Raw genomic sequence first — 115,343 nt, 5'->3', positions numbered from 1 at the left:
ATCCTGCCGTTCCACGCCCAAGGAGCCTGCCCATGACCACGATCATCAACCCGCGCGTCCATGACCTCGGCGGCTTCCAGGTGCGCCGTGCGGTGCCGACCCTGCAGGCGCGCAGCGTCGGCCCGTTCGTGTTCGTCGACCACATGGGCCCGGCGGTGTTCGCGCCGGGCCAGGGCATCGACGTGCGCCCGCACCCGCACATCGGCCTGGCCACCGTCACCTTCCTGTGGTCCGGCGCCATCGGCCACCGCGACACCCTCGGCTCGGAACAGGTCATCCGCCCCGGCGACGTCAACTGGATGACCGCCGGCCGCGGCATCGCCCATTCCGAGCGCACGCCGCCGCCCGAGCGCGAGCACGACCACCCGCTGCACGGCATGCAAACCTGGGTGGCGCTACCGAAGACGCACGAGGAAACCGCGCCGGAGTTCCACCACTTCAGCGCCGCGCAGCTGCCGCAGCAGCGCCGCGACGGCGCCTGGCTGCGGGTGATCGCCGGCCGCGCCTATGGCGAGGAATCGCCGGTGCGGGTGTTCGCCGACACCCTCAACGTCGCCATCGACCTGGATGCCGGGGCCGAGATCGATCTGGACACCACCCACGCGGAGCGCTCGCTCTACGTGCTCGAAGGCGAGGCCCAGCTCGACGGCACCGACATCCCCGCCATGCACCTGGTCATCCCGGAAGCGGGCGCACGCGGCCGGCTGCGCGCCAAGACCCCGCTCAAGGCGATGCTGATGGGCGGCGAACCGCTGGATGGCCCGCGCCACCTGTGGTGGAACTTCGTGTCCAGCTCGAAGGAGCGCATCGAGCAGGCCAAGGACGACTGGCGCGACGGCCGCTTCGGCACCATTCCCGGCGACGACAAGGAGTTCATCCCGCTGCCGGGGGCGTGAGGCGAGGCACGACGTCTGTCTGCAGGAGCGACGCGAGTCGCTCCTGCAGGGGCAGGGAAGCCGATGGGAACCATCGGCCCTGCCCGTTAATGCTTTCAAAACGCGCATTCCGGCGCAATTCCGTACTGTTCCCACGCCCGCTTCCGGGCCTTCGACTGGGGAATGCACTACATGAACATGGGAAACGATTGGCAGCCGAGTTCCTCGGCACCTTCTGGCTGGTCTTGGGCGGCTGCGGCAGCGCGGTGCTGGCAGCCAAGTTCGGCGGCGACGGCAATCCGCTCGGCATCGGCTTCCACGGCGTGGCACTGGCCTTCGGCCTGACCGTGCTGACCGGCGCCTATGCGTTCGGGCACGTTTCCGGCGCCCACTTCAACCCGGCGGTCAGCCTCGGCCTGTGGGCCGGCGGGCGCTTCGCCGGCAAGGACCTGCTGCCCTACATCGTCGTGCAGGTGCTGGGCGGCATCCTCGCGGCCTTCATCCTGCTGCAGATCGCGCAGGGCCAGCCCGGCTTCGCCATCGACGGCAGCCAGGCCGGCGCGTTCGCCAGCAACGGCTACGGCGCGCTGTCGCCGGGCGGCTACAGCGTGGCCGCTGCGTTCCTGTGCGAAGTGGTGATGACCGCGATGTTCCTGGTGGTGATCATGGGCGCCACCCACGGCAAGGCACCGGCCGGCTTCGCGCCCATCGCCATTGGCCTTGCGCTGACCCTGATCCACCTGATCAGCATCCCGGTCACCAACACCTCGGTGAACCCGGCACGCTCGACCGCGGTGGCGCTGTTCGCCGGCCCCGGCGCGATCGGCCAGCTGTGGCTGTTCTGGGTGGCCCCGTTCCTGGGTGCGTTGATCGGCGGCATCGCCTGCCGCTGGATCGGCAACGAGAACCGCTGAATCCGCGCACCATGCAAGAAAGCGACGGCCCCACCCGGGGCCGTCGCCATACCTGCGTTTGTCAGCAGCCGCGCATTTGTAATACCGTGGAAACACTGCCGGCGCGCAACGGGGACGCGCGCATCGGGCCGGGGAACAGGGCCCGCGGCGGGATCCAACTCAGACAGACGACATGACCACCGTCCGCCACCACGGCCGGTGCTTGGGGGAATGCATGGTGAAATCCGTTCGTATCCTTGCCTGTTCGCTGCTGCTGGCCGGCAGCGCCAACGCCCAGCAGGCGGGCCCGTGCCCGCAGCTGCCGCCGGGCAGCGGCCTGCAGTGGGAAGCGCAGGCACAAAGCGACTTCGTACTGTGCAAGGCCGCCACCGAGGACGGCCGCACCGTGTTGAACCTGATGCTGACCGCGCGCGACCCGGACTTGGTGCTGAGCCGCAACCTGCGCGCCGAGAAAGGCAGTTTCTCCGGCGAATCGCTCTACTGGTACCACCCCGACATGGGCGGCCGCGACCTGCCCGGGCTGGAATCGCGGCGCATCACCACCGTCAAGCTGGCAAAGAACCGTTACGCGCAGATCTGGATCGACGCAGCCAACACCGGCGAACTGGCCACGCTGCAGCAGCTGACCGGCAACCTGAGCGACAGCGCGATGAACCTCGCCGGGGAGTGAGCCGGCAAACCTGACTTCCGGTCACGGAAACGACGTGGATCACGACCGGTGTCGCGGGAATCCCCGGTCGCGGCCCACGTCGCTCCTGCGGCTGGCTGTCCTTTCCCCCGTCAGAAACGCCCTTCCTGGAAATCGACGAAGGCCTGCATCAGCTCCTGGCGGGTGTTCATCACGAACGGCCCGTGCCGCGCGACCGGTTCGCGCAGCGGGCGCCCGGCGACGAGGATCAACCGCGCGCCCTCGCCGCCCGCCTGCAGGCGCAGGTCGTTGCCGCCGCCGAGGACCGCCAGTTCATGCCGGCCCACGTCACGCGCGGCTTCGCCCTCGCCCAGCACCAGCCCGCCCTCGAACACGTAGGCGAAGGCGTTGTGGCCCTCCGGCAGCAGGTACGACCAGCCGCACCCCGCCGCCAGCTCCACGTCGAGGTACAGCGGCCCGGTGGCCGGTTGCACGATCGGCCCCTGCGTGTCGCCCACCTGGCCGGCGATCACCTTGACCGCCACGCCCGCGGCAGGCTCGACCCGCGGAATGCGTTCGGGCGCATATTCCTGGTAACGCGGCGCGGTCATCTTCTCGCGCGCCGGCAGGTTCACCCACAGTTGGAAGCCGCGCATGCGCCCGGATTCCTGTTCGGGCATCTCCGAATGCACCAGCCCGCGGCCGGCGGTCATCCACTGCACGCTGCCGGGCGTGAGCAGCCCTTCGTTGCCGTGGTTGTCGCGGTGGCGCATGCGCCCGTCGAGCATGTAGGTGACGGTCTCGAAGCCGCGATGCGGGTGCTCCGGGAAACCGGCGATGTAGTCCTCCGGGCGGTCGGTGCCGAATTCGTCCAGCAGCAGAAACGGGTCCAGCTCCGGCAGCGCCGGGCCGCCGATCACGCGGGTCAGGCGCACGCCGGCGCCGTCGGAAGTGGGCATGCCGCGGACGATGCGCTGGACACGGGTGGGATTGTTCATGGTCCGTCCTCACGGGGAATGACAGCACGATGGTGGCAAGGACTGGCGGCGCCAAGCGCCGGCAGCGCAACCGATCGTTCCGTCACCGGCGCGACGCCCGCGCATTCAGCCGCGAGGGCAGCGCGGTCTACGACCAAAGTTGCATCCGCGAAGCGGCCGTCGTCGTTGACCCCCGGCCACCGCGGGAGCGACCCTTGCTGCGGTTTCCCCGCGAGGTGACTCGATGAAAGGTTTCTCCAAGGCCGGATGGGCAGTGCTGTCCCTGATCGGCGCATGCTGCCTGGGCGTCGTGGCACTGCGCCGCGGCGAACACATCAACGCACTGTGGATCGTGGCCGCGACGGTGTCGCTGTACCTGGTCGCATTCCGCTACTACGGGTTGTTCATCGCCAACAAGGTGCTGGGGGTGGACCCGACCCGCGCCACCCCGGCGGTGATCAACAACGACGGCCTGGACTACGTGCCGACCAACAAGCACGTATTGTTCGGCCACCACTTCGCCGCGATCGCCGGCGCCGGCCCGCTGGTCGGCCCGGTGCTGGCCGCGCAGATGGGCTACCTGCCCGGCACGCTGTGGCTGATCGCCGGCGTGGTGCTGGCCGGCGCGGTGCAGGACTTCATGATCCTGTTCATCTCCAGCCGCCGCAACGGCCGCTCGCTCGGCGACCTGGTGCGCGAGGAAATGGGCCAGGTGCCCGGCACCATCGCCCTGTTCGGCGTGTTCATGATCATGATCATCATCCTCGCGGTGCTGGCGATGATCGTGGTGAAAGCGCTGGAAGGCAGCCCGTGGGGCATGTTCACCGTCATCGCGACGATGCCCATCGCGATCCTGATGGGCCTGTACATGCGCTACGTACGGCCCGGCAAGATTGGTGAGATATCGGTCGTCGGCCTGGTGCTGCTGCTGGCGGCGATCTGGTACGGCGGCCGGGTCGCGGCCGACCCGGTGCTGGGGCCGATGTTCACCTTCACCGGTACCCAGATCACCTGGATGCTGATCGGCTACGGCTTCGTCGCTGCGGTGCTGCCGGTGTGGCTGCTGCTGGCCCCGCGCGACTACCTGTCCACCTTCCTCAAGATCGGCACCATCGTCGGCCTGGCGATCGGCATCCTGATCGTGATGCCGGAACTGAAGATGCCGGCGCTGACCCAGTTCACCGACGGCACCGGCCCGGTGTGGAAGGGCAGCATGTTCCCGTTCCTGTTCATCACCATCGCCTGCGGCGCGGTGTCCGGCTTCCATGCGCTGATCAGTTCGGGCACCACGCCCAAGCTGCTGGCCAACGAAGGCCACGCCGCCTACATCGGCTACGGCGGCATGCTGATGGAGTCGTTCGTGGCGATCATGGCGATGGTGGCCGCCTCGATCATCGAGCCGGGCATCTACTTCGCGATGAACAGCCCGGCGGCCATCATCGGCACCGACGTGGCCAACGCCGCGCAGGTGGTCAGCAACTGGGGCTTCGCGATCTCGCCCGAGCAGCTCACCGCCACCGCCGCCGAGATCGGCGAGCACAGCATCCTCTCGCGCGCCGGCGGCGCGCCGACGCTGGCGGTGGGCATCGCGCAGATCCTGCACGCGGTGCTGCCGGGCGACGGCATGATGGCGTTCTGGTACCACTTCGCGATCCTGTTCGAGGCGCTGTTCATCCTCACCGCGGTGGATGCCGGCACCCGCTCGGGCCGCTTCATGCTGCAGGACCTGCTGGGCAACTTCGTGCCGGCGCTGCGCCGCACCGACTCGTGGGTGGCCAGCTTCATCGCCACCGGCGGCTGCGTGGCGCTATGGGGCTACTTCCTGTACCAGGGCGTGACCGACCCGTTGGGCGGCATCAACATGCTGTGGCCGCTGTTCGGCATCGCCAACCAGATGCTGGCCGGCGTGGCGCTGCTGCTGTGCACGGTGGTGCTGTTCAAGGCCAAGAAGGAGAAGTACGCGTGGGTACCGGTCATCCCGGCGATCTGGCTGCTGGTGTGCACCACCGCCGCCGGCTTCATCAAGATCTTCTCCGGCGAACCGGCGGTGGGTTTCCTCGCGCAGGCGCACAAGTACCGCGACGCCATCGCCGCCGGCAACCTGCTGCCGCCGTCGAAGGACTTCGACCAGATGCAGCAGGTGATGGTCAACAACTACATCAATGCCGGGCTGACCGCGCTGTTCCTGTTCGTGGTGTTCGCGGTGCTGGTGTATTCGATCAAGACCATTGCTGCCGCGCGTCGCTCGCCGGTGCGCACCGACCATGAAACGCCATATGTGGCGCTGAAGCCGCACGAGGTGGACCTGTAATGGGCACCGCGCTGGTCCCGGCCGGCCAGCACCAGGCGTTCCGCCGCACCTGGCGGCGCCTGGTGCAGACCGCGCGGCTGTGCTGTGGCGTGCCGGACTACGACAACTACGTGCGGCACATGCAGGAGAAGCACCCGGAGCGCGAGGTCATGGACTACAAGACCTTCTTCCGCGAGCGGCAGGAGGCGCGCTTCGGCGGCAGGGGCGGGTTCCGCTGCTGCTGAGCCGGCAATTAAGCAGAAACACGGAAGGCCGCCGAAAGGCGGCCTTCTCGTGTCGGGAGTCTGCCCCGCATGGGGCTTCATCGATAAAGCCCCGCACCTACGCGGGCAGGTAGGTCGGGGTTACACCCCCGACGCTGCTGCCGGAAGCGTCGGGGATGTAACCCCGACCTACGGCAGCGGCCCTACGCGCCGGCCATCCACTTGAGCATCAGCCCGGTCATGTAGGCGATGACGGTGCCGGTGGCGTAACCCACCGTGCCCAGCAGCACGCCCACCGGCGCCAGCGTCGGGTGGAAGGCCGCGGCCACCACCGGCGCCGAGGCGGCCGCACCGATGTTGCCCTGCGAGCCGATGGCGAAGAAGAACAGCGGCGTGCGCAGCAGCTGGCCCACCAGGTACAGCAGGCCGATGTGCACGCCCATCCAGATCACCCCCAGCAGGAACAGCCACGGGCGATCGACCAGCGACAGCAGGTCCATCTGCATGCCGATGCAGGCGATCAGGAAATACAGGAACAGCGTGCCGACCTTCGATGCGCCCGCCGCCTCCAGGTTGCGCACGGGGGTGAAACTCAGCAGCAGCCCGGTGACGGTGGAAAGCATCACCACCCAGACGAAGGCCGTATCCAGCGAGGCGCGACCGGCCCAGCTGACGTTGGCGCCGAACCACGCCGCCAGCGGCACCGCCAGCGCGTGCGCCAGCCCGACCACGCCCAAGCCGACGCCGACGATCACCATCAAGTCGGTCAGGCTCGGATTGCGCGCGCTCTTCGCCTCGTACTCGGCGATGCGGCGCTTCATGTCGTCGATCGCCGAAGTGTCGGCGCCGGTCCGGGCGTCGATGGCCGGCGAGCGCCCGGCCAGCCACAGCAGCACCGCCATCCACAGGCTGGCGCAGGCCACGTCCACCACCGCGAACTGGCCGAAGGTGGTGGCATCGACGTTGAAGGTCTCGCGCATGGCGGCCATGTTGGCGCCGCCGCCGATCCAGCTGCCGGCCAGCGCGGCCATGCCGGCCCAGGTGTCGCCGGCCACGGTCTGCGGATGGATGAACTTCATGATCTGGAACGACACCGCCGCGCCCAGCACGATGCCCGCGGTACCGGTGACGAACATCAGCAGCAGCTTCGGCCCGAGGCGGATGATGCCCTTCAGGTCGATGGACAGGGTCAGCAGCACCAGCGCCGCCGGCAGCAGCACGTCGCGGGCGATGGGGTTGTAGAGCTTGGTGCCGTGGCCGTCGATGATGCCGGCGGTGTTGTAGATGGCCGGCACGAAGTAGCACAGCAGCAATGCCGGCACCCAGGCGAAGAACTTCTTCCAGAACGGGGTCGGCCCGCTGGCCAGCCAGAAGATCAGCGCCAGCGTCGCGGCGATCAGGCCAAGGCCGACGATGTCGTTGCTGATGAGGGCGGTAGTGCTGTCGGTCGGCATCAAGCCTGCTCCTGTCGATCGAATCGGTGGCGCGGTGAGGCTTTCAAGCCCCTCTCCCACCGGGAGAGGGGTTGGGGTGAGGGTAAGGGCGAAGCCTCAATGCACTAATACACTGCGGGGTTTCGCCCCGTACCCTCATCCGCCCTTCGGGCACCTTCTCCCGGAGGGAGAAGGAAAAAAAGACGCGCCGTTGCCGGCGCGTCCCGCGTGCAGCTTACTGGCCGATGTACTGCTTCAGCCAGGCATTGACGGTGTCGTGCCACTGGATGCTGTTGTGCGGCTTGAGCACCCAATGGTTCTCGTCCGGGAAATACAGCAGCTTGGACTCGATGCCCTTGCGCTGCAGCGCCGTGAAGGTAGCCAGGCCCTGCTCCACCGGGATGCGGAAGTCCTGCTGGCCCTGCACCACCAGCATCGGCTTGCTCCAGTTGGCGACGTGGTTGACCGGGTTGAACTTCTCGTAGTTGGCCGGCACGTCATACGGCGTGCCGCCCTGCTCCCACTCGGTGAACCACAGTTCCTCGGTGGCATAGCCCATCGCACGCTGGTCGAACACGCCGTCATGGTTGACCAGGCACTTCCACGGCTCGTTCCAGTTGCCTGCGATCCAGTTGACCATGAAGCCGCCGTAGCTGGCGCCCAGCGCGCAGGCCCTGTCGCCGTCGAGGAAGGCGTACTGCTGCTGCGCCGCGGCCCAGCCCTTCTGCAGGTCTTCCAGTGGGCGGTCGCCCCAGTGCTGGCTGATCGCATCGGTGAAGGCCTGGCCGTAGCCGGTGGAACCGTGGAAATCGATCATCACCACCGCATAGCCCTGCCCCGCGTAGGTCTGCGGGTTCCAGCGGTAGCTCCAACCGTTGCCGAAGCTGCCCTGCGGGCCGCCGTGGATCAGGAACGCGACCGGATACTTCTTGCCTTCCTGATAGTCGTGCGGCTTGACCACGTAGCCATGCACGGTCTCGTCGTTCCAGCCCTTGAAGCTGAACTGCTCGAACCCGCCCATGCGCACGTCCTTGAGCAGGTCGGTGACGGCCGGGGTGATGGCGCGGTACGGGCCGGCCACGGACTGGCCATCGGCACGCTGGCGCTGGAACTCATCGATCTGCGCGAGCGAGGCGACCACCACCTGGTCGTTGCTCTGCAGGGTGTTGCGGGTGAAGGCCAGGGTGTCGCCGGCAACCTCGAACGCGGAGATGCTGCCCTCGCCGGCCACCTTGCTGACCGCACCATCGGCGACCTTCACCGCGAACAACGGGTGCTCGCCCATGTCCTGCGCGGTGGTGTAGATCGTGCCGCCGTCGGCGGACAGGGTGATGCCGTCGGCCGAGCTGTCCCACTGCGGGGCGATCTCGCGCAGCTGGCCGCTGGCCAGGTCCAGCGCCATCAGGCCGAAGCGGTCGGCCTCGAAGCCCGGGCGCTTCATCGCGCGGTAGTACAGGGTCTTGCCGTCGGCGCTGAACACCGGGCCGGCGTCCCACGCCGGGTTGCCGGCGGTCAGGTTGACCGGCGCCTTCTTGCCGGCGGCATCGAGCTGGTACAGGTCGAAGTTGGTCGACCACGGCTCTTCATTGCCGGCCACGCGGATGCTGGCGACCACCGAGGTGCCGTCCGGCGACCAGGTGAAGTCGTCATTGCCGCCGAACGGCTTGGACGGCGCGTCGCCGGCCAGGGTGGCGCTGATCGCCGAAGCGCCCTTCACCGGGCCCGCGCCGGCGGCCGGCAACGGCGCCACGAACAGGGTGTTGCGGCGGCCGTCGGCCCAGGTGTCCCAATGGCGCACGAACATGCTCTCGAACACCACGCCGCTGTTCTTCGCCGCCTCGCGCTCCTTCAGGCGCGCGGCGGTGCAGCCCAGGTCCGAACCGCAGTCCTGGAACGCGGCGGTGCTGAACAGCACGCGGTCGTCCTGCGGCGAGACATGGTAGCCGTCCACGTCCAGCGCGAAATCGGTCAGCTGGCGCGGCGCGCCCCCGGCCACCGGCATCGCGTACAGCTGCTGGCTGCCGTTCTTGCCGCTGAGGAAATACACGGTGCGGCCATCGGCCGACAGCGAGGCCGAATTGACGCTCCAGCCTGCCGGGGTGAGCTGCTTCGGCGGCGCCATGTCGCGGGTGCGCAGGTCGCGGATCCACAGGCTGCTGCTGGCCTTCAGGTCGGCATCGACGACGCGCTTGGCGAAGATCACCTGCGCGCCCTCGGCGGTGAGCAGCGGCGCGGACACGCGGTCCAACTTGACCATGTCGCGGACTTCGAAACCGCGCGCATTGGCCAGCGCGGGCAGCGCGGCGAGCAGGCACAACGGCAGCAGGGCGTGACGGAGCTTCATGGGTTACCTCCCCGGAAAGAGCGAAAAACGGATGGTAGGCGGCGGCCTTGCCGCCATGCAAAGGCATGAAGTCATGCCATGGAGCCCCCTCTCCCACCGGGGCGAGAAGGCACGGCTTGCGCGCCACTGGCGCGCGTGCCTTGGAGCGCCCACGCCGCTGGCGTGAGCCGGGGCGCGGAGCGGGGGTCGGGGTGAGAGTCGGGCGAAGCCCCCGAATGTCCAACTACGCGAAGCTTCGCCCGGACCCTCATCCGCCCTCCGGGCACCTTCTCCCAACGAGAGAAGGGAAAAATCAGGCGCGGGCCTGCTCGCCCTTCTTGCCGATCCGGTACAGCAGCAGGCCGACCAGGAACAGCACGAACAACCCCACCCAGGCCGAGAGCCCGGCCCAGGTACCGGCGAAGCCGCCCAGCGGCACCGCCAGCACGTCGCCGCGGCCGCTGGCCACGATCGGGATCGCGATGGCGATGCCCATCAGCGCCTCGCCGGTGATCAGGCCGGCGGCGAACAGCACGCCCGGGCGGTGCACGCGGTCGCGGCCGTCCTCGTCGTCGGGCTTGAGCTTGTGGAAACGCTCGACCAGGTGCGCCAGCAGGCCGCCGAGGAAGATCGGCACCATCAGTTCCAGCGGCAGGTAGATGCCGATGGCCGCGGCCAGCACCGGCACGCGGAAGCGCTTGCCGGTCTTCTTCAGCCATTCGTCGATGGCGATGATGACCGCGCCGACGCCGGCGCCCAGCGCGATCACGGTCCACGGTAGTTCGCCGCCGAACAGGCCGCGCGCCACCGAGGCCATCAGGTTGGCCTGCGGTGCGGCCAGCGCATTCGGGTGCTCGGCGGTCGGCGCGCCGATGCCGTAGGCGTGGGCCAGCAGGTTCAGCACCGGGGCCATGATCAGCGCGCAGGAGAACGCGCCGATGCCCAGCATCAACTGCTGCTTCCACGGCGTGGCGCCGACCAGGTAGCCGGCCTTGAGGTCCTGCAGGTTGTCGCCGCCGACCGCGGCCGCGCAGCACACCACCGCGCCGATCATGATCGCCGCCACCGGGCCCAGCGCCGAGTCGCGGCCCATCAGCAGCACCAGCACCGCCGAGGCGAACAGGATGGTGGAGATGGTGATGCCCGACACCGGGTTGTTGGACGAGCCGATCAGGCCGGCCAGGTAGGCCGACACCGACACGAACAGGAAGCCGGCCACGATCATGATGATCGTCATCGGGATGCTCACGTGCCATTGCCCGACGATGGCCTGGTACAGGCCCAGCAGCGGCAGGGTGAAGGCCACCAGCGCCACCAGCATCCACTTCATCGGCAGGTCGCGCTCGGTCTCGGCCAGCTGCACCGCGCCGGCGCTCTTGCGCGCGGCGGCGAAGCCGCTCTTGATGCCCTTGAGCAGCGACTTGCGCAGCGAGAACAGCGTCCACACCCCGCCGATCAGCATCGCGCCCACACCGAGGTAGCGGATCTGCGAGCCCCAGATCGCGAACGCCGCGTCGCTGGCGCCGGCATCGGCGATGGCGCCGGCCAGCGCCGGGTTGCCGTCGATGAAGAACGCCTGGTACAGCGGGATGGCGATGTGCCAGGACAGGATCGAGCCGGACACCACCACGATGCCGACGTTCAAGCCGACGATGTAGCCCACGCCCAGCAGCGCCGGCGACAGGTTGGTGCCGATGAAGGCGGTGACCCTGGAGCCGCCGACGTAGGCCGACTGCGTCCACGCATCGGGCAGCAGGCGCAGGCCCGAGGCCGCGGCCAGCTTGACCAGCCCGCCGATGGCGGCCGACAGGCCCAGGATCTTCATGCCCGGGCCGGGGTTCTCGCCGGCCTTGAGCACTTCGGCCGCGGCCTTGCCCTCAGGGAACGGCAGCGGGTCCTCGACGATCATCGAGCGCCGCAGCGGCACCGAGAACAGCACGCCGAGCAGGCCGCCGAGGCCGGCGATGCCCAGCACCCACCAGTACTTGAAGTCCGGCCAGTAGCCCATGATGACCAGCGCCGGGATGGTGAAGATCACGCCGGCGGCGATCGACGAGCCGGCCGAGGCGCCGGTCTGGACGATGTTGTTCTCCAGGATGGTGCCGCCGCCGAGGAGGCGCAGCACGCCCATCGAGACGACGGCGGCCGGGATGGCGGTGGCGATGGTCAGGCCGGCGAACAGGCCGAGGTAGGCATTGGCGGCGGACAGGATCACCGCCAGCACGACGGCGAGCAGCACCGCGCGAAAGGTGAGCTGCCGGGGTGCAGCGTTGTTCATCGGGAAGTTCCCACTGGCAAAAATCGTTGCAACGCTAACCGTTTGTCCGACGGCAAGTCCAGCCGCGATGCGGCAATCGCCGGCGGGGCCGCGCACGGGCATGTCACGGCCCGGTGCCGGCGGCGGGTCCGCGCCTATACTCGCGGACTTTCCGCCGCCAGCGCTCGCCCATGTCCGCCATTCCCCTGCCCGCCCCGCGCACGGACGACTTCCTCGGCCACCCCAAGGGCGTCTACGTCTGCTTCTTCACCGAGATGTGGGAGCGCTTCTCCTTCTACGGGATGAAGGCGCTGCTGCTGTTGTACCTGACCAAGTACCACCTGTTCGGCGACAAGGCCGGGCTGGACCTGCTCGGCGCCTATGGCGGGCTGGTGTACTGCATCCCGGTGTTCGGCGGCCTGCTGGCCGACCGCTGGCTGGGGATGCGCAAGGCGGTGGTGTTCGGCGGCATCCTGCTGGTGCTGGGCCACGTCGGCATGGCATTCGAAGGCCATGAAGCAACCCGCGTCGGCGGCGAGGTGGTGCGCGACGAAGCCGCGTTGACCGTGACCTACCTGTCGCTGGCGCTGATCATCATGGGCGTGGGCTTCCTCAAGCCCAACATCTCCACCATCGTCGGCAAGCTCTACCCGGACCGTGCCGATGGAAGCGGGGACCCGCGCCGCGACTCGGGCTTCTCGCTGTTCTACGCCGGCATCAACCTCGGCGCGCTGTTCGCCTCGCTGGTGTGCGGTTTCATCGGCGAGGCCTATGGCTGGAAGTACGGCTTCGGCGCCGCCGGCATCGGCATGCTGGTGGGTCTGGCGATGTTCCTGTGGGGCCAGAAATACCTGCACGGCCATGCCGAGCCGCCGCAACCGGCGACGCTGCGCGAGCGTGTGGCCGGGTTGCCGCGCGAGTGGCTGATCTATGCCGCCGCCCTCGTCGGCGTGCTGCCGGTGGCGGCGCTGATGTGGGCCGCGGCCAACGGCGCGTTCGCGCTGGGCGGCGAACTCAGCCTGGCGCTGATGCTGATGATCGTGGTGCTGGCCGGCGTGCTGCTGTGGTTCGCCTGGTTCACCGGCACCCAGTGCACGCCGGTGCAGCGCCAGCAGATGATCGCGCTGATGGTGCTGATCTTCATGGCGCTGGTGTTCTTCACCCTGTACGAGCAGACCTACGGTTCGTGGGTCACCTTCACCGACCGGCTGCTGAGCAAGGACCTGGTACCGGCGCTGGTGATACGCGACGGCACCCCGCTGCCGTGGTCGATCGCCTCGCTGCTGCTGGCGCCGCTGGGCTTCGTGGTGGCGGCCAGGCTGTCCGACCGCAACCCGGCCTCGAACGCGCCGCGCCTGCTGTTCGCCATCATCGTCGCGGCGATGCTGGTGATGCTGGTGCGCGACTGCCTGGTGCTGCCGCAGAGCGCCGGCTCGCTGACCTACCTCGGCGCATTGTTCCTGGTGCTGCTGGCACCGCTGTTCGCCGCGCTGTGGGCGTGGCTGGACAAGCGCCGGCTGGACCCGTCCAAGCCGGTGAAGTCCTCGTTCGGGCTGGTGTTCGGCGCGCTGTCGTTCGTGCCGCTGGCGCTGGCCGCGCAGCACGTCGGCGCCACCGGGCAGATGGCCAGCGTGTGGTGGCTGGTGCTGGCCTACCTGATCCTGGAGATCGGCGAGATGTGCCTGTCGCCGGTGGGCCTGTCGGCGGTCACCCAACTGGCCGCGCCGCGCGTGGTCAGCCTGATGATGGGCACCTGGTTCCTCGCCACCGCCTTCTCCGAGACGCTGGCCGCGCTGTTCGGCAAGCTCGCCGCCATCGACGTGCCCGAAGGCGAGGCGATGAACCTCGCCGAGGCCGCCGCCCGCTACGAACACCTGTTCTGGCTGCTGATGTGGATCGGCCTGGGCTGCGCCCTGCTCGCCCTGCTGGCCTCGCCGCTGCTCAAGCGGATGATGCACGGGGTGCGCTGAGCCGCCCCCGCCGCACGCGGACACGGGCCCCGGCAGGCCGCCCTTCAGCCCAAGCTGCGCCGGTCATACCAACCCCGTGACCGGTTGACCATGTGGACCACGGACAACATCACCGGCACCTCGACCAGCACGCCGACGACCGTTGCCAGCGCAGCCCCCGAGTGGACACCGAAAACGCTTACCGCCGTCGCCACCGCCAGCTCGAAGAAATTGCTCGCGCCAATCAGGGCCGATGGACCCGCCACGCAATGGGCCACGCCCAGCCTGCGGTTCAGCAGGTAGGCCAGCCCGGAATTGAAATAGACCTGGATGAGGATGGGTACGGCCAGCATGGCGATGACCAGCGGCTGCGCCATGATCTGCCGGCCCTGGAAGCCGAACAGCAATACCAGCATCAGCAACAGGGCCGTCAGCGAAAGCGGGCCGAGCCTGGCCAGCCAGCGGTCGAGCCGCGCTTGTCCACCATTGCGCATCACCCAGGCGCGCAGGCACGTGGCGATGATCACCGGCACCACGATGTACAGCCCTACCGAGATGGCCAGCGTGGCCCACGGCACGATGATCGAGGAAATGCCGAGCAGCAACGCGACCAGCGGAGCGAACGCCACCACCATGATGGCGTCGTTCAAGGCCACCTGGCTGAGGGTGAAGGCCGCATCCCCGCGGCACAGGTTGCTCCACACGAACACCATCGCGGTGCACGGTGCGGCCGCCAGCAGGATGAGGCCGGCGACGTAGGAATCCACCTGCTCGGCCGGCAGCCACGGCGCGAAGACATGGCGCAGGAAGAACCACCCCAGCAGGGCCATCGAGAACGGCTTCACCGCCCAGTTGATGAACAAGGTGACGCCGATGCCGCGCCAGTGCTGGCCGATCTGGCGCAACGCGCCGAAATCGACCTTCATCAACATGGGCACGATCATCACCCAGATGAGCACGGCCACGGGCAGGTTCACCTGCGCCCACTCGATGCTTCCCAGGCGTATGAAAACGGAAGGCCACTGGTGGCCCAGCAACGTGCCCACCACGATGCAGAGCGCCACCCACAGGGTCAGGTAGCGCTCGAAGAACCCCATGCGGGGCGCAGCGTCACTCACCGGCTTCGTCCCCGGCTTCGACAAAACCGATCCTGTCCAGGGCGACCTTGAGTCGTGCGCGGTCCTCCCAGACCGATGAAGGAAGCGCCAAGAAGGCCATCAGTCGGGCCTGGATGACACGATGGGCCTGCTTGAACGCCGCACGCTTGTCGTCATCGCTGCCACCGGTCGCCGCCGGGTCAGGCAACCCCCAATGGGTCCGCAGGAAATCCCCAAACACCACCGGGCAGGTTTCTGCTGCTGCCGAATCGCACACCGTCACCACCAAGTCCATGCGCGGCGCCCCCGGCGTGGTGAACTCGTCCCAGGACTTGCTGCGCAGCCCGGCGGTGGAGATCCCCTCCGCCTGCAGTTGGGCCAGCGCGAACGGGTTTACGGTGCCGGTGGGCTGGCTGCCGGCGCTGAACACCTTGAAACGGTTACCGGCCCACGCGCGCAGCGTGGCCTCGGCCAGGACGCTGCGGGCGCTGTTGCCGGTGCAGAGGAAGAGGACGTTGTGGGTCATGGCGAGGGTGTCGTGTGGAGGAAGGCGGGACGCCGCAGGAGAACGGTCGCTTGGTCAGCAGCCGCAGGTGGAATCGGTCACCTGCGCGCATTCGGCATCGCCCGAACCGGCGCAGCAGTTGTGGGTGAGGTACTCGATCAAGCCGTTCATTGCCTGGAAGTTGGCGCGATAACAGACATAGCGGCCCTGGCTCTCGCCCTCCACCAGGCCGGCATGTACCAGCTCCTTCAGATGGAAGGACAGCGTTGCGCCGGGAACGCCCAGTGCCTCGCCGATGTCACCGGCCATGCGGCCTGCGGGGCCGGCTTCGACCAGCAGACGGAAGGCAGCTAGGCGGGTCGCATGGCCCAGGGCAGTCAGGGAGGCGATTGCATCTTTCATTTCCATTTTTCTAGAATAATAGAATGAACAAGTCCGAACAATCCCCCTTAGACCTTCCCACCTACCTGGACGCCGGCCTGCTCCCCACGCCTGTGCACGAGGTACTGGGCACCAGCGACATGCACCCGCCCCGTATCCTGCTGTTGTACGGCTCGCTGCGTCCGCAGTCCTTCAGCCGAAAGCTGGCGCTGGAAGCCGAGCGCATCCTGCAGCACCTCGGCGCCGAGACCCGAGTGTTCGATCCGCACGACCTGCCGATGCTGGACAGCGTCGACAAGACCCACCCGAAGGTGGGGCAGCTACGCGAGTGGTCGCAGTGGTCGGAGGGCCAGGTCTGGGTGTCGCCGGAGCGCCACGGCACGATCACCGGCGTGTTCAAGAACCAGATCGACTGGCTGCCGCTGGAAGACGGCAGCGTGCGGCCGACGCAGGGCAAGACCCTGGCGGTGATGCAGGTCAACGGCGGCTCGCAGTCCTTCAACGTGGTCAACTCCCTGCGGGTCCTCGGCCGCTGGATGCGCATGGTCACCATCCCCAACCAGTCCTCCGTCGCCAAGGCCTGGCAGGAGTTCGGCGACGACGGCCGCATGAAGCCATCGGCCTATTACGACCGCATGGTGGACGTCATGGAAGAACTGATGAAGTTCACGCTGCTGGTGCGTGGCCGCAGTGACTACCTCGTCGATCGCTACAGCGAACGCAAGGGAGCGGAGGAAGCGCGGCACATATCGAGGGCCGCGGCAGTCGCAGAGTAACGCCCTGCCGCGGTACCGGACACCCGGCATGCAGGGCACCCCCGGCTTTTGGAGGTGGAGGGCAAGGCAACCTCCAAAAGCCGGACGAAGAAAAAGCCCTCGAAACCGAGGGCTTTCCGGGAAAAACCAGACAACTTCAGGAAGATGTCATTCAGAACGGGATGTCGTCGTCGGCGAAGTCGTCCATCGGCGGTGCGGCCGGCTGCTGGGCCGGGGCCTGGCGCTGCGGGCGCTGGCCGTAGCCGCCGCCCTGATCCTGATTGCCGTAGCCGCCACCGCCGCCCTGCTGGCGCGGGGCCTGCTGGCGCTGCGGGCGGTCGCCGCCGTAGCCACCACCGCCGCCACCGCCACCTTCACCGCGGCCGCCGAGCATCTGCATCTCGTTGGCGACGATGTCGGTGCTGTACTTCTCCACGCCGTCCTGGCCGGTGTACTTGTCGTAGCGCAGCTCGCCCTCGACGTAGACCTGCGAGCCCTTGCGCAGGTACTCGCCGGCGATTTCGCCGAGCTTGCCGAAGAACACCACGCGGTGCCATTCGGTGCGCTCCTGCTTGTTGCCGTCGCGGTCGTTGCGCACGCTGGTGGTGGCCAGGCTGATGCGGGTCACGGCCATGCCGCTCTGGGTGTATTTCACGTCCGGGTCGTTGCCGAGGTTGCCGACCAGGATGACTTTGTTGATGCCGCGGGCCATGTGATTCGCTCTTTGCGTTGTGTGCCGGGGTTTATGCCGGCTGCGGCCGGCATCCGTGGTTCCCGGTGCAGGCGCCGGGAGGGAACGGGACATGGGATGGTAGCAACCCCGCCATCCCGCGCCCACCCTGCTTCCTTCATCCGGCGCCCTGCGCCGACAGGCTGGCGAGGTAATCGCCTACGTCGGCGGGCCATTGCCGGAGGAATCCGGCGAAAGCGGCCTCGTCGCCGGCGAACAAGGCGCGGCTGGCTTCCTCGAAGCCCGGCAGGTCGCCCGCCAGGGCGAGCATCGCCCGGTACTGCGCCTCGCGGCGCTGGCGCAACTCGCCGGCCCCGCCCTCGCGCCGCCGCGCTTCTTCCACCAGCCTGCGCAACGCCTGCGAGGCGCCCCCGGGCTGCGCCGCCAGCCATTCCCAGTGCCGCGGCAGCAGGGTGACCTCGCGGGCCACCACGCCCAGCCGGGGCCGGCCGCGCTCCCTCGGCGCGGGCGTGGCCTTGTCGTCGGCGGCCGGGAACCGCGCCCGCAGGCGCTCCAGCACCGTCCCGGCATCGCCCCGCAAGTCGACATCCAGCGTCTGGCCGCTGCGGTCGTCCAGCAGCAGCAAGGGACGTCCGTCCGCGCCGACGCCCTCGCGTGCGGCGGCTTCCTGCACCACGTCCTGCAAGCTGCCCCGGGCCAGCAGGCGGTTGCCCGCGAACAGCGCGTGGGGGGCTTCCAATGTGTCGTTCATGGCTTCCTCCTAATTTGACCCGGATGATATTAACGCCATGTTTTTACCCGGGCAATATTTTTGATGCGACGACGCCAGCAACGCAGGTTGTCGCAGGCATCGCGCGACCCGGCCCGTCCATCGAGGGCGGGAGGGAGCGCCACGCCACCACCGGCCGCGGAAGCAATCGCGCATGGCATGATGGCCGGCGTCTTCACGCTGCCGGCAAAGATGGTCATCAAGGGCAAAGCCACGTCACTGGACATCGCGCACATGGCGGGCGTCTCCCAGCCCACGGTGTCGCGCGCGCTGCGTGGCAGCCCGATGGTCAACGCTGAGACCCGCAAGCGCATCCTCGAGATCGCCCGGCAGCTGAACTACAAGGTGGACAAGAACGCCTCCAGCCTGCGCTGCCAGCAATCGGGCACGCTGGCGCTGCTGTTCTTCGAGGACCCGACCCCGGACGACTCGCTGATCAACCCGTTCTTCCACTCGATGCTGGGCTCGATCACCCGCGCCTGCGCGCTGAAGGGCTACGACCTGCTGGTGTCGTTCCAGCAGCTATCCAGCGACTGGCATGCCGACTTCGAGGACAGCAACAAGGCCGACGGCATCATCCTGCTCGGCTATGGCGACTACCACGAGTCGGTCGAGCGCCTGCAACGGCTGGTCGAGCAGGGCACGCACTTCGTGCGCTGGGGCGCGGCGCTGCCCGGCCAGCCCGGGGTGTCGATAGGCAGCGACAACTTCCAGGGCGGGTTCGACATCACCACCCACCTGCTCGACCGGGGCCGCCGCCGCATCGCCTTCCTCGGCCATGCCTCCAGCCACTACCCCGAGTTCGAGGAGCGCTACCGCGGCCATGCGCAGGCGTTGCGCGCGCGCGGGCTGGCCGTCGAGCCGGCGTTGCAGCACGACGCCATCACCACCGAGGAATCCGGCCATGCCGCCTGCCACGCCCTGCTGGCCGGTGGCGAGCGTTTCGATGCGGTGTGCGCGGCCAGCGACCTGATCGCCATCGGCGCGATGCGCGCCCTGCGCGAGCATGGCCTGAACGTGCCGCAGGACGTGGCGGTCACCGGTTTCGACGACATCCCGCTGGCAGCCTCGGTATCACCGCCGCTGACCACGGTGCAGCAGGACACCCGCCAGGCCGGCCAGTTGCTGGTCGACAGGCTGCTGGCGCTGATCGCGGGCGAGACGGTGGACGGGATCAGCATCCCGGTGAAGCTGGTGGTGCGGGAATCGTCCTGGCCGTAGGTGCGGGGCTTGCCCCGCACGGCGCTTTCCCGGTAATGCCTCATGCGGGGCAGGCCCCGCATCCATGGAATCAGCCGAAATCCCTGAGCAGCTCGCCCACGCCCGAAGGCGCGATTTCAAAGCCCAGCTGCGTGCCCGGGTTGACCACCACGCCATAGCCGCCCGGCACGCGGCGCAGCACCTCCAGCATCGGCCAGCGGATCGTGTGCGGCGCCTGCTGCGAATGGATGCCGACCCGCGCCACGTCGGTGAACACCGCCACGTGCAGCACGCCCTGCTTGTCGAACAGCAGCGGATCGAAGCCGCTGCCGTCGGGCGTGACCAGGCTGCCGGTGAGCAGGACGACCTCGGCGGCGACGAAGGCCTGCATGAAGGTACGGATCGGCAGCTTGCCGTCCATCGCCGACTGCAACAGCGTCTCGACGGGTGTCTGCGGGGGAAGCGTGTTCATGGTGTCGGTGAATCAATGGGGCAGCGATTGTAGCTTCCAGACACCGCCGACATGCCCGCCGCCTGCGCAACGTCTTGTAGATGCGGGGCTTGCCCCGCATGGGGCTTTGCCGGAATGGCCACTCATCGGGAAGGCTTCATGCGGGGCAAGCCCCGCATCTACGTTAGTGCGCCAAGCGTGCGGTGCGGGCCGCCTGATCGGCCATTGCCGCGTCCAATCGCGCCTGCAATTGCGGCTGCTTCACCGGTGCATCGAGCACGAACACCTTGACCCCGTGCGCCGGCACTTCGGCATGCAGCACGTCCTCCACCGCCACGCTGCCGCCATCGAGCGCATCGCGCCACTGCCCCTGCTGCAGGTAATCGCGCACTTCAAAATCCTGCGCGGCGTCGCCCTTGTTGAGCAGCACCAGCGCGGTCTGGGCGACGTCACCTTGCTGCAACACGCGGTAGAACACGGCCTGGTCACCCTGCAAACGCTCGTTGACCTGCAGGCCGCGCTGCAGCGCCGGGGTGGCTTCGCGCAGTTTGGCGATGCGTTGCAGCGGGCCGAAGATCGGGCTGGCAGGCGCGGCATCCACGCGCTGCTGGCCGAAGTAGGCACGGTTGCCGGCGTGCTCGGCACGGCCGCGCATGAAGCCGGTTTCCGAGCCGTAGTAGAGCACCGGGATGCCGCGCGCGGTGAACAGCCAGTTGTGCGCGTCGATGAAGCCTGCGTCGCTGGCGTCGATGCGCGGCATGTCGTGGTTGTCGTAGAACGTCATCAGCTCGTAGGGGTTGGCATATGGGCCGCCGCTCAGGTGCAGCGGCTCGGCCAGCGCCTCGAAGCCCTTGCCTTCGCGCCCGAACACCGCCTCCAGCGCGCCGCGCAGCGGGAAATCCAGCACGCTGACGTTGGCGTTGGCCGGCCAGGTGTGCTCGGCGATGCGCGCGGCGTCGTAGTCGAACGCCTCGCCGAACATGAACATGCCCGGGTGCTCGGCGCGGATGCGGCCGACGAACGCGTGCCACCACGGGTGCGGCAGCCAGCCGATGGTGTCGATGCGCAGCGCGTCCACGCCCTGCCCCGCCCATTGCAGGTAGGCGCCGGCAAGGTAGTCCATCACCGCCGGGTTGTGCTGGTTGAAGTCGGACAGCTCGGCGAGGTTGCCGTCGAAGATGGAACCCTTGTCCGCATCGACCAGGCCGATGTTGTTGTAGAAGGCATGCAGCGGGTTGTGCTGCGGATCGAGTTGCTGCGGCGGCAGGTTCTGGTGGTCGGCGACCAGCGTGCCGTCCTTGTCGAACAACTGGCCGAACTGCGGCTGGCGCTCGGGCATGGTCCACGCCGGCGAGCCGTGGTTGCCGACGATGTCCAGCACCACCTTCAGCCCGGCGGCGTGCAGGCCGCGGGTGAACCCGGCGAAGTCGAGACCGGCGCTGGGCAGGTGCTCGTCGAGCTTGTAGAAATTGATGCCCCAGTAGCCGTGGTAGCCGGTCTTGCCGCGGTCGGTCAGGCTGCTGGTGCAGCTGATTTCCCGGCTGCCGGTGAAGGCTTCGTCCGGGTTGTCGACGATCGGCGTGATCCACACCGCGCCGAAGCCGAGGCCGCGGATGTAGCCGGCATTGTCGAGCACGCCACGGAAATCGCCGCCGAGGTAGCCGATGTTGCCGTCGATGCCGTCCGCGCAATGCACCGGGATGTCGAAGGTGCGGTGCGCACCGCCCTGCTCGCGGTGGTCGTTGGCGGTGTCGCCGTTGACGAAGCGGTCGGTGACGACGAAATACACCGCGTCGCTGGCGAACGGCTCGGTGGTGCCGACGTAATCAGGACGCGTGCCGGCCACGGCGCAACCGGCCAGCAACGCAAGGGAAAGTGCCGAGGCAAGGCCGGCAACCGACAAACGCACACGCATCACACCACCTCCGGACGGGAAGGAACCCGCAGCACGCACAGGCCGGCGACGAACAGGCTGCAGCCGCCCAGCACCAGCACGTGCATCGGCACGCCGCCCAGCCACGCGCGCAGGGCGAAGCCGAGCGCGCTGGCGGCCACCAGCTGCGGGATCACGATGAAGAAATTGAAGATGCCCATGTACACGCCCATCTTGGTGGACGGCACGCTGTCGGACAGCAGCGCGTACGGCAACGACAGGATCGAGGCCCAGGCAAAGCCGACGCCGACCATCGACAGCAGCAGCCACTTCGGGTCGCCGATGAACATCAGCGACACCAGCCCCAGCCCGCCCAGCCACAGGTTGAGCAGGTGGCTCCAGCGCAGGCCCAACGCCCGCACCATCCGCGGGATCACCAGCGCCGCCAGCGCGGCGAAGCCGTTGTAGGCGCCGAACAGCACACCCACCCAGTTGGCGCCTTCGTTGTAGGCCGCCGACTGCGGGTCGGTGGAGCCGAAGTGGGTGCCGGCCACCGCGGCGGTGGTGTAGATCCACATCGCGAACAACGCGAACCACGAGAAGAACTGCACCCACGCCAGCCGCCGCATGGTGGTGGGCATGCCGCGCAGGTCACCGACGATGGTCGCCAGCATGTGCGTGCCGGGCAGCACCCGCGCCAGCGCCAGCAACACGCCGTAAGCGGCGCACAGGCCGGCCAGCACGTAGAGCATGCGGTCGCCATCGCGCCATGCGATCAACGCGGCCAGCGCCACGCCCAGCAGCAGCCATGCGCTGGCCTGCATCCACGAAGGCGCGCCGCCGGCCGCGGCCGCGCGGTGGCCGGTGGCGGGTTCGGCATCGTCGAACGCGGCCAGCTCCGCGGGCGAATACTCGCGGGTGCTGAACACCGTCCATGCAATCGCCGCCAGCAGCACCGCCGCGCCGAAATAGAACGCATAGCGCACCGTGTCCGGCACCTCGCCCGGCGCGGCGGTGTTGGCCACGCCCCAGTGCGCCAGCAGGAACGGCAGCAGGCTGGCGACGATGGCGCCCACGCCGATGAAGAAACTCTGCATCGCATAGCCGGTGGGGCGCTGGCGCGGCGCGAGCTGGTCGCCGACGAAGGCGCGGAACGGCTCCATCGACACGTTGATCGAGGCATCCAGCACCCACAGCGTGCCGGCGGCGATCCACAGCGTCGGCGAATTGGGCATCACCAGCAGCGCCAGCGTGGTCAGCACCGCGCCGATCATGAAGAACGGCCGGCGCCGGCCCCAACGGGTCCAGGTGCGGTCGGACAGGTAGCCGATCACCGGCTGCACCAGCAGCCCGGTCAATGGCGCGGCGATCCACAGCCCCGGCACCGCCTCCATCGACGCCCCCAGCGTCTCGAAGATGCGGCTGGCGTTGGCGTTCTGCAGCGCGAAGCCGAACTGGATGCCGAGGAACCCGAAACACATGTTCCATATCTGCCAGAACGACAGCTGCGGTTTGCTGTTCATCAAACGTTCCCCTCCAAGGAATCCCGATGGTAGATGCGGCCCGGCGAATGCGCACCGCCGGTGCATACGTATTCAGTGCCGCCGGCACGGCCAATGCACGGGCGCGTCGTGGAATAGTGCACGTCACCCGTTCCACCGTTACGGAGCACACCGACATGCCCGCACGACGCCCCATCCTTCCCTTCCTGCCCGCGCTGGCACTGCTGCTGGCCGCCGCGCTGCCGGCCCGTGCCGACACCCTGGCGCGCATCGCCTCGCCCGGCGACGTGCTGGCGGTGACGCTGGAATCGCAGCACGAAGGGCGCATCGCCTACCGCGTCGAACGCAAGGGACAGGCGGTGATCGCGCCGTCGCGGCTGGGTTTCCTGCTCGGCGACGGGCGGCTGGAACGCAACGTCGAGCTGGTCGGCCAGTCCAGCAGCAGCTTCGATGAAACCTGGGAACAGCCGTGGGGCGAACGCCGCCTGACCCGCAACCACTACAACGAACTGCGTGCCAGCTTCGAAGAGAAAGCGGGCGCCGGCCGCGACTACCCGCGCCGCTTCGACGTGGTATTCCGCGTCTATGACGACGGCATCGGCTTCCGCTACGAATTCCCGCGGCAGGCGGCGATGCCGCAGGCGCGCATCCGCGCCGAGCTGACCGAATTCACCCTCGCCCGCCCGGCCACCGCCTGGTGGATCCCGGCCTTCGAGTGGAACCGCGAGGAATACCTGTACCAGCGCACGCCATTGAAGGAGATCGGCACCGCGCAGACGCCGCTCACCCTGCGCGACGACAGCGGCCTGCACATCTCCATCCACGAGGCCGCGCTGGTGGACTACGCCGGCATGAACCTGGCCCGTGGCGATGGCGACGTGCTGCGCGCCGCCCTCACCCCCGGCGGCGACGGCGTCGCGGTGGTGCGCACGCTGCCGTTCAACACGCCGTGGCGCACGATCCAGATCGGCGAGCATGCCGCCGACCTGGCCGAATCCAGCCTGATCCTCAACCTCAACGAGCCCAATGCCATCGGCGACGTGAGCTGGTTCACCCCGGCCAAGTACGTCGGCGTGTGGTGGTCGCTGCACCTTGAAACCGAGACCTGGGCCACCGGCCCGAAGCACGGTGCGACCACCGAAAACACCAAACGCTACATCGACTTCGCCGCCGCCAACGGCTTCCGCGGCGTGCTGGTGGAGGGCTGGAACCCCGGTTGGGACGGCAACTGGTTCGCCGACGGCGGGGGCTTCGACTTCACCCGCCCGACCGCCGATTTCGACCTGCCCGCACTGGCCCGCTACGGCGCCGGCAAGGGCGTGCACCTGATCGGCCACCACGAAACCGCCTGCGCGGTCAGCCACTACGAGCGCCAGCTGCCGGCCGCGCTGGCGCTGTATGCGCGCAACGGCGTGGACGTGGTCAAGACCGGCTACGTCTGCGACGCCGGCGACATCCAGCGCCAGGACGAGGCCGGTGGCCCGGTCCGGCGCGAATGGCACGAAGGCCAATGGATGAGCAACCACCACCTGCGCGTGCTGCGGCAGGCGGCGGCCCGGCACATCGCCATCAACTCGCACGAACCGATCAAGGACACCGGCCTGCGCCGCACCTACCCCAACTGGGTGTCGCGCGAAGGCGCGCGCGGCATGGAGTTCGCCGCCTGGGGCAACCCGCCCAACCCGCCGGAGCATGAAGCCACCCTCGCCTTCACCCGCATGCTGGCCGGGCCGATGGACTTCACCCCCGGCATCGTCAGCCTGAAGGGCCGCAATGGCCAGCCGCTGCGCAGCACCCTGGCCAAGCAGCTGGCGCTGTACGTGGTGCTGTACAGCCCGATCCAGATGGTGGCCGACCTGCCCGAGCACTACGCGCAGCATCCCGACGCCTTCCAGTTCATCAAGGACGTGGCGGTGGACTGGGAGGAAAGCCACGTGCTGGATGGCGAGGTCGGCGAATACGTGACCTTCGCACGCAAGGCGCGCGGCAGCGGCGAATGGTTCCTCGGCAGCGTCGGCGACGACCAGCCGCACGCCCTGGACACGCCGCTGTCCTTCCTCGACCCCGGCCGCCGCTACCGCGCCGAGATCTACCGCGATGGCGATGGCGCCAACTGGCGGGACAACCCGTTCGCCTTCGCCCGCGAAACCCGCGAAGTCGGCAACGGCGACCGCATCACCCTGAAGCTGGCGCCGGGCGGCGGCGCGGCGATCCGCTTCGTGCCGCTGGATTGACACCACGGCACAGATACAAAGCCCCTCTCCCATCGGGAGAGGGGTTGGGGTGAGGGGCAACGGAGTCATGAGGGTTCAACCATCTGGACTGCGTTCGCCCCTCATCCGCCCTTCGGGCACCTTCTCCCGAAGGGAGAAGGGATAAAAGCAGCGCACCGCGCTACCAAGCCTTATCGCAAGCGGACAGATTGTGCCGACCAACCGTCGGCACCCACTGGGTTCACCCCACTCGTAGATGCGGGGCTTGCCCCGCATTGAAGCCTTCCCGGCCAAGCCCCGTGCCGGGCAAGCCCGGCACCTGCGCGGGGGATTGATCTTCCCCGCCACCAAGCGCAGAAGTTTTTCATCGCCTTTCCATCACCGTGCAATGTGCGGCGTGGCCCCGCGATGACAGGCACCACCGTTGCCATCGTTGTCATCGCCGGCTTTCGCCATGCCGGCGCATTGAATACGTATGCAGGCAGGCTCCGCGGCGATGCCCGCTGATTACCATGCATCTCAGTCGCAAACAGGCCTAGCGCATCGGCGACAGACAGCCCGGCACACGCGCCGGGCGCATGAAAACAGACAACCAAGCGACATCACCTGGGAGAGGGGAGAATGTTGAACAGCAAGCGCAATCTGTTGAGCGTGGCACTCGCGTCGGCAATCACGCTGACCATCGCCAACGCACAGGCACAGGACGCCGCCAGCGACACCGCGGCCACCGACAAGGCCGCGGCGGTCGACCTGGAGACGGTGACCGTCACCGGCATCCGCCGTGGCATCGAGAGCGCGATCTCGGTCAAGCGCGATTCCAGCTCCATCGTCGAGGCCGTATCGGCCGAGGACATCGGCAAGCTGCCGGACGTGTCCATCGCCGAATCCATCGCCCGCCTGCCCGGCCTGGCCGCCCAGCGCGTGGCCGGCCGCGCGCAGGTCATCAGCGTGCGCGGCCTGTCGCCCGACTTCGCCACCACCCTGCTCAACGGCCGCGAGATGGTCAGCACCGGCGACAACCGCAGCGTCGAGTTCGACCAGTACCCGTCCGAGCTGATCAGCGGCGTCACCGTGTACAAGACCCCCGACGCCGGCCTGGTCGGCCAGGGCCTGTCCGGCACCCTGGACATGCAGACCGTGCGCCCGCTCAGCTATGGCGAGCGCGTCATCGCCGTCAGCGGCCGCTACCAGAAGAACTCGCTGGGCGAAGCGGCCGGCGTCGATCCCTACGGCAACCGCTTCAACGTCAGCTTCGTCGACAAGTTCGCCGACGACACCATCGGCGTGGCCATCGGCTACTCGCATTCGGACATGGCCAAGCAGGAGAACCAGGTCGGCCTGTACGAGCCGTGGCAGGCCATCGGCGACGGCTGGCGCCCGGGCGTGGACGAAGGCACCTTCTACTCCGACGGCATCAAGGCGCTGCGCCGCACCGGCAACGCCAAGCGCGACGGCGTGATGGCGACCCTGCAGTTCCGCCCGAACAACGCCTGGACCAGCACGCTCGACGCCTTCTACACCAAGGCCAAGGAATACGACACCGCCAACCAGCTGGAAATCCACCTGGGCGACTACAACGGCGGCTACGACCGGCTCAACGTGACCGACGTGGTGGTCAACGACAACGGCAGCTTCGTCAGTGGCGTGGCGCACAACGTCTACCCGCTGGTGCGCGGCATGTACAACCACCGCGAGGACGAGATCAAGGCGTTCGGCTGGAACAACGAATTCAACATCGGCGACGCGCGCCTGACCGCCGACGTCAGCTGGTCCAAGGCCGAGCGCGACGAAATCAACCTCGAGAACAACCTGCAGCTGCTGCCCGCGCCGCAGCTGGACTCGGTGGCGCTCAACTTCGCCGGCGGCAACTTCCCGCAGCTCACCCCGGGGCTGGACTACTCCGACTACAGCAAGCTGTACCTGACCAACACCATCTACGGCTCGGGCTACGGCAAGACCCCGCACGTGGACGACGAGCTGAAGGGTGTCAAGCTGGCGGTCAACTTCCCGGCGCCGGACGGCTTCGACTGGTTCTCCGACATCGACGTGGGCTTCAACTACGCCGACCGCAGCAAGAACAAGACCCAGGCCGAAGGCAACATCAACCTCGGCGCACAGGGCGAGACCAGCATCGGTCCGGAATTCCAGTACAAGCCGGTCAACCTCGGTTTCGCCGGCGTCGGTTACATCCCGGCGTGGAACGTGCCGGCCGCCGTCGCCCAGTACATGACCTTCAACCCGACCACCACCGAGAGCTACCTGATTCCCAAGCAGTGGACCGTGGACGAGGAGATCGCCACCGTGTTCCTGCGCGCCAACATCAACACCCAGATCGGCTCGGTGCCGGTGCGCGGCAACGTCGGCATCCAGGGCCAGCGCGTGGACCAGTCCTCGCAGTCCAACTACTGGGACGACTCGCAACCGGTGGGCAGCCAGGTCATTCCGATCGACGAGGGCAGCAAGTACTTCGAGTTCCTGCCCAGCCTGAACCTGGCCTTCGAGCTGCCGGCCGACAACACCGTGCGCTTCGCACTGGCCCGGCAGGCGGCGCGCCCGCGCGTGGACGAGCTGCGCGCCTCGATGGAGTTCGGCATGGACACCAGCCGGGGCAAGCCCGGCGCCAGCGGCGGCAACCCGCACCTGAAGCCGTGGCTGGCCAACGCGGTGGACCTGTCGTGGGAAAAATACTTCGGCAACAAGGCCTATGTGGCCGCCGCGGTGTTCTACAAGGACCTGAAGACCTACATCTACACCGAGACCCGCGACGGCTACGACTTCACCGACCAGGTGGCGGCATGGCTGAACGTGCCCGCCAATGAAGCGCAGTTGCAGGTGCCGGCGCAAATGACCGGCAACTACAGCGCGCCGTTCAACGGCAGCGGCGGCAGCCTGCGCGGCGCGGAACTGACCGCCTCGTTGCCGCTGGACCTGTTCACCGACGCCCTGCGCGGCTTCGGCGTGGTCGCCAGTGCCAGCTTCAACGACAGCAGCATCAGCATCCCGCCGGACCCGGCCACCACCTCCAGCGTCGGCAGCGACCCGATCATGCTGCCGGGCCTGTCCAAGCGCGTGTACAACTTCACCGCCTACTACGAGAACAGCGGCTTCGAAGTCCGCTTGAACCAACGCAAGCGTTCGGACTTCATCGGCGAGATCGGCAACTTCAACGGCGCCCGCACCCTGCGCTACGTCAAGGGCGAGAACGTGCTGGACGCGCAGGTCGGCTACAACTTCGGCGACGGCACCGCGCTCAAGGGCCTGAGCCTGTTCCTGCAGGCCAGCAACCTGACCAACTCCAAGTACGAGACCTACGCCGGCACCAAGGACCGGCCGCTGGAAACCGTGGAGTGGGGCCGCAGCTACCAGGTCGGCGTGAACTACAAGTTCTGATCCGGGCGCCGGTCGTTCCGCAACACCCAGGCCCGCTGCTCACGCAGCGGGCTTTTTCGTGGGCGCGCTTCCGGTAGTGCCGGCCGCTGGCCGGCAACTGCAATGGCAATGATTCCCGAGGCTACCGGCCAGCGGCCGGCACTACCCTCTGCCCGACAAGCATGTCGGCAGGTGCCGGTAGGTGCCGGTAGGTGCCGGTAGGTGCCGACCGTTGGTCGGCACACCGCCCAATCAACGACAGGGCGCTCTCGTAGATGCGGGGCTTGCCCCGCATGGGGCGTTCCCGATACATGCCCCTCTCCCCTCGGGGCGAGGCCGCACGGCTTGCGCGCCACCGGCGCGCGTGCGGTTGGGCGCCCACGCCGCTGGCGTGGGCCGGGGCGCGGAGCGAGGGGTTGGGGTGAGGGGCAATGGAGTCACGATGGTTCAACCATCATGGACTCCGCTCGCCCCTCATCCGCCCCCCGCCTCCGCGGGGGCAGGCTCTTCGGGCACCTTCTCCCGAAGGGAGAAGGGAAAATCAGTACCGGGCAAGCCCGGCACCTACGGCAGGCTTCTCCAAACAAAAAGGGCGGAGATTCCTCTCCGCCCTTGCTTCATCATCAGCGAACCAATCAGCCGCGCCGCGCGCAATACACCGCATGCGCTGGCAACACCAGCTCAGCATCTTCCACCTGCCCCGCCACCGGACCGGGCAGTTCCAATGCCTGCCACGCACCTGTCGGCAACGCATGCCGCACCGGTGCGGCGGAAAGGTTGAACGCCAGCAGCAGGGTTTCACCCTTCAGCGAACGCTCGAACATCAGCACCGGCTCGGCACTGTCGAGGAAGCGGATGTCGCCCCTCACCAGTGCCGGCTGCGTCCTGCGCCACGCCATGAACGCACGGAACGCATGCAGCACCGAACCTTCGTCCGCCTCCTGCGCCTGCACCGACGATGCGCGATGCTCGGCCGGGATCGGCAGCCACGGCTTGCCGCTGCTGAAGCCGGACCGTTCCGCGCCGGTCCACGGCATCGGCGTGCGGCAGCCGTCGCGGCCCTTGAAGTTCGGCCAGAAGGTGATGCCGTAGGGATCCTGCAACGCCTCGAACGGCACCTCGGCCTCGCCCAGTCCCAGCTCTTCGCCTTGATAAATGCACACCGAACCGCGCAGCGAACACACCAGCGCGGCCAGCATCTTCGCCATCGCCGGGTCGGCCGGCGCACCGCCCCAGCGCGTCACCGCGCGCTGCACGTCGTGATTGGACACCGCCCAGCACGGCCAGCCGTCGAGCATGGTCGCTTCCAGCTTCTCCACCGTGGAACGGATGTAGCCGGCGCTGTAGTCGTCCACCAGCAGCTCGAAGCTGTAGCCCATGTGCAGGCGGCCCGGCGCGGTGTACTCGGCGGTGGTGGCCAGCGAATCCTCGGAGGAGATCTCGCCCAGCGTCACCGCGCCGGGGTACCGGTCCAGCAGCGCGCGCAGGCGCTCGAGGAAGCCGATGTTCTCCGGCCGGGTGTTGTTGTAGTAGTGGTACTGGAACGCATACGGGTTGTCCGGGCTGAAGCCGCGGCCGACGCGCTCGCTCTCCGGCTTGGCCGGGTTGTCGCGCAGTTGCGCGTCGTGGAAGCAGAAGTTGATCGAATCCAGGCGGAAGCCGTCGACGCCGCGGTCCAGCCAGAACTTCACGTAGTCCAGCGTCGCCTGCTGCACCGCCGGATTGTGGAAGTTCAAATCCGGCTGCGAGGACAGGAAGTTGTGCAGGTAGTACTGGCGGCGGCGCGGCTCCCAGCGCCACGCCACGCCACCGAAGATCGACAGCCAGTTGTTCGGTGGCGTGCCGTCCTCGCGTGCGTCGGCCCACACGTACCAATCGGCCCTGGGGTTGTCGCGGCTCTCGCGGCTTTCCCTGAACCACGCGTGGTCCACCGAGGTGTGGCTGAACACCTGGTCGATCATCACCTTCAGGCCCAGCGCATGCGCCTTGGCCAGCAGCCGGTCGAAGTCGTCCAGCGTGCCGAACAGCGGGTCCACGTCGCGCTGGTCGGCGATGTCGTAGCCGAAATCGGCCATCGGCGACTTGAAGAACGGCGACACCCAGATCGCGTCCACGCCCAGCGAGGCGACGTAGTCGAGCCGGTCGATGATGCCCGGCAGGTCGCCGACGCCATCGCCGTCGGTATCCAGGAAGCTGCGCGGGTAGATCTGGTAGATGACGGCGCCCCGCCACCAGGGAGTGTTGGACATCGAGCGCCCCTCCGGGCTGTGCGTGCCCGCGACGGGGCATGGATGAACCTCGCCAGCTTAGCGGCGGCCCTTCCGCCGTGGAGCGCAGTGCATACGTATTCACGGCGAAACCGGCCGATCCTGCCCCCGTCGGCGGCACCGCCTATAATCCGCCGACCCCCCTCGACGCCACCGCATGAGCACCGCCGAAGACCGCCGCCCCGCGCTGGGCCTGCCCGCCATCCAGACCCTCGCCGCCGCGGACATGGCCGCCGTCGATGCGCTGATCCGCCGCCGCCTGTCCTCGGACGTGGTGCTGATCAACCAGATCGCCGACCACATCATCTCCGCTGGCGGCAAGCGCCTGCGGCCGATGCTGGTGATGCTGGCCGGCCATGCCGCCGGCAACTGCGGCGCCGACCACCACCAGCTGGCCGCGATCATCGAGTTCATCCATACCTCCACCTTGCTGCACGACGACGTGGTCGACGAATCCGACCTGCGCCGCGGCCGCAGCACCGCCAACGCGCTGTGGGGCAACGCGCCGAGCGTGCTGGTGGGCGACTTCCTGTATTCGCGCAGCTTCCAGCTGATGGTGGAGCTGAACCGGATGGAGGTCATGCAGATCCTCGCCGACACCACCAACCGCATCGCCGAGGGCGAAGTGCTGCAACTGCTGCACGTCCACAACCCGGACACCGACGAGGCCGCCTACCTGCGGGTGATCGAGCGCAAGACCGCGGTGCTGTTCGCCGCCGGCACGCGGTTGGGCGCGCTGGCCGCCGGTTCGGGCGAGGCCGTGCAGCAGCAGCTGTACGACTACGGCATGGCGCTGGGCTACGCCTTCCAGATCGCCGACGACGTGCTGGACTACTCGGCCAATGCCGAGGACCTGGGCAAGAACCTCGGCGACGACCTCGCCGAAGGCAAGGCCACGCTGCCGCTGATCCACGCGATGGCGCACTCCGACGCCACCGTCCGCGAGCGCCTGCGCGAGATCGTGCAGGACGGCGACGCCGGCGCGATGCCGGAAGTGCTGGCGGCGATCCACGCCACCGGCGGGCTGGAATACAGCCGCAAGCGCGCGATGGAGTACGCCGATGCCGCCGAACGCGCACTGGACGGCCTGCCGGAAAGCGAGGCGGTCGCCGCCCTGCGCGGGCTGGCGCGCTACGCGGTCGCGCGCGATCACTGAGTTGCCTGTCTCCGTAGATACCGTCTTGCTTAGGCGTGTGCAATGGCCTTTCGGGGATCGAAGGGCGTAGCGGACTTGAGCACCCCCCAGACGATGTGCAGGAGCTTTCGCATCAAGGCGCAGAGGATGAGCTTGGGTGGCTTGCCCCGTTCGGCCAGTCGCTGGGCAAAGGCGGCCAGCACGGGGTTGTGGCGCTTGCCCACCAGGGCCGGCATGTAGAGCTTGGCGCGCAGTGTGGCATTGCCGACACGCGAGATGCGGACCTTGCCTTCGTGCGTGCCGGACTGCCGGCGGGCTGGATTCAGCCCGGCATGGGCCACGATCTGGCCCACGTCGCTGTACTGGTTCAGCTCGCCCAGACACGCCAGCAGGAAGGCGCTGGTGGTGCCGGAGATGCCCGGGATGGTGGTAAGCAGGTCACGCCGTCCGCGCAGGTCCGGGTCATTGTCGATGTGCTCGTTGATCGCCTTCTCGATCTGGGTGATCTGCTGTTCCAGCGTCGCCACGACCTGGCCGATGCTCGCGGCCAACGCCGCATGGGTGCTCTCCAGCCGATTGAGCTCCATCTGCCGCATCTGCTTGAGCTCGTCCCGTCGGCGCACCAAGGCCCGCAACGTGCGCTCGACCGGTGTCGGCGGCACGTAGGGATGAAGCCGGTCCGGCTCCTGCAGGCGCGACTGCAAGAACCGGGCGATGAGCTTGGCATCGGTCCGGTCGGTCTTGGTCCGCAGCAACTCGCTCTGGCCGTAAGCCTTGATCTGCGCCGGATTGACCACGTAGACGGTGACCCCGGCCGCGACCAGCCGCTCGGCCAGCGCCTCGTGGTAGATACCCGTGGCTTCCATGCCCACCGCCGCTTCCGGGGCGTGAGCCTGTCTCCAGGCCAGCAGTTGTTCCCAACCCGCGGCGGTGTTGCCGAGCTTGCCCCGGGTGCGGTACTTGCCCTGCCCCAGTGGCAGGGCGATGTCGAAGGTGGCCTTGGCCACGTCGATGCCTATCACCTGCATGTCTCTGTCTCCTGCTGTCGAACCGGATACAGTGACCGCCTGGCTTGCCCTTGTTCGTGCTGGCTCTCGCAAAAGCGGGCCGAAGATACCGTTCAAGCTCCAGGGCGGAAAAGGGTTCCGATGTGCCGGATCTACGGTGCGAGCTCGAAGGCTCAAGTGCGGAGACGGCATCATCGGAACCTCCCGGATCACTCCGGGGAAGTCTGCCTGATCGGGGCAGGCTTCAAGACACAAGATGCGGGGCTTGCCCCGCATGAAGCATTACCGGGGAAGTCCCCATGCGGGGCAAGCCCCGCATCTACGGTTGACGCTCAATCGCCCAGGCGTTCTTCCAGGAAGTCGCCCAGCATCTTCCACGCCCGCTTCGCCGCGCGCGGGTCGTACATGCAGCCCGGCGGGCTGTTGGCGTCGGATTCGGCGAAGCAGTGCACCGCGCCGCTGAAGTTGACGAACTGCCAATCGGCGCCGGCTGCGTCCATCTCGCTGCCGAACCCGGCGATGTCCTCGGCGCTCACGCCACGGTCGGCCGCGCCGTTGAGCACCAGCATCGGCACCTTGCCGCTGTCCGCCGCGGCCGGCATCGGCGAAGCCAGGCCACCGTGCAGGCTGACCACGCCCGCCAGCGGCAGGCTGGCGCGCGCCATCTCCAGCACCGTGCTGCCGCCGAAGCAGAAGCCGACCGCGGCGATGCGCGTGGCATCCAGCGGGGCAGTGCCGGCCTGCGCCTTCAACGCATCCAGTGCAGCCTCGGCACGCGCACGCAGGCGGGCGCGGTCCTTCAACAATGGCTGCGCCGCCGCCGCAGCCTCGTCGTTGTCCTTCGGCCGCAGCTGGCTGCCATAGACGTCGGCCACCAGCACCACATAGTCGTCGCCGGCGATCTGCGCGGCCTTGTCGATGGCCGAGGCATTCACCCCGCGCCAGTTCGGCACCATCACCACGCCGGGGCGGCGGGCGTCGCCGGCGTCGTCGTAGACCAGCACGCCGCTGTAGCTGGCCCCGTCCAGTTGCCACTCCACCGGGCGCTGCTGCAGCTTCGCCAGCGCCGGCATCGCCGCCGACAGGCACAGCGCCATCACCGCCAGTTGCCATTTCCGCATCGCACGCATGGGACCGCTCCGGTTGGGGAATGGAGCGAGTCTATGCCGCATCGGCGGCGGCGGCATCCCGCGTCGGGGGCGTAGCCCCGACCTACCCCACCCACGAACCGTAGGTTGGGGCTACGCCCCCGACACGAGACGTGGAACGACCCAGCCCGCTCCGTCGTCAGGCGATGCCCAGCCCCGGGATCGCGCTGATGTCGTCGGGATCGAAGCCGGCCAGTTCGGCGAAGTGGCGGCCGCGCGCGACGTAATCCCGGTACGCACCGAAGCTGGGCGCGCCCGGCGACAGCAGCACCACCCCGCCCTGCGTACCGAGCGCGGTGCGGGCCAATTGCACCGCCTGCGGCAGGTCGGCGGCCGCATGCAGGCCGAAACGGCCCGCATCGGCCAGCGGTTCCAGCAATTCATGAATGCGCGGGCCGTTGGCCCCCATCGTCACGATTTCCACCGGCGCGTTGCCACGCATGTGTTCGGCGAAGTCGTGCCAGTCCAGCCCGCGGTCATGGCCGCCGACCAGCAGCGCGACGCGCTGCCCGGCGAAGCAGTCCAGCGCCGCCAGCGTGGCGTGCGGGGTGGTGCTGATCGAGTCGTTGACCCAGCGCAGGCCGTCGCGCCCGCCCAGCAGCTGCAGGCGGTTGGGCAGCGGGCGGAACGACTGCACCGCCGGCGCCAGCGCCACCGCGTCCAGCCCCAGCGCTTCCAGCGCCGCCAGCACCGCGCACAGGTTGCCGCGGTTGTGGCGGCCGGGCAGCGGCGTGCCAGATGTGTCGAACACCGCCTGCGCGCCGCGGTACACGACTTCGCCGACCATATGCCAGCCCTCGGGCTGGTTGAACCAGACGATCTCGCTGTGCGGCAGCTGCAACGCGCGCAGGTGTTCGTCGGCGGCGTTGAGCACCGCCACGCGCGGGTGGCCTGCGGTCACCAGCGACAGCTTGTCGTCGATGTAGCGCCGTTCGCTGCCGTGCCAGTCCAGGTGTTCGGGAAAGAGGTTGAGCACGACCGCCACCTCCGGCCGCGCGCCACTGCGCGCGACCTCGCCGGTCTGGTAGCTGGACAGCTCCACCGCCCAGTAGTCCGGCGCCGGCTGCGGGTCCAGGACCTCCAGCAACGGCAGGCCGATGTTGCCGGCCAGCGCGGTGCGGTGCCCGGCCGCGCGCAGCAGGTGCGCCAGCAGCGAGGTGGTGGTGCTCTTGCCCTTGGTGCCGGTGACGCACACGGTGTCGCGCAGGTTGCCAGCGGCATCGGCATGCTCGCCGAACCACAGCGAGGTGCCGCCGATGAACTGCGTGCCCCGCGCCGCCGCGGCCAGTGCCTCGGGCTTGTACGGGCTAATGCCCGGCGACTTCACCACCACGTCGAAACGCGACAGCGCTTCGCCGGTGGCGACGGTTTCCACCCGCAGCGCATCACCCACCTCGGCGCGGACGCCCGCGGATTCCGCCTCCGGGCAGAACAGCGTCAGCGGCAGGCCGGGCAGGCGCGTGCGCAGCGCGTGGAAAGCGGCGCGGCCTTCGCGGCCCCAGCCCCACAGCGCGACGCGCCTGCCTTCAAGCTGCGAAATTCGCACGCAGGCGCTCCCACAACGCCGCCGGGATGCGGTGCTCGCCTTCGATGGCCAGCAGCGGCTCGATCCGAAGTTCATCCGCCGCGAGGGTCGGCTGGATCAGGCTGGCGAAACGCTTGACCAGCACGTCCTCCTTCCATTCCGGGCGGGCGGCCAGCGTCGCCAGCGCCGCGCGTGACTCCCTGCCCTCGCCCACGCATTCGAACGGCTTGTGGTCCTGGAATTCCAGCAACGCGTCGAAACCGGCGGCCTGCGCCTCGTCATCCAGCAGGTTGCGGCCGAAGATGCGCACCAGCCGGGTCTTGGGCATGAACGGCGCCAGCGCCAGGAACACGAAGTGGCACTTCGGGCATACCCCGCACCAACGGTTTACCGGCCGCTCGCCGAGGATGTGGAAGTTGCGGTTGCAACTGGAGAAATGGGTGTCGTAGTAATCGGTCCTGGCGAACTGGCGCGCCACCGCCAGCTCCGACAGCGGCCGCAGCAGCGAGTAGTAATGCAGGTCGGCGGCGATGTGCCGCTGCACGTGCTCGCCGAAGGCCTGCTCGAACGCCCAGCCCTTGGACCACTGGTGGTTGACCTCGGCGGTGCCGCTGCCGTCAGGAGCAATGATCTGGCTGCCATAGCTGGCCGAGCGCTCGTTGGAGAACACCACCTGGTCCACGCCCTGCACCAGCGCGGCCAGCACCATGACCGCCGAGTTCACCGCGGTCACCGGGATGTGGCCGTTCCACGCGCCCTGCCGGTTCAACTCGAACAGCTCCGGCGCCAGCGTGCGGCCGATGTTGAGCATCGGCAGGCCGGTGCGCTCGGCGCAGGCGCGGATCAGCTGCGAGCCGCCGATCCAGGTGACGGTCTCGCCGACGCCGGCATGGCGCAGCGCCTCGATGCTGACCAGCGAATCCTTGCCGCCGCCGATGGCGACCAGCGCGTGTTCGCGCAGGCCGAATGCGGGTGCTGCGCTCCCCTCTCCCTCCGGGAGAGGGGTTGGGGGTGAGGGTTCGACAGAAGCAGTATCGGCAAGCGCACCCTCACCCCAACCCCTCTCCCGGAGGGAGAGGGGCTCGACCACCGGCAGCTTGAAGCGTCCGCGCAGGTTCAGGCCATTGCGATAGGCGAACTCGCCCAGCCCGTTGAGGTACACCGCCTCCACCAGCGCGGCGGTATCGGCGTCGATGGCGTAGCCGTCGATGGCCACCTGCTCCGGCACCGCCGCCTTGTAATAGCTCACCCCGGCGATCAGGTGCAGCAACCGCAACGCCTTCTGCACCGCCGCTTCGCGCTCGCCATCGAGCTGGAACGGCGCGCCCGGTACGGTGACGGTTTCGGTCATCTCCGGGCCGTCGTCGAAGGCGTACACCAGCCGCGCCACGCCGGTATCCGCGGCGAAGTCGCAGCGGACGAAGCGGAAGCGGGAAACCTGGTTCTTGTCAAAAGCTGTCATGGCGTATCCGAATCAAGCGAACCGCGGCGCGCGGGCGCGGCGGCAAGGGGCATGCGGGGGGCGGGCGTCACGCATCGTCGATGACGTCCTCGCGCGGCAGGGCGCGGTGGTTGTAGCGGCTGGCCATGCTGTAGCCGTAGGCGCCGGCATCGGCGATCAGCATCACGTCGGCCGGCGCGGTGGTGGACGGCAGCTTCACCCGCTGCGCGAACACGTCGCTGGATTCGCAGATCGGGCCGACCACGCTGAAATCCACGTCGCGCGCATCGTCCAGCCGCGACAGGTTGGCGATGTCGTGCCAGGCGTCGTACAGCGCCGGGCGCAGCAGCGCGTTCATGCCGGCATCCAGGCCGACGCGGCGCACGCCGTCCTTCTCCACCACCTGCGTGGCCCGCGCCAGCAGCACGCCGGCCTCGGCCACCATGAAGCGGCCCGGCTCGATCGCCAGCCGGAACGCCGGGTGCACCGCCTTGATCTCGGCCAAGCCCACGGCCCACGCCTCCAGGTCGAACGGCTCGTCGTCGTCGCTGTACGGCACCGGCAGGCCGCCACCGATGTCGAGGATTTCCACGCTGCCGATGCGCCGCGCGAAACCGGCCATCTCGTCCACCATCTGCTTCCAGTGGCTGCTGTTCTCGATGCCGCTGCCGAGGTGGGCGTGGACGCCGGTGATGCGGATGTCCAGCGCGCGCGCGGCGGCGACGAACTCGTCCACGCGCTGCGCCGACAGGCCGAACTTGGCGTCCTTGCCGCCGGTGTTGACCTTCTTGTGGTGGCCGTCGCCGTGGCCCAGGTCGATGCGCAGCCACAGCGCGCGGCCGCGGAACACCTCCGGCCAGTGGTGCAGCAGCTCGACGTTGTCGACGGTGACGTTGGCACCGCGTGCCAGCACCGCCTCGTATTCGCCGATCGGCGCGAAGCTCGGGGTGAACAGCACGCGTGCCGGGTCGAAGTCCGGCAGCGCGGCGAACACGTGCTCCACCTCGCCCAGCGACACGCACTCCAGGCCGAAGCCCTCCGCCGCCAACGCGCGCAGGATGGCCGGGTGCGGGTTGGCCTTGATCGCGTAGAAACGGCGGTCGATGGCGCCGATCGCCTGCAGCTGGCGGGCGCGCTCGCGCACCGTGGGCAGGTCGTAGACGTAGGCCGGCGTGCCCTGCGCGGCCAGTTCCAGCAGTCGCCGTCGCTTCGCCGGCGCCTGCCACCACGGCACCGGCCGCGGGCGGACGGCGCCGTTGATCTCGCGCCAACGCGGGCCGAACACCTGCTCCTCGTACACCGGCATCGCGCCGCTTTCGATCAGCTCGTCGTGCAGGATCGGCAGCAGCCCGTCGGCATCGGCCTCGTCGATGACGAAGGTCAGGTTCAGGTCGTTGGACGACTGCGAAATCATGTGCACGCGCTCCTTGCCGAACGTGGCCCACACGTCCGAGAGCCTGTGCAGCAGCGAGCGCATGCCGCGCCCGACCAGGGTGATGGCCGCGCACGGCACGATCACCTTGACCTTGCAGATTTCCGACAGGTCGGCCGACAGCGCCGCCAGCACGTCGGTGCTGACCAGGTTCTCCGACGGGTCCAGCGACACGGTGACGTTGGTTTCGGCCGAGCCGATCAGGTCCACCGACAGGCCGTGCCTGCGGAACAGGTCGAACACGTCGGCGAGGAAGCCGACCTGCTGCCACATGCCGATGCCTTCCATCGACACCAGCACGATGCCGTTGCGGCGGCTGATGGCCTTCACCCCCGGCACCGGCTCGGCGCTGCCGTCGATGCTGGTGCCGGGCAGGTGCGAGCGCTCGGTGTCGAGGATCGCCATTGGCACGCCGGCGTCGCGGCATGGCTTGATCGAGCGCGGGTGCAGCACCTTGGCGCCGGTGGTGGCGATTTCCTGTGCTTCGTAATAATCCAGCCGGGTCAGCAGGCGCGCGTCCGGCACGTCCTTCGGGTTGGCGCTGAACATGCCCGGCACGTCGGTCCAGATTTCCACCCGGCTGGCGCCGAGCAGCGCGCCGAAGTAGGCGGCCGAGGTGTCCGAGCCGCCGCGGCCGAGGATGGCGGTGCCGCCGTCGCCGTGGCGGGCGATGAAGCCCTGCGAGATCAGCATGCGCGTGGGCTGCGCCGAGAAGCGCTGCCGGAAACCGGCCTCGCCCTGCCACTGGCAGTTCACCGACAGGCGTTGCGACCACTCGGTCTGGTTCGGTGCCGGCGGCAGTGCGTGCAGCCAGTCGCGCGCGTCCATCCAGCCGAAATCCAGGCCGGTGCTGCGCAGGTAGGCAGCGCCGATGGTCGAGGACAGCAGTTCGCCCTGGCCCAGCACCTCGGCCTGCCATTCCAGCGGGCGGCGGGCCGCGCGCGGGTCGTCCAGCAGCGCCTGCAATGCAGCCAGCCGCTCGGCCAGCACATCGATGCCCAGCTCCAGCTCGGCAAGGAATTCATTGTGGCGGGCGACCAGCGCGGCCACCCGCTCACGGCTGTCGGCGGCGCCATCGGCAATGGCGGTCAGCTCGTTGGTCACGCCCGACAGCGCGGACACCACCACCAGCACCCGGCCACCGGTTTCGTCCGCACGTTTTTTCGCCAGTTCCCCGATCGTGTTCCAACGATGACGACGCGACACCGAGGTGCCACCGAACTTCAGGACGATCCAGCGATCGACGAGGGGGGAAACGGACATTGGCGTGGGGATTCACAGTGGGGGAAAGACCCGGCGGGCGGGCGGAACCACCGATTCTATGCCAAGCCCGGCCCCGCGGCGGCGCCGATTTCGAGCTGCGGCGGCGGCCGGCTATGCTGGCCCTCCCCCACAGCCCGCCATCGCCATGAGCCAACGCCGTTTCCTGCAACTGGACGTCTTCGCCGCCCGCCCCGGCAGCGGCAATCCGCTGGCGGTGATTCCCGATGCCGAGGGGTTGGACGCTGCCGCCATGCAGGCCATCGCCGCGTGGCTGGACCTGTCCGAAACCGTGTTCTTCCTGCCGCCGGATGACGGCGCCGATTACCGCATCCGCATCTTCACCCCAAAGATGGAACTGCCCTTCGCCGGCCACCCCAGCGTCGGCGCGGCGTGGGCGGCGGTGGAACTGGGGCTGGCCACGCCGATCGATGGCCGGCTGGTACAGCAATGCGCCGCCGGCCTGCTGCCGGTGCGGGTGCAGGGCGGCGGTCGCTTTCGCCTGCTGCACGTGCGCAGCCCGCAGGCGGTTCAACGTGAAATCGCCACGCCGGAACTGCCGCCCGGGCTGACCGCGCTGGCCCAACCTGCATCGCAGGCACGGCTCTGGAACAACGGCCCGGACTGGTGGCTGCTGGAAGCGGCCGACGAAACCGCGCTGCGCCGTTACACGCCGGAGCTGGCGGCCATCGCCGCCCTGCCCGCCGGCGGCAAGCTCGCCGTGTTCGCCGCCGCCGCGCGTCCGGACGTCGGCTACCAGTACGCGGTGCGCGCCTTCGCCCCCGGCGTGGGCATCAACGAGGACCCGGTGACCGGCAGCGCCAACGCGCTGGTCGCCGCGCACCTGCTGGAACAGGGCCGGCTCGCACCGGGGCAGCAGTACCGCGCCAGCCAGGGCCGCGAGCGTGGCCGCAACGGCGAGGTCCACGTGCAGGTGGACGAGGAAGGTCACATCTGGATCGGTGGCGAGGTGCAGCCGGTGATCGACGGCCAGATCGACTGGTAATGCTGCTTCCTTCTCCCTTTGGGGTGAAGGCATGTTGCTTGCGAGCCATTGGCTCGCACATGCCTGAACGCCCGGCGCGCTGCGCCGGGCCGGGGCGCGGAGCGAGGTGCCCCGAAGGGGCGGATGAGGGTACGGGCAAAGCCTCGTGCAGTTGAACATTGCGAGGGCTTCGCCCCGTACCCTCACCCCAACCCCCGCTCCGCGCCCCGGCCCACGCCAGCGGCGTGGGCGCTCCAAGACACGCGCACCAATGGTGCGCAAGCCGTGCCTTCTCGCCCCGACGGGAGAGGGGCTTTTATCTCCCCCCTCCCCGCACGCAACGGAAAATCCCATGACCACCCGCCGCTTCCTGCAACTGGACGTCTTCGCCCCGCGCCCCGGCACCGGCAATCCACTGGCCGTGGTGCTCGACGCCGAAGGCCTGGACGATGCCGCCATGCAGGCCATCGCCCGCTGGACCCGCCTGCCGGAAACCACCTTCGTCTTCGCCCCCACCGCGCCGGGCAGCAGCTACCGCATCCGCATGTTCGCGCCGCAGAAGGAAGTGCCGTTCGCCGGCCACCCCAGCGTCGGCAGCGCCCACGCGGCGCTCGAATGCGGGCTGGCCGCGCCGGTCGAGGGCCTGCTGGTGCAGGACGGCATCGCCGGGCAACTGCCGCTGCGCGTGGACGAACACGACGGCGTGCGCAGCATCGCCATCCGCACCCCGCGCGCCGCCGTGGCGGAAATCGTGGATGCCGATGACGCCCGCCTGCGCCCGGCCATCGCCAGCTGGGCGCTGGGCGCGCTGCCGCCGGTATTGATGGACGGCGGCCGCCGCTGGTGGCTGGTGGAACTGGCCGACGAGGCCGCGCTACGCACGCTGGCCCCGGACTGGGACGCCATCGCCACGCTGGCCGAGGCCACCGGCGCGATGGGCGTGTTCGCCCATGCCCGCGCCAGCGGCCAGCCTTACGATCTGGCCGTGCGCGCCTTCGTCGGCAACGGCCACCGCTTCGAGGACGCCGCCTCCGGCGCGGCCAATGCCGTGCTCGCCGCATGGCTGGACGAACGCAACGCCCTGCCCGGCAGCGGCAAGCGCTACACCGCCAGCCAGGGCCGCGAGGTCGGCCACGATGCGCTGCTGGAACTGCGCATCGACGAACAGGGCGAAGTGTGGTCCGGCGGGCAGGTGCAGACCGTCATCCGCGGAACCATCGACTGGTAGGCCGGTCACAACGGGACTCCGCATTGTCCCGCAAGGAATTCCATGCATCGCTGGTTCCTGTTGCTGCTCCTGTTCTGCACGCCCGCCTTCGCCGCACCACCCGGACCAGCGCCGCCGCAGCACATCCTGTTCGTCGGCAACAGCCTGACCTATGTCGGCAACCTGCCGGCCACGTTCGCCGCGATGGCCAATGCCAACGGGCATGCCGTCCACGCCGCGATGATCGTCGAAGGGGGGGCGACGCTCGACCAGCGCGTCGCCGATGGCTCCGTGCAACGGGCGCTGGCCGACTACAAGCCGGCGGTGCTCGTGCTGCAGGAACGCGGCGGCGACCTGCTGTGCATGCCTATGGAAGAGGCCTGCTTCCAGTCGGCCCAAGCGATACAGGCCCTCGCCCAAGCCGGCCGCACTGCCGGCGCCAGGGTGGTGCTGCTGGGCAGCTATCAGGCGCATCCACGCGCCTCGGCCGAACTGGTCGAGAAGGAAGCCGCCGCAGCGGAACAGGCCGGCATTGCCTACGTCGAGATTTCCGAGAGCCTGCGCCGGCTTTCCGGCGAAGCACCGGCGCTTGCGTGGTACCACGCCGATGGCATGCACCCCGGCCCGGCGCTGACCCTGCTGGATGCCATCCAGCTGCATCGCACGCTGTTCGGTGTGATTCCCGCGCAGGGCTTTGACGTTGCCGCGCCGATCTACACGACGAGCAGCGGGCTGCACGCCGAATTGCGCGAGGCCGATGCGGCGGCACCACGACCGGATACGCCGCAGGGCATCCACTACGACGGCACGATGCTCGGACAATTCAATTCGATGCTGGATTCCAGCGGCAAATAGCGTCGGGTAGATGCGGGGCTCGCCCCGCATGGGGCATTCCCGGGAAAGCCCGTGCCGGGCAAGCCCGGCACCTACGGGATCAGCGCGAGGCGCGCAGCGCCTGCTGCTCCACCAGCGTCAGCGCCACGTTGTCGCGCAGGTAGGCCGGCTGCACCAGTTCCGGGGCGATGCCTTCGCCGCGCATGAAAGCCGGCACCGCGATCTTCAGAACGTCCGCAGCGCGCGGCAACGCCTGCACGTCGAGGGACGAGAGGCGTGATTGCAGGCGAGTGGCAAGCAGGCCATCGGCGGCGGCGAAGCCGGTACCCACGCCGGCCCAGCGGCCGCCGTCGTCGGGCAGGTGCAGCACCTCCGGGGCGATCACCACCTCGCTGTCCTGCACCTGCATCAGGCCATCTGCGTCGCGCAGGCAGCGCGCGGCATAGACCTCGCCCATGCGCGCGTCGATGCAGGCCAACACCTGCGTTGCATCCTCCGGCGCCTGCATCGCCAGCGTCCGCAGGGTGGACACCGGCAGAAGCGGTCGGTCCAGCGCCAGGGCGATGCCCTGGGCGATGGCGATGGCCAGGCGCACGCCGGTGAACGCGCCGGGGCCGCGGCCGAGGGCGATGGCATCCAGCTGCGCGCGGGCGATGCCGGCCTCGGCCAGCAACGCTTCGGCCCACGGCAGCATCAGTTCGGCATGCCTTCGCGGCGCCACCTCGAAGCGTTCCAGCACCTGCCCATCGACGTACAGGGCGACGGAGCAGGCTTCGGTGGCGGTTTCGAGGGCGAGCAGGTTCATGGGGCGCAATGCAGGAATACAGGGCGCAAGGGTAGCACCCTGCTTGCGCTCCTCCCTTGTGGGAACAGGGGTAGGTCGGGGCTACGCCCCCGACGCCGATTGCCCGTATCGTCGGGGGCGTAGCCCCGACCTACCCCTCGCCCGTAGGAAGAGGTGCGTTGAAGAATTCGCACACATCGGCCAGTTCACGGGTGCGCCGGAACGGCGGCAGCGAGTCGAGGAACACGCGGCCGTAGCCGCGGCTGAGCAGGCGCGGATCGCACAGCACCAGCACGCCACGGTCGCTCTCGCTGCGGATCAGCCGGCCCACGCCCTGCTTCAGCGCGATCACCGCCTGCGGCAACTGCTCGTCGCGGAACGGATTGCCGCCGCTGCGGCGGATGGCGTCCAGCCTTGCCTCGTACACCGGGTCGTCCGGCGCGGCGAACGGCAGCTTGTCGATCACCACCACGCTCAGCGCGTCGCCGACCACATCCACGCCTTCGCGGAAGCTGGCCGAACCGAGCAGCACGCCATTGCCCGATTCGCGGAAGCGCTGCAGCAGGCTGGCGCGCGGCGCTTCGCCCTGCACGAACAGCGGCCACGGGCCACCACGCAGGGCCTCGGCCGCCTCGCGCAGCGCGCGGTGCGAGGCGAACAGCAGGAAGGCGCGACCCTGCGAGGCCTCCAACACCGGGCGCAGGGTGGAGATCAGCGCCGCGCCGAAGCCGCGCGATACCGGGTCGGGCAGGTTCTGCGGCAGGTAGCACAACGCCTGCCGCTGCCAGTCGAACGGGCTGGGCTGCACCAGCGTGTCCGGGTCGTCCAGCCCCAGCCGCGCGGCGAGGTGGCCGAAGCCGCCATCGACGGTGAGCGTGGCCGAGGTGAACACCCACGCCGCCTGCGAGCGCTGGCGGTGTTCGCGCAGCGGGCCTGACACGTCCAGCGGCGTGCGCTGGCAGCGGAAGCCGCGCGGGGTCAGTTCGTACCAGAGGACTTCAGGGAACGGGGAACCGGGCACGGGGAATGAAGCATCCGTGGACAACAACCACTCCGTTTCCTCCACTCCCTGTTCCCCGTTCCCCGTTCCCTGCCCTTCATCCAGCCAGCGCGCCAGCCGCGACGCGCCTTCGCGCGCCCGCGCATGGCAGGCATCCAGCCCCGGCGAGGCCTCGCGCACGCCGGCCAGCGCGTCGCGCAGCTGCATCAGCGCCGCCGACAGCGCGTCGAAGCCATCGGCCACCGCCGGCAGCGCCAATGCGCGCCATTGCGTGCCGCGCGGCGGCAGTTGCTCCATCGCCGCGCGCAGTTCGCGCAGGGCCAGTTCCAGCGTCGCTGCCGGCTGCTGCAACGCCGCCTGCGCGCCGGCCACGCTGCGGCATTCGCCCAGGCAATCGCGCGCCAGCTCCTGCCACGGGCGCATGCCGAAACCTTCGCCGAAGAAGTTGGCGGCCAGTTCCGGCAGTTGGTGGGCCTCGTCGATGACGAACGCCTGCGCGCCGGGCAGGATCTCGCCGAAGCCCTCCTGCTTGAGCGCCAGGTCGGCCAGCAGCAGGTGGTGGTTGACCACGACGAGGTCGGCCTCCTGCGCGCGCTGCCGCGCCTGCACCACGAAGCAGTCGCTCCAGAACGGGCAATCGCTGCCGAGGCAGTTGTCCACGGTCGACGTGACCATCGGCAACAGCGGCGAGTCGTCGGCCAGCCCGTCCAGTTCGGCGATGTCGCCGTAGCGGGTGCGCCCGCTCCAGGCGACGATGCGCTGGAATTGCGCGGCCTGCTCGAGGGAATGGAAGCGCGGTTCGCCGCGCGCCTGGTCCAGCCGGTAGCGGCACAGGTAGTTGGCCCGCCCCTTCAGCAGGGCGCTGCGCAGGCCGACGCCGAGCGCGGCGCGCACCCGCGGCAGGTCGCGGTGGTAGAGCTGGTCCTGCAACGCGCGGGTGCCGGTGCTGACGATGGTCTTCAGCCCGGACAGCAGCGCCGGCACCAGGTAGGCGAAGGTCTTGCCGGTGCCGGTGCCGGCCTCGGCCAGCAGCACGTCGCGCTGCTGCAGGGCGTCGGCGATCGCCTCGGCCAGCCGCAGCTGCGCCGGGCGCGGGGTGAAGGCATCGAGCTGCGCGGCGAGCGCGCCACCTTCGCTCAGGGCTTCACGGCTGGCGGCGGCTAGTTGCATGGGAAAACCGGGAACGGGGACGCGGGGAAACGGGAAGGAACGATCATCGGCGACCCCAGGGCCACGAGGCGAGCGATCGCTTCCATTCCCCGTTCCCTGTTCCCCATTCCCCGCCTTCGATCAATACCGGATGATCCCCGGCACGGTGCAGCCCTCGATCTGCGCATGTGCCGACACCGCGTTTTCCTTCTCGGCACGCGCCAGGTGTGCCTGCTCGATGGTGGCCCAATGGCGGCGGCACAGCGGTCCGGTGCGCGAGCCCAGCGCCACCGCCTTGCGCGCCAGCGTTTCCGCGCGCGGCCAGTCGCCCTGCAGCAGCGCGATTTCCGCGCGTTCCTGCAACACCGCCGGGTCGCCGTCCACCAGCAGCAATGCCTGGTTCAGCGCGTCGGCGGCACCGGCCAGGTCGCCGGCCTCGCGGTGGGCGTTGGCGGTTTCGCGCAGGTCGTCCACCTGCGGGTCGCGCAGCGGCTGCACCGACAGTTCCTTGTCGTCGGCACCGGCCGCGGCCTGTACCGCGGCCAGCCGCTGCGCGGGCGGGGTGGCGTCCACCGCCGACGAAGCGGGCGGTGCACTGGTGCAGGCGCTGAACAACAGGGAGACGGCCGTGGCGGCCAGGGCGAAGCGGATCGGGGAAAAGGCATTCATGCGGGCATTATCGCGCGGGCACGTCTGAAGGCGGGGTGGACGCCGGTTCCGGTTGCTTGCGGTCCAGCCCGAACCAACTGCGCCAGCCACCGCTCTGCCGTGCTTCCTCCTCCGGCGCGGCCGGCGGCGCGCATGGCGCATAGGCCGGCGCGAAACCGGCCACGAACGGGAAGCGGCGCGCGCCGGGACAGTCCGCATCGGTGCTGCCCACGCCTTCGGCGGCAACGTACTGCCAGTCCAGGCCCTTGTTGTTCACCCGCAGCGGCGCACTCGGCAGGCTGCGGAAGATGCCCGCCCACACCCGCATCGCGGCGGTGGCGCCGTACAGGCCGGCCTGCTCGTTCTGGTCGTTGCCCATCCAGATCACCGCCAGGTGGTCGCCGGTATAACCGGCGTACCAGCTGTCGCGGCCGTCGTTGGTGGTACCGGTCTTGCCGGCCGGCTGCAACCGGCCCAGGCCATCGGCATTGAGCCCCGCCGCGGTGCCGCTGGACACCACCTGCTGCAGCGCCACGCTGATCAGGTTGGCGGCGATCGAGTCGCCCTCCTGCGCCGGCGCCGGGTCCTTGTCGTAGCGCTTGAGCAGCTTGCCCTGCGCGTCGACCACGCCGCGCACCGCGTGCAATGGCTGGATTTCGCCGCCGGAGGCAAGGAACTGGTACAGCTGTGCCATGCCGTAGGGACTCTGGTCGGTCGAGCCGAGGATCACCGCCGGGTTGGCCTCGGCCTTGAGCCCGGCCAGCACGTGGATCAGCTGGGTCAGCCGCTCGGGCCCGACCTGCATGCCCACCCGCACCGTGGCCTGGTTGTAGGAACGGGCCAGCGCATCGACCAGCCGCACCGTGCCGTGGCTGCGGTTGTCGGCATTGCCCGGCGACCAGTTGCGGCCGCGGCCGAGCTTCACCGTGACCGGGGTGTCCTCGACCCACGACGCCAGCGACCAGCGGTCCGGCTGCGCCAGCGCCAGCAGGTAGACGAACGGCTTGAGCAGCGAGCCCACCGGGCGCTGCGCCTCGATGGCGCGGTTGAAGCCAGGCTCGGCGACGTCGCGGCTGCCGACCACGGCCAGCACGTCGCCGTTGTGCACGTCGGTCACCACCAGCCCGGCCTGCAGCTCGGGCCGGCGCTTGTTCTCCAGCGACTTGATGGTGCTGGCCACCGCGCCCTCGGCATAGGCCTGCGCCGACGGCGACATGCCGGTGAACACGTTCAGGCCGGCGCCCTGCAGCGCGCTTTCCGGGTAGTCGTGGCCAAGCTGGCGACGCACCAGGTCGATGTAGGCCGGGAAACGGTTGGCGGCCACCAGCCCCGGCACCTTCGGCACGCCCAGCGGCGCCTTCAGCGCGCGCTGGTATTCGGCGGCGTCGACCAGCCCGTTCTCGTGCAGCTTGCCCAGCACGAAGTTGCGCCGGTCCAGCGCGCGCTCGGGGTTGCGGCGCGGGTCGTAGTACGAGGGGCCCTTCACCAGCCCGATCAGCAACGCCACCTGCTCGGTGGTCAGCGAATCCAGGTCGCGCCCGAACCAGAACTCGGCGCCGGAGGCCACGCCGTGGATCGCCTGGCTGCCGCGCTGGCCGAGGTACACTTGGTTGAGGTAGGCCTCCAGGATCACCGGCTTGTCGTAGCGCGCCTCCATGATCAGCGCGTACAGCACCTCGTTGAACTTGCGGGTGACGGTCTGCTCCTTGCCGATGCCGAGCAGGCCGCTGCGCGCCAGCTGCTGAGTCAGCGTGCTCGCACCCTGGCGGACCTTGCCGCCGGAGCGCACCGTCACCCACACCGCGCGCGCGATGCCGCTCAGGTCGATGCCGTGGTGGCGGTTGAAATCCTTGTCTTCCACCGCCTGCAGGCCGGTGACCAGCAGTTCGGGCACTTCGGCGATGCGCACCAGCCGGCGCTCCTCCTGCTTCTGCCCGTACAGGGTGGCGATGCGCGCCGGGTCCAGCCGCGCCGTCTTCAGCGGCTTGCGCTCGGCGCCGTCGCGCAGCGAGGCCACCCGCCCGCCGGACACCGCCACTTCCACCTGCCGCGGCGCCACGCGGCCATCGACATCGACGTAGCCGCGGCTGGAGATGGTGAAGCGGCCCCCCTGCGCCAGGTAGGTGCCGGGACTCCTGCCGGTGCCGTCGTCGCGGTAGCCGGAAGCGGCCAGCTCGGTCTTCAGCGTGTCCACGTCCATCGCCACGCCCGGGGCCAGCACCAGCGGCCGTGCATAGACGCGGGTGGGAATCTGCCAGCGCAGCTGCCCGAAGCGCTGCGTCACCTGCGAGTTCAGGTAGACGGTATAGGGGATCAGGAAGCCCAGCCCGAGGGCCACGGCGGCCATGCCCCAGGTGATCGACCGGTTGCGCCAGAGCGCGCGGCGGTCGCTGGTGTCGTCGTCCAGTTCGTCGGAATCGTAGCGTCGCGGCACGGGGATGCGAGAATGTAGGTTCAGGCGAGTCTAACGCAGCCCCGCGCCCCGGCAGGGCCGCACGCCCTCCCCCGCTTAAGCTGGAGTTCCACCGGAATGTCGATGTCGCTGGCCGACGCGCGCTACCACCTCGACCGCGTCACCGGCCTGATCCGCCGCAGCCTGTCCAGCCTGCACACCCGCGGCTGGCGCGCCACCCTGCACCGGATCGGCGTGCACCTGCGACGGCAGCCGCCGCCGCGCCGTGAACCGCTGTTCGTCCCGGCCGCCACCCCGTTCGCGCCTTTTGCCGTGCCTGCCAGCGAGCGGCCGCAGGCCAGCATCGTCATCCCGGTCTACAACCAGTGCCGGCACACGCTGGCCTGCCTGCGCGCGCTGGCGGCCTACCCGCCGGCGGCGGCCTGCGAGGTCCTGGTGATCGACGACGGCAGCAGCGACGAAACCGCACAATGGCTGCCGCAGGTCGAGGGCCTGCGCTACCACGTGCGGGAGCAAAACGGCGGCTTCATCGCCGCCTGCAACGACGGCCTGCGACTGGCACGCGGCGACTACGTGGTGCTGCTGAACAACGACACGGTGCCGCAGCCGGGCTGGCTGGACGCGCTGCTGGACACCTTCGCAAGCGTGCCCGACGCCGGGCTGGTCGGCGCGCAGCTGCTGTACCCGGACGGGCGCCTGCAGGAATCGGGCGGCGTGGTGTTCGCCGACGGCAGCTGCTGGAGCTACGGCCGCTTCGAATCGGCCGAGGACCCGCGCTACGCCAGCCTGCGCGACGCCGACTACTGTTCCGGCGCGGCGCTGGCGATCCCGCGCGCGCTGTTCGCCGGACTGGGCGGCTTCGACACGCGCTACGCGCCGGCCTATTACGAGGATACCGACCTGGCGTTCCAGGTTCGCGCCAGCGGCCGCCGGGTGCTGGTGCAGCCGGCCAGCCGCGTGGTGCACGACGAGGGCACCAGCAACGGCACCGACACCAACAGCGGCGTCAAGGCCTGGCAGGTCCGCAACCGGCAGGTGTTCGCGGACAAGTGGCGCGACGCGCTGGCGCGGCAACTGCCGGTGGGCAGCGTGCCCACGCCCGCGCGGCTGCATCGCGGCCAGCGGCAGGTCCTGATCGTCGACGAGGTGGTGCCGCAGCCCGACCGCGATTCGGCCTCGCTGCGCCAGTTCAACCTGATCCGCATGCTGCTGGCCGGCGGCGCGCACGTGGTGTTCCTGCCCACCCGTGGCCTGCATGGCGGCGCGGCCAGCGAAGCCCTGCAGGCGCTGGGCGTGGAGGTATGGCATGCGCCGTTCCTCGGCGGCGTGGGCCGTTGGCTGCGCACGCACGGCCACCGTTTCCACGTAGCGATGCTGGTGCGCCACCACGTCGCCCGCGAATGCCTGCCGCTGCTGCGCCGGCATGCGCAGCAGGCGCGCATCGTGTTCGACACGGTGGACCTGCATTACCTGCGCGAACGTCGTGGCGCCGAACTGGCTGGCGACCCGCGCCTGCTGCGCGCCGCCGAGCGCACCCGCGCCAGCGAACTGGCGGTGATGGCGGCCACCGACGTCACCCTGCTGGTCAGCGCCGCAGAAAAGAAGCAGCTTGCGGTTGACGCGCCACGGGTCGAGGTGGAGCTACTGTCCAACCTGCACGAAGTGGCCGGCCACGGCCGCGACTGGGCGCAACGGCACGACCTGGTGTTCGTCGGCGGCTTCCGCCACCCGCCGAACCTCGATGCGATGCAGTGGTTCATCGGCGAGGTGTTCCCGCTGGTCCGCGCACGGCTGCCGGACATCCGCTTCCACTGCATCGGCGCCGACGTACCCGACGGGTTGCAGGCACTGGCGGCCACCCGACCGGGCGTGCAGGTGCACGGCTACGTGCCGGACGTGGTGCCGTGGATGGAGGGCTGCCGCATCGCGGTGGCGCCGCTGCGTTTCGGCGCCGGGGTGAAGGGCAAGGTCAACCTGAGCATGGCCCACGGCCAGCCGGTGGTAGCCACCGCCTGCGCGGTGGAGGGCATGTACCTGCGCGACGGGCAGGACGTGCTGGTCGCCGACGATGCCGAGGCGTTCGCCGATGCGGTGGTGCGGCTGCACGATGACGAAGCCTTGTGGCGGCAGCTGTCCGGCAACGGCCTGCACAACATCGCCCGGCACTTCTCGATGGACGCCGCGCGCGACACCGTGGCGCGGGTGTTCCTGAGCTAGCGCCCCGCGCTGCGCAGGCGTTCGGCGAAGGCCGGCAACTCCGGCGTCGCCGGGTCCAGTCCGCGCGCCTGTTCCAGCGCCCTTGCCGCGAACCCGACATCGCCCGCCCCCAGCCGCTCGCTGCCGACCGCAAGCCAGCGCTGGGCAAGGCGGCGGCGCGCGGCGGGCAGGCCGTCGTCCCCCGCGGCCAGGGCCTGCCACGCATCCAGGCAGGCGCGTGCGGCCTGCAGGCGGTTGCCGCGCAGGTTCTCGTCCAGGCATCCGCGCGCGGCCGGCAGCAGCCGGGCACCGGCCTGCCTGATCCGCGCATCGTCCGGCGCCAGCGCCTGCGCCGCCTTGAAATGGTCGTAGGCGCTGGCGCCGGGCGGCAGCAGCCATTGCCCCCGCGCTTCGGCCGCCGCCATCCGCGCCAACAGGGCCTTGACCCGGCGTTCGCGCTCGGCCGGGGCCAGCGCCGGGTCCATCGCCCGCGCCGCCGTGCGCGCGCGCTGCAGGGCCAGCCCGGCCGCGACGACTTCGGGACTCTCCGGCGCCAGTTCGCGTGCCCGCGCCAACGCCCGTTCGGCCGCGTCGAAATGGAAATCACCGGCCAGCCGGCCCGCCTCGCGCGCCTGCGCCTGCCCGACCCGCTGCAGGCCCTGCCGTGCAGCGGGGTCCTCGCCCACCGCCAGCAGTTGCCCGAAGCCTTCGGCCGCCTTGTCCAGCTGCCCCTGCGCAAGGTCGCGCTCGGCCCGGCGGCGGCGCTGCTCCAGCGCGGCATTCAACGCCGAACGTGCGGCCGGCAGTTCGGAATGGCCGGCGTCGTAATGTTCCACCCGTCGCAGGTGCTGCGCGGCCTGTTGCAGGCGGCCGCGCGCGGCATCGTCGGTGGCCGCGGCCAGCAGTTCGGACAACGCGGCGTCGCGCCCTTCCAGCGCGCGCATCTGGTCCGGCTGCAGCGCCAGCACCTGCTGGTACAGCGGCAGGGCGCTGTCCGGCCCGTCGTCCAGATGGCCCTGCGCCTGCGCCTGGTCCGCGCGCTGCAGCAACTGCAGGAAGCCGCCACGGCCCTGCACGCCGGCCTGCAACTGCGCGGCGATGGCGTCGATGTCGGTGCGCGGCATCTGCAGGTCGCGCGCCAGCGCCAGTGCTTTGCGTGCCGCTTCGGTCTCACCTGCCGCCAGCTGCCGGCGCGCCCGCGCCAGCGCCGCATGGCCGGTGGCGACCAGCGCGTCGCGCACGTCGCGGCGGTCGGGGTCGAGCGCGGCGGCGGCCTCGAAACGCTCGCGCGCGCCGCTGCCGTCGGCCGCGCTCAGGCGCCCTTCGCGCAGGGCCTGCCGGCCGTCGTCCAGCAGTTGCTGGATACGCGGCTCCGGCCAGAAACGCTCGGCCAGCGGCTGCCGGAACAACGCCAGCAGCAGCGCCAGCCCGGCCACGCCGATGGCGATCGCCCGCCATGCGCGCGGGCTGTTCCAGCCGCGCGCCACCCACCAGCGCGCATACAGGCGCAGGCGTTCGGCAAGCTTTTTCATCCGCGTCCGTTGCATCGTCCTGCATCCGTCCCGGCGGCCTGCGCCCGTCAGCCCATGCGCCGGGCCTCGTCCACGCCGGGCAATGCGTCCATCTTGCCCAGCAGCGTGGAGAGCTGGCCGTAGTCGTTGACCTTCAGCCGCAGGCGCAGTTGCACGCGGCCGCTGTCGCGCAGGGTGTCGCTGTTGATGTTGAGCACGTAGGCGTCCTCCTGCGCGATCAGGTTGGTGATGTCCTTCAGCAGCCAGCGCCGGTCCACCGCGCGGACCATCACGTCCACCTCGTAGCCGGAGCCGGCGCGGCCCCACTCCACCGGCAGCACGCGCTCGGGATGGGCGGCCGACAGCCGCGCCAGCGCGGCGCAATCGCTGCGGTGCACGGTGACGCCACGGGTGCGGGTGAGGTAGCCGGCGATCGGCTCGCCGGACACCGGCCGGCAGCAGCGCGCCAGCTGCACCAGCAGGTTGCCCACGCCCTGCACGGTGAAATCGGACTTGCCGATGCCGTCGCGGCGCGCGGTCGGGCGCGGCAGCGGCGGCGTGGCCGGCGCCGGCTGGTTCTTCTCCTTCTCCGCCTCCAGCAGCGCGCGGCTGACCTGGCTGGGGCCGGTGTCGCCGAGCGCGACCTGGATGTACAGGTCGTCGACGCTGTCGGCGTGGAAGCGCTTGGCCGCCACCATCAGGTCGGCCTGTTGCAGGCCCAGTCGCTTGAGCTCGCGGTCGAGCAGCTCGCGCCCGGCCTGCACGTTGCGCGCGCGGTCGAGCTTGTGGAACCAGGTGCGCACCTTCTCGCGCGAGCGGCTGCTGGCGAGGAAGCCATTGGCCGGCAGCAGCCAGTCGCGGCGCGGGTCGGCCTCCTTGGCGGTGAGGATTTCCACGCGGTCGCCGCTGCGCAGGCGGTAGGCCAGCGGCACGATGCGGCCATTGACCTTCGCCCCGCGGCAGCGGTGCCCGACCATCGTGTGCACGTGGTAGGCGAAGTCCAGCGGCGTGGCGCCGGCCGGCAGGTCCATCACCTCGCCCTTGGGGCTGAGCGCGTAGACGCGGTCCTCGATCAGTTCGGCATCCAGCGCGCCGGCCAGGTCCTCGGGGCCGGTCGCGTCCTGCGCCTGCTCCAGCAGCTGCCGCATCCAGGTGATCTTGCGGTCGAACGACTTCTCCGCGCCCTTGCCGCCCTCCTTGTACTTCCAGTGCGCGGCCACGCCCAGCTCGGCCTGCGCGTGCATCTCGAAGGTACGGATCTGCACTTCCACGGTGCGCCCTTCGGGGCCGATCACCGCGGTGTGCAGCGAGCGGTAGTCGTTGGCCTTGGGGCGGGCGATGTAGTCGTCGAACTCGCTGGGGATCGGCGTCCACAGGGCATGCACGATGCCCAGCGCGGCGTAGCAGGCGGCGACGTCGTCCACCATCACCCGCACCGCGCGCAGGTCGTAGAGCTGCTCGAAGGCCAGCTGCTTCTTCTGCATCTTCCGCCAGATGCTGTAGATGTGCTTGGGCCGGCCGCTGACCTCGGCACGGATGCCATGCGTGGCCAGCGCCGCCGACAGCTTGCGCTTGACCGCCTCGACGTAGCGTTCGCGGGCGACGCGGGTCTCGTCCACCTCGCGGGCGATGTGGCGGTAGGTGTCCGCGTCGAGGAAGCGGAACGCGAGGTCCTCCAGCTCCCACTTCAACTGCCAGATGCCCAGCCGGTTGGCCAGCGGTGCATGGATGTCGCGGGTCAGCTGCGCCAGCGCGCGGCGCTGCTCCTCCGGCAGCCGGTCGGCCGCGCGCATGCAGGCCAGCTGCCGCGCCAGCAGGATCGGCACCACCCGCAGGTCGTGGACGATGGACAGCAGCAGCCGGCGCAGGCCCTCGCTGTTGCGCCCGGCCTCGCGCCCGGCGTGCAGCGCCCACACCTGGTCGGCGGCGTCCTGCCCGTCCAGCAGGCCGCGCACCGCGGTGGCGGCAGTGCCCAGCGGCAACTCCGGCAGGCGCGCGCGCAGCCCCGGCAGGTCGAACAGCAGGGCGGCCACCACCACCGCCTCGTCGGCGGACAGCAGCGCCAGCGAATCCAGGGTGTCGGCCAGTACCGGCCACGGCAGCCGCGGCGGCGCATCGGCATCAGGCGGTTGCCAGGCATCCAGCAGGGCCTGCCGCACTGGCCCGGACAACGCGCCGCAGGAGGGACGTTGCAGCAGGGCATCCAGGCCGGAAAGGGAAGAGCGTGTCACGGCAATCAATCGCGGGCGGTTACCCCTACACTAGCGCCCAACCCTCACCGGGAACAATCGTCCATGATGACCGCACGCCTGTCGTTTCCGTTCGCCGCCCTGCTCCTGCTCGCCCTGGTTTCCGACGCCCACGCGCAGCGCGTGGTGGAAGGCGACCTGCAACGGCAGATGACCGCCGGGGAATTCAAGGCCGCCGGGCTGGACAAGCTGAGCCCGGAGGAACTGGCCGCGCTCAACGCCTGGCTGCAGGGCAAGGTGCAGCAGGCCACCGCCAGCGCGGTCGAACAGGCGCGCGAGGAAGGCCGGCAGGAAGTGATCATCAAGAACCGCGGCTTCTTCGACTTCGGTTCCAGCGAACCGATCGAGGCGGCGCTGGTCGGCGAATTCACCGGCTTCGGCAAGGGCCGCCAGTACACGCTGGACAACGGCCAGCTGTGGGAACAGACCGACGATGCGCGGGTGGCCGGCGTGCGCAGGCAGGCACCGAAGGTGAAGATCACGCCGGGGCTGATGGGCGTGTGGTACCTGCAGGTCGAGGGCCTCAATACCCGCGCCAAGGTCCGCCGCAGCAAATGAACCGGCGCCTCCCGATCCTCGCGTTCGCCATGCTGATGCTGCTGCCGGGCCTGGCCGCGGCGCAGGTGTACAAGTGCAAGGGCAAGTCCGGGGAGACCGTGTATTCGGAGTTCCCCTGCGACGCCAGTGCGCAGCCGATGAAGCTGCGCGACGATCCCGTCGCCGCCGCGGCGGCGCCGGTGGCGGACGGCACCGGAACGCCCGCACCCCAGGAAAGCAATGTCTCCGCCCCCACCACTGGTGAGGTCGACCGCAGTGCCGAACGCGAGTGCGTCGCCAATGCCACCGCCTCCATCTACGGCCCGTCCAACGACCGCGTGGCTGCGCACCAGCAGCAGATGGCGATGCTCAACGAGCAGTTGGCAGGCGCCGACGCGCAGCGCAGCCAGGCATTGCGCGCCCGCATGGCCACGCTGCGACAGGCCATCACCCGCGAGCACGCCAACGCGAACACCCTGGTCAACGCGGCGCGGCGGCGCTGCATCGAGCAATACCGCACGACACCGTAGGCACGGGGCGAGCCCGCCACCGTGTCATTTGGCGTAGACGCGGGGCTTGCCCCGCATGGGGGCTTTCCCGGCGAATCCCTCTGCTGGGCAAGCCCGGCAGCTACGGTTCCCGCGCACCCGGAGGGAGCGATCAACCGCGCAGTGCCACCACCCGTTGCGCCAGCTTCTTCGGCGAGACGCCAGCGCGGAAACCCAGTTCCTGCGCGAACAGCGACACCCGCAGTTCCTCGATGTCCCAGCGCAGCGCCGACCACTCCGGCCGCGCCGCCCTGCCCTGCACCTGTGCCTCAGCCAATGCATCGACGAAAGGCTTGAGCTCCAGCATCCGTGCCTGGTCGCGCGGCGGGTCGCGCTTGGCACGTTCGCTGCGCAGGATCATCGCCTTCAGGTAGCGTGGGAACTGCGCCAGTGCGTCGGCCGGGGTTTGCCTCAGGAAACCGGCGTGGACCAGACCGGCCAGCTGCCGCTCCATGTCGTCGAGGTTGCCCCGCGCCCAGCCCATCAGTGGCGCTTCCAGCAGCGGCCTCAGTTCGCCGACCAGACCAAGGATGGTCTCGGCCAGCTTCAACCGCGCCATCGCTTCGCCGAACAACTGCTTTGCCGCGTCGGCACGGCGCTGCTCGAAAGCTTCAGGGGTACGGATGTCGCCCAGCCCGTCGGCCAGTACCGCGTTCATCGCCGCGTCCACCAGATCGCCGCGCAGCCTTTCCTGCGACTCGATCGCCGCATACAGAAGGCCGGTCTTGGGCGACACCGGCAGTTGCTTGCGCGCCTGCTTGAGCTTGTCGGCCAGCGCGATTTCCAGCAGGCGGCGCACGCCTTGCGGGTGCGCAAGCAATGCTTCGTTGCGGTCGGCAAAGATGCGCAGCGCGGCAGCCTCGCCGGTATCCACCAGCGCCGGGAACGCGGGCACGCCGGCTTCGCCCGGCACCTGTTCGGGAATGGCATTGGCCGGGAATTCGCGCAGGCCCTCGGCCGCCAGCGCCTTGCCCGCGCGCGCGGCGAAGGCATGGCCGGCGCGTTCGCCGAAGCGGGTGCGCAGGGCGTCGAGGTCGCGCGAGATGGCCAATACTTTCGGCGTTTCATCGCGCAAAGCCCCCCCTCCCAACCTCCCCCTGTCCGCTGCACGGCCAAGGGGAGGAGCTTCTGCCCCCTCCCTTTTGCCGGAGGCGAAGGGGAGGGTTGGCGAGGGGTGCTTTGCGCGGGAAGGGGAAAGTTCCAGCAGCCGCAAATTCATCCGCAGATGCGGCTCCAGCGCGGCCTCGTCGAAATCGGTGGCCGCCACCTGCGCGCCGGTGGCCTTGCTCAAAAACCGCGCCAGTTCGCCGCGGATGTCGTCGGCCGAGGGCTGCGGGAACGCCTCGAAGAAAGCGCGGCCGAAATCCGGCGCCGGCACGTAGTTGCGGCGCATCGCCTTGGGCAGGCTGCGGATCAGCGCCGCGGCCTTGTCGGCGACGAAGCCCGGCGCCAGCCACGACAGCCGCGCCGGGTCGAGCGCGCCCAGCAGGTGCAGCGGCACGTCCAGGGTCACGCCGTCGTCCTCGGCGCCCGGCTCGAAGCGGTAATGCAGCGCCAGCCGCGCGTCGCCCAGCGCGAGGTATTTCGGGTAGCGCTCCTGCTCGCTGCCCTCGCCCGGCAGCAGGTCGGCCAGCGACCAGTGCAGCGCGCGGCGCTTGTCGGCCGGCAGTTCCTTCCACCACGCATCCAGCCGGCTGGCCGAGTGGATCTCGGCCGGTACCCGGTCCAGGTACCAGCGCGCCTGCCAGTCCTCGTCGGCGACGATGCCGGCGCGGCGCAGCTTGGCTTCCTCCTCGCGTGCCTGTTCCAGCACCTTCTGGTTGTCGGCGACGAAGCCGGCGCGGGTGTTGATCTCGCCGGTCACCAGCGCCTGGCGCACGAAGATGTCGTGCGCCTCGCCGGGGTTGATGCGGCCGTAGTGCACCGGCTTGCGCGGCGCCAGCACCAGCCCGAACAGGCTGATCTGCTCGGCCGCCAGCACCTGCCCCTGCGCGCGCGACCAGTGCGGGTCGAAGTGCTTGCGCGCCAAAAGGTGCGGCAGTTCGGCGATCGCCCAGTCCGGCTCGATCGCGGCATTGGTCAGGCCCCACACCCGCTGGGTATCGAGCAGGGTCGCGCTGAGCACCCACGGCGGCGGTTTCTTCGCCAGCGCCGAACCGGGGAACAGGTGGAAACGGCGCTGCCGCGGCGCCTGGAAGTCGCCTTTCTCGGTGCGGTGGCCGATCTGCGTCGGCAGGCCGGCGAGGATCGCGCGGTGCAGCGCCTGATAGGCGGCGGCGCGTGCTTTTTCCGGCACGCCGGGGGAGAAAACGGGGTCAGGTTCACTTTCTCCACGTTTTTTCACCGACTGGCTGGATGTTTGAGAGGAAAGTGAACCTGACCCCGTTTTTCCCTCTCGCGCCAGTCGCGCCGCCTTGTGCAGTTCGCCGCGCGTGGCCTTGCGCCTGGCTTCGCCATCGCCGCCGGCCGGCAATGCCGCGGGCGCCGACAACAATGCCTTGGCGAACGTGCCGTCGCCGGCACTGTCCCAACCCAGCTCCTCGCACAGCAGCCGCAGCTGCCGGTGCAGTTCGCGCCATTCGCGCATGCGCAGGAAGCCGAGGAAATGGCGGCCGCACCAGTCGCGCAGCTTCGATTGGGTCAGGTCTTCATGGGCAATTCGGTAACCCTCCCAGAGGCGCAGGATGCCGATGAATTCCGAGCGCGGGTCGGCGAAGGTCGCATGCGCGTTGTCGGCGGCCTCGCGCGCTTCCGGCGGCCGTTCGCGCGGGTCCTGGATGCCGAGGAAGGAAGCGATCACCAGCATCTCGTGCAGGCAGACGCCCTTCTGCGCGGCCACCAGCATCCGCGCCAGCTTCACGTCCACCGGCAACCGCGCCATCTGCCGGCCGATGGCGGTGAGCTTGCGCTCGCCGTCGATCGCGCCGAGTTCGGCCAGTTGCTGCCAGCCGTCGGCCACCGCACGTTCGTCCGGTGGTTCGAGGAACGGGAAATCCTCGATTTTCCCCAAGCCCAGCTGCAGCATGCGCAGGATCACCCCGGCCAGCGAGGAGCGGCGGATTTCCGGATCGGTGAACTCCGGGCGTGACTGGAAATCGGCCTCGGCGTACAGCCGGTAGCACACGCCCTCGGCGATGCGCCCGCAGCGGCCCTTGCGCTGGTTGGCGCTGGCCTGCGACACCGGTTCGATGTGCAGCCGATCGAGTTTTTGCCGCGGGCTGTAGCGCTTGACCCGCGCATGGCCGGGATCGACCACGTAGCGGATGCGCGGCACCGTCAGCGAGGTTTCGGCGACGTTGGTGGTCAGCACGATGCGCCGCTTCGGGCCGGGGTTGAACACCCGGTCCTGGTCCCTGGCCGACAAGCGCGCGTACAGCGGCAATACCTCGGTTTCGCGATACTTGCGCCGCTCCAGCGACTGGTGCGCGTCGCGGATCTCGCGCTCGCCGGGCAGGAACACCAGCACGTCGCCGCGTGGGTCCGTGCGGGTGATTTCGTCGATGGCCGCAACGATGGCGTCGTTGACGCTGCGCTCGCCGCCTTCCACGCCGTCCTCGCCGCTGCCGCCCTCCAGCGGCCGGTAGCGCACTTCCACCGGCCAGGTGCGGCCCTCGACACCGACCACCGGGGCATCGTCGAAATGGCGCGAGAAGCGCTCGGTGTCGATGGTCGCAGAGGTGACGATCAGCTTCAGGTCCGGGCGCCTGCGCAGCAGCTGCTTGAGGTAGCCGAGCAGGAAGTCGATGTTGAGGCTGCGCTCGTGCGCCTCGTCGATGATCAGCGTGTCATAGCGCGACAGCCAGCGGTCGCTGGCGATCTCGGCCAGCAGGATGCCGTCGGTCATGAACTTGACCCGGCTGTCCTCGCCCACCTTGTCGGTGAAGCGCACCTGGTAGCCGACCACCGTGCCCAGTTCGGCCCCCAGTTCCTCGGCCACGCGCGTGGCCACCGCGCGCGCGGCGATGCGGCGCGGCTGGGTGCAGCCGATCATGCCGGCCTCGCCACGGCCGGCGGCCAGGCACAGCTTCGGCAGCTGCGTGGTCTTGCCCGAGCCGGTTTCGCCGGCGATCACCACCACCTGGTACGCGCGGATCAGCGCGGTGATGCGCTCGGCTTCACGCGCGATTGGCAGCGCCTCGTCCAGAGTGACGGCGATCGGGCGCGCGGCGCGCTGCCGGCGCTGGGCGCGTGACTGCTCCAGCAACTGGTTGAATGCCGCCTCGGCGGTGGCGTCGGCCGGCTTGCCCTGCCAGCGCGACCACAACCCGAGCAGCCGCCCGCGGTCGCGGCTCATCGCCCCGTCTATCGCCCCACGGGCATGGCGCAGGCGCGCGGCGGTGTACTTTTCGATAGCACTCATCAATCGTTCAACGTGGAAACTTGAAATACCGGTAGGGTCCCGATATCGGTATTGTGAAGCCATTCAACCCGCCAAGGAGCAAAGCGTCATGGCCAAGAGCAGCAAACCGGCAACCGCCAAGAAGAAACTCGCCGCCGCCGCACCGTCGGCACCGGGCATCGACATCGGGATCAAGGACGCCGACCGCAAGAAGGTCGCCGACGGCCTGTCGCACTTCCTCGCCGACGCCTACACCCTGTACCTGAAGACCCACAACTTCCACTGGAACGTCACCGGGTCGATGTTCAACTCGCTGCACACCATGTTCGAGGCGCAATACACCGAGCAGTGGACGGCGCTGGACGAGATCGCCGAGCGCATCCGCGCACTGGGCTTCAACGCCCCGGGCTCCTACCGCGAGTTCGTGACCCTGACCTCGATCGCCGAGGAACCGGGCCTGACCGACAGTGCCGACTGGCGCGAGATGGTGCGCCAGCTGGTCAGCGGCAACGAAGCGGTGTGCCGCACCGCGCGCAAGGTGCTGGAACAGGCCGAAAAGGCCGGCGACGCCCCCAGCGAGGACCTGCTGACCCAGCGCCTGCAGACCCACGAGAAGTACGCGTGGATGCTGCGTTCGCTGTTGCAGTAAACCTGCGGGCATTCGCCCTCCGGTTTTCCAGGATTCCGCAGGCGGAATCCTGGACCCTGCTTCATCTGCCTGCCATATCCCCCCGCCTTCGGCGCGCCCCCTTGACTCAAGGGGGCTCTGCTCCGGATATTCCGTTGTGATTCGCCACGTTCATGGAGCGACTTGGTCGATGATTGCCGTCAAGCCTGTTTTCGCGTCGTCGCTGTTCTTCGTCCTCACCGGCCTGGCCTTCGATGCCCACGCAGCAACACCCCACTTCCGCGGGACACCGGCACAGGCCGATGCCTGGCTGGTCGCCCACCCCGCGCCGGGGACCTGCTCCGCCCACCATCATCCTGAAGCCGGTAGCTGGTATTCCGGCGATCGCGCAAAGGCATGGTCGGGATGCATCCGTGACGGCTACTACCGCGACGTGAAGGGCAAGCTGCGTCCGTTGCAATCCGCAGGTCGGGTCCATATCCCCGACACGTCACGTTCATCGACGTCGGGAGCGTAGCCCCGACCTACGCCACATGCGAGGTTTTTCCCACGCATCGACGGCGCGTCCCCGGAAGCCGACCGCAAGCCGCGCGGTATCCTATGCCGCATGCAATCCCCCGCCCATGAACTGCTGAAGCGCGTCTTCGGCCATGACGCCTTCCGCGGCAACCAGCAGGCCATCGTCGAACACGTCACCGCCGGCAACGACGCGCTGGTGCTGATGCCCACCGGCGGCGGCAAGTCGCTGTGCTACCAGGTGCCGGCGCTGCTGCGCGAGGGCTGCGGCATCGTCGTTTCGCCGTTGATCGCGCTGATGCAGGACCAGGTGGAGGCGCTGCGCCAGCTCGGCGTGCGCGCCGAATTCCTCAACTCCACCCTCGATGCCGAAACCGCCAACCGGGTCGAGCGCGAGCTGCTGGCCGGCGAACTGAAACTGCTCTACGTCGCCCCCGAGCGGCTGCTGACCGCGCGCTTCCTGTCGCTGCTCGAACGCGCACCGCTGGCCCTGTTCGCCATCGACGAAGCGCATTGTGTGTCGCAATGGGGCCACGACTTCCGCCCCGAGTACCGGCAGCTCACCGTGCTGCACGAGCGCTGGCCGCACATCCCGCGCATCGCCCTGACCGCCACCGCCGACCCGCCCACCCAGCGCGAGATCGCCGAGCGTCTGGACCTGGCGCAGGCCGAGCACTTCATCAGTTCCTTCGACCGTCCCAACATCCGCTACACGGTGGTGCAGAAGGACAACGCCAAGCGCCAGTTGCTGGATTTCCTGCGCGGCCACCGGGGTGAGGCCGGCATCGTCTACTGCATGTCGCGGCGCAAGGTCGAGGAAACCGCCGACATGCTGCGTAGTGAAGGACTCGACGCCCTGCCCTACCACGCCGGCCTGCCGGCCGAGGTGCGCGCGGAAAACCAGCGCCGCTTCCTGCGCGAGGACGGCATCGTGATGTGCGCGACGATCGCCTTCGGCATGGGCATCGACAAGCCGGACGTGCGCTTCGTCGCCCATGTCGACCTGCCCAAGTCGATGGAAGGCTACTACCAGGAAACCGGCCGCGCCGGCCGCGACGGCGAGGCCGCCGAGGCGTGGCTGTGCTACGGGCTGGGCGACGTGGTACTGCTCAAGCAGATGATCGAGCAGGGCGAGGCCGGCGCGGAACGCAAGCACCTGGAGCGCGCCAAGCTCGACCACCTGCTCGGCTACTGCGAATCCATGCAGTGCCGCCGCCAGGTGCTGCTGGCCGGCTTCGGCGAAACCTACGTGCCCGTCGGCACGCCCAAGGGCGTACCGGGCCAGCCCTGCGGCAACTGCGACAACTGCCTGACCCCACCGGCGGCGTGGGACGCCACCGTCGCCGCGCAGAAAGCGCTGAGCTGCGTCTACCGCAGCGGCCAGCGCTTCGGCGTCGGCCACCTGATCGACATCCTGCGCGGCAGCGACGGCGAGCGCATCCGCCAGCTCGGCCACGACAAGCTCAGCACCTTCGGCATCGGCAAGGACCTGGACGCACGCGGCTGGCGCGGCGTATTCCGGCAACTGGTGGCCGCCAGCCTGTTGGAAGTGGACCCGGAGGCGCACGGCGGCCTGCGCCTGACCGACGCCAGCCGCGACGTGCTCAAGGGCCGGCGCCAACTGATGATGCGCCGCGAAGCGCCAACCACGCGCAGCCGCGGCGAGCGCGAGCGCAGCGGCAGCCCGCGCACCGGCGTGCCGGTGCAGCCGGAGGACCTGGCGCTGTTCAACGCCCTGCGTGGCCTGCGCGCGGAGCTGGCGCGCGAACAGAACGTGCCGGCGTTCGTGATCTTCCACGACAGCACCCTGCGCAACATCGCCGAACAGCGCCCGGACAGCCTCGACGCGCTGGGCCGGGTCGGTGGCATCGGCGGCAGCAAGCTGGCCCGCTACGGCCAGCGGCTGGTGGAGATCGTGCGCGAGCAGGGGTAAACGGCACGGTGCCTTGCGCGCGGGTGCGCGGATGCCGGAAGCAATCGTCAGCCCTGCTGCGCACCCGCCAGCAGCTTCAGTCCTTCGGCCTTGCGCCGCTCGGGCGCGGCTTCGACCTGCAATCGCGCCAGCACCGGCACGGCCTGCCGCAACGCATCCAGCGCCGGTTGCCGGTGGCCGAGCCTGAGCAGGGTTTCGGCCAGCTCGGTGCGGCACACCGCGATCTCGATCCCATCCTGCCCATGCTGTACGCGCGCGAACTCCAGCGCTGTCCGGCGCAGTGCCAGCGCGGCGGCGCCTTCGCCCTGCCGCTCGGCCAGATCCGCGCGGATGCGCAACAACCGCAGTTGCAGGATTGCCGGTATCCGCGCGTCAAGTGCTCCCAGCAATGCCCGCGCCTGCTCCAGTTCACCCCGCAGGACGTGCCAACCGATGCGGTTCAGGCGCGCCTCGATGCGCCCCGGTGCATCCGCCGGCAACGCCGCATCCAGCCCCGCGTCGGCATGCAGCAACAATTGCCCGGCCTCGTCCATGCGTCCCTGCCGCGCCAACAACGCGCCCAACCCGGATTCGGCGCGCAGGCTGGTCGGCGAATCCTCCCCCAGCCGCTCCTTGCGGAGCGTCCATGCCTGCCGGTAGAGCCGTTCGGCCTGCGCAACGTCGCCGCGCAGTTCCTGCAACGTGCCGTAGTTGAACAGCCCCATCGAATATTCCACCGAGCCGGTGCCATCGATGAGCGCGCTCAGGCGGTGGCGCTGCAGGTATTCGCGCTCGGCGGCCGCGTAGTCGCCCGCATCCATGTACAGGTCGGCGAGTCCATCGTGCTGCATCAGCACGAAGCTGCTCTGCGGCCCATACAGTTCGCGCGCATGACGCATGCCCGATTGCAGCAGCGGCAACGCCTGCGCGAACCTGCCCTGCTCGCGCAGCACCTGCGCGAGGCGCATTTCCGTGGCCAGCACCATGCTCGTGCGCCGCCCATGCACGCCGTCCAGCACCCGGCGGAACTCGCGCTCGGCCTGTGCCAGCCGCCCCCAGCGCAGGTACATCAACCCCTTGTTGTAGGCCAGCTCCAGCACCTGGGTCGTGGCGCTGCCCTCGGGCTGCCTGCCATACAGCATCATGGTGGTGTCGAACGCGGCCTCACCGCGGTCGAAATGCTGCTGGTTCACCAGCGCCAGCCCCCGGGCGAGGTGGAGCCGGGCCCGCACCATGCCGGCACCGGTACCCGGCAGCAGCGCCAGGCCCCGTTCGGCCAATGTATTCCCCTGCACGCCATCGCCATCCCGGGTCTTCTGCACGGACAATTCGGCCAGCGCCGCCGCCGCATCCACCGGCCGGTCCACGCGCGGGTCCATGAAGCCGTCATGCGCCTGCTGCAGCAATACCTCGGCCTGGTGCGGGACGCCGGAATTGCGGTAGGCCGTGCCCAGCACCATCCGCATCCGCGCCAACTGCGCCGGCGCATCGGCCAGGTCGCGGGCAACCCGCAGCGCCGCCTTGTCCAGCAGTTGCCGCGAGGAAAGCTCCTCCTGCCCGCGCTCGGTACGCAGGAACGGGTCGGCGATCTCGAACACGCCGACCATAAAATCGCCCACCTGCCGGGCGATCGCCGCTTCCTCCTCGGCCTGCCGCCGTGCCTGCACCAACCCGGCGACGAACAGCCCGGCCAGCGAAAGCGCGACGACGCCGGCGGCAAGACCGCGCCAATTGCGCTGCATGCCGCGCAGCAACCGATAGCTGCGGCCCCCTTCGCGCGCAAGCACCGGCTGCCGTTGCAGGTAGCGCGAGACGTCGGCCATCAGCGCTTCCACCGAGCGGTAGCGCCGCGCCGTGTCCAGCGCGCAGGCCTTGCCCGCGATGGCATCCAGGTCACCGGCCAGCGCCTTGTACCAGCGCAGTCCGGCCGGTGCATTGGCCGAGGGCGACGCCACCGGCACGTCGATGTCCTGCACACCGCGCCCGCAGGCGCGCGTGGACAGCAGTTCCACCAGCATCACGCCCAGGCTGTAGACGTCGCCGGCCACCCCCACGTGTTCGCCCCGCACCAGTTCGGGGCTGGCATAGGCCGGCGTGCAGTAGCCGCCTTGCCGGCGGTCGCGCGCATCGTTGAGCAGCCGCGCCAGGCCGAAGTCGAGCAGCACCGGCCGGCCATCGCCACGGACCAGCACGTTGCTCGGCTTGAGGTCGCAATGCAGGACCAGGTGTTCGTGCGCCGAGCGGACGATGGCGCAGACGTCGAGGAACAATCGCAGGCGCTGCTCCAGGCCCAGCGCATGGATGGCGCAATGACGGTCCAGCGGCAGCCCGTCGACGTATTCCATGACCAGGTACGGATAGCCGTCGGGCGTGGTGCCGCCGTCGTAAAGCTGGGCGACGTCGGGCAGGCGCAGCCCGGCCAGCACCTGCCGCTCGGCCTGCAACTGCTCCACCTCGCCCGCTCCCGGCAGGCCGTGCAGCAGCTTGATTGCCACCGTGCGCTGGTAGAGGCCATCGTCGCGCTCGGCCTTGAATACCGTGCCCATGCCACCTCGGGCGATGCGCTCGGTCAGCCGCCACGGCCCCAACCGTTGCCCCGCGTCCAGTTCCGGGGCCAGCGCCAGCGCAAGGGCCATACCCAGGTGATCGTTGACCCGGCGCAGGCCCTCGGTCTGTGCGTCCAGCAGTTGCAGCACCTCTTCGGCAAGCGCCGGATCGCTGCAGCGCTGGTCCAACACCTTCTGCCACTGCTCGCGCGGCAACTCGCAGAGGGCATCGAACAGCTCGCGTGCCTGGCGCCAGTGCAGCTTGCCGGCACCCTTCCCGGTATCCGCCATCAGGCCAGCTGGCGGTTGAGCCATGCCCGCGCGAAACGCAGGTCGCGGTCCACGGTCGGCGCCGACACGCCGAGCACCACGGCGATCTCGTCGCGGCTCATGCCACCGAAATAGGTCAGCTCGATCATGCTTGCCGCCCGCGGTTCCAGCTCGGCCAGCCGGTTCAGCGCCTGATGCAGGGCCATCACGTCGTGGCCGCCGTCCTCGTCGTCGGCGACCTCACCGGCATGGGACAGGGTGAGGTGCACGAGGTTGCCGCCACGCTTGTCGGCCGAACGGGCACGCAGGTGGTCCACCAGCACCGAACGCATCTTCAGCGCCGCCACCGCGATGAAATGGGCCCGGTCCTTGTAGTCCACGTCCGAACCGAGCAGGCGCATCATCGATTCGTTGACCAGCGCTGCCGGCTGCAGGGTGCCGCCGGCCTGGTTGAGCAGGCGGTTGCGGGCGACCAGCACGAGGTCCGCGTACAGCGCCTCGAACAGGCTTTCCCGGGCCTGCAGGTCGCCGTCCTGCCAGCGATGCAGGAGTTGGGTGATCTGGGTATTCAAGCGCCCCCCGGCGTTACCGGAAAACACGACCTTCAAGCGTCGCAACGGCTGCAGATGGTAGGGCCGGCATTGCCGATTGCCAACCGGCCCGGCGGCGCGATGCCGCCTATAGGCCCCTGAAGCGAGGAGGCCCCGGACGATGCGGGGCCTTCTGGTGATCATGGTGGGCCGTGAAGGATTCGAACCTTCGACCAAAAGATTAAAAGTCTTCTGCTCTACCGACTGAGCTAACGGCCCAAACAAAGACCCGGCATGGCGCCGGGGTGCGCATTCTAGCGCAACACGCCCGAAACCGGAATTCAGGCGTAGTGCGTCGGATCGGGCAGGCCGGCGGCGGCGAAGCCGTCGGCGCGCAGGCGGCAGGCGTCGCAATGGCCGCAGGCGCGGCCTTGCGCGTCGGCGCGGTAGCAGGACACGGTGAGCGCGAAATCCACGCCCAGGCGGTGGCCTTCGCTGGCGATCTGCGCCTTGCTCAGGTGCTGCAGCAGCGCATGGATGCGGATGCCCGCGCCTTCCACGCCGGCCCTGGTCGCCAGGTTGGCCAGCGTCTGGAACGCGGCGATGAATTCGGGGCGGCAATCCGGGTAGCCGGAGTAGTCCACCGCGTTGACGCCGCAGAAGATGTCATTGGCGCCCAGCACTTCGGCCCAGCCCAGCGCGAGCGACAGCATGATGGTGTTGCGCGCCGGCACGTAGGTGACCGGGATGTCGTCGCCGCCGCGCTCTTCATCGGTGCGCACCGGAACGTCGATGTCGTCGGTCAGCGCCGAGCCGCCGATGCTGCGCAGGTCCACGTCCACCACCTTGTGCCGGGTCACGCCCATCGCCCGTGCCACGCGTGCGGCCGCGTCGAGCTCGGAAGTGTGGCGTTGACCATAGCGCACGCTCAGCGCATGCACGTCGAAACCCTGCTCGCGCGCCATCGCCACGACCGCGGCCGAATCCATGCCGCCGGAGAGAAGGACAACTGCTTTTTTCATGGTTGGAAAGCCGGGAACGGGAAATCGGGAATGGTAAATCGCCGGGCGCATTGCCCGACATGCGTCATGGATGGATCAGTGGGTCCGGGGCCCTGGATACGGGGGCAAGGACCGGGAGCGCAGCAGCAGCCGTTCCCGCTTCACCGCCCCGGCTCATCATTCCACAGCAACTTGTGCAGCTGCATCTGGAAACGCACCGGCAGGCGGTCGGCGACGATCCAGTCGGCCAGCTCGCGCGGCGTCAACTCGCTCTTGCTCGGCGAGAACAGCACCATGCAGCGCTCATGCAGGCGATGCGTGGCCACCATGTCCCGCGCCCATTCGTAATCGCCGCGGCCGCAGAGCACGAACTTGAGCTGGTCGCGCGCGGTCAGCAACGGCAGGTTCTGCAGCCGGTTGCGTGCCATTTCGCCCGAACCCGGCGTCTTCAGGTCCACCACCCGCGATACGCGCGGATCGACGCCGCCGATGTCCAGCGCGCCGGAGGTTTCCAGCGACACGTCCAGCCCGGCATCGCACAACTGGCGCAGCAGCAGCAGGCAGCGCTTCTGCGCCAGCGGCTCGCCGCCGGTCACGCAGACATGGCGCACGCCGTGGCCCAGCACTTCGGCGACGATATCGTTGATGTCGCGCCACTGGCCGCCGTGGAAGGCGTACTCGGTGTCGCAATAGGTGCAGCGCAGCGGGCAGCCGGTCAGGCGCACGAATACCGTCGGCCAGCCGGCGGTGTCCGCCTCGCCCTGCAGCGAAAGGAATATCTCGGTGATCTTCAGCCGCGGCAACGGCGACTGCACGATTTCACTGGGCACGCTGGCCGCGGGGTGGTTCATCGGTATTCATCCGCGCCACGCCGGCACGGCGGGCCTCAAGGCAGTTGCTGGCCGAAGCGGATCGATTGCAGGCGGTCCTGCGCGGTCCGTGCGGCGTCGCTGCCGGGGAACTTCGTGGCCACCTGTTCGAGCGTCTGCTCGGCCTGGCTGGCATCGCCCTGCCCGTATTGCGACAGGCCCAGCTTCAACAGGCCGCCGGCAGCCTTGTCGTGCGTGGGATAGCGTGCGACCAGATCGCGGAACTGCGATTCGGCCATCTGGAAATTACGGGTGGCGTAATAGCTCTCGCCCAGCCAGTACAGTGCGTTGGGCGTGTAGACGCCATTCGGGTACTGCTCCAGGAAACTCTGGAACAAACGTGCCGAATCGTCGTAGTTGCCGTTCTTGAGCGCATCGAACGCCAGGTTGTAGGCGGCGCGCTCGTCGCCTGCCGCCGCCACCGCGCCGGCATCGCCGCGCACGGTCGGGGCCTTTTCCACGGCCGCCGCCGCGGGCTTGGCCGGTGCTGCGGGCTGCGCGTCGGGCGCGGCTTGCTCGCCGCCTTCGATACGGTTCAGGCGGCCGTCCAGATCCAGGTACTGGTCGCGGCTGCGCTGCTTGAGCTGCTCGTTCTCATGCTGGAGCTGCTCGATGCTGCCTTGCAGGGCCTGCACCTGGGTGCGCAGCTGCTGCAGCTGGTTGAGCAGGTCGGTGTTGGCCTGGCTGTTGTTGGCCTGCGCTTCGAGCGCACCGACGCGGTCGGCCAGGCTTTGCCGCTGCGCCTGCGCGGGTGCGGCAGCCACGAGGGCTGCCGCAACCACGAGCATCATCGTCTTGATGCCGGTACGCATCGATTACTGCGCGGTGTAGACGATTTCGACGCGACGGTTCTGCGACCAGCAGGACTCGTTCGAGTCGGTGCAGACCGGACGCTCTTCGCCGTAGGACACGACGGTCAGCTGCGTGGCCGAACCACCGTTGGCCTGCAGGGCCGAGTTGACGGCGTTGCCGCGGCGCTCGCCCAGGGCCTGGTTGTAGGCACGGCTGCCGCGCTCGTCGGTGTGGCCCTGCAGGGTGATGCGCGAGGACGGACGGTCACGCAGGTACTTGGCGTGGCAGGCCATGATCTGCTGGAACTCCGGCTTCACGGAATCCTGATCGAAGTCGAAATAGACCACGCGCTGGCGCAGGCAGGCGTCGGTATCCAGGTCGCCCGGGCCGTACAGACCGGAGGACTGGACCGGAGCCGGCTCGGCCGGGGTGGGCTCGACCGGAGCGGCCGGCTGTTCCTTGACCTTCTTCGAGCAGCCGGCCAGCACGGCCACGGACAGCAGCGAAACGAGCAGAACACGAGTGGACTTGTTCATGGCGATACCTAAAGGCTCCTAGGCCAGATTGATGGGGTTAATGCACTTGCGATATTAACATTTAATCAACGCGTAGTACGGTAGGGCCCCCATGCGGGTTCCCTCACGTCACCATCCGCCAGCACCAGCCGCTGCCGCACCCGGGCGTCGGCCGATACCGCGTACAACACACCGCGTCCGCCTTCGCGGGCGGCGTACAGCACCATGCCCGCGTTGGGGGCAAAACTGGGGGATTCGTCCAGCGAACCGGGCGACAGCGTGCTCCAGCGCGGCGAGCCCAGGCTGCTGTCCATCAGCGCGATCTTGTAGGTGTTGCCGGCGCCCTGCGCGACGGCGATCTTCTTGCCGTCGAAGGAAACGGTGGCCTTGGCGTTGTAGTTGCCCTGGAAGGTCACGCGCGAGGCGCTGCCGCCGCTGGCCGCCACCTGGTAGATCTGCGGGCGGCCGCCACGGTCGGAGGTGAAGTAGATGGAACCGCCGTCGGCGCTCCAGGTCGGCTCGGTGTCGATGGCGAAGTGGTTGGTCAGCTGGGTCAGCTGCTTGCTGCCCAGGTCCATCACGTAGATCTCCGGATTGCCGCTGCGCGACAGGGTCAGCGCCAGGCGGCGGCCGTCCGGGGAGAAGGCCGGGGCGCTGTTGATGCCGCGGAAGCTGGCGACCAGCTCGCGCGCGCCGCTGGAAATGTTCTGGATGTAGATGGCCGAGTTGCCGCGCTCGAAGCTGACGTAGGCCAGCTGGTTGCCGTCCGGGCTCCACGACGGCGACAGCAGCGGCTCGGCCGAGCGCACGATGGTCTGCGGGTTGTAGCCGTCCGAGTCGGCCACCATCAGCGCGTAGCGCATGGCGTCGCCACGGCCGCTGGCGGTGACATAGGCGATGCGGGTCCAGAACGCGCCGCGCACGCCGGTGATCTTCTCGTAGATGGCGTCGGCCATCTGGTGGGCGACGTCGCGCATGGCGCTGGAGCGGGCGGTCATCGCCAAGCCGAGCATGCGCTCGCCCTTGGCGACGTCGAACAGTTCGTACTCGACGCGGTAGGCGCCGGCGCCGGCGTCGAGCACGCGGCCGACGACGAGGTAGTCCTGCTTCAGTGCACGCCAGGTGGGGTATTGCACCTCGGCGCCGCGGGTCGGGCGCTCGACGACCTGCGCCTCGGGCAGTGTGCGGAACTGGCCGGAACGATCCAGGTCGGCGCGCACCACCGCCGCGACGTCCGTGGCCGGCGCGCCGGCGCTGCCCTGATAGGGCATGGGCACCACGGTGATCGGCAGGGCGGAGGCGTTGCCGCCGACGATGTCGATCTCCAGCCCCTTCTGTTGCGCCATCGCCACGATGGGCAGCAGCAGGGCGGTCAGGGTGGCCAGCCAGCGAAGTGGTTTCTTCATGGGGTGCTCAACGGATGCGGATGAACAGGGAGGAAGGGATAGCAGCAGGCGCATGAACATTTTCGCAATCATGAACGAAGGCCGCGTGAAATCCGGCCCGCAGGGAACCCGGGTGATGCTTCCAATGGGCGATTCAACGGTCCTGCGCCTCGAAGGTGAAGTTCAGCGTGCGCTGGAACACCGACTCGAAGCCACGGTACGGCAGCGGTTGCGCGCGCAGTACCGCCGCCTCGACCGAGCGCCGGCCGGCGGCGTCATAGGGGCAATTGGCGGCGAACTGCACCTCGCGCACCTCGCCCCCCGGCAGCTGCAGGATGGTCAGGCGGCAACGCTGGCCGCGCGGAATGGTGTCGGGCCGTACCCACTGGTTGAGCACCGCCTGCTGGATCGCGGCCGCGTACTTCGCGGTCAGGTCGTCGCTGGTGCCACCCTGCCCCGGCGAAGGTTGCGGCGTGCCGCTGCTGGCGGCTGCGCTGGACGAGGCCGCCTGCGCGCGCGACTGCGCATCCTTCACCTGGTTCAGGCGCTGCTCGGCCAGCTTCGCCTCGCGCTCGGCCTGCTCGCGCTTGCGGCGGATCTCGGCGATCTTCTGCTGGCGCTCCTGCTCGGCCTTGGCCTCGTTGGCCTGGCGCTGTTCCTCGGCCAGCTTCTTCTGCCGGTCGGCCTCTTCCTGCTGCCTGGCCAGCCGCAGCTTCTGCTCGGCCTCCTCCACGCGCTTGCGCTCGGTCAGGTCGATCTGCTCCTGGCGGCGCTTGGCTTCCTGCTCCTGCTTTGCCTTTTCCTCGGCGATGGCCAGCGCGCTGACGCGCTCCTGGTCCACGTTGTCCGGCTGGGCGATGCGCTCCTGCGCGTTGTACTGCTGCGGCGTGGGCGCGTCCTGCGGCCGCGGTTCGGGAAGCGGCTGCGGCGGCGGGATGGTGTCCTCCACCACGGGTTCAGGCTGCACGTCCTGCACCGGCTCGGGCAGCGCCGGCAGCTTTTCGGAAGCGCGCAGCGCGCTGCGTGCGGCCGCGGCCTCGGCCGCCGACAGCTGCAGGCTGGCCTCCACCGCCGGGTCGCCCGCGGCCGCCTCGGTGCTGCGCGAGGGCGACCACAGCCAGGCGACGATGAACACCAGCGCGACCAGCACGTGCACCAGCAACGCCAATGCGACGGGCATGCCCCATTCGTCGCCGGGGTCGCGCGGCGGCGGCATGACGTCAGTGTGCATCGGTCGCCAGACCCACCTTCTCGATCTTCGCCGCCTTGATCACGTCCATCGCCGCCACGACCTTTTCATAGGCCACGGCCTTGTCGGCGGCCACGATCACGCGCAGGTCCTTGTCCTGCGAGGCCAGTGCGCCCAACTGCGCCTGCAGCGTGGCCGCGTCCATCGGCGCCGGCTCCTTCGCCTCGGGCAGCTTCAGGCTGAGCTGGCCGTCCAGGCGCACCGAGACGATCACCGGGTCCTGCCGGCTCTCCAGTGCCTTGGCGTTGGAGGTAGGCAGGTCGACCTCGAAACTGAGCGTGAGCAGCGGCGCGGTCACCATGAAGATGATCAGCAGCACCAGCATCACGTCGATATACGGCACGACGTTGATCTCGGACTTGAGCTTGCGGCGCTTGCGCCGGGAAATGCCGGAGATCATGGCTGCTTACTCTTCACCGCCGGACTGGCGCTGCAGGATCGAGCTGAACTCTTCGGCAAAGGTTTCGTAGCGCACCGACAGCCGTTCCACGCGGGTGGTGAAGCGGTTGTAGGCCCAGGTCGCGGGGATCGCCACGAACAGGCCGATGGCAGTGGCGAACAACGCCTCGGAGATGCCCGGCGCGACCGAGGCGATGCCGGCCTGCTCGCCGCTGCTGATCATGTCGTGCATGGTCACCATGATGCCGAACACGGTGCCGACCAGACCCACGTAAGGGGCGTTGGAGCCGATGTTGGCCAGCAGCTCCAGGTTGCGCTCCAGCCCGTCGACCTCGCGCGCGAAGGTGGTGCGCATGGCGCGCTGGGTGCCTTCCAGTTGGGTGCGGCTGTCCAGCCCGCGGCGGCCGTTCAAGCGGCTGTATTCGCGGAAGCCGGACTCGAAGATCGCTTCCAGACCGTCCACGGAGCGGTTGCGGTCGGCGGCCGAAGCGTACAGCTTGCCGAGGTCGGCGCCGGACCAGAAACGGTTCTCGAAGTCGTCGGCGGCGCGGTCGGCGGCCTTGAACACGCGCGCCTTGCGGAAAATGATCACCCAGCTGATGAACGAGCCGGCCAGCAGCAGCAGCACGATCAGCTTGACCGGGATGCTGGCCTTGAGCATCAGGTCCAGGTAGTTGATGCCGCCATGACCGGCCTCGGCCACGGTCTGCGCCGCCGCGGCGCTGACGTCCGCCGGCAGTGCCTCGGTCACGGTGGCCTGCAGGGCCAGAAGCAAAGCGATCATCCGTTGTTCCTCAATCTTGCGCGTGTTGGGTTTCGAATCGTTTGAGCGTGGCGTACAGCGTGTCGTGCATGGCCTGTGGGCGGAAGTCGCGGGCGCCGACCGCGGCCAGCCGCACTTGCGCGGTGACCAGCGGCTGGCCGTCGCGCAGCACCGCCTGCCGCATCACCAGGCTGGCGCGGCGGCATTGCAGCAGTTCCACCGTGGTCTGCAATGCGTCGTCCAGCCTGGCCGGCTTGAGGAAATCCAGCGCCATCGCGCGGACCACGAACACCTGCCCGTCGCCATTGCGCATGGTTTCCTGTCCATGGCCCATCGCCCGCATCCACTCGGTGCGCGCGCGTTCCATGAACGCCACGTAGCGGGCGTGGTAGACCACGCCGCCAGCGTCGGTATCTTCCCAATAAACGCGTGTCGGCCAACTGAACCGGACCTCACTCGACATCGGGCGGCTCCACGAACAGGTCGGCGGGCGCGGCCCGGGCCTTCAGCCCCATGTGCCGGTAGGCCTTGTGGGTGGCCATGCGCCCGCGCGCGGTACGCACCAGGAAGCCCTGCTGGATCAGGTACGGCTCGACCACGTCCTCCAGCGTGCCGCGTTCCTCGGACAGGGCGGCGGCCAGCGACTCGATGCCGACCGGGCCGCCGTCGAAATATTCCACCAGCGTGCGCAGCAGGCGTCGGTCGAGTTCGTCGAAGCCTTCCGGGTCCACCTTGAGCATCTGCATCGCCGCCTGCGCCACGTCCTGGTCGATGTGGCCGCCGGCTTTGACCTGGGCATAGTCGCGCACGCGGCGCAGCAGGCGGTTGGCGATGCGCGGGGTGCCGCGCGAACGCCGCGCGATCTCGCCGGCGCCTTCGGCGCTGCAATCGATGCCGAGGATCGCCGCCGATCGGCGCACGATGCGGGTCAGTTCCTCGGCCGAGTAGAACTCCAGCCGCTGCACGATGCCGAAACGGTCGCGCAGCGGCGCGGTCAGCAGCCCGGCGCGGGTGGTGGCGCCGATCAGGGTGAACGGCGGCAGGTCGAGCTTGATCGAGCGCGCGGCCGGGCCCTCGCCGATCATGATGTCGATCTGGAAGTCCTCCATCGCCGGGTACAGCACTTCCTCGACTACCGGCGACAGGCGATGGATTTCATCGACGAACAGCACGTCGTGCGGTTGCAGGTTGGTCAGCAGCGCGGCCAGGTCGCCGGCCTTCTCGATCACCGGCCCTGAGGTGACCCGCAGCGCCACGCCCAGTTCGTTGGCGATGACGTGGCTCAAGGTGGTCTTGCCCAGCCCCGGCGGGCCGAAGATCAGCACGTGGTCCAGCGCCTCGCCGCGCGATTTGGCGGCCTGGATGTAGATGTCCATCTGCTCGCGCACCGGTTGCTGGCCGAGGTAGTCGGCAAGCCGCTTGGGACGGATGCTGGCGTCGGCGGCGTCGTCTTCGCGGGTGGCGTCGGCGCCGATGATGCGGGGTTCGGTCATGCGCACATTATTGCCGAATCAAGCACGGCGCGCCCTTCATTGCGACGGTTTCGTCGTGCTCCGGCCCTTCAACTCCTGCGCCAGCTTGCGCTGTTCGACGGCAGGCAATTTCGAGACGGCGAGGATGATCTCGGCCAGCGCATCGTCATCGGCCAGCAGGTAGGCCAACGGCACGCCCAGTTCGCGCGCCAGCTTGCCGGCCGTCTCGAAGTCCGGCTCGGAGGTGCCCAACTCGTAACGGGTGACACGACTGGACACTACTTCCTCCAGCAAGCCGATGCGCCGGCCCAGTTCCCGCTGCGACAACCCGGCCTCCATGCGCATCTGGCGGAGGCGCTGGGTGAACAGGTCGCGCAATTTGAGCTTGGGAGAGGCCATCCGCTGCGGGTTGATGGAACCCGCATAGCCTGACCGCGCCCACTTGATGAAATGCTACATTATTTGTAGCTTTGCGAATCCAGACACTTCCGCGCTTGCAAAGCGCGGCCAGCGGAAGGAACGCAACCCGCAATCACCAATGGAGCAGAAATGAGCACACTTGTCGCAGCCGAACTATGCCGAACCGCCGAGGTTCAATTCGGGCAGAAAACTTTCACAGCGGAACTTCGGCGCTGGAAGCCCGAGGGTTCATATGAGTTGTATCTGAGCAACGCCCACGGCGGCGAGGCATGGGGTGTGAGCTACTCGCGCTAAGCGGGAGATGCGTTGGCCGCTCTTGCTGATGACGACTTTCAGAAAGTCGTCCACGACGTCCTCACGAGCAAGGCCCCATGAGGAAAATTCCGAATCGCCTCATCTGTGCTTCCTGGATGCGGAAAGCGGCAACCTTTGCGGCCTGCCTTGCACTTCTTCCACTCTCCGCACACGGGACAACGCCTGCCACGGGCACATCCTCAGGCCGAATGCTGCTCGACTGCCAAATGACGAAGCAACCCCCATTTTGGAGCATTGCCCAAGGCGCCGGAAAGACGACCGAATTCATCGGTGCAGCATTTGAATCAGGGTATATGGGATTGATATATCCGCCTGACAAGACATGGAGCATCGACTTCGGCAAGCACGAAATCATGGCCGGTGACGGGAGTGGCATTCCATACAAAATAGCCACGCTGACGGAAACCAACATCAGGGCATTCAACAAGTATCAAGGGGAATTCACCTTGAACCGTCTGTCTGGCGAGCTATAGATCTATCGGCAAGCGGGCAGCAACATCACCATCATGGGCCTGACTATCCCCTCATCCTTCTCGTGGACTTTCCGTTGCTCCAGAAGCACGTCTCCGCTCATCTGAGCGGGCTGATTACCTTCGTGAGATAAAGTGTTGCCGGCCAACGGCCGGCACTACCTCAAATTTCCACCTGCGCGCCCAGTTCCACCAGCCGGTTGCCGGGGATGCGGAAGAAGCCGGTGGCCGAAGCGGCGTTGCGGTGCATGACCGCGAACAGCTTGTCGCGCCAGATCGGCATGCCGCGGTTGGCGCTGGCGACGATGGTTTCGCGGCTGGCGAAGAAGGTGGTGTCCATCGGGTCGAAATAGATGCCGCCGCGGTCGCAGGAGCGCATCAGCGCCAGCGGCACGTCCGGGGTTTCCATGAAGCCGAAGCGGACGTGGATGCGGTAGAACTCGTCGCCCACCGGCTCGATCTTCAGCCGCTGCCCCGCCGCCGCGTAGGGCACCGGCAGGGTTTCCACGTGCAGGAACACGTTGCGCTCGTGCAGCACCTTGTTGTGCTTGAGGTTGTGCATCAGCGCGTGCGGCACCACCGTGGGGTCGGCGGTCAGGAACACCGCCGTGCCCGGCACCCGCACCGGCGGGGCCAGCATCAGCCCCGGCAGGAAGCTGTCGATGCGGATGCCGTCCTTGCGGATCTCGTCGCGCAGCAGTTCGCGGCCGCGGCGCCAGGTGCGCATCATCGTGAACAGCACGATGCCCAGCACCACCGGGAACCACGCGCCCTGCAGCAGCTTGGCGCCGTTGGCGACGACGAAGGCCAGGTCGATGAAGAAGAACGGCACGCACAGGGCGAGGATCCAGCGCCGCGCGCGCGGCCACAGCACGCGTGCCACCAGCGCCAGCAGCAGGGTGTCGATCAGCATCGTCGCCGATACCGAGATGCCGTAGGCCACGGCCAGGTTGGACGAGCTGCGGAACGCCAGCACCAGCCCGAACACCATTACCGCCAGCCCCCAGTTGATGCCGGGGATGTAGATCTGGCCGATGGTGTCGTGCGAGGTGTGCTTGATGCGCATGCGCGGGATGTAGCCCAGCTGCATGGCCTGCCGCGACACCGAGAACGCGCCGGTGATGACCGACTGGCTGGCGATCACCGCCGCCATCGTCGCCAGCACGATCATCGGCACCAGCGCCCAGCCCGGCACCGCCTCGAAGAACGGGTTGGCCACCGCGTCGGGCCGGCGCAGCACCAGCGCGCCCTGCCCCAGGTAGTTCAGCACCAGGCATGGCAGCACGAAGAAATACCAGGCGTGGCGGATCGGCGGCGCGCCGAAATGGCCCATGTCCGCGTACAGCGCCTCGCCGCCGGTCACCGCCAGCACCACCGCGCCGAAGATGAAGATGCCGTGCCAGCCGTGCTCGATGAAGAAGCGCACCGCCCACCACGGGTTGAACGCCTTGAGCACCTCCGGCGCGGCGACCACGTTCCAGATGCCGATGGCCGCCAGCGACAAGAACCACAGCATCATCACCGGGCCGAACACCTTGCCCACCTTCTCGGTGCCGAAGCGCTGCGCGGCGAATACCGCCGCCAGCACCACCAGGGTGATCGGCACCACGAAGTGGCCCAGCGCCGGCGCGGCCACCTGCAGGCCCTCGACCGCGCCCAGCACCGAGATCGCCGGGGTGATGACGCCGTCGCCGAAGAACAGCGAGGCACCGAAGATGCCGAGGATGCCGACCACGTAGGCGCTGCGCGAGCCGTTGCGCAGGGTGCGCTGGGCCAGTGCCATCAGCGCCATGATGCCGCCCTCGCCGTCGTTGTCGGCGCGCATGATGATGGTCACGTACTTCAGCGTGACCACCATGATCAGCGCCCAGAACGCCAGCGACAGTACGCCCAGCACCGTGTCGTGGCCGCTGTCCAGGCCGTAGTGCGGCGAGAACGCTTCCTTCAGGGTGTAGAGCGGGCTGGTGCCGATGTCGCCGAACACGACGCCGATGGCGCCGACGACCAGCGCCAGGCCGGCGCCGTGGCCGGGGGTTTCGTGCTTGTGGGAAGCAGTGGACATTGCGGTCTCGGGGCGGCCACACGGCCGGGAAAGAATGCGTCAGCGCAGCGCCGATTGCAGCGCCTTGCGGATCACCGTAGCGACATCGTCGCCCTCGGCCGCCGCATCGCGCGCCATCTTCGCCGCCTCGGCGGGCTTGTAGCCCAGTTGCTGCAGGGCCACCGTGGCCTCGGACACCGGGTCGGTGGCCGCCGCACCGGCCACCGGCGCGCCACCGCCGGAGAACTCGGCGGCCTTGTCGCGCAACTCCACGATCATGCGCTCGGCGGTCTTCTTGCCGATGCCGGGGATGCGGGTCAGCGCAGTGACGTCGCCGGCCTGGATCAGCCGCGCGAATTCATCGACGCTGGCGCCGGACAGCACCGCCAGCGCGATCTTCGCGCCGATGCCGCTGACCTTCTGCACGTCGCGGAACAGCCGCCGCTCGCCCTCGCGCAGGAAGCCGTACAGCGACACGCTGTCCTCCTTCTGCGCGTAGTGGGTGAACAGCACCACCTCGCGGCCGATGTCGGGCAGGTCGTAGAAGGTGCTCATCGGCGCCTCCAGCTCGTAGCCGACGCCACCGACGTCGATCACCAGCCACGGCGGGGCTTTGTGGGCGAGGATGCCGCGCAGACGACCGATCATGGGAAAGCTCCTGCTGTTTCCTTCTCCCACCGGGAGAAGGTGGCGCGAAGCGCCAGATGAGGGGTGAACGGAGTTGGAGAAAACAAGCAACGGGGTTCTGTCTGCTGCATGAGACGTTGACCATTTCCACTTCGCCGCCCCTCACCCCAACCCCCGCTCCGCGCCCCAGCCCCCGCCAGCGGCGGGGGCGCTCCAAGGCACGCGCGCCAGTGGCGCGCAAGCCGTGCCTTCTCGCCCCGCAGGGAGAGGGGCTTTGAGCATGCTTGCATCCCACTCATTTCCGACTCCACGCGGAACGCACGTCCACACCCAGCCGCCCTGCCGTCGCACGCACATGCGCATGGGTGATGGCCACGGCCAGCGCGTCGGCGGCGTCGGCCTGCAGCTTGCCCTGCAGGCCCAGCATCAGCCCGACCATGTGCTGCACCTGCTGTTTCTCCGCGCCGCCGCGGCCGACCACGGCCAGCTTGATCTCGGTGGCGGCGTATTCGCTGACCGGCAGGTCGCGCAGCACTACCGCGCACAGCGCCGCGCCGCGCGCCTGCCCAAGCTTGAGCGCCGAGTCGGCGTTCTTGGCCATGAACACTTTCTCGATCGCCACTTCCTGCGGCTGGTATTCCGCGATCAGCGCATGCAGGCCCTGCACCAGCAGCTTCAGGCGCTGGGCGAAACCGTCCGCGCCCAGCAACACCAGCGGCTGGTGGTGGACGTGCCGCGCACGGCCGCCGGCATCGACGTCGATGATGCCGATGCCGGTGCGCTGCGAGCCGGGGTCGATGCCGAGGATGCGGGTCATTGCCGTGGCCGGGAGGAACGGCGGCCATCATCGCCGGCCGCCGTCTCACGCGATGTGACGCGCGCGCTCAGGCCAGGCCGGCCTGGTCGACGTTGGAATACACGTCCTGCACGTCGTCCAGGTCTTCCAGCATGTCCAGCAGCTTCTTCACCTGCAGCGCGGTATCGCCCTCGACGGCGATGTCGTTGTCGGCGCGGAAGGTGATCTCGGCATGGTCGGCGGCCAGCCCGGCCGCCTCCATCGCGTCCTTCACCGACTGGAAGCTTTCCGGCGCGGTGATGACGTCGATCGAAGCGTCATCGGGATAGACGACGATGTCGTCGGCACCGGCCTCGATCGCCGCCTCGGTGATCTTCTCCTCGTCGGCGCCCGGCGCGTAGCTCAGCACGCCCAGCCGCTTGAACATGAAGGCCACCGAGCCCTCAGTGCCCATGTTGCCGCCGCACTTGGAGAAGGCATGGCGCACGTCGGCCACGGTGCGCACGCGGTTGTCGGTGAGGCAGTCGACGATCACCGCCACGCCGCCGGGCGCATAGCCCTCGTAGCGCACTTCCTCGTACTCGACGCCTTCCAGCTCGCCGGTGGCCTTCTTGATGGCACGCTCGATCACGTCCTTGGACATGTTCGCGGCCAGGCCCTTGTCCATCGCCACGCGCAGGCGCGGGTTGTTGTTGGGGTCCCCTCCACCACCGCGCGCGGCCACGCCGATCTCGCGGATGATCTTGGTGAAAATCTTGCCACGCTTCGCGTCGGAGGCGTTCTTGCGGGCTTCGATGGAGGGACCTCTACCCATTGGGATCTACCGTACTTCTGTCAGGAACAGGAGCGCGGATTCTAACCGATCCCCGGCATGGCCCCCGTCAGGCGGCGCGGCGCGCGGCCCCTTCGCGGAAGCGCCCGTGGCGCAGGAACACGGCGGTCAGGTCGGCCACCTCCGGCGACAGCACCAGGCCGCTGTGGCTGGCCTGCACCACACAGTGGTCGGCCAGGCCCGGCAGCCGGGTTTCGGCCAGTGCCACGGTGCCATCGGAATCGCCGTGCAGCGCGCCCATCAGCGCACCCAGGCCATGCGGCACGCTGCCGGCCACCAGCCCCACTTCTGCCCGGCCATCCCATTCGGCCAGGCCGTGCTGCAGCAGGTCGCCGCTGCGCCCCAATGCCGCCATCCAGCCGTGGCCGGCCAGCATCTTCGCGGTGTCGCTGCCGAGCAGCGGGGAGCCGAGGCAGACCACGCGCGGCACGTCCAGTTCCGGCGCCCGGCGCAGGGCTTCCAGCGCCACCAGCCCGCCCAGGCTGTGGCCGACCAGCGACACCTGGCCACCGCGGCGCAGCCGCTGCACGAGTTGCGGCACGGCAACATCCGGGCCGCCGAACACACTGGAATAACCGAACACCTCGACCGCGAAGCCACGCATGCGCAGCCGCCAGGCCAGCGGCCCGATCCAGGCACGCGAATTCCATATGCCATGCAACAGCATGACGCCGGGACGGGGGATTCCTGCGTTTTCCTTCATGCCTCACCGCGTTGCAAAGCAGACAGTGTGCATTGGACATGGCGGCGATGAAACGGCAGGTGAAATGCCGATGGCTTGCCGGCCACGCCCATGACCGCAGGCCTGAAGGCAGCCAGCGTGGCCGGACACCCGTCGTGCCGATGCGATGCGCCCGGGCCGGTATTCAATTCGATGGCACGCCGGCATCCTGCCGCTGTTTCCAGGCCCTGGGCGACAGCCCGCCATGCGCCTTGAACGCACGCGACAGCGCGGCCTCGCTGCCGTAGCCGACCTCGGCGGCGATGACCTTCAGCGGCCGCCCCCGACGCAGTGCCTGTTGCGCCAGCGCCACCCGCCATCCCAGCAGATATTGCCCCGGGGTGCTTCCCACCGTTTCCCGGAAGGTGGCCGCGAACACGCTGCGCGACATGCCCGAGACGGCGGCCAGTTCCTCCAGCGTCCACTCGCGGCACGGGCTTTCCTGCATGGCGACGAGGGCATGCCGCAGGCGCGGGTGCGACAGCCCGGCCAGCAAGCCGCCGGCAATCTCGCCCCGCTCCATCAACTGGCGCAGCAACTGGATCATCACCACCTCGAACAGGCGGTCGATCATCGCCTGGCGGCCGCAGCGCCGCTCGAAGGCCTCCTCGAACAACAGCGCCAGCACCGGCTCGGCCCCTTCAAGCGCCGCCAGCGGCATGCACACGAAGGCCGGCAGCGCGTCGGCCAGCGGGTTGTGCATGCCGCCCTCGAAACGCAGGTTGGCACAGGTCAGGTCGGCCCCATGCACGGGGTCGGAACTGAAGCGGTGGGACAGTGGCCGCGGATACAGCAGCACGCTGGGCTGGTCGATCCGCACCGGCGCGCCCCCATGGGACACCTCCAGCGGCCCGCGCCGCAGCAGGTGCAGTTGGCCATGCACGTCGTCGGCTTCCAGCAGGTTGATCCCGCACAACGCGCCGGCGTTGAAGACCTGGGCGCTTACCGGAAAGCGCTCCAGCAGGACGGCGAGGCGATCGACCACTTCAGTACTCCAAGTCAAATTTTCAGGATTCCACGTCGCAGATCGTATCAGCCGGGCGCGCAAAGTAGGTCCTGCCCGCCGGGCACCCATCCCTCCAGCCAAGGAACCCGCCATGTCCATCGACAAGATCCTCTACGCCGCCACCGCCACTGCCACCGGTGGCCGCGAAGGCCAAGCCCTTTCCTCCGACGGCGCCCTGGCCGTGAAGCTGTCCACCCCGCGCGAGCTCGGTGGCGCCGGCGGCGACGGCACCAATCCCGAGCAATTGTTCGCCGCCGGCTATTCGGCCTGCTTCCTCGGCGCGCTGAAGCTCGTCGCCGGCCGCCGGAAGCTGGCCCTGCCCGCCGACAGCCGGATCACCGGCAAGGTCGGCATCGGCCCCATCGCCAGCGGCTTCGGCATCGAGGTCGAACTGACCATCCGCTTGCCGGGGCTGCCGCGCGACCAGGCACAGGCCCTGGTCGAACAGGCCCACGCGGTCTGCCCGTATTCCAACGCCACCCGCGGCAACATCGACGTGTCGCTCGTGGTCGCCGACTGACCCTTCCCATGCACACCCCCTGACCAGGAGAACCATGACCATGAACACCATCACCAATACCGTCGCCGCCACTGGCGCCCAGGCCACCGAAAGCCCTGACCGGATCGCTGCCCGCGCCACCGTGCAGGGCAGCCACATCACCACTGCCGACGGCGTGCAGCTGTACTACAAGGACTGGGGCCCGAAGGACGGTCCGGTCGTCACCTTCAGCCACGGCTGGCCGCTGAGCTCGGACAGCTGGGAGTCGCAGATGATCTTCCTGGCCGGACAGGGCTACCGCGTGGTCGCCCACGACCGCCGCGGCCACGGCCGTTCCAGCCAGCCCTGGGACGGCAACGACATGGACCACTACGCCGACGACCTGGCCGCGGTGATCCAGGCCCTCGGCCTCGACGACGTCACCCTGGTCGGCTTCTCCACCGGCGGCGGCGAGGTGGCGCGCTACATCGGCCGCCATGGCACCGGCCGGGTGAAGAAGGCGGTGCTGGTCAGCGCCGTGCCGCCGCTGATGCTGCGCACCGCCGACAACCCGGGCGGGCTGCCGATCGACGTGTTCGACGGCATCCGCAAGGCCTCGCTGGAAAACCGTTCGCAGCTGTACCTCGACCTTGCCTCGGGCCCGTTCTACGGCTTCAACCGTCCCGGCGCCGAGGTTTCGCAGGGCCTGATCGACAGCTGGTGGGCGCAGGGCATGCAGGGCGGGCACAAGAACACCTACGACTCGATCGCCGCGTTCTCGGCCACCGACTTCCGCGACGACCTGAAGAAGTTCGACGTGCCCACCCTGGTGATCCACGGCGACGACGATCAGATCGTGCCGATCGACGGTTCCGGCAAGGCCTCGGCCGCGCTGGTCGACGGTGCCGAGCTGCTGGTCTACCCGGGTGCGCCGCACGGCCTGACCGATACCCACAAGGACAGGGTCAACCGCGACCTGCTGGCCTTCCTGCGCAAGTGAGCGGGTAGCGCATCGGCGAATCGGACGGCCGCAGCTGGCTGTGGCCGTTCCCGTGGCGAAGGCAGGCTGCTTGCCGGCACCGCACCTTGCCAGCGGTTCTCGCCTGCGATACAAAAGCCCGGTCGAAAAAGGCGGGCCGGCGTGGTGAGCCCCGGCCAGCTGCCAACCGGCAATTGCCAGGCAGCCCTGTTCCAGCCCCGATGGGGACGCGGACCACGACGGAAGGCGGACGTGTGCCGCTTCCTGTCGCCGCGCGCGCGTAGCCACCCCGTTGGCAATCCCGAACGCTGCTTTCCAGGAAGCCCAGCCACGGCCTTTGCCGTCGCCTGCGGCATTCGATCTGGAGTCCCTGCCATGCACCACACCCCCGTCCTCGTCGTCGGTGGGAGCCTTGTCGGCTTGTCCACCTCGCTGTTCCTGTCCACGCGCGGCGTCGACCACGTGCTGGTCGAGAAGCATCCGGGCAGTTCGCCACACCCGCGCGCAATGGGCTTCACCGAGCGCACCCTGGAGCTGTACCGCGCGGCCGGCATCGGCGAGCGCATACCGCAGGCACCGTCCGGGAGCCGGCTGCGCCGGGTCAAGGCGCAGAGCCTTGCCGGCCACTGGAGCGAGCCGCTGCCGTGGACGCCGGGCAAGCCGGGGGCGCCGGCATCGGCATACTCGCCATGCCGTGGCGCCGCCATCGCCCAGGACAGGCTCGAACCGATACTGCGCCAGGCCGCGATCGAGCGCGGCGCGGACCTGAGGTACGGGCAGCGCCTGCTCGGCTGGCGCGAGGTGGAAGACGGCATCGTCGCCACCATCGGCGACCGCGCCGGCGGCGGCGCCCATGAACTCCACGCGACGTACCTGCTGGCCTGCGACGGTGCCGCCAGCCCGGTCCGCGAACAGGCCGGCATTGCCCGCCACGGGGTCGGGTACCTGCGCACCCTGCGCAGCGTCCTGTTCCATTGCCCCGGTGCCGATGCATGGCTGGAGCGCGGGGTCCAGCAGTTCCAGATCGACAATCCGCGCGTGCAGGGCTTCCTGACCACCTATGGCGACGGCCGCTGGGTGCTGATGTTCGACGACGACCGGCCCCGCGGCGAGGCCGAGTTCGACGACGCGATCCGTGCCGCGCTGGGCATGGACCTCCCGTTCGACCGGATGACCACCGGCCGCTGGGAGATGGCAGGCCGCATCGCCGATGCCTACAGCCGCGGGCGCGTGTTCCTGCTCGGCGACGCCGCGCACCAGCTCCCGCCCACGCGCGGCGGTTTCGGCGCCAACACCGGCATCGACGATGCCGGCAACCTGGCCTGGAAGCTGCAACTGGTGCTGCAGGGTGTCTCCCATCCATCCCTGCTGGACAGCTACGGCAGCGAGCGCCAGCCGATCGCTTGGCTGCGCCACCAGCAGACCTTCGCCCGGCCCGACTATGCGCGCTGGCTGGAGTCCCCGCTGGAAACCACCCTGTTCGGCGATGCGGCGATGGAACTGGGCCAGTTGCAGCGCTCGCACATCGTCCTCGGCGCCGGTGCGGAACTGCCTCCCGCCGCCGCGCCGGAGGTCTGGGCCGGCCAGCCAGGCACCCGTGCGCCGCATGCCTGGATCACCCGGCAGGGCGTCCGCATCTCGACGATCGACCTGTCCACGCGCCACTTCACCCTGCTCAGCCAGGCCCCGGAGTGGATCGCCGCCGGCAGGGAAATGGCCGGGCGCCTGGGGTTGCCGCTGGATACCGTGCATGTCGGCGTGGACGTCCGGTTCGACCACCCGGATGCATTCAACGCTGCCTATGGCGTGACCGCACGCGGCGTCTCGCTGGTCCGGCCGGATGGCGTGGTCGCATGGCGCCGGCCGGATGATGCGCCGGAACGGAATGCCTGCCTGGCCGACGCATTCCGCCGGGCGGCCTGCCTGCACGGTTGACCGGCCAACGCCATGACCGGTTCACGCGTGGCGGTCGCCGCCGAACCGGTGCCCGCATGTCATTGATTCCGCCCCTCCTCCCCGTCTGGATGACTACCGATGATTACCCCCCTGATGTCCCTTCTGATGCTCCTGGGCAGCGCTTCCCCCACCCGGGCCGACGCCGCGCAAGCCGCCGATCCGGTGCAGGCATGCCACGCCTGGATCGAGGGCCGCGCCTGGAACGACCAGGAAGACGATCCACAAACCCTGGTTCTTTCCCCGGCGGCCGCCTGTTTCGATGGCGTCGTCGCGAATGGCTCGCTGGAGGCGCTGCACGCCTGGATCGACGCGGTCCCGGAGACGGCGCAGCCGCTGCTGGTCGTGCGTTCGCGCGGCGGGGATTCGGAAACCGCGCTGGCCCTGGCCGAGAAGCTGCAGGCCCGCGACGCCAGCGTGCACGTGGTCGGGGTCTGCGCTTCGGCATGCGCCAACTACTTCTATGCCGGCGTGCGCGACCGCCATGTCCAGCCCGCGGCGCTGCTGCTCTTCCACGGCGGCTTTTCCGCCGGCAACCGCGCCCGGGCGCTGGCCATGCTGGAGGCATACCTGGATGGACCGCAGGGGGCGACGGTGCCCGATCCGGAGGCCAACCGCCGGGCGATCGGGCAATCGCTGGATGCATCGCAGGCGCGCCAGGATGCGCTCTACCACCGGATCGGCGTCGATCCGCGCATCGTGCACGGGTTCGACGCGCTGGCCGTGGATTCGCTCGACGATGCGCACTGCGGTGGCCCCTCGCCGGCGCCACGCCACTTCCTGTACTTCGACGATGCGCAGATGGCGCGCCTCGGCATCGCCCCCGTGTCCGGGCATGCGGAACAGGACCCGCAGCGGGTCAATGCAGCCATCGCCGCCCTGGATGCCGGCTTCATCGCCTGCCGCGCCCCCGGTGGAACGCCGTTCACCGGAGCCGGCGTGCGGGAGGCCGGCTCCGGTCGCTGAGGCCGGACCTGGCAGCGACGGAGCGCCGCGTGAGCCCATACCGCAATCAGGACGATGGATCATGTTTCCAGGATTTCAAGCGCCATGCAGTCCGGGCCGGCTCCGTATCTTGGACTCCACTGGCCGACCGGCCAGCCCACCACAGACCGGAAGGAGATCCACCATGAAGTCGTTCAAGTCCATCGCCCTGGCCACTGCCATCGCCGCCACCACGGCCTTCGCTGCCGACGCATCGGCTGCCGAAGCCGACGGCCGGAACACCACCGTCATCCTCGTCCACGGCGCATTCGCCGAATCGGCCAGCTGGAACGGCGTGGTGCCGCGCCTGACCGCCCGCGGCTACACCGTGGTCGCCGCGGGCAACCCGCTGCGCAGCGTGGCCGGCGATGCCGAGGTGGTCGACGGCCTGGTCGAGCGGGCGCCCGGCCCGGTGGTGCTGGTCGGCCACTCCTACGGCGGCGCGGTGATTTCCAACGTCCATGCCAACCCGAAGATCAAGGCGCTGGTATACGTGGCCGCCTTTGCCCCCGAGCAGGGTGAAACCGTGCTGGAGCTGACCGGCCGTTTCCCCGGCAGCACCCTGCCCGCCGCGCTGGCCGAGCCGGTACGGCACGCCGATGGTGGCGAAGACCTGTACATCCGCCAGGATGCATTCTGGCAGCAGTTCGCCAGCGATGTCCCCGAGGCCGAGGCTGCGGTAATGGCCGCAACCCAGCGTCCGCTGTCCCAAGCAGCGTTGACCGAGGCCAGCCGCCAGCCGCGCTGGAAGGACACCCCGGCGTGGTTCATCTACGGCGACGCCGACAGGAACATCCCGGCCCGGGCGCTGCAGTACATGGCCGACCGGGCCGGCTCACGCGGCACGGTGGTGATCCCCGGTGCCTCGCACGTGGTGATGACCTCGCAGCCGCAGGCCGTGGCCGCAGTGATCGAGCAGGCCGTGCAGGCAACCGCGCGGTAAGCAAGCCGGCAGGCGCGAACAGGATGCGGCGGGCCGCGAGGTCCGCCGCATCATCGTTGCATGGGAAGCACCTGCCCTAGGCTGCGGTGGCACCCACGGGCCGGCACAGGATGAACTCGCGGTCGCGCACGCGGCCGACCGGGAATTCGTATTCGCCCGTTTTCCCGAAGCCGTGGCGGCCATAGAAGCGTTGTGCGCCGAGGTTCTCCGACCAGACGCCAATCCACAGCGTGCGCGGGCCGGCTTCCAGCAGCCAGCGCTCGGCCTGCGCGAACAGCTTGCCGCCCCAGCCGCCGCCCTGATGTTCGCGCAGCACGTACAAGCGCTTCAGTTCGCCGTCTTCCGGCCGCACGTCGGCATGCGGCAGGCCACAGGGCCCGGCGAAGGCGAAGCCGGCCGCCTCGCCGTCGATTTCCAGCAACCACGCCGCGTAATCGCCCGATTCCAGCTGTTCGCGCTGCACGTCCACCGGGTAGGCAATGGACAGGTAGAACGCCAGGTCGTCCGCCGGGTACAGGTGGCCGAACGTCTCCACGAAGGTGCGCTCGGCCAGCGTGCACAGCACGCCCGCATCATCGGGCGTGGCGCGGCGGATGACGGCAACCATCGCCCGCGGCTCAGCCCTTGGCCGGTTGCGGACGCACCTGCACGTGCACCTCGGCCAGCTGCGCGTCGGCGATCGGCGACGGTGCGTCGGTCATCAGGCACTGCGCGCCGGTGGTCTTGGGGAACGGGATCACGTCGCGGATCGACTCGGTGCCGGCCATCAGCGCGGCGATACGGTCGATGCCGAAGGCGATGCCGCCGTGCGGCGGCGCGCCGTAGTTCAGCGCATCGAGCAGGAAGCCGAACTTGGCGCGGGCTTCCTCGGCGTCGATGCCGAGCAGCTCGAACACCGCGCTCTGCATTTCCGGGCGGTGGATGCGGATGGAGCCGCCGCCGATCTCGTTGCCGTTGAGCACCATGTCGTAGCCACGCGACACCGCCGTCTTCGCGTTGGCGCGCAGGTCGGCGACGTCGTCCACCGCCGGCGCGGTGAACGGATGGTGGAGCGCAACGTAACGCTGCTCCTCCTCGTCCCACTCGAACATCGGGAAGTCGGTGACCCACAGCGGGCGCCAGCCGTCGGCGACCAGGTTGAAGTCCTTGCCGGCCTTCAGGCGCAGCGCGCCCATGAAGTCGGAGACCTTGTTGTAGCCGCCGGCGCCGAAGAACACGATGTCGCCGTTGCCGGCGCCGACGTGCTGGAGCAGCGCGGCGAAGGCGGCCTCGTCGAAGAACTTCTGGATCGGCGAGCTGACCTCACCGTTGTCGGCGATCTTGATGTAGGCCAGTCCCTTGGCGCCGTACTTGGCGGCGTGCGCGGCGTATTCGTCGATCTGCTTGCGGCTGAGCGTCGCACCACCCGGGATGCGCAGCGCGGCGACGCGGCCGTCGGCGTCATTGGCCGGGCCGGTGAACACCGCGAACCCGCTGTCCTTGACCAGTCCGGCCACGTCCACCAGTTCCAGCGCGATGCGCAGGTCCGGCTTGTCCGAACCATAGCGACGCATCGCCTCGGCCCAGGTCATGCGCGGGAACTGCGCGTCCAGTTCGACGTCCACCACTTCCTTGAACACCGCGCGGATCATGTCCTCGACGAAATCCTGCACGTCGCGCTCGCGCACGAAGGCGAACTCCATGTCCAGCTGGGTGAATTCCAGTTGGCGGTCGGCACGCAGCGCCTCGTCGCGGAAGCAGCGCGCGATCTGGTAGTAGCGGTCGAAGCCGGCCACCATCAGGATCTGCTTGAACAGCTGCGGGCTCTGCGGCAGCGCGTAGAACTCGCCCGGGTGCATGCGCGCCGGCACCAGGAAGTCGCGTGCGCCTTCCGGCGTGGCCTTGGTCAGGATCGGGGTCTCGATGTCCTGGAAGCCGCGCGCGTCGAGGTGGCGGCGCAGCGCCTGCACCAGCTTGATGCGGGTGCGCTGCATGCGCTGCATCTCCGGGCGGCGCAGGTCGAGGTAGCGATACTTCAGGCGGGTGTCCTCGCCCGGGTTCTCGTGGGCGTGGAACGGCAGCGGCGCGGCCTTGTTGAGGACGGTGATGCGGGAGGCGATCACCTCCACCTTGCCGGTGCGCATCTTGTCGTTGACCGCATGGCGGGCGCGCACCACGCCTTCGACCTGCAACACGTCCTCGTAGCCCAGCGACGCGGCCACGGCGAACACCTCGGCGTTGTCGACCTCCACCGTCACCTGCACGATGCCTTCATGATCCCGGAGATCGATGAAGCAGACACCGCCCTGGTTGCGGGCAACGTCGGTCCAGCCGGCGAGGGTCACGGTTTGGCCGATCAGGGTCTCGTCGACCAGGCCGCAGAAGTGGGTACGCATGGAAAGCTCCGCAGGGGGAATGCCGGCACCGGAAGGGGCCGGGAAAGCCGGCTATTTTGCGGCCGCACGCGGGACGGGGCAAATCCGCCGGACGGTCATGCCCCGCCCGGGCGGGGCATGGCCCGCGATTCGGCCGCCGAACCTGAACAAAGACACCGCCCATCGGGTGCCTGCCCCGCTCCCGCGCCCATGCGGGCGCATCGGCGGCTCACTCCGGCCGTGCCGCCGGCGCCTCGGCGACGACCGTGGCTTCCGCAACGGCCGGGGCGGCTTCCCCCTCGTTCTGCAGCGGGTCCACGTCCAGCGGCGCGCGGAACACCAGCGACGGCAACAGCGTGTTCAATGCCGCATACAGCAACAACGCCCCGTACAGCACCGCCGGCACCTCGAAGCGCTCGCGCATGATGCCGGCCAGCACCAGGGTGAAGACCAGGGTCGGCGACAACGCCAGCGACACCCGCAGGCTGGAGCGGAAACTCTCGCCGAACATCGCCCGCCGCTGCAGCCACACCAGCGCGATGCGCAGCGGCAGCACGACGAGGGTGAGCAGCACGCCCAGCCCCAATGCCTCGAAGCTCAGGGCCTCGCCCGGCACATGGGTACCGGAGCCGAAGAAATAGAACGGCACGAAGAACGAGGCGAACAGGCGCAATGCATGCAGGTTCTCGTGCGAGGCCAGCAAGGGCATGCGCTGCTGCAGCAGGCGCGCGACCAGCCCGGCGATGAAGGCACCGACCAGGTAGTACACGCCCAGCGCATAGGTGATGTAGGCCGCCAGCAACCCGACCATCACCAGCAGCGAGAACTCCGAACCGGGCGCATGCGGTACCACCCAGCGGCCGAGTGCGATGAACAGCAACGGCAGGCCGACCATCATCGCCACCAGCGCCAGGCTGGACAGCGCCATGTGGCCGGGGTCGCCCGCCTGCAGCACCACGAACAGCGCGGCCAGCGCCAGCAGTTCGCCGGCGATGGCCTTGCTGCTGACCCAGAACCGCTCGGCGTCGCTCAACCCCAGCCGCGACAGCGACTCCATGATGAAGCCGGTGGAAGGGGTCAGCAGCGCCAACGCCAGCAGGCCGGCCGCCTGCCATGACAACCCGGCGTAATGCCAGGCCAGCCAGGCCACGCCCGCCAACGTGGCCACCCGGATCAGCAGGTGCACCAGCAACGGCCACATGCCGCGGCGCAGGTCCTGCAGGTCGACATCCAGGCCGGCGAACAGGAACAGCGAGGAAATGCCCAGCGTGGACAACAGCCCCACCACCGGGTCCTGCGCGCCATCGCCCAGCCACAGCATCACGCCGATGCCGAAGGCGAGGCAGGTCAGCGGCGCCGGCACGCTGAAGCGCTGCAGGGCACGCGGGATCACCAGCAACGCGAAGATCAGCGACAGATAGACCAGTTCCCGGCTCATGCAGCCTTGTTTCCTTTCCGGACAGGCGCACAGGGTACACATCCGCCGGGACGCGGAAACCACTCACCCCATGTGGATGGCGGCCAGTTCGCCGACGCGGCGCAGGATGCCGTTGCGGTCGTCGTCGCCCAGCGTCGAGCCCTGCAGGTAGCAGGCCAGCAGCCACGGCGCGCCACCCCGTTCCGGCCACAGCACGGCGATGTCATTGGTGATGCCGTCGCGTTCGTAGCCACTGCCGGTCTTGTCGCCGACCCGCCAGCCGTGCGGCAAACCCGCGCGCAGGCGCGCATCGCCGGTCTGGTTGTCGATCAGCCAGTCGGCCAGTTGCATGCGCGAGGCCGGTTCCAGCGCATCGCCCAGCACGAAGCGCTGCAGGTTGCCGGCCATCGCCGCCGGGCTGGTGGTGTCGCGCGGGTCGCCCGGCGCGAACAGGTTGAGTTCCGGCTCGTGGCGCGCGCAGAGGGTGAGCGCGTCGCCCTGCGCGCGCAGGAAGGCAGTCAGCCCGGCCGGCCCGCCGACCAGCGGCAGCAGCAGGTTGGCCGCGGCGTTGTCGCTGATGGTCAGCGTGGCCCGGCACAGGTCGCGCACGCTCATGTCCTTGCCGACGTGGCGCGTGCTGGCCGGCGAATGGTGGAGGATGTCGGCGGCGCGCACCGGCACGCGCCGGTCCAGCGACAGCTCACCGCGACCGGCCCGGTGCAGCACCGCGGCGGCGAGCAGGAACTTGAAGGTGCTGCACATCGGGAAACGCTCGTCCATGCGGTGGCCGAAGTGCGCGCCGCTGGCCGGGTGCCACAGGCAGACGCCGAGCCGGCCGCCGCTGCGCTTCTCCAGCGCGGCGAAGTCGTCCGTCGCGGCGGACGCGGATGCCGGCGTGCGCGCCAGCGCCGGCAGGATGGCGGTGGCCAAGGTGCCGGCGCTGAACTTCAGGAACTGGCGGCGGGCCAACATGCGGGTTCTCCTTGGCGGGTTCGGGCTGCGGCGATTGTTGGCGGCGGGCGCATTGCGGACCAGCGCGAATTTTCATCGTCAGTCATTAGATTTTTCGATGTCATTTACCCCTATTCCGGCACATTTTCCGCCAGATGGTGGCCAATATCCATCACCCATATTGATGACTCCGGCATGATCCGCCCCCAGCTCCCGCTCAACGCCCTGCGCGCGTTCGAGGCCGCCGCGCGCCACCTGAACTTCACCCGCGCGGCACTGGAGCTGTGCGTCAGCCAGGCCGCGCTCAGCCACCAGATCCGCATGCTGGAAGAGCGCCTGCAGGTGACGCTGTTCCACCGGCTGCCGCGCGGGGTGGCGCTGACCGACGAAGGCGCGGCGCTGCACCCGGTGCTGACCGAATCCTTCGACCGCATCGGCATCGCGCTGGACCGTTTCACCGGCGGGCGCATGCGCGAGGTGCTGACGGTGGGCGTGGTCGGCACCTTCGCCACCGGCTGGCTGCTGCCGCGGCTGCCGGCCTTCGAGGCCGCGCACCCGGACATCGAGCTGCGCCTGCAGACCCACAACAACCGCATCGACCTGGCCGGCGAAGGGCTGGACCTGGCGATCCGCTTCGGCGACGGCGACTGGCAGGGGCAGGACTGCACGGCCATCCTTGATGCGCCGTTCGCGCCGGTGTGCGCCCCCGTGCTGGCGCGGCGCCTGCACGCGCCACGCGAACTGGCCGGGACGACGCTGCTGCGTTCCTACCGCAACGACGAGTGGCCGCGCTGGCTGCAGGCGGCCGGCGCCGCCGGGGTGGAGGCACGCGGTCCGGTGTTCGATTCCTCGCTGACGCTGGCCAGCGCCGCGGCGTCCGGCGCCGGCGTGGCGCTGCTGCCGCTGCGCATGTTCGAGCAGGAACTGGCCGAAGGGCGGCTGCTGCAGCCATTCGCGCAGACGCTCACGCTGGGCCGCTACTGGCTGACGCGGCTGCGTTCGCGGCCGGAACGCGAGCCGCTCAAACGTTTCCGCCTGTGGTTGCAGGCGCAGGGGGACTTGTAGGAGCGACGCCAGTCGCGATGGGGCATTACCGGGAAAACCCCATCGCGACTGGCGTCGCTCCTACAGATGACCGGATGTCCCCGCGCGCTCAGGCGTCGAGCAGCTCCATCCACGCCGCTTCGGCCTGCTCCAACTGCTGCGCCAGCACTTCGCGCTCGCCGCCCAGCCTGCCCATCTTCGCCGCATCGGCGTAGTTGGCCGGGTCGGCCAGTTGCCGGTCGATGTCGGCCAGCGCCGCGCCGAGCTGCTCGACCTTCTTCTCGGCCGCTTCCAGTTTGTGCGGATTGACCGGTTTCTTCGACGGTACCGGCGCGGCGGCAATCGGGGCCGAGGCGGCGACAGGCTTTTCCGCCTTGTCGGCGCGCTCGGCCTTGCTGCGCGCGCCCTGCGCGGTGGCGCGGGTGCGCAGCCACGCGGCGTATTCGTCGAGGTCGCCGGCGAACGGCTCGACCACGCCGTCGGCCACGCGCCAGAAGGTGTCGCAGACCAGCCCGATCAAGTGGCGGTCGTGGCTGACCATCACGATCGCACCTTCGAAGATACTCAACGCCTCGGCCAGCGCCTCGCGCATTTCCAGGTCGAGGTGGTTGGTGGGTTCGTCGAGCAGCAGCACGTTCGGCTGCTGCCACGCGATCAGCGCCAGCGCCAACCGCGCGCGCTCGCCGCCGGAGAAGCCATCGACCGGCTCGAACGCGCGGTCGCCGGGGAAGTTCCACTTGCCGAGGAAGTCGCGGAACGACTGGTTGACGCCATCCGGGTCGATGTCGCGGAAGTGGTCCATCGGCGTGGCGCCTTCGCGCAGCGATTCCACCGTGTGCTGGGCGAAGTAGCCGATCTTCATGTCCGGGTGCGCGCTGCGCTCGCCGGCCAGCGGCGGCAGGTCGCCCACCAGCGTCTTGACCAGCGTGGTCTTGCCCGCGCCGTTGGGGCCGAGCAGGCCGACGCGCTGGCCGGCCTCGAGGCCGAAGCCCACACCTTCGAGGATCACCGCGTCGTCGCCATAACCGGCCTCGACGTTGTTCAGGCGGATCAGCGAGAACGGCAGCTTGGCCGGCGCGGAGAACTCGATGCGGAACTCGCGCTCGGCGCGCACCGCCTCGGTGCCGGTCATCTTGGCCAGCCGCTTCATCCGGCTCTGCGCCTGGGTGGCCTTGCTGGCCTGCGCCTTGAAGCGGTCGATGAAGCTCTGCAGGTGGGCGCGCTCGGCCTGTTCCTTCTCGTGCGCGATCTGCTGCTGGCGCAGGTGCTCGGCGCGCTGGCGCTCGAAGTCGGTGTAGCCGCCGGTATACAGCTTGGCGGTTCCGCCATGCAGGTGCAGGGTGTGGGTGGCGACGTTGTCGAGGAACTCGCGGTCGTGCGAGATCAGCAACAGCGTGCCGGGGTACTTGAGCAGCCACTGTTCCAGCCAGTACACCGCGTCGAGGTCGAGGTGGTTGGTCGGTTCGTCGAGCAGCAGCAGGTCGCTGGGCATCATCAGCGCGCGGGCCAGGTTCAGGCGCGCGCGCCAGCCGCCGGAGAACGCGGCCACCGGGCGCGCATGGGTTTCGGCCGGGAAGCCGAGGCCGTGCAGCAGCTTGCCGGCGCGTGCCTCGGCGTCGTAGGCACCCAGCTCGGCCATCCTGGTGTGCGCCTCGGCCACCGCCTCCCAGTCCTCGCGCGCGGTGGCCGCGGCCTCCTCGGCCAGCACCGCGGCCACCACGTCGTCGCCGCCGAGCACGAAGTCGATGGCGCGGTCGGGCAGCGCCGGGGTTTCCTGCGCCACGTCGGCGATGCGGACCTTGCCGGGCAGCGACACGTCGCCCTTGTCGGCCTCCAGCTCGCCGCGCACGGCGGCGAACAGGCTGGACTTGCCGGCGCCGTTGCGGCCGACCACGCCGACGCGGTAGCCGGCATGCAGGGTGAGGTCGACGTTGGACAGCAGCAGGCGTTCGCCGCGGCGCAGGGCGAAATTACGTAGGGAAATCATGAATGGGCTCGTTATAACCGTATGGAATGTCCAAACAAGGAGCATTCCTGCGACGCGATTCTAGCGTTAACGAATACTTGACCAACGCATCGAGCGCGCCCGATCCCGTCCCGCCTCGATCGCTCCCTGGCACTTTACCGAAGTACGCACCGATGTCCCGCCCGCAAAAACGCTTTCAAAAGCAACGATGTAGACGGCCGCGCCGGATTTGACACAACGTAAATTTTCCATTAATTCGTGATGGCACACCCACTCCACCGGCCAGAATCCGCCGCCGGGTGCCGCCAACTCCACCGGAGCCGCAATCTGATGAACAGCAAATCCAACACGCTCGCCCTCGCCGTTGCCATCGCGCTCGGCCTCCCGGTCGCTTCCGCCTTCGCCCAGTCCAGCGCGCAGACGCTGGATACCGTGATCGTCACCGGCACCCGCGTGGCCGACCGCACCGTGGCCGAGTCGCAGTCGCCGATCGACATCATCACCCCGGAGGCGCTGTCGGCCACCGGCACCGGCGAGCTGGCCACCGCGCTGGCGCGCGCCCTGCCCTCGCTCAACTTCCCGCGCCCGGCGCTGACCGACGGCACCAGCGGCATCCGCCCGGCGCAGCTGCGCGGGCTCTCGCCCGACCAGGTGCTGGTGCTGGTCAACGGCAAGCGCCGCCACACCTCCGCCCAGCTCAACGTCAACGGCAGCATCGGCCGCGGCTCCTCGGCCACCGACCTGAACGCGATCCCGATCGCCGCCATCGAGCGCGTGGAAGTGCTGCGCGACGGCGCCTCGGCCCAGTATGGTTCGGACGCCATCGCCGGCGTGGTCAACATCGTGCTCAAGGGCGCCGGCAAGGGCGGCAGCCTGGCGGTGGACTACGGCCAATATTCGGCCGGCGACGGCAACAAGTACCAGCTCTCCGGCGATGCCGGCGTCGAGTTCGGCGACGGCCGCGGCACCCTGCACGTGGCCGGGCAGGTCAGCGACCAGGACGAGAGCAACCGCGCCGGCCCGTACCAGGGCACCGCCCCGGACACCGGCAACTTCCCCGGCATCGGCGAGAAGACCTTCGTCATCGGCGACCCGCGCGTGCAGGCCACGGCGGTGTCGGCCAACAGCCAGTTCCAGTTCGGCGACGCGCTCACCGGCTACGCCACCGCGGCGGCCAGCAACCGCGACATCACCTCGTTCGCGTTCTACCGTTCGAAGAACCACAACCCGCTGACCGCGCAGTTCTACCCGGACGGCTTCGTGCCGGAGATCAACCAGTACTCCAAGGATCGTTCGCTGGTGGCCGGCCTGAAGGGCAGCACCGAGGGCGGCTTCAACTGGGACGTGAGCTACAACTACGGCTACAACAAGATCGACTTCCACACCCGCAACACGGTCAACTACAGCCTCGGCAGCAGCAGCCCGACCAGCTTCTACGACGGCGCGCTGGAGTACACCCAGAACGTGGTCAACGCCGACTTCTCGCAGGCGCTGGACTGGGGCCTGGCCTACCCGGTGACGCTGTCCTTCGGCGCCGAGTACCGGCAGGAGAAGTGGAACCAGTCGCCGGGTTCGGCCGATTCGTACTTCGGCGGCGGCGCGCAGGGCTTCGGCGGCTTCACCGTCGAGAACGCCGTGCATTCGGACCGCCACAACTACGCCGTCTACGCCGGCCTCGAAGGCGACTTCACCGACAAGTTCTCCGCCGGCATCGCCGGCCGCTACGAGGACTACTCGGACTTCGGCAACGAAACCACCGGCAAGCTGTCGGCGCGCTACGCCTTCACCGACGCGGTGGCCCTGCGCGCCACCGCCTCCACCGGCTTCCGCGCACCCTCGCTGGCGCAGCAGAACTACCAGGTCATCACCAGCTCGGTGGACAGCAGCGGCGTGTTCACCCAGCGCGGCACCTTCCCGGCCGCCAGCGCGGCGGCCCTGGCCCTCGGCTCGGAACCGCTGAAGCAGGAGAAGTCCACCTCCTACAGCCTGGGCCTGGTGCTGCAGCCGAGCGAGCGCCTGTACCTGACCGTGGATGCCTACCAGATCGAGATCGACGACCGCATCGTGCTGTCCTCGCCGCTGAACATCGACCCGGCCGCCAGCGCCAACGCCGGCGACCCGGACCGGCTGGCCGCCGCACAGGCCGCGCAGGCGCTGCTGGCCAGCCTCGGCGTCGACGGCGTGACCTCGTTCAACTACTTCACCAACGCGGTGGACACCCGCACCCGCGGCGTGGACGTGGTCGGCACCTACAGCGTGCCGCTGGCGGCCAGCTCGCTGGACCTCACCGCCAGCTACGGCTACAGCAAGACCGAGATCACCGGCATCGCCGCCGACCCGGCCGCGTGGAACACCTTCGCCGCGCTCGCGCCCTCGCGCATCGCCCGCGACGAGCGCGGCCGCATCGAGGAAGGCTACCCGAAGGACAAGGTGATCCTCGGCGGCGTGTGGAAATCCGAGCGCTGGGACATCGGCCTGACCACCACCCGCTACGGCAGCTTCAGCAACCGCCCCACCAGCGGCGCGGCCAACGACCAGACCTTCGGCGCGCAGTGGATCGTCGACGTCTCGGCCAGCTACAAGCCCGGCGAGCGCTGGACACTGACCCTGGGTGCGGACAACGTGCTGGACTCGCACCCGGACCGCAGCATCTTCGCCAACTCGTCCTCGGGCATGTTCCCGTACAGCAACTACTCGCCGGCCGGCTTCAACGGCGCCTATGCCTACGGCCGCATCAGCTACAAGTGGTGAGCCGCGGCTAACGGCCCGCACGCAACACGCGATTGCCCCGGGAAACCGGGGCAATCCATTTGGGGCCTGCAACGCCGCCGACCGCGCGCCCGGCAGGACGGGCCGTTGCGCGCTTCGCATGCAATCCGTCCTTGTCGGCACCGCTTCCGCCCGTAGAATCGTTGCATTCCCCTGCCCTGCGAGTCCCGATGCACCATGACACCGCCCTGATCAACATGATCGCCATCGGCCTGGGCCTGGCCTTCGTGTTCGGCGCCCTGGCCAACAAGCTGCGGCTGTCGCCGCTGGTGGGCTATCTGGTGGCGGGGGTGGTGGTCGGGCCGTTCACGCCGGGCTTCGTCGCCGACCAGACCCTGGCCAACCAGTTGGCCGAGATCGGGGTGATGCTGCTGATGTTCGGCGTCGGCCTGCACTTCTCGCTGAAGGACCTGATGGCGGTGAAGGCCATCGCCATCCCCGGCGCCATCGGCCAGATCGCGGTGGCCACGCTGCTGGGCTGGGGCGTGGCCACGCTGATGGGCTGGCCGGCGCTGCACGGGGTGATCTTCGGCTTCTCGCTGGCCACCGCCTCGACCGTGGTGCTGCTGCGGGCGATGGAGGAACGGCGCCTGCTGGAGACCACCCGCGGCAAGATCGCGGTGGGCTGGCTGATCGTCGAGGACCTGGCCTGCGTGCTGGCGCTGGTGATGATGCCGGTGATCGCCGGGGTGTTCGGACCGGAGGCGCAGGGCCAGCACCACAGCGTCGGCAGCGTGCTGGCCTCCATCGGCTGGACCTTCGTGCAGTTGGGCCTGTTCGTGGCGGTGATGCTGGTGGTCGGGCGCCGGGTGATCCCGTGGGTACTGGAGCGCATCGCCGGCACCGGCTCGCGCGAGCTGTTCACCCTGTCGGTGCTGGCCATCGCGCTGGGCGTGGCGTTCGGCGCGGCCGCGCTGTTCGGCGTGTCGTTCGCGCTGGGCGCGTTCTTCGCCGGGATGATGCTCAACGAATCCGAACTGAGCCACAAGGCCGCGCACGATTCGCTGCCGCTGCGCGACGCGTTCGCGGTGCTGTTCTTCGTCTCGGTGGGCATGCTGTTCGACCCGAAGATCGTGCTCGAGCACCCGTGGCAGGTGCTGGCGACGGTGGCGATCATCATGTTCGGAAAGTCCGCCGCCGCGTTCTTCATCGTGCGCCTGTTCGGCCATTCCAAGGGCACGGCGCTGACCATTTCCGCCTCGCTGGCGCAGATCGGCGAGTTCGCCTTCATCATCGCCGGCCTTGGCGTGGCGCTGAAGATCCTGCCGCCGGCCGGGCAATCGCTGGTGCTGGCCGGCGCGCTGGTGTCGATCATGCTCAACCCGCTGGTGTTCGGCCTGCTCGACCGCTGGCAGGCCCGGCACAAGGAGGCCCAGCCGGTGCCGGAGGTGCCGGACATCCCGCCCGGTCCGTCGCTGGACCTGCACGACCACGCCATCGTCATCGGCTACGGCCGCGTCGGCAGCACGCTGGCGCAGGTGCTGCACGACCGCGGCGTGCCGCTGCTGGTGATCGACGACAACCGCGAGCACGTCGAGCGCGCGCACGCGGCCGGCATCCCCGGCATCCGCGGCAGCGCGGCGGCCGACAAGGTGCTGGCCGAGGCCCACCCCGAACGCGCCAGCATCGCCATCCTCGCCATCCCGCAGCCGCTGGAGGCCGGCGAGGCCCTGGCCAAGCTGCGCGCGATCAACCCCGGCCTGACCCTGCTGGCACGCGCGCACAGCGACGCCGAGGTCAAGCACCTGCTCGAACACGGCGCCGACGGCACGGTGATGGCCGAACGCGAGCTGGCGCACTCGCTGGCGGAAATGGTCATGGCCACCCCGCCCTACCGCGCGATGCGGACGGCGAGCTGAGCGCAGAGGCGCTACCGGCGCGCCCCTGCCTAGTGACCGACCGTTGGTCGGGCGGCGGCGCGACGCGCCGATGGACGCCCGGCATTGACCGACATGTGCCGACCAACGGTCGGCACCCACAGGCACCCACCGACATTCATCTATTCATCGGCGCATCCTCCGACCCGGTAGCGCCCGACCGTTGGTCGGGCGGCGGCACGAAGCGCCGATGGACCCCGGCATTGGCCAACATGTGCCGACCAACGGTCGGCACCCACAGGCACCCACCGGTATCAGCACCCACTCAGCCTTGCAGCGGCACATAGAGGTCCGCGCGCAGGATGGCCTCGGGCACTTCCTCGGGGTCGTCAAGGAAGTGGTAATGGACCGGCGCATCGCGCAGGGCGTGACCGCTGCAGGGCAACCATTCGGCCAGCAGCCGGTCGCAGGCATCCTCCAACCCGGAATAGGCGCCGACGTGGCGCAGGCGCGCCGCCATGCCGCCTTCCAGCCGCAGGCACCGCAGCGGCACCGGCGGCTGCGGCGGGGGTGAATCGAAGACCAGCCCGCAGTCGAAGCGCAGTTCTTCCGGGGCGACGTCGCGATGATCGTCGCGCGGAATCCCGACCAGCTGCCGCAGGTGTTCCACCAGCCCATGCTGCGCGGCCCAGCCGAACAGCTCGCCGAAGCCGGCATCCAGTTCGTCGAACGCCCCCTGCCGGCGCAGCGCCACCACTTCCAACGGTTGCAGCGCCACCACCTCCACGCTCAGCGGCGGCAGGCCGGTCGCGTCCCGGCGCGACGGTTTCGACAGCCGCTCGATCCAGCGTTCGCGCAGCTCCGTATCCGCGCGCAATTGCGTGGGGCTGGCGTCGAACACCTCGCGGAACACCCGCGCCAGCGCCTGCGGCGTGTCGTAGCCGACCCGCAGGGCGATATCGGTCACGCTGGCCTCACCCGGCAGGCAGTGCAGGGCCGCCAGCAGGCGCAGGCGCTGCGCGGTGCGGCCCACGGTTTCCCCGGTCAGCGCGCGCCAGACGCGGTGGAAATGGAAGGGCGACAGGTGCGCGGCGGCGGCCAGTTCCTGCAGGTCCGGCAACGCCTGTCCGGCGCCGATCGCCTGTTGCAGCCGGGCCAGGGCGCGGTCCAGTTTCGGCGGGTGCGAGGCGTTGGTCTTCATGGCGGCATCCTTCGTGTCGGTGATGGCCCATTGCAGCGCCGGCCGGCGCCGGCCGCGTTCCCGATCTTGCGCTTCGTCAGGCCTTGGCCGCAGTGCCGGGAATCCGCCCGAGGTAGTCGCCGAGCAGGGCGATGGCCTGCCGCACCTTGGCCGGCTGGGTTTGCCGGTGCGGGCTGACCGCCCACGCCGGCAACGCCGCGACCTCCCATTCCGGCAACAGCCGCACCAGCGTGCCCGCCGCCAGCAGCGGCGCCGCGTCCAGGCAGGGGAGCACCGCCACGCCCAGCCCGGATTCGCACAGCTGGCACACCGCCGGCAGATTGTGGCTGACGATGCGCGGGTGCGCCGGCACCCGCCGCTCCTCGCCGGAAACACGGTGTCGCCAGGCCAGCCCCGGTGCCTGCACCAGCCCGAGCCATTCGCTTGCCGGCACCTGCGCAGGGTCCATTGGCTGGCCATGCACCCGCATCCAGTCGGGCGCGGCGCAGGACCAGCGTTGCAGCGTGCCGAGCGGCTGCGCCATCCAGTCGCTGTCCGGCAGGCGCCCGAAGCGCAGCGCCAGGTCGATGCAGGCCTGCACCAGGTCGGTCCAGCCATCCTCGAAATGCAGGTACAGGCGCAATTGCGGGTTGTCGCGCAGCCAGCCGCCCAGCGCCGGGCCGATGTGGTCGGCCATGCCCAGCGGCGCGGACAGGCGCAGCTCGCCGCTGGGTGCATGGCGCGCGGCGGAAAGCTCGGCCTCGGCCTCGCCGGCCGCATCCAGCAGCCGCACGCAGGCCGTGTAATAGCGGCTGCCCACGTCGGTCAGCGCCAGCCGCCGGGTGGAACGGTGCAGCAGCGCCACCCCGGCCTCGCGCTCCAATGTGCGCAACTGCTGGCTGACCGCCGAGGTACTCATGCCCAGCGCGCGCGCCGCCGCGCTCATCGAGCCGTGCTGGACCACCTGCGCGAACAGCGCCATGCGCCTGAAATTCTCCATCACCCTCTCCCGTCGGCGCCGCGTCGTGAAGCGCAGCTTCAAGGTGATTGTGGTGCCCGCGGACTGCCGCCGCCACGGCCACGGGGGGACACTGACGCCCTCCCATCCCGCTTGAGGACTCCCCATGAAAATCGCCCTGATCGGCGCCACCGGCTTCGTCGGCCGCGCCCTGCTCGAAGAACTGCTGACCCGCGGCCACGAGGTCACCGCGCTGGCCCGCCACCCGGAGAAACTCGCCGCGCGCGAACGCCTGCGCGTGGTCCGCGCCGACGTGCAGGATGCCGCGCAGGTGCAGGCGGCGGTGGCCGGCAGCGACGCGGTGGTCAGTGCCTACAACGCCGGCTGGAACAACCCGGACCTGTACCGCGACTTCATGCGCGGCTCGCGCGCCATCGTCGCCGGCACCACCGCCGCCGGCGTGAAGCGCTACCTCGTGGTCGGCGGCGCCGGCAGCCTGCTGGCCGCCGACGGCACGCAGCTGGTGGATGCCCCGGACTTCCCGGCCGACTACCGCGAAGGCGCCCGCGCCGCGCGCGACGCGCTGGACGAACTGCGGCAGGAAACGGCGCTGGACTGGACCTTCCTCAGCCCGCCCGTCGCCTTCCATGCCGGCGGTCCTGTCGAGCGCACCGGCCGCTACCGCAGCGGCACCGACACCCCGCTGATGGCCGCCGACGGCCCGGGCACGATCAGTCCGGCCGACCTGGCGGTGGCCGTGGCCGACGAACTGGAACAGCCGCGCCACGTGCGCCAGCGCTTCACCATCGCCTGGTGATGCGGACGGAAGCGTCACCCCAGCCACCGGTGGCGGCGCCTTCTCAGAGCAGGTTCATCTGCGGCTGCGGCTCCGCGTCTTCCCTGATGGCGCCATCGGCCTGCGCGCAGGTCCAGCACAACCCTTCCCGCAGCGGCATCGGCCGGGCATACAGGTAGCCCTGCCCCCAGTGCACGCCGAGCTTGCGCAGGCAGGTGGCGGTGTCCTCGTCCTCGACGTATTCGGCCACCACCTCGGCGCCGCAGGCGCGCGCCACCGCCACCGAGGCCTGCACCATCGCGTAGTCGCGCGGGTCACGGGTGAGGTTGCGCACGAACGAGCCGTCGATCTTGATGATGTCCACCGGCAGCTCCTTGAGCCGGGCGAAGCTCTGCATGCCCACGCCGAAGTCGTCGATGGCGATGCGGCAGCCGCGCACGCGCAGTTCGTCCAGCAGCAGGCTGGCCTGCTCGGCGGTGAAGATGGCCACCGTCTCGGTGATCTCGAAGCACAGCCGCGACAACCGCAGCGGCGCCTGCTCCAGCAGTTCCAGCAGGCGCACGCGGAAGCTCTCCGAGGCCAGGCTCTGCCCGGTCAGGTTCACCGAAATGCGGCCGCAGGCCGCCACCAGCTCCGGCGACCGCCGCAGTTGCGCGAACAGTTCGGCCACCACCGCCAGGTCCAGCTCCGGCCCGCGCCGCGCGGCCTCGACCGCCGGCAGGAACCGGTCCGGCCGCAGCAGTTCGCCCTGCTCGTCGCGCAGGCGGCACAGCACTTCGCCGACGATGCGTCCACCCAGCCGCAACTCGCCCAACGGCAACACCGGCTGGAAAAACAGCACCAGCCCGTCGGGGCGGCGCAGGTGGGCCAGGGCCGCGCTGGCCCCGTGCAGGCGCGCCTGCGCCTGTTGCAGGGTGGCGCGCTCGGCATTGGCGAACAATGGCTCGACCTCGTTGCTGGCGCGCGCCTCGAACGCGAGGCTGGAGGCCAGCATCAGCGCGGCGTCCAGGTCCAGCCCGGTGTCGCCGCCGAAGCGCGCCACGCCCAGGTACGGCAACAGGCGCACGTTCTGCCCCTCCACGAGGAAGCCGGGCTGTTCGATGTCGCGCAGCAGCGCGCCCCAATCGATCCTGCCCCCGCATTCGGCCAGCAATGCGAACTGCCCGCTGCCCAGGTAGCAGGACTGCACGTCGTGGGCTTCCAACCGTGCGGCCACCTCGGTCATCACCCGGGTCTGTGCCCCCAGGCCGTAGCCCACCGTCAGCGTGTCGGCCTGGTCCAGCAGCAGGCAGGCCAGCCCGCATGCCTCCGGCCGCTGCTCGGCCTGCCGCCGCAACGCGCGCAGGTTGGGCAGGCCGGTCAACGAATCGCGCCGGGCCTGTTCGTCCAGCCGCCGCGCCATGTCCTCGCGGTCGCGGCTGGCCAGCAGGTAGTACATCATCGCCATCAGCACGATGCCCATTTCCAGCGCAAGGTGCACGAGGTTGAGGAAGCCCACCGGCGTGCGGGTGAGCATCGCCGCGCCCCCCAGGTTGCCCACCATCAACAACAGCGTGGCCGCCAGCAGCGGCATCGCGAACACCAGCCGCATGTGCAGCATGCACCAGGTCAGCACCGCCAGCACGGCGATGCGGTAGTCGGTCAGCACTGCGCCGCCGGTGGGCGTGCCGCTCAGGTCGATGCGCACCACCCGGCTCAGGCCCACGCTCAGCACGCCGCCCAGCACCAGCAGGAACAGCAGCCCCCAATGGCCATTGCGGCCGGCCAGCGCCGGCCGGCGCCGCTCGGTCCACGCCACCACCGCCGGCAAGGTGACCACCAGCACGCCGAAATACTTGGCGAACAGGGTTTCGATCAGGCCGCTGACCTGGCTGGCCGTACCGAATGGCAGGCCGTACAGCAGGCCCAGCAGCGCCTGCCCCAGCGGGAAGACCAGCAGGCCGAACAGCGCGAAACGGAGCAGGTCGCCCTGCGACAGCGGCTCGCGCCCCGGCGCCGCCGGCCGTTTCAGGCCCACCCGCGCGCACCAGTACGTCCATGCGCAGCCGACCACGGAAACCAGCGAGCCCACCCCCAGCTCCGCGGGCGTGTACCCCAGGTGCAATGCGCGCACCAGCCAGCCCAGCATGATCAGCGCATAGCAGCCGGGCATCACCCAGCGGTCGCGGTCGAGCATGGCGATGGCCAGCAGCAGGCCGACGTGCAGGTGCACCAGCGACGCCGGTGCGGCATGGCTCCACAGTTCCAGCCGATAGGGAACCGCCACCTGCTGCAACAACAGGCAAACACTGCCCAACAGCAGAATCCTTCCACCCCGCGTCGTGGCCCAGTGATGCATTGGCATCCCCCCGATACCTCCACCGGGAAACGTCTCCGGCGGCAGGGCCATGCTGACACAAAACCGCATCCGGCGTTTCGTATCGCCGGAAACCAAAACCGCGCCAGGATCCACTATTTTGGGCGGTCCGTTGCCCGCTCCGGGGGAGGGCCGGAAAGCGCGGCGCGGGGCACTTCAACCCATGCCCGCGCCCCGCGCCCGCCTGGTCAGCCCTTGGCGAACTGCAGCTGGCCGCCGCCGGCTTCCACCTTGATGGTGTCGCCGCCGGCGAACTCGCCGGCCAATATCTTCTGCGCCAGCGGGTTCTCCAGCTGCTGCTGGATCGCGCGCTTGAGCGGGCGCGCACCGTACACCGGGTCGAAGCCGACGTTGCCGAGCAGCTCGAACGCCGAGTCGGCCACGTCCAGCTTCAGGTTGCGCTCGGCCAGCCGCTTCTCCAGCCCGGCCATCTGGATGCGCGCGATCTGCTTGATCTGCTGCTTGTCCAGCGGGTGGAACACGACGATGTCGTCCAGCCGGTTGATGAATTCCGGGCGGAAGTGCGCCTGCACCACGCCCATCACCGCGGCCTTCATCTGCACGTAGGCCTCCGGCGAATCGTCCGCGCTCAGCTCCTGGATCTGGTGCGAGCCGAGGTTGGAGGTCATCACGATGACGGTGTTGCGGAAATCCACGGTGCGGCCCTGGCCATCGGTCAAACGGCCGTCGTCCAGCACCTGCAGCAGGATGTTGAACACGTCCGGGTGTGCCTTCTCGACCTCGTCGAGCAGGATCACGCTGTACGGGCGGCGGCGCACCGCTTCGGTGAGGTAGCCGCCTTCCTCGTAGCCGACGTAGCCGGGGGGCGCGCCGATCAGCCGCGCCACGCTGTGCTTCTCCATGAACTCGCTCATGTCGATGCGCACCATCGCATCGCTACTGTCGAACAGGAAGTCGGCCAGCGCCTTGGTCAGCTCGGTCTTGCCGACGCCGGTGGGGCCGAGGAACAGGAACGAGCCGCTCGGGCGGTTGGGGTCGGACAGCCCGGCGCGCGAGCGGCGCACCGCGTCGGAGACGACCTTGATCGCCTCCTCCTGCCCGACCACGCGGTCGTGCAGCACCTCTTCCATGCGCAGCAGCTTGTCGCGCTCGCCTTCGAGCATCTTGCTGACCGGGATGCCGGTCCAGCGGCTGACCACCTCGGCGATTTCCTCGTCGGTCACCCGGTCCTGCACCAGCTTGAAGTCCTTGTGCTCGGCTTCCTGCGCGGCGGCCAACTGCTTTTCCAGGTTCGGCAACAGGCCGTACTGGATTTCGCTCATGCGGGCGAAATCCTGCCGGCGCTGCGCCGCTTCGAGGTCGAGCCTGGCCTGCTCGATCTGCTCCTTGACCTTGGTCGCGCCCTGCAACGCGGCCTTTTCCGACTTCCAGATTTCGTTGAGGTCGGAGAACTCGCGCTCCAGCCCGTCGATGTCGGCTTCCAGATCGGCAAGGCGCTTGCGCGAAGCGTCATCCTTTTCCTTCTTCAACATTTCGCGCTGGATTTTCAGTTGGATCAGACGGCGTTCGAGGCGGTCCAGCTCCTCCGGCTTGGAGTCGATCTCCATGCGGATGCGGCTGGCGGCTTCGTCCATCAGGTCGATGGCCTTGTCCGGCAGCTGGCGGTCGGTGATGTAGCGGTTGGACAGCGTGGCGGCGGCGACGATCGCCGGGTCGGTGATCTCCACGCCGTGGTGCACGGCGTAGCGTTCTTTCAGCCCGCGCAGGATGGCGATGGTGTCCTCGACGCTGGGTTCGCCGACGAACACCTTCTGGAAGCGACGCTCCAGCGCGGCATCCTTCTCGATGTACTGGCGGTATTCGTCCAGCGTGGTCGCGCCGATGCAGTGCAGCTCGCCGCGCGCCAACGCCGGCTTGAGCATGTTGCCGGCGTCCATCGCACCATCGCCCTTGCCGGCGCCGACCATCGTGTGCAGCTCGTCGATGAACAGGATGATCTGGCCTTCGTTCTTGGCGAGGTCGTTGAGCACGCCCTTCAGCCGTTCCTCGAACTCGCCGCGGAACTTGGCGCCGGCGATCAGCGCACCCATGTCCAGCGACAGAACGCGCTTGCCGCGCAGGCCCTCGGGCACTTCGTCGTTGATGATGCGCTGGGCCAGGCCCTCGACGATCGCGGTCTTGCCGACGCCCGGCTCGCCGATCAGCACCGGGTTGTTCTTGGTCCGGCGTTGCAGCACCTGGATGGTGCGGCGGATTTCCTCGTCGCGGCCGATCACCGGGTCGAGCTTGCCGCTCTCGGCGCGCGCGGTGAGGTCGATGGTGTATTTCTCCAGCGCCTGCCGCTGTTCCTCGGCGTTTTCGCTCTGCACGGTTTCGCCACCGCGCAACTTGTCGATGGCGGCTTCCAGCTTTTGCTTGTTGGCACCTGCCGCGCGCAGCGCCATGCCGGCCGCGCCGCTGTCGTCGGTGGCGGCCAGCAGGAACCATTCGCTGGCGATGAACTGGTCATTGTGCTGCTGCGCCAGCTTGTCGGTGGCGTTGAGCAGGCGGCTGAGGTCGTTGCCCATCGACAGGTTGCCAGCCTGCCCGGACACCTTGGGCAGCGCCTCCAGCGCTTCGCCCAGGCGTTCGCGCAGCAGCGGCACGTTGACTCCGGCCTGCGCCAGCAGCGGCCGGCTGCTGCCGCCGGGCTGGTCGAGCAGCGCGGCCAGCACGTGCACCGGCTCGATGATGCTGTGGTCGCGGCCCACGGCCAGCGACTGCGCGTCGGCCAGGGCTTTCTGGAAATTGGAGGTGAGCTTGTCCATCCGCATGGTGGTCATCCCGGATCAGGGGCCGGCGCTGCCGGCGATACTCGTTCAGATGCGGTTGCGGCGACGTGATTCAAGCCCACCCGGCGGTGCCCGTTCAGCCGCCGCGCGTCACCGCCGCGCGGATCGCGCGCAGCTGCTGCCGGACCGCGCGGGACTGCTCCGCGTCCAGCCGCAACAGCAGCTTCTGCCCCACCGAACGCGACTGCAGGCCCGGATCGACGAAACGGTACCTGCCGCGTTCGTCCAGCTCCACTTCCAACGGCCGGGCCGGTTCCGGCGCCTGCAGCAGGTGGTCGATCACCGCGACCAGGCGGTCGTTGAAATGGCCATCGGGGTGCCCCGCTTCGCGCCATGCCTCCTGCACCAGCGGATACAGCCGCAGGTAGGCCGCCACCAGCGCATCGGCGTCGACGGCGGTGAACGCCTTCACCCACGGTGCATAGCGTGCGGCGTTGGCCGCGGCGATGCGGACGCCGCCGGACGCGGCATCGCCTTCGACCTTCAGGCTGCCGGGCAGCGGCCGCGCCGCCAGCGCATTGGACGGCATGACCGGCTGGGTGAGGTTGTCGATGTGCATGACCAGCCGCTGGACCAGGTGGTCCTGCCGCAGCAGCGCCAGCACGTCGCTGGCGAACAGCGACGCCAGCGCCTGCTGCGCCGTCGCGTCGCTGTCGCCCAGCGCCGGTAGCCCGGCATCGGCCGAGTCGTCGCGCTCCAGCGGATGCTGCGGGGTCTGTGCCGGTTGCGCCTCCGGCGCCGCGGCCGGTGGCTCGATCCGGCTTTCGCCGGCCGGCGCCTGCGCGGCGAACGGCGACGCGCCCGGCGCCGGTGGCAGGTTGTCGCGGAACAGCCACCAGCCCGCGCCTCCCACCACTGCCACGCCCACCACGACCCACGGCCACACCGCCTTCCTGTCCTTCATCGGGAACCACCTCGCATCGCGAACATCCTTGTATGACAGGGAAGATCATGATCGGTTCCCCGCGCGTGACCTTCCGCTAACAACCGATGCGGCATAGTGGCCGCATGTCAGAAGAACCACGGCGTCCGCCGCCCCCGGCGCTGGCGGACAACGATGCACTTTTCCTCGATGTCGACGGCACCCTGGTCGCCTTCGCCGACCACCCCGAACGGGTGATGCTCGCCGATGGCCTGCCCGACCTGCTCGCCCGGCTTTCGCAACGGCTGGGAGGCGCCCTCGCGCTGGTCAGCGGCCGCCCCCTGGTGCAGGTGGACCGGTTGTTCGCACCGCTGCGGCTGCCGGCCGCCGGCCTGCACGGCGCGCAGCTGCGGACCATCGGTGGCGACGTCATCGAGGCCAAAACCACCGCACCGTGGCTGCACGAACTGCACCTGCGCGCGATGCATTTCGCCCATGCCCATCCCGGCGTGCTGGTCGAGGCCAAGGGCGCGGCGCTGGCGCTGCACTGGCGCAAGGCGCCGGCCGCCGCCGCCGCGGTGGCGGCCTTCGCCCATGCGCAACTGCCGCTGCTGCCGGGCGTGCGCCTGCAGCCGGGCAACCACGTCGTCGAACTGGTCGCGGCCGGCCACGACAAGGGCACGGCGGTTGCCGCGCTGATGCGCGAGGCGCCCTTCGCCGGCCGCCGCCCGTGCTTCATCGGCGACGACCTCACCGACGAGGACGGTTTCACCGCGGCCGCACGGCTGGGCGGGTATGGCGTGCTGGTCGGCACCCGTGCCGGCAGCCATGCGCGCCACGCCCTGCCCGACGTGGCCGCGGTGCATGGGTGGCTGCGCGCCGGCACCCGCTGAGGGCGCGCCATGTCACGGAACGGAAAGCAGCCGGATGGCCGGCAGGAGAAGGCAACGATGCATCAATCCGACCTCGACCTCGGCGTCATCGGCAACGGCAGCTTCGGCGCGCTCATCGACAAGCAGGCGCGCGTGGTGTGGAGCTGCCTGCCCGCCTTCGACGGCGACCCCGCATTCTGCGCGCTGCTGTCGCCGCGCGCGCACGAAGGCGGCGATTTCGGCATCGAACTGGAGGACTTCGCCGGCAGCGAGCAGTGCTACCTGACCAATACCGCGGTGCTGCGCACGGTGCTGCACGACGCGCACGGCGGGCAGGTGGAGGTGATCGACTTCGCCCCGCGCTGGCGCCACGACGGCCGCTTCTATCGCCCGCCCAGCATCATCCGCCGCATCCGCCCGCTGGCCGGCAGCCCGCGCATCCGCGTGCGGGTGCGGCCACTGGCCGACTGGGGCGCGCGCATTCCCGAAACCACCTGGGGCAGCAACCACATGCGCTGGCTGCTGCCGGGTTTCACCCTGCGCCTGACCACCGACGTGCCGGTGCGCTTCGTCCGCGATGCCCTGCCGTTCGTGCTGGCGCACCCGATGGAACTGGTACTGGGGGTGGACGAAACGCTCCATCGGTCCCTCGCCGACTATGCGCAGGAAGCTCAGCAGCGCACCGAGGACTACTGGCGCGAGTGGGTGCGCTACCTGTCGATCCCGCTGGAATGGCAGGACGCGGTGATCCGCAGCGCCATCACCCTGAAACTGTGCCAGTACGAGGACAGCGGCGCGATCATCGCGGCGATGACCACCTCCATCCCCGAGGCGCCGGGCAGCGCGCGCAACTGGGACTATCGTTACTGCTGGCTGCGCGACGCCGCCTTCGTGGTGCGCGCGCTGAACCGGCTGGGCGCGACGAAATCGATGGAGGATTTCCTGCGCTACATCTTCAACCTCGCCAGCACCGACGGCAGCCTGCAACCGCTGTACGGCATCGGCCTGGAGGAAAAGCTGGACGAGCACGAGGTCGAATCGCTGGCCGGCTACCGCGGCATGGGCCCGGTGCGGCGCGGCAACCTGGCCTGGCTGCAGAAGCAGCACGATGTCTACGGCTCGGTGGTGCTGGCCTCGACCCAATTGTTCTTCGACCAGCGCCTGAAGGACCCCGGCGACGTCCACACCTTCGCCCGGCTGGAACCGCTGGGCGAACGCGCCTGGGCGCTGCACGACGTGCCCGACGCCGGCCTGTGGGAATTCCGCGGCCGCACCGCGGTGCACACCTACACCGCGGCGATGTGCTGGGCCGCCTGCGACCGCCTAGCCAAGATCGCGACCCGCCTGCAACTGCCCGAACGCGCCGCGCTGTGGCGCGAGCGCGCCGACGCCATCGGCCAGCGGGTGCTGGCCCGCGGCTGGAACGCGCAGTTGGGCCACTTCACCGACACCTTCGACGGCAGCCACCTGGACGCCTCGTTGCTGCTGCTGGCCGACATCGGCCTGGTCGAGGCGACCGACCCGCGCTACGTCGCCACCGTCGAAGCCATCGGCAACGGGCTGCGGCACGGCGACGCGCTGTTCCGCTACATCGCCCCGGACGACTTCGGCGCGCCGGAGACCAGCTTCACCATCTGCACCTTCTGGTACATCGACGCGCTGGCCGCGATCGGCCGCCTCGACGAGGCGCGCGCATTGTTCGAAAGCGTGCTGGCGCGGCGCAACCCCCTCGGCCTGCTGTCCGAGGACCTGGCCTTCGACGACGGCCAGATGTGGGGCAACTTCCCGCAGACCTATTCGCACGTGGGCCTGATCACCGCGGCGATGCGGCTGTCGCGCAGCTGGCAGGAGGCGTCGTGAGCCGGCTGGTGGTGGTCTCCAACCGCGTGGCCCTGCCCGGCGAGAACCGCGCCGGCGGTCTGGCGGTGGGCCTGCTGGCGGCGCTGCAGGAGCGCGGCGGGCTGTGGTTCGGCTGGAGCGGGCGCAGCGTGGCCGGCGACAGCGGCGCGTTGCACGAGCAGACCGACGGCAACATCCACTACGCCACGCTGGACCTGTCCAAGGCTGACCTGGACGGCTACTACAACGGCTTCTCCAACCGCACGCTGTGGCCGCTGCTGCACTTCCGCCTCGACCTGGTCGATTACGACCGGCGCAAGCGCGAGACCTACTGGAAGATCAACACGCTGTTCGCCGACAAGCTTGCGCCGCTGCTGCGCGAGGACGACACGCTGTGGATCCACGACTACCACCTGATCCCGCTGGCGGCGCTGCTGCGCGAGCGCGGCATCGGCTGCCGCATCGGCTTCTTCCTGCACGTACCGGTGCCCTCGGCCGACCTGGTGCAGGCATTGCCCGAGCACCGCTCGTTGTTTTCCACGCTGTACGCCTGCGACCTGCTGGGTTTCCAGACCCGGCGCGATGCCGCCCGTTTCCAGTCATGGGTACGCCTGTTCGGCGGCGGCCGGATCATCGACGAGGACTGGATCGAATCCCCGGACGGCCGGCGCGTGCGCACCTCGGCCTTCCCGATCGGCATCGATACCGGGCACATCGCCCGCCAGGCGCGCGCGGCCGCCGGCAACAGCGCGGTGCGCGCGCTGCGGCAGAGCCTGGAACACCGCAAGCTGGTGATCGGCGTGGACCGGCTGGACTACTCCAAGGGCCTGCCCGAGCGCTTCCACGGTTTCCAGCGCTACCTCACCCGCCATCCGCAGGAAAAAGGCAGCACGACGTTCCTGCAGATCGCGCCGGTGTCGCGCGGCAGCGTGGCCGAGTACCGCGCCCTGCGCCACGAGCTGGAGCAACTGGCCGGGCACATCAACGGCAGCCACGCCGAGGCCGACTGGACGCCGCTGCGCTACGTCAACCGCAACTACGCGCACCGCACCCTCACCGGCTTCTACCGCGAGGCGGCGGTGGGGCTGGTCACGCCGTTGCGCGACGGCATGAACCTGGTCGCCAAGGAATACGTGGCCTCGCAGGACCCGGACGACCCCGGGGTACTGGTGCTGTCGCTGCTGGCCGGCGCCGCCGACGAGATGAAGCAGGCGCTGCTGGTCAACCCGCACGACCTGGACGGCGTCGCCGACGCCATCGCCACCGCGGCGAACATGCCCCGCGGCGAGCGCATCGAGCGCTGGCAGGCGATGATGCAGCATCTGCAGGAACACGATATCCACCGCTGGCGCAGCGACTACCTGCAGGCGCTGGAAGGCGACTGAGCCGCCGCCGTCGCGCCGGCCTCAGTCCAGGAACCGCGCCGCCTGCGCCGGCGTCGGCAGGTAACAGGCATCGTGGCGCCCGAACCAGCGGTAACGACTGCGCGCCAGCCAGCGGTAGGCGCCATCGCGCAGCGGCCGGGGCAGCAGGCGCGCCGACAGCGCCAGTTTCCAGAGGCCGCCAAGGCCGGCCAGCACGCGCACGATGGCGTCGGTATCTGTGAACGCGCCGCCCGCCTCGACCAGCAGGAACGACAGCGGGTCGTCCGGGTCCAACCCATGCGCGGCCAGCAGTTGCCGTCCATGCACGCCCTGCATCGCCGCGAAGCGATAGCGGCCAGCGCGGTCGAAGCGCAGCAGGAAACGCACCCAGCGGCTGCACAGCGCGCAGACGCCGTCGAACACGATTACCGGCGCAGCATGCTCAGTCATCGCCGCCCTCCGGCAGCAGCCAGCCCTCGTAGCGGATCAGGCGTCCCAGCCACGGCATCGAGACGTCGACGAGGAATTCGTAGCGCCCTTCCCGCTCGCGTTCGCGACAATGCACGCCGGCGAACCAGCGCGCCGGCAGCGGCACGATGCCGAACGCCCATGCACGCACGGCCCGCCACAGGATTTCATCGTCCACCACTTCCAGCGCGAAGCGGAAACGCAGTGCGCCCAGCCGTTCGTACAGGTGGCCGTCACGCTGCCACAGCCGCGAGGCCATGCGCACGCCGCCGAAACGACGGTTCCAGTGCTCGCCGGTTTCGTCCACGACGAATTCGACACCTACCGGCACGTCTGCGGCGGCCGGCGGCAAGCGCGCCAGCCATGCGCACGGCACCACCAGCCAGTGGGTGCCGCGCAGCACCTCGCCGCGCCCGCGCCAGCGCTGGCGTTCCGCTATCGAATGCAACGCCTGCAAGCGCGGCGGCAACCCTGCGAACGCGGCGCCGAGCACTCGCTCGAACAGCGGCGTGCTCACGGCTGAATCCACACCAGCGTGGCCATGCGCCCGCTGCGGCGATCGCGGCGGTGCGAAAACCAGCGTGACGGATCGGCGATGGTGCATTGGTTGCCGCCGTGGATGGCGGCCGCGTCCATGCCGGCAGCCTGCAAACGCTGGCGCGCCAATGCATACAGGTCTACCCGCCAGTGGCCCGGCCGGGTGGCGGCAAATGCGGCTTCGGCCTGCGCCGAATGGGCGAGGAAGGCGTCACGCACGTCGCTGCCGATTTCGTAATGCGCCGGCCCGGCCGCCGGGCCGAGCCATGCCACGACATCGTCCGCCGGCGTGCGCATCGCCGCCAGCGTCGCTTCCAGCATGCCGGCGGCCAGCCCGCGCCAGCCGGCGTGGGCGGCGGCCACCTCGCCGCCATCACGGGCGGCGAACACCACCGGCAGGCAGTCGGCGGTGAGGATCGCCAGCACCACCCCGGGCGTGGAGGTCACGGCGGCATCGGCCTCCGGCTCGGCTTCAACGCCTTGCGCGGTGGGCGGGGCGTCGAAGCGCAGCACGCCGGTGCCATGCACCTGCCGCAGCCAGTGCGGCGCCGAGGGCAGCCCGGCCAGTTGCCGCAGTTCGTCGCGGTTGCGCTGCACCTGTCGTGGGTCGTCGCCCTCGGGCGAAGTGCGGTTGCCCATGTTGAAGCGGTCGAACGGCGGCCGCGAGCCGCCCGCGCCCTGCCGCACCGTAGTGAAGGCACGCACGCCCGGCGGCGCCGGCCAGTCGGCTTCCAGCCACGGCGCGGCGGTGTTCACCAGCGGTCCCGCTCACGCTCGTTGAAGGCCCCGGTGTCCTCGCGCAGCGCCTGCATCAGCGCCTGCAGGTCGGCCGGCACCGGCGCGCTGTTGCGCACCGGCTCGCCGCTGATCGGGTGCATGAATTCCAGCGTCTCGGCGTGCAGCGCCTGGCGCTTGAAGCCGCGCAGCTGCGCGACCAGTTCGTCGCTGGCGCCCTTGGGCAGCTTCAGCGCGCCGCCGTACAGCGGGTCGCCGACGATGGCGTGCTTCAGGTGCGCCATGTGCACGCGGATCTGATGGGTGCGGCCGGTTTCCAGCCGGCACTCCAGCGCGGTGTGGGCGCGGAAACGCTCGCGCAGGCGGTAGTGGGTGACCGCATCGCGGCCGTCCTCGCGCACCGCCATGCGCAGGCGGTCGCGCGGGTGCCGGTCGATCGGCGCATCGACGGTGCCGCCGGCCACCAGCGCGCCACAGACCACCGCCAGGTACTGGCGGTGTACCTCGCGCGCGGACAGCTGCTCGACCAGCGCGGTCTGCGCCTGCACGGTGCGGGCCACCAC

91 protein-coding genes and 1 tRNA gene (1 of these 92 only partly in view) are annotated in these 115,343 nt (G+C 69.3%); 33 read left to right on the top strand and 59 right to left on the bottom strand.

Annotated elements, in window-relative coordinates:
* Nucleotides 1-32 precede the first annotated feature (32 nt).
* The 3 genes from MIC98_RS08215 to MIC98_RS08205 all read left to right on the top strand — a co-directional run bounded on the left by MIC98_RS08215 (nucleotide 33) and on the right by MIC98_RS08205 (nucleotide 2,459).
* On the top strand, nucleotides 33-896 hold the full coding sequence (locus tag MIC98_RS08215; protein WP_239736797.1) for a pirin family protein: 864 nt from the start codon (nucleotides 33-35) through the stop codon (nucleotides 894-896).
* 155 nt (nucleotides 897-1,051) lie between these two features.
* Nucleotides 1,052-1,789 carry an aquaporin Z gene (gene aqpZ / locus MIC98_RS08210; protein ID WP_239738100.1) on the top strand — a complete coding sequence of 246 codons (738 nt, stop codon included), beginning with the start codon at nucleotides 1,052-1,054 and terminating at the stop codon, nucleotides 1,787-1,789.
* A 214-nt stretch (nucleotides 1,790-2,003) separates the two neighbouring features.
* Nucleotides 2,004-2,459, top strand: a complete 456-nt coding sequence (locus tag MIC98_RS08205; RefSeq protein ID WP_239736796.1) for a hypothetical protein — start codon at nucleotides 2,004-2,006, stop codon at nucleotides 2,457-2,459.
* Nucleotides 2,460-2,569: 110 nt separating this feature from the next.
* On the opposite strand, the gene MIC98_RS08200 is transcribed toward MIC98_RS08205, so the two are convergent.
* Nucleotides 2,570-3,415 (bottom strand): pirin family protein, encoded by an 846-nt coding sequence (locus MIC98_RS08200; protein ID WP_239736795.1) that lies wholly within the window; start codon nucleotides 3,413-3,415, stop codon nucleotides 2,570-2,572.
* A gap of 223 nt (nucleotides 3,416-3,638) precedes the next feature.
* On the opposite strand from MIC98_RS08200, the gene MIC98_RS08195 reads away from it, so the two are divergent.
* Together MIC98_RS08195 and MIC98_RS08190 are read left to right on the top strand one after the other, a co-directional pair.
* The gene (locus MIC98_RS08195; RefSeq protein WP_239736794.1) at nucleotides 3,639-5,705 is read left to right on the top strand and encodes a carbon starvation CstA family protein; all 2,067 of its coding nucleotides are present in this window, start codon (nucleotides 3,639-3,641) and stop codon (nucleotides 5,703-5,705) included.
* Nucleotides 5,705-5,929: a CstA-like transporter-associated (seleno)protein gene (locus MIC98_RS08190; RefSeq protein WP_057641517.1), complete on the top strand. Its 225-nt coding sequence runs from the start codon at nucleotides 5,705-5,707 to the stop codon at nucleotides 5,927-5,929. The genes MIC98_RS08195 and MIC98_RS08190 overlap by 1 nt, the downstream gene beginning before the upstream one ends.
* Nucleotides 5,930-6,111: 182 nt before the next feature.
* Here the strand turns inward: MIC98_RS08190 and MIC98_RS08185 are convergent, their stop codons facing one another.
* From MIC98_RS08185 to MIC98_RS08175, 3 genes are all read right to left on the bottom strand, one after another.
* Complete coding sequence (locus MIC98_RS08185; protein WP_239736793.1) at nucleotides 6,112-7,362, bottom strand: DUF819 family protein; 1,251 nt, start codon at nucleotides 7,360-7,362, stop codon at nucleotides 6,112-6,114.
* Between the two features lie 214 nt (nucleotides 7,363-7,576).
* Nucleotides 7,577-9,685, bottom strand: a complete 2,109-nt coding sequence (locus tag MIC98_RS08180) for a S9 family peptidase (protein ID WP_239736792.1) — start codon at nucleotides 9,683-9,685, stop codon at nucleotides 7,577-7,579.
* Between the two features lie 292 nt (nucleotides 9,686-9,977).
* On the bottom strand, nucleotides 9,978-11,942 hold the full coding sequence (locus MIC98_RS08175) for an oligopeptide transporter, OPT family (RefSeq protein ID WP_239736791.1): 1,965 nt from the start codon (nucleotides 11,940-11,942) through the stop codon (nucleotides 9,978-9,980).
* Between the two features lie 170 nt (nucleotides 11,943-12,112).
* Between MIC98_RS08175 and MIC98_RS08170 the strand changes: the two genes are divergently transcribed.
* Complete coding sequence (locus tag MIC98_RS08170) at nucleotides 12,113-13,891, top strand: oligopeptide:H+ symporter (RefSeq protein WP_239736790.1); 1,779 nt, start codon at nucleotides 12,113-12,115, stop codon at nucleotides 13,889-13,891.
* A gap of 44 nt (nucleotides 13,892-13,935) precedes the next feature.
* Here the strand turns inward: MIC98_RS08170 and arsB are convergent, their stop codons facing one another.
* Genes arsB through MIC98_RS08155 form a run of 3 tightly spaced genes read right to left on the bottom strand, consistent with a single transcriptional unit; the run spans nucleotide 13,936 to nucleotide 15,880 of the window.
* Complete coding sequence (gene arsB / locus MIC98_RS08165; RefSeq protein ID WP_239738098.1) at nucleotides 13,936-14,967, bottom strand: ACR3 family arsenite efflux transporter; 1,032 nt, start codon at nucleotides 14,965-14,967, stop codon at nucleotides 13,936-13,938.
* Between the two features lie 13 nt (nucleotides 14,968-14,980).
* Nucleotides 14,981-15,493 carry an arsenate reductase ArsC gene (locus MIC98_RS08160; RefSeq protein ID WP_057641511.1) on the bottom strand — a complete coding sequence of 171 codons (513 nt, stop codon included), beginning with the start codon at nucleotides 15,491-15,493 and terminating at the stop codon, nucleotides 14,981-14,983.
* Nucleotides 15,494-15,547: 54 nt separating this feature from the next.
* The gene (locus tag MIC98_RS08155) at nucleotides 15,548-15,880 is read right to left on the bottom strand and encodes a metalloregulator ArsR/SmtB family transcription factor (RefSeq protein ID WP_057641510.1); all 333 of its coding nucleotides are present in this window, start codon (nucleotides 15,878-15,880) and stop codon (nucleotides 15,548-15,550) included.
* A 17-nt stretch (nucleotides 15,881-15,897) separates the two neighbouring features.
* Here MIC98_RS08155 and arsH point away from each other — a divergent pair, with 17 nt between their 5' ends.
* Nucleotides 15,898-16,629: an arsenical resistance protein ArsH gene (arsH, locus tag MIC98_RS08150; RefSeq protein WP_275584487.1), complete on the top strand. Its 732-nt coding sequence runs from the start codon at nucleotides 15,898-15,900 to the stop codon at nucleotides 16,627-16,629.
* Between the two features lie 151 nt (nucleotides 16,630-16,780).
* Here the strand turns inward: arsH and ssb are convergent, their stop codons facing one another.
* Both ssb and MIC98_RS08140 read right to left on the bottom strand, forming a co-directional pair.
* Entirely contained in the window at nucleotides 16,781-17,320 is a 540-nt protein-coding gene (ssb, locus tag MIC98_RS08145) for a single-stranded DNA-binding protein (protein ID WP_239736789.1), read from the bottom strand.
* Between the two features lie 136 nt (nucleotides 17,321-17,456).
* Nucleotides 17,457-18,050, bottom strand: coding sequence for a DUF2239 family protein (locus tag MIC98_RS08140; protein ID WP_239736788.1), 594 nt, complete (start codon nucleotides 18,048-18,050; stop codon nucleotides 17,457-17,459).
* A gap of 210 nt (nucleotides 18,051-18,260) precedes the next feature.
* On the opposite strand from MIC98_RS08140, the gene MIC98_RS08135 reads away from it, so the two are divergent.
* Nucleotides 18,261-19,289 (top strand): LacI family DNA-binding transcriptional regulator, encoded by a 1,029-nt coding sequence (locus tag MIC98_RS08135; RefSeq protein ID WP_239738093.1) that lies wholly within the window; start codon nucleotides 18,261-18,263, stop codon nucleotides 19,287-19,289.
* 70 nt (nucleotides 19,290-19,359) lie between these two features.
* Here MIC98_RS08135 and MIC98_RS08130 read toward each other — a convergent pair whose 3' ends face one another.
* The 3 genes from MIC98_RS08130 to MIC98_RS08120 all read right to left on the bottom strand — a co-directional run bounded on the left by MIC98_RS08130 (nucleotide 19,360) and on the right by MIC98_RS08120 (nucleotide 23,115).
* Nucleotides 19,360-19,740 carry an SseB family protein gene (locus MIC98_RS08130; protein WP_239736787.1) on the bottom strand — a complete coding sequence of 127 codons (381 nt, stop codon included), beginning with the start codon at nucleotides 19,738-19,740 and terminating at the stop codon, nucleotides 19,360-19,362.
* Nucleotides 19,741-19,903: 163 nt separating this feature from the next.
* Complete coding sequence (locus MIC98_RS08125; protein WP_239736786.1) at nucleotides 19,904-21,634, bottom strand: alpha-amylase family glycosyl hydrolase; 1,731 nt, start codon at nucleotides 21,632-21,634, stop codon at nucleotides 19,904-19,906.
* Entirely contained in the window at nucleotides 21,634-23,115 is a 1,482-nt protein-coding gene (locus MIC98_RS08120; protein WP_239736785.1) for an MFS transporter, read from the bottom strand. Before MIC98_RS08120 ends, MIC98_RS08125 begins: the two co-directional genes overlap by 1 nt.
* A gap of 155 nt (nucleotides 23,116-23,270) precedes the next feature.
* Between MIC98_RS08120 and MIC98_RS08115 the strand changes: the two genes are divergently transcribed.
* Both MIC98_RS08115 and MIC98_RS08110 read left to right on the top strand, forming a co-directional pair.
* Nucleotides 23,271-25,328 carry a glycoside hydrolase family 97 protein gene (locus tag MIC98_RS08115; RefSeq protein WP_239736784.1) on the top strand — a complete coding sequence of 686 codons (2,058 nt, stop codon included), beginning with the start codon at nucleotides 23,271-23,273 and terminating at the stop codon, nucleotides 25,326-25,328.
* 600 nt (nucleotides 25,329-25,928) lie between these two features.
* On the top strand, nucleotides 25,929-28,697 hold the full coding sequence (locus MIC98_RS08110) for a TonB-dependent receptor (protein ID WP_239736783.1): 2,769 nt from the start codon (nucleotides 25,929-25,931) through the stop codon (nucleotides 28,695-28,697).
* A 614-nt stretch (nucleotides 28,698-29,311) separates the two neighbouring features.
* On the opposite strand, the gene MIC98_RS08105 is transcribed toward MIC98_RS08110, so the two are convergent.
* Nucleotides 29,312-30,925, bottom strand: a complete 1,614-nt coding sequence (locus MIC98_RS08105) for an alpha-glucosidase family protein (RefSeq protein WP_239736782.1) — start codon at nucleotides 30,923-30,925, stop codon at nucleotides 29,312-29,314.
* Nucleotides 30,926-31,100: 175 nt separating this feature from the next.
* Here MIC98_RS08105 and MIC98_RS08100 point away from each other — a divergent pair, with 175 nt between their 5' ends.
* Nucleotides 31,101-32,099 (top strand): polyprenyl synthetase family protein, encoded by a 999-nt coding sequence (locus MIC98_RS08100; RefSeq protein ID WP_239736781.1) that lies wholly within the window; start codon nucleotides 31,101-31,103, stop codon nucleotides 32,097-32,099.
* Nucleotides 32,100-32,128: 29 nt separating this feature from the next.
* On the opposite strand, the gene MIC98_RS08095 is transcribed toward MIC98_RS08100, so the two are convergent.
* The 5 genes from MIC98_RS08095 to MIC98_RS08075 form a co-directional block, all read right to left on the bottom strand.
* Nucleotides 32,129-33,106, bottom strand: a complete 978-nt coding sequence (locus MIC98_RS08095) for an IS110 family transposase (RefSeq protein WP_239736780.1) — start codon at nucleotides 33,104-33,106, stop codon at nucleotides 32,129-32,131.
* A 311-nt stretch (nucleotides 33,107-33,417) separates the two neighbouring features.
* Nucleotides 33,418-34,215 (bottom strand): dienelactone hydrolase family protein, encoded by a 798-nt coding sequence (locus MIC98_RS08090; RefSeq protein WP_057640466.1) that lies wholly within the window; start codon nucleotides 34,213-34,215, stop codon nucleotides 33,418-33,420.
* Between the two features lie 157 nt (nucleotides 34,216-34,372).
* Entirely contained in the window at nucleotides 34,373-35,779 is a 1,407-nt protein-coding gene (murD, locus tag MIC98_RS08085) for a UDP-N-acetylmuramoyl-L-alanine--D-glutamate ligase (protein ID WP_239736779.1), read from the bottom strand.
* Nucleotides 35,760-37,220 (bottom strand): UDP-N-acetyl-alpha-D-muramoyl-L-alanyl-L-glutamate epimerase, encoded by a 1,461-nt coding sequence (gene murL / locus MIC98_RS08080; protein ID WP_239736778.1) that lies wholly within the window; start codon nucleotides 37,218-37,220, stop codon nucleotides 35,760-35,762. The genes murD and murL overlap by 20 nt, the downstream gene beginning before the upstream one ends.
* A gap of 67 nt (nucleotides 37,221-37,287) precedes the next feature.
* On the bottom strand, nucleotides 37,288-39,894 hold the full coding sequence (locus MIC98_RS08075) for a bifunctional aspartate kinase/diaminopimelate decarboxylase (protein ID WP_239736777.1): 2,607 nt from the start codon (nucleotides 39,892-39,894) through the stop codon (nucleotides 37,288-37,290).
* Between the two features lie 145 nt (nucleotides 39,895-40,039).
* Between MIC98_RS08075 and MIC98_RS08070 the strand changes: the two genes are divergently transcribed.
* The 3 genes from MIC98_RS08070 to MIC98_RS08060 all read left to right on the top strand — a co-directional run bounded on the left by MIC98_RS08070 (nucleotide 40,040) and on the right by MIC98_RS08060 (nucleotide 42,938).
* Nucleotides 40,040-40,897 carry a PhzF family phenazine biosynthesis protein gene (locus MIC98_RS08070; RefSeq protein WP_239736776.1) on the top strand — a complete coding sequence of 286 codons (858 nt, stop codon included), beginning with the start codon at nucleotides 40,040-40,042 and terminating at the stop codon, nucleotides 40,895-40,897.
* A 331-nt stretch (nucleotides 40,898-41,228) separates the two neighbouring features.
* A complete protein-coding gene (locus MIC98_RS08065; RefSeq protein WP_239736775.1) occupies nucleotides 41,229-42,104 on the top strand; it encodes a PhzF family phenazine biosynthesis protein in 876 nt (291 codons plus the stop codon).
* A gap of 42 nt (nucleotides 42,105-42,146) precedes the next feature.
* Nucleotides 42,147-42,938, top strand: a complete 792-nt coding sequence (locus MIC98_RS08060; RefSeq protein ID WP_239736774.1) for a hypothetical protein — start codon at nucleotides 42,147-42,149, stop codon at nucleotides 42,936-42,938.
* Between the two features lie 79 nt (nucleotides 42,939-43,017).
* Here MIC98_RS08060 and tsaB read toward each other — a convergent pair whose 3' ends face one another.
* The 4 genes from tsaB to mrcB form a co-directional block, all read right to left on the bottom strand.
* Nucleotides 43,018-43,722 (bottom strand): tRNA (adenosine(37)-N6)-threonylcarbamoyltransferase complex dimerization subunit type 1 TsaB, encoded by a 705-nt coding sequence (gene tsaB, locus MIC98_RS08055; RefSeq protein WP_239736773.1) that lies wholly within the window; start codon nucleotides 43,720-43,722, stop codon nucleotides 43,018-43,020.
* A 130-nt stretch (nucleotides 43,723-43,852) separates the two neighbouring features.
* Entirely contained in the window at nucleotides 43,853-45,871 is a 2,019-nt protein-coding gene (locus MIC98_RS08050; RefSeq protein ID WP_239736772.1) for an ATP-dependent DNA helicase, read from the bottom strand.
* A gap of 120 nt (nucleotides 45,872-45,991) precedes the next feature.
* A complete protein-coding gene (locus MIC98_RS08045; RefSeq protein WP_239736771.1) occupies nucleotides 45,992-46,519 on the bottom strand; it encodes a hypothetical protein in 528 nt (175 codons plus the stop codon).
* A 7-nt stretch (nucleotides 46,520-46,526) separates the two neighbouring features.
* Complete coding sequence (mrcB, locus tag MIC98_RS08040; RefSeq protein ID WP_239736770.1) at nucleotides 46,527-48,932, bottom strand: penicillin-binding protein 1B; 2,406 nt, start codon at nucleotides 48,930-48,932, stop codon at nucleotides 46,527-46,529.
* A gap of 96 nt (nucleotides 48,933-49,028) precedes the next feature.
* On the opposite strand from mrcB, the gene MIC98_RS08035 reads away from it, so the two are divergent.
* Nucleotides 49,029-51,128, top strand: coding sequence for a glycosyltransferase (locus MIC98_RS08035; protein WP_239736769.1), 2,100 nt, complete (start codon nucleotides 49,029-49,031; stop codon nucleotides 51,126-51,128).
* Here the strand turns inward: MIC98_RS08035 and MIC98_RS08030 are convergent.
* Entirely contained in the window at nucleotides 51,125-52,639 is a 1,515-nt protein-coding gene (locus tag MIC98_RS08030) for a hypothetical protein (protein WP_239736768.1), read from the bottom strand. The two genes, MIC98_RS08035 and MIC98_RS08030, sit on opposite strands and share 4 nt — an antisense overlap.
* Nucleotides 52,640-52,686: 47 nt before the next feature.
* On the bottom strand, nucleotides 52,687-54,858 hold the full coding sequence (locus MIC98_RS08025; protein WP_275584485.1) for a bifunctional (p)ppGpp synthetase/guanosine-3',5'-bis(diphosphate) 3'-pyrophosphohydrolase: 2,172 nt from the start codon (nucleotides 54,856-54,858) through the stop codon (nucleotides 52,687-52,689).
* Between the two features lie 57 nt (nucleotides 54,859-54,915).
* On the opposite strand from MIC98_RS08025, the gene MIC98_RS08020 reads away from it, so the two are divergent.
* A complete protein-coding gene (locus tag MIC98_RS08020) occupies nucleotides 54,916-55,425 on the top strand; it encodes a hypothetical protein (RefSeq protein WP_239736766.1) in 510 nt (169 codons plus the stop codon).
* Nucleotides 55,422-55,934 carry a DUF4124 domain-containing protein gene (locus MIC98_RS08015; RefSeq protein ID WP_239736765.1) on the top strand — a complete coding sequence of 171 codons (513 nt, stop codon included), beginning with the start codon at nucleotides 55,422-55,424 and terminating at the stop codon, nucleotides 55,932-55,934. Before MIC98_RS08020 ends, MIC98_RS08015 begins: the two co-directional genes overlap by 4 nt.
* 130 nt (nucleotides 55,935-56,064) lie before the next feature.
* Here the strand turns inward: MIC98_RS08015 and hrpA are convergent, their stop codons facing one another.
* Entirely contained in the window at nucleotides 56,065-60,312 is a 4,248-nt protein-coding gene (gene hrpA, locus MIC98_RS08010; protein WP_239736764.1) for an ATP-dependent RNA helicase HrpA, read from the bottom strand.
* Nucleotides 60,313-60,400: 88 nt separating this feature from the next.
* Here hrpA and MIC98_RS08005 point away from each other — a divergent pair, with 88 nt between their 5' ends.
* The 3 genes from MIC98_RS08005 (at nucleotide 60,401) to recQ (ending at nucleotide 63,368) form a co-directional block, all read left to right on the top strand.
* Nucleotides 60,401-60,940, top strand: a complete 540-nt coding sequence (locus MIC98_RS08005) for a Dps family protein (protein ID WP_057641720.1) — start codon at nucleotides 60,401-60,403, stop codon at nucleotides 60,938-60,940.
* 169 nt (nucleotides 60,941-61,109) lie between these two features.
* Entirely contained in the window at nucleotides 61,110-61,436 is a 327-nt protein-coding gene (locus tag MIC98_RS08000; RefSeq protein ID WP_239736763.1) for a hypothetical protein, read from the top strand.
* 90 nt (nucleotides 61,437-61,526) lie between these two features.
* Nucleotides 61,527-63,368, top strand: a complete 1,842-nt coding sequence (recQ, locus tag MIC98_RS07995; protein ID WP_239736762.1) for a DNA helicase RecQ — start codon at nucleotides 61,527-61,529, stop codon at nucleotides 63,366-63,368.
* A gap of 47 nt (nucleotides 63,369-63,415) precedes the next feature.
* Here recQ and MIC98_RS07990 read toward each other — a convergent pair whose 3' ends face one another.
* From MIC98_RS07990 to MIC98_RS07925, 14 genes are all read right to left on the bottom strand, one after another.
* Entirely contained in the window at nucleotides 63,416-66,184 is a 2,769-nt protein-coding gene (locus MIC98_RS07990; RefSeq protein WP_239736761.1) for a serine/threonine-protein kinase, read from the bottom strand.
* Nucleotides 66,184-66,735 carry an ECF-type sigma factor gene (locus MIC98_RS07985; RefSeq protein ID WP_057641717.1) on the bottom strand — a complete coding sequence of 184 codons (552 nt, stop codon included), beginning with the start codon at nucleotides 66,733-66,735 and terminating at the stop codon, nucleotides 66,184-66,186. Before MIC98_RS07985 ends, MIC98_RS07990 begins: the two co-directional genes overlap by 1 nt.
* A 161-nt stretch (nucleotides 66,736-66,896) precedes the next feature.
* A tRNA-Lys gene (locus MIC98_RS07980) sits at nucleotides 66,897-66,972 on the bottom strand.
* Between the two features lie 62 nt (nucleotides 66,973-67,034).
* The gene (gene queC / locus MIC98_RS07975) at nucleotides 67,035-67,715 is read right to left on the bottom strand and encodes a 7-cyano-7-deazaguanine synthase QueC (RefSeq protein ID WP_239736760.1); all 681 of its coding nucleotides are present in this window, start codon (nucleotides 67,713-67,715) and stop codon (nucleotides 67,035-67,037) included.
* Nucleotides 67,716-67,855: 140 nt separating this feature from the next.
* The gene (gene queE, locus MIC98_RS07970) at nucleotides 67,856-68,545 is read right to left on the bottom strand and encodes a 7-carboxy-7-deazaguanine synthase QueE (protein WP_239736759.1); all 690 of its coding nucleotides are present in this window, start codon (nucleotides 68,543-68,545) and stop codon (nucleotides 67,856-67,858) included.
* Nucleotides 68,546-68,580: 35 nt separating this feature from the next.
* Nucleotides 68,581-69,375, bottom strand: a complete 795-nt coding sequence (ybgF, locus tag MIC98_RS07965) for a tol-pal system protein YbgF (RefSeq protein WP_239736758.1) — start codon at nucleotides 69,373-69,375, stop codon at nucleotides 68,581-68,583.
* Nucleotides 69,376-69,378: 3 nt separating this feature from the next.
* Entirely contained in the window at nucleotides 69,379-69,891 is a 513-nt protein-coding gene (gene pal / locus MIC98_RS07960) for a peptidoglycan-associated lipoprotein Pal (protein ID WP_057641713.1), read from the bottom strand.
* Nucleotides 69,892-69,956: 65 nt separating this feature from the next.
* A complete protein-coding gene (tolB, locus tag MIC98_RS07955; protein WP_239736757.1) occupies nucleotides 69,957-71,276 on the bottom strand; it encodes a Tol-Pal system beta propeller repeat protein TolB in 1,320 nt (439 codons plus the stop codon).
* 133 nt (nucleotides 71,277-71,409) lie between these two features.
* On the bottom strand, nucleotides 71,410-72,486 hold the full coding sequence (tolA, locus tag MIC98_RS07950; protein ID WP_239736756.1) for a cell envelope integrity protein TolA: 1,077 nt from the start codon (nucleotides 72,484-72,486) through the stop codon (nucleotides 71,410-71,412).
* Nucleotides 72,476-72,904 carry a protein TolR gene (tolR, locus tag MIC98_RS07945; protein WP_239736755.1) on the bottom strand — a complete coding sequence of 143 codons (429 nt, stop codon included), beginning with the start codon at nucleotides 72,902-72,904 and terminating at the stop codon, nucleotides 72,476-72,478. Before tolR ends, tolA begins: the two co-directional genes overlap by 11 nt.
* A 6-nt stretch (nucleotides 72,905-72,910) precedes the next feature.
* On the bottom strand, nucleotides 72,911-73,687 hold the full coding sequence (tolQ, locus tag MIC98_RS07940; protein WP_057641709.1) for a protein TolQ: 777 nt from the start codon (nucleotides 73,685-73,687) through the stop codon (nucleotides 72,911-72,913).
* Between the two features lie 10 nt (nucleotides 73,688-73,697).
* Nucleotides 73,698-74,129, bottom strand: a complete 432-nt coding sequence (ybgC, locus tag MIC98_RS07935; RefSeq protein ID WP_057641708.1) for a tol-pal system-associated acyl-CoA thioesterase — start codon at nucleotides 74,127-74,129, stop codon at nucleotides 73,698-73,700.
* Entirely contained in the window at nucleotides 74,119-75,159 is a 1,041-nt protein-coding gene (gene ruvB / locus MIC98_RS07930) for a Holliday junction branch migration DNA helicase RuvB (RefSeq protein ID WP_239736754.1), read from the bottom strand. The genes ybgC and ruvB overlap by 11 nt, the downstream gene beginning before the upstream one ends.
* A 36-nt stretch (nucleotides 75,160-75,195) precedes the next feature.
* Nucleotides 75,196-75,537 carry a helix-turn-helix transcriptional regulator gene (locus MIC98_RS07925; RefSeq protein ID WP_239736753.1) on the bottom strand — a complete coding sequence of 114 codons (342 nt, stop codon included), beginning with the start codon at nucleotides 75,535-75,537 and terminating at the stop codon, nucleotides 75,196-75,198.
* Nucleotides 75,538-76,079: 542 nt separating this feature from the next.
* Between MIC98_RS07925 and MIC98_RS07920 the strand changes: the two genes are divergently transcribed.
* Nucleotides 76,080-76,346 (top strand): hypothetical protein, encoded by a 267-nt coding sequence (locus tag MIC98_RS07920; RefSeq protein WP_239736752.1) that lies wholly within the window; start codon nucleotides 76,080-76,082, stop codon nucleotides 76,344-76,346.
* Between the two features lie 160 nt (nucleotides 76,347-76,506).
* Here MIC98_RS07920 and MIC98_RS07915 read toward each other — a convergent pair whose 3' ends face one another.
* The 6 genes from MIC98_RS07915 to MIC98_RS07890 form a co-directional block, all read right to left on the bottom strand.
* Nucleotides 76,507-78,405, bottom strand: a complete 1,899-nt coding sequence (locus tag MIC98_RS07915; RefSeq protein WP_239736751.1) for a potassium transporter Kup — start codon at nucleotides 78,403-78,405, stop codon at nucleotides 76,507-76,509.
* A 39-nt stretch (nucleotides 78,406-78,444) separates the two neighbouring features.
* Nucleotides 78,445-79,032 carry a Holliday junction branch migration protein RuvA gene (ruvA, locus tag MIC98_RS07910; RefSeq protein WP_057641705.1) on the bottom strand — a complete coding sequence of 196 codons (588 nt, stop codon included), beginning with the start codon at nucleotides 79,030-79,032 and terminating at the stop codon, nucleotides 78,445-78,447.
* A 274-nt stretch (nucleotides 79,033-79,306) separates the two neighbouring features.
* A complete protein-coding gene (gene ruvC / locus MIC98_RS07905; protein ID WP_239736750.1) occupies nucleotides 79,307-79,828 on the bottom strand; it encodes a crossover junction endodeoxyribonuclease RuvC in 522 nt (173 codons plus the stop codon).
* A 67-nt stretch (nucleotides 79,829-79,895) separates the two neighbouring features.
* On the bottom strand, nucleotides 79,896-80,621 hold the full coding sequence (locus MIC98_RS07900) for a YebC/PmpR family DNA-binding transcriptional regulator (RefSeq protein ID WP_239736749.1): 726 nt from the start codon (nucleotides 80,619-80,621) through the stop codon (nucleotides 79,896-79,898).
* 67 nt (nucleotides 80,622-80,688) lie between these two features.
* A complete protein-coding gene (locus MIC98_RS07895) occupies nucleotides 80,689-81,306 on the bottom strand; it encodes an alpha/beta fold hydrolase (protein ID WP_239736748.1) in 618 nt (205 codons plus the stop codon).
* A 199-nt stretch (nucleotides 81,307-81,505) separates the two neighbouring features.
* Complete coding sequence (locus MIC98_RS07890) at nucleotides 81,506-82,345, bottom strand: AraC family transcriptional regulator (RefSeq protein ID WP_239736747.1); 840 nt, start codon at nucleotides 82,343-82,345, stop codon at nucleotides 81,506-81,508.
* A gap of 112 nt (nucleotides 82,346-82,457) precedes the next feature.
* Here MIC98_RS07890 and MIC98_RS07885 point away from each other — a divergent pair, with 112 nt between their 5' ends.
* From MIC98_RS07885 to MIC98_RS07865, 5 genes are all read left to right on the top strand, one after another.
* Nucleotides 82,458-82,886 carry an organic hydroperoxide resistance protein gene (locus MIC98_RS07885; protein WP_239736746.1) on the top strand — a complete coding sequence of 143 codons (429 nt, stop codon included), beginning with the start codon at nucleotides 82,458-82,460 and terminating at the stop codon, nucleotides 82,884-82,886.
* 40 nt (nucleotides 82,887-82,926) lie between these two features.
* On the top strand, nucleotides 82,927-83,844 hold the full coding sequence (locus MIC98_RS07880; RefSeq protein ID WP_239736745.1) for an alpha/beta hydrolase: 918 nt from the start codon (nucleotides 82,927-82,929) through the stop codon (nucleotides 83,842-83,844).
* A gap of 354 nt (nucleotides 83,845-84,198) precedes the next feature.
* Nucleotides 84,199-85,758 (top strand): FAD-dependent monooxygenase, encoded by a 1,560-nt coding sequence (locus tag MIC98_RS07875; RefSeq protein ID WP_239736744.1) that lies wholly within the window; start codon nucleotides 84,199-84,201, stop codon nucleotides 85,756-85,758.
* 99 nt (nucleotides 85,759-85,857) lie between these two features.
* Nucleotides 85,858-86,742 (top strand): hypothetical protein, encoded by an 885-nt coding sequence (locus MIC98_RS07870; RefSeq protein ID WP_239736743.1) that lies wholly within the window; start codon nucleotides 85,858-85,860, stop codon nucleotides 86,740-86,742.
* Nucleotides 86,743-86,905: 163 nt separating this feature from the next.
* Nucleotides 86,906-87,703 carry an alpha/beta hydrolase gene (locus tag MIC98_RS07865; RefSeq protein WP_057639381.1) on the top strand — a complete coding sequence of 266 codons (798 nt, stop codon included), beginning with the start codon at nucleotides 86,906-86,908 and terminating at the stop codon, nucleotides 87,701-87,703.
* A gap of 76 nt (nucleotides 87,704-87,779) precedes the next feature.
* On the opposite strand, the gene MIC98_RS07860 is transcribed toward MIC98_RS07865, so the two are convergent.
* From MIC98_RS07860 to bla, 4 genes are all read right to left on the bottom strand, one after another.
* Nucleotides 87,780-88,310 carry a GNAT family N-acetyltransferase gene (locus MIC98_RS07860; RefSeq protein ID WP_239736742.1) on the bottom strand — a complete coding sequence of 177 codons (531 nt, stop codon included), beginning with the start codon at nucleotides 88,308-88,310 and terminating at the stop codon, nucleotides 87,780-87,782.
* A gap of 10 nt (nucleotides 88,311-88,320) precedes the next feature.
* Nucleotides 88,321-90,078, bottom strand: a complete 1,758-nt coding sequence (gene aspS, locus MIC98_RS07855) for an aspartate--tRNA ligase (protein WP_239736741.1) — start codon at nucleotides 90,076-90,078, stop codon at nucleotides 88,321-88,323.
* A 208-nt stretch (nucleotides 90,079-90,286) separates the two neighbouring features.
* On the bottom strand, nucleotides 90,287-91,495 hold the full coding sequence (locus MIC98_RS07850; RefSeq protein WP_239736740.1) for a cation:proton antiporter: 1,209 nt from the start codon (nucleotides 91,493-91,495) through the stop codon (nucleotides 90,287-90,289).
* Nucleotides 91,496-91,558: 63 nt separating this feature from the next.
* Nucleotides 91,559-92,446 carry a class A beta-lactamase gene (gene bla, locus MIC98_RS07845; RefSeq protein WP_239736739.1) on the bottom strand — a complete coding sequence of 296 codons (888 nt, stop codon included), beginning with the start codon at nucleotides 92,444-92,446 and terminating at the stop codon, nucleotides 91,559-91,561.
* Between the two features lie 174 nt (nucleotides 92,447-92,620).
* Here bla and MIC98_RS07840 point away from each other — a divergent pair, with 174 nt between their 5' ends.
* Entirely contained in the window at nucleotides 92,621-93,490 is an 870-nt protein-coding gene (locus tag MIC98_RS07840; RefSeq protein ID WP_239736738.1) for a LysR family transcriptional regulator, read from the top strand.
* Between the two features lie 88 nt (nucleotides 93,491-93,578).
* Here the strand turns inward: MIC98_RS07840 and MIC98_RS07835 are convergent, their stop codons facing one another.
* Complete coding sequence (locus tag MIC98_RS07835; protein ID WP_239736737.1) at nucleotides 93,579-95,456, bottom strand: ATP-binding cassette domain-containing protein; 1,878 nt, start codon at nucleotides 95,454-95,456, stop codon at nucleotides 93,579-93,581.
* 309 nt (nucleotides 95,457-95,765) lie between these two features.
* Between MIC98_RS07835 and MIC98_RS07830 the strand changes: the two genes are divergently transcribed.
* Entirely contained in the window at nucleotides 95,766-98,186 is a 2,421-nt protein-coding gene (locus tag MIC98_RS07830) for a TonB-dependent receptor (RefSeq protein ID WP_239736736.1), read from the top strand.
* Nucleotides 98,187-98,374: 188 nt separating this feature from the next.
* Nucleotides 98,375-100,063, top strand: a complete 1,689-nt coding sequence (gene ybaL, locus MIC98_RS07825) for a YbaL family putative K(+) efflux transporter (protein WP_239736735.1) — start codon at nucleotides 98,375-98,377, stop codon at nucleotides 100,061-100,063.
* A 283-nt stretch (nucleotides 100,064-100,346) separates the two neighbouring features.
* Here ybaL and MIC98_RS07820 read toward each other — a convergent pair whose 3' ends face one another.
* Complete coding sequence (locus MIC98_RS07820) at nucleotides 100,347-101,222, bottom strand: GyrI-like domain-containing protein (protein WP_239736734.1); 876 nt, start codon at nucleotides 101,220-101,222, stop codon at nucleotides 100,347-100,349.
* 76 nt (nucleotides 101,223-101,298) lie between these two features.
* Nucleotides 101,299-102,201, bottom strand: a complete 903-nt coding sequence (locus MIC98_RS07815; protein ID WP_239736733.1) for a LysR family transcriptional regulator — start codon at nucleotides 102,199-102,201, stop codon at nucleotides 101,299-101,301.
* Nucleotides 102,202-102,325: 124 nt separating this feature from the next.
* Here MIC98_RS07815 and MIC98_RS07810 point away from each other — a divergent pair, with 124 nt between their 5' ends.
* Complete coding sequence (locus MIC98_RS07810; RefSeq protein ID WP_239736732.1) at nucleotides 102,326-102,976, top strand: NAD(P)H-binding protein; 651 nt, start codon at nucleotides 102,326-102,328, stop codon at nucleotides 102,974-102,976.
* 43 nt (nucleotides 102,977-103,019) lie between these two features.
* On the opposite strand, the gene MIC98_RS17035 is transcribed toward MIC98_RS07810, so the two are convergent.
* From MIC98_RS17035 to MIC98_RS07790, 3 genes are all read right to left on the bottom strand, one after another.
* Nucleotides 103,020-105,251, bottom strand: coding sequence for a GGDEF domain-containing phosphodiesterase (locus MIC98_RS17035; RefSeq protein WP_275584484.1), 2,232 nt, complete (start codon nucleotides 105,249-105,251; stop codon nucleotides 103,020-103,022).
* Nucleotides 105,252-105,499: 248 nt separating this feature from the next.
* Complete coding sequence (clpB, locus tag MIC98_RS07795; protein WP_239738089.1) at nucleotides 105,500-108,085, bottom strand: ATP-dependent chaperone ClpB; 2,586 nt, start codon at nucleotides 108,083-108,085, stop codon at nucleotides 105,500-105,502.
* Nucleotides 108,086-108,179: 94 nt separating this feature from the next.
* Nucleotides 108,180-109,007: a DUF3014 domain-containing protein gene (locus tag MIC98_RS07790; RefSeq protein WP_239736731.1), complete on the bottom strand. Its 828-nt coding sequence runs from the start codon at nucleotides 109,005-109,007 to the stop codon at nucleotides 108,180-108,182.
* A 104-nt stretch (nucleotides 109,008-109,111) separates the two neighbouring features.
* Here MIC98_RS07790 and otsB point away from each other — a divergent pair, with 104 nt between their 5' ends.
* The 3 genes from otsB to otsA are packed head-to-tail and all read left to right on the top strand — an operon-like array spanning nucleotide 109,112 to nucleotide 113,061.
* On the top strand, nucleotides 109,112-109,858 hold the full coding sequence (gene otsB, locus MIC98_RS07785; protein WP_239736730.1) for a trehalose-phosphatase: 747 nt from the start codon (nucleotides 109,112-109,114) through the stop codon (nucleotides 109,856-109,858).
* A gap of 57 nt (nucleotides 109,859-109,915) precedes the next feature.
* On the top strand, nucleotides 109,916-111,697 hold the full coding sequence (locus tag MIC98_RS07780; protein ID WP_239736729.1) for a glycoside hydrolase family 15 protein: 1,782 nt from the start codon (nucleotides 109,916-109,918) through the stop codon (nucleotides 111,695-111,697).
* On the top strand, nucleotides 111,694-113,061 hold the full coding sequence (gene otsA, locus MIC98_RS07775) for an alpha,alpha-trehalose-phosphate synthase (UDP-forming) (protein WP_239736728.1): 1,368 nt from the start codon (nucleotides 111,694-111,696) through the stop codon (nucleotides 113,059-113,061). Before MIC98_RS07780 ends, otsA begins: the two co-directional genes overlap by 4 nt.
* Before the next feature lie 21 nt (nucleotides 113,062-113,082).
* On the opposite strand, the gene MIC98_RS07770 is transcribed toward otsA, so the two are convergent.
* The 4 genes in view from MIC98_RS07770 to rluD are tightly spaced (at most 20 nt apart) and all read right to left on the bottom strand, a layout consistent with a single transcriptional unit that may run on beyond the window.
* Entirely contained in the window at nucleotides 113,083-113,490 is a 408-nt protein-coding gene (locus MIC98_RS07770) for a thiol-disulfide oxidoreductase DCC family protein (protein ID WP_239736727.1), read from the bottom strand.
* Nucleotides 113,483-114,001: a DUF4166 domain-containing protein gene (locus tag MIC98_RS07765; protein WP_239738087.1), complete on the bottom strand. Its 519-nt coding sequence runs from the start codon at nucleotides 113,999-114,001 to the stop codon at nucleotides 113,483-113,485. Before MIC98_RS07765 ends, MIC98_RS07770 begins: the two co-directional genes overlap by 8 nt.
* Nucleotides 114,002-114,021: 20 nt before the next feature.
* A complete protein-coding gene (pgeF, locus tag MIC98_RS07760) occupies nucleotides 114,022-114,801 on the bottom strand; it encodes a peptidoglycan editing factor PgeF (RefSeq protein ID WP_239736726.1) in 780 nt (259 codons plus the stop codon).
* A protein-coding gene (gene rluD, locus MIC98_RS07755; protein ID WP_239736725.1) for a 23S rRNA pseudouridine(1911/1915/1917) synthase RluD crosses the window boundary here: on the bottom strand, nucleotides 114,798-115,343 show its 3' portion. Its footprint extends 444 nt past the window's final position; 546 of the gene's 990 nt are visible here — the last part of the coding sequence; its start codon lies off the right edge, out of view — the gene reads right to left on this strand; it ends in the stop codon at nucleotides 114,798-114,800. Before rluD ends, pgeF begins: the two co-directional genes overlap by 4 nt.

Origin of the sequence: Stenotrophomonas sp. NLF4-10, assembly GCF_022359915.1 — a bacterium.
Taxonomy (GTDB): Bacteria; Pseudomonadota; Gammaproteobacteria; order Xanthomonadales; family Xanthomonadaceae; genus Stenotrophomonas; species Stenotrophomonas daejeonensis.
The sequence above is the reverse complement of the archived record's forward strand: the minus strand, read 5'-3'. Positions and strand labels throughout refer to the sequence as shown.

Coding starts and splice junctions, on each gene's coding strand:
- MIC98_RS07770 (WP_239736727.1), bottom strand. CDS start 113,490: ATGACTGAGCATGCTGCGCCGGTAATCGTGTTCGACGGCGTCTGCGCG.
- MIC98_RS08170 (WP_239736790.1), top strand. CDS start 12,113: ATGTCCGCCATTCCCCTGCCCGCCCCGCGCACGGACGACTTCCTCGGC.
- MIC98_RS08180 (WP_239736792.1), bottom strand. CDS start 9,685: ATGAAGCTCCGTCACGCCCTGCTGCCGTTGTGCCTGCTCGCCGCGCTG.
- ybgF (WP_239736758.1), bottom strand. CDS start 69,375: ATGCGTACCGGCATCAAGACGATGATGCTCGTGGTTGCGGCAGCCCTC.
- MIC98_RS08125 (WP_239736786.1), bottom strand. CDS start 21,634: ATGCGTGTGCGTTTGTCGGTTGCCGGCCTTGCCTCGGCACTTTCCCTT.
- MIC98_RS08160 (WP_057641511.1), bottom strand. CDS start 15,493: ATGACCCACAACGTCCTCTTCCTCTGCACCGGCAACAGCGCCCGCAGC.
- MIC98_RS08045 (WP_239736771.1), bottom strand. CDS start 46,519: ATGAATGCCTTTTCCCCGATCCGCTTCGCCCTGGCCGCCACGGCCGTC.
- ruvA (WP_057641705.1), bottom strand. CDS start 79,032: ATGATCGGTCGTCTGCGCGGCATCCTCGCCCACAAAGCCCCGCCGTGG.
- recQ (WP_239736762.1), top strand. CDS start 61,527: ATGCAATCCCCCGCCCATGAACTGCTGAAGCGCGTCTTCGGCCATGAC.
- MIC98_RS08205 (WP_239736796.1), top strand. CDS start 2,004: ATGGTGAAATCCGTTCGTATCCTTGCCTGTTCGCTGCTGCTGGCCGGC.
- MIC98_RS08190 (WP_057641517.1), top strand. CDS start 5,705: ATGGGCACCGCGCTGGTCCCGGCCGGCCAGCACCAGGCGTTCCGCCGC.
- tolA (WP_239736756.1), bottom strand. CDS start 72,486: ATGCACACTGACGTCATGCCGCCGCCGCGCGACCCCGGCGACGAATGG.
- MIC98_RS08185 (WP_239736793.1), bottom strand. CDS start 7,362: ATGCCGACCGACAGCACTACCGCCCTCATCAGCAACGACATCGTCGGC.
- MIC98_RS08110 (WP_239736783.1), top strand. CDS start 25,929: ATGTTGAACAGCAAGCGCAATCTGTTGAGCGTGGCACTCGCGTCGGCA.
- ruvC (WP_239736750.1), bottom strand. CDS start 79,828: ATGACCCGCATCCTCGGCATCGACCCCGGCTCGCAGCGCACCGGCATC.
- tolR (WP_239736755.1), bottom strand. CDS start 72,904: ATGATCTCCGGCATTTCCCGGCGCAAGCGCCGCAAGCTCAAGTCCGAG.
- MIC98_RS07925 (WP_239736753.1), bottom strand. CDS start 75,537: ATGGCCTCTCCCAAGCTCAAATTGCGCGACCTGTTCACCCAGCGCCTC.
- MIC98_RS08090 (WP_057640466.1), bottom strand. CDS start 34,215: ATGCGTGCGATGCGGAAATGGCAACTGGCGGTGATGGCGCTGTGCCTG.
- MIC98_RS07860 (WP_239736742.1), bottom strand. CDS start 88,310: ATGGTTGCCGTCATCCGCCGCGCCACGCCCGATGATGCGGGCGTGCTG.
- MIC98_RS08100 (WP_239736781.1), top strand. CDS start 31,101: ATGAGCACCGCCGAAGACCGCCGCCCCGCGCTGGGCCTGCCCGCCATC.
- MIC98_RS08115 (WP_239736784.1), top strand. CDS start 23,271: ATGCCCGCACGACGCCCCATCCTTCCCTTCCTGCCCGCGCTGGCACTG.
- MIC98_RS08130 (WP_239736787.1), bottom strand. CDS start 19,740: ATGAACACGCTTCCCCCGCAGACACCCGTCGAGACGCTGTTGCAGTCG.
- MIC98_RS08195 (WP_239736794.1), top strand. CDS start 3,639: ATGAAAGGTTTCTCCAAGGCCGGATGGGCAGTGCTGTCCCTGATCGGC.
- otsB (WP_239736730.1), top strand. CDS start 109,112: ATGTCAGAAGAACCACGGCGTCCGCCGCCCCCGGCGCTGGCGGACAAC.
- MIC98_RS08035 (WP_239736769.1), top strand. CDS start 49,029: ATGTCGATGTCGCTGGCCGACGCGCGCTACCACCTCGACCGCGTCACC.
- MIC98_RS07850 (WP_239736740.1), bottom strand. CDS start 91,495: ATGAGCCGGGAACTGGTCTATCTGTCGCTGATCTTCGCGTTGCTGGTG.
- bla (WP_239736739.1), bottom strand. CDS start 92,446: ATGTTGGCCCGCCGCCAGTTCCTGAAGTTCAGCGCCGGCACCTTGGCC.
- MIC98_RS07870 (WP_239736743.1), top strand. CDS start 85,858: ATGATTACCCCCCTGATGTCCCTTCTGATGCTCCTGGGCAGCGCTTCC.
- MIC98_RS07780 (WP_239736729.1), top strand. CDS start 109,916: ATGCATCAATCCGACCTCGACCTCGGCGTCATCGGCAACGGCAGCTTC.
- MIC98_RS07875 (WP_239736744.1), top strand. CDS start 84,199: ATGCACCACACCCCCGTCCTCGTCGTCGGTGGGAGCCTTGTCGGCTTG.
- tsaB (WP_239736773.1), bottom strand. CDS start 43,722: ATGAACCTGCTCGCCCTCGAAACCGCCACCGAAGCCTGCTCCGTCGCC.
- MIC98_RS08200 (WP_239736795.1), bottom strand. CDS start 3,415: ATGAACAATCCCACCCGTGTCCAGCGCATCGTCCGCGGCATGCCCACT.
- MIC98_RS08135 (WP_239738093.1), top strand. CDS start 18,261: ATGGTCATCAAGGGCAAAGCCACGTCACTGGACATCGCGCACATGGCG.
- arsH (WP_275584487.1), top strand. CDS start 15,898: ATGAACAAGTCCGAACAATCCCCCTTAGACCTTCCCACCTACCTGGAC.
- MIC98_RS07880 (WP_239736745.1), top strand. CDS start 82,927: ATGAACACCATCACCAATACCGTCGCCGCCACTGGCGCCCAGGCCACC.
- MIC98_RS08175 (WP_239736791.1), bottom strand. CDS start 11,942: ATGAACAACGCTGCACCCCGGCAGCTCACCTTTCGCGCGGTGCTGCTC.
- ssb (WP_239736789.1), bottom strand. CDS start 17,320: ATGGCCCGCGGCATCAACAAAGTCATCCTGGTCGGCAACCTCGGCAAC.
- MIC98_RS07920 (WP_239736752.1), top strand. CDS start 76,080: ATGACGAAGCAACCCCCATTTTGGAGCATTGCCCAAGGCGCCGGAAAG.
- MIC98_RS07835 (WP_239736737.1), bottom strand. CDS start 95,456: ATGATTTCCCTACGTAATTTCGCCCTGCGCCGCGGCGAACGCCTGCTG.
- MIC98_RS08060 (WP_239736774.1), top strand. CDS start 42,147: ATGCATCGCTGGTTCCTGTTGCTGCTCCTGTTCTGCACGCCCGCCTTC.
- MIC98_RS07840 (WP_239736738.1), top strand. CDS start 92,621: ATGATCCGCCCCCAGCTCCCGCTCAACGCCCTGCGCGCGTTCGAGGCC.
- tolQ (WP_057641709.1), bottom strand. CDS start 73,687: ATGATCGCTTTGCTTCTGGCCCTGCAGGCCACCGTGACCGAGGCACTG.
- MIC98_RS07790 (WP_239736731.1), bottom strand. CDS start 109,007: ATGAAGGACAGGAAGGCGGTGTGGCCGTGGGTCGTGGTGGGCGTGGCA.
- MIC98_RS08095 (WP_239736780.1), bottom strand. CDS start 33,106: ATGCAGGTGATAGGCATCGACGTGGCCAAGGCCACCTTCGACATCGCC.
- MIC98_RS07900 (WP_239736749.1), bottom strand. CDS start 80,621: ATGGGTAGAGGTCCCTCCATCGAAGCCCGCAAGAACGCCTCCGACGCG.
- tolB (WP_239736757.1), bottom strand. CDS start 71,276: ATGAAGAAACCACTTCGCTGGCTGGCCACCCTGACCGCCCTGCTGCTG.
- ybgC (WP_057641708.1), bottom strand. CDS start 74,129: ATGTCGAGTGAGGTCCGGTTCAGTTGGCCGACACGCGTTTATTGGGAA.
- arsB (WP_239738098.1), bottom strand. CDS start 14,967: ATGGGGTTCTTCGAGCGCTACCTGACCCTGTGGGTGGCGCTCTGCATC.
- hrpA (WP_239736764.1), bottom strand. CDS start 60,312: ATGAGTGCTATCGAAAAGTACACCGCCGCGCGCCTGCGCCATGCCCGT.
- MIC98_RS08015 (WP_239736765.1), top strand. CDS start 55,422: ATGAACCGGCGCCTCCCGATCCTCGCGTTCGCCATGCTGATGCTGCTG.
- queE (WP_239736759.1), bottom strand. CDS start 68,545: ATGAACCACCCCGCGGCCAGCGTGCCCAGTGAAATCGTGCAGTCGCCG.
- MIC98_RS08215 (WP_239736797.1), top strand. CDS start 33: ATGACCACGATCATCAACCCGCGCGTCCATGACCTCGGCGGCTTCCAG.
- clpB (WP_239738089.1), bottom strand. CDS start 108,085: ATGCGGATGGACAAGCTCACCTCCAATTTCCAGAAAGCCCTGGCCGAC.
- MIC98_RS08140 (WP_239736788.1), bottom strand. CDS start 18,050: ATGAACGACACATTGGAAGCCCCCCACGCGCTGTTCGCGGGCAACCGC.
- MIC98_RS07810 (WP_239736732.1), top strand. CDS start 102,326: ATGAAAATCGCCCTGATCGGCGCCACCGGCTTCGTCGGCCGCGCCCTG.
- MIC98_RS07885 (WP_239736746.1), top strand. CDS start 82,458: ATGTCCATCGACAAGATCCTCTACGCCGCCACCGCCACTGCCACCGGT.
- MIC98_RS08075 (WP_239736777.1), bottom strand. CDS start 39,894: ATGTCCGTTTCCCCCCTCGTCGATCGCTGGATCGTCCTGAAGTTCGGT.
- MIC98_RS07815 (WP_239736733.1), bottom strand. CDS start 102,201: ATGGAGAATTTCAGGCGCATGGCGCTGTTCGCGCAGGTGGTCCAGCAC.
- MIC98_RS08105 (WP_239736782.1), bottom strand. CDS start 30,925: ATGTCCAACACTCCCTGGTGGCGGGGCGCCGTCATCTACCAGATCTAC.
- MIC98_RS08050 (WP_239736772.1), bottom strand. CDS start 45,871: ATGCAACTAGCCGCCGCCAGCCGTGAAGCCCTGAGCGAAGGTGGCGCG.
- MIC98_RS08020 (WP_239736766.1), top strand. CDS start 54,916: ATGACCGCACGCCTGTCGTTTCCGTTCGCCGCCCTGCTCCTGCTCGCC.
- ruvB (WP_239736754.1), bottom strand. CDS start 75,159: ATGACCGAACCCCGCATCATCGGCGCCGACGCCACCCGCGAAGACGAC.
- MIC98_RS08155 (WP_057641510.1), bottom strand. CDS start 15,880: ATGGAAATGAAAGATGCAATCGCCTCCCTGACTGCCCTGGGCCATGCG.
- MIC98_RS07865 (WP_057639381.1), top strand. CDS start 86,906: ATGAAGTCGTTCAAGTCCATCGCCCTGGCCACTGCCATCGCCGCCACC.
- MIC98_RS08120 (WP_239736785.1), bottom strand. CDS start 23,115: ATGAACAGCAAACCGCAGCTGTCGTTCTGGCAGATATGGAACATGTGT.
- MIC98_RS08065 (WP_239736775.1), top strand. CDS start 41,229: ATGACCACCCGCCGCTTCCTGCAACTGGACGTCTTCGCCCCGCGCCCC.
- MIC98_RS07820 (WP_239736734.1), bottom strand. CDS start 101,222: ATGAAGACCAACGCCTCGCACCCGCCGAAACTGGACCGCGCCCTGGCC.
- ybaL (WP_239736735.1), top strand. CDS start 98,375: ATGCACCATGACACCGCCCTGATCAACATGATCGCCATCGGCCTGGGC.
- MIC98_RS08000 (WP_239736763.1), top strand. CDS start 61,110: ATGATTGCCGTCAAGCCTGTTTTCGCGTCGTCGCTGTTCTTCGTCCTC.
- murL (WP_239736778.1), bottom strand. CDS start 37,220: ATGACAGCTTTTGACAAGAACCAGGTTTCCCGCTTCCGCTTCGTCCGC.
- MIC98_RS08005 (WP_057641720.1), top strand. CDS start 60,401: ATGGCCAAGAGCAGCAAACCGGCAACCGCCAAGAAGAAACTCGCCGCC.
- MIC98_RS07830 (WP_239736736.1), top strand. CDS start 95,766: ATGAACAGCAAATCCAACACGCTCGCCCTCGCCGTTGCCATCGCGCTC.
- aspS (WP_239736741.1), bottom strand. CDS start 90,078: ATGCGTACCCACTTCTGCGGCCTGGTCGACGAGACCCTGATCGGCCAA.
- queC (WP_239736760.1), bottom strand. CDS start 67,715: ATGAAAAAAGCAGTTGTCCTTCTCTCCGGCGGCATGGATTCGGCCGCG.
- MIC98_RS07895 (WP_239736748.1), bottom strand. CDS start 81,306: ATGCTGTTGCATGGCATATGGAATTCGCGTGCCTGGATCGGGCCGCTG.
- pal (WP_057641713.1), bottom strand. CDS start 69,891: ATGAACAAGTCCACTCGTGTTCTGCTCGTTTCGCTGCTGTCCGTGGCC.
- MIC98_RS08070 (WP_239736776.1), top strand. CDS start 40,040: ATGAGCCAACGCCGTTTCCTGCAACTGGACGTCTTCGCCGCCCGCCCC.
- MIC98_RS07915 (WP_239736751.1), bottom strand. CDS start 78,405: ATGTCCACTGCTTCCCACAAGCACGAAACCCCCGGCCACGGCGCCGGC.
- MIC98_RS08030 (WP_239736768.1), bottom strand. CDS start 52,639: ATGAAAAAGCTTGCCGAACGCCTGCGCCTGTATGCGCGCTGGTGGGTG.
- MIC98_RS07990 (WP_239736761.1), bottom strand. CDS start 66,184: ATGGCGGATACCGGGAAGGGTGCCGGCAAGCTGCACTGGCGCCAGGCA.